Below are 115,343 nucleotides of genomic sequence, written 5' to 3' on the forward strand. Positions count from 1 at the left end.
ATTGATGCAATCATTTTATGTCACCTAAGAATAAATATCTTCATATGTAGCTTTTAATCTATTTTTTTGTAATAGTCCTAATTTAATTATATCTGATTTATCAACAATGATACTTTCTATTTTATTTTTTGACAATTCAGCCATATCAATTGCTGGGCATGTAAAACCATCCAAACTTTCAAATAAGCCAAGAATTTTATCGTTATAACCATCAAGAAAACTTGGTGCTAATTTACAACCAACAGAGCCACTCATTAATAAAACATGGAGTCTATTTGAAACTATTCTTGACACGTTAGAAAAGAAGCCTAGACTTACATCAATATCACCAATTATCTCTATATACTCTACATCTCTATTTATATTTTTCTTTGAAAATTCATAGAGAGATTTCATACTTTCGTTATCACGTACAACTTGAGAATAGAAATAATACTTTAAATTGTTGGGAGTTAATTCATCTATTATTAAAATAAGTTTTTTAACTATTTCTAGTTGCCTTGGATCTTGGTCAGTTCTAAAGGAAAAACAAATACTTTCAGTTTTTTCAGTTTTTTCAGTTTTTTCAGTTTTTTCAGTTTTTTCAGTTTTTTTCTCATCGTGAAAAATATTATAAGCAAGATCTGGTGCAACTGATGTATACCTGATATTTAGAGAATCTGAATATTTGGCACTCTTTTTATCTCTTAATACATGGGAATGTAATATTTTACTTCTAAGTCTAATTAATCTTACAAAGTTTTTCTCAAGCCTTTCATAAGAAACACCAACATGGCAAATTTTTACACCTAGTAAATAAAAAAATATCAATATAAAAAAGTTTATGTATTTATTTAAATGTTCTTTACCTGAAATTTCCCCAAAATAACCACCAGGACTAAGATAATAATAACATTGTTCACCCGATAAAACCATCTTCAAAATCATTAAGAATAACTTTAATGTTCCTCCATTTATAACATTTATCTCTTTACTATTTTTTAAATTTAAAGTAGAACAAAAATTCTCAGGGCATCTTGAAGCATCGACATAAACATCTGAATGTTTGGTGGCAAGCTTTATCATTTCTCTATTGATAAGTGCATCACCAACATTTTCAAATTGTGTTTTTGGACTAAAAAACGAGCTAGCCATTTTTAACTACCTTAAATTTAACAAATCTGATTTTAAAAAGCCTAAATGACTCCTACTTGGAGTCACTAGTGCAAGGATAGATGGATCAATTTTTAGTTTCTTTCTTATTGCCTTGATAGCGAGAATATTCCATAGGCATTTAGATAGAATGAAAGAAATAGCAACTCCATTTACACCCCATAGCATTACAAATAAAGGTAATAATGCTGAAGAAATTAATATACTTCCACCTTGATATCGTACGTGTTGCCAATGCATACCTCCTACTTGAAGCAATAAAACAGTGGCTCCAGTCAAAGCGTTAACAAACATACCAATAGATAACAAACGCAATAATAATGAATAAGAAGAATAGCTAGGATCAAAAATAACTAAAATATCCTCTGACCAACCAAACAAAACAACTGTAGCAAATAACACAGGAATTGTTTGGAGCACGATTGCAACATTACACTTTCTCTGAAGCTTCTCAACATCACCTAACGCAACTAGTTTCGATAATTGGGGCGAAACAACAAGAGTAACAGCCATCAAAAATACATTAATTAGTTCTACAGTCTTCAAAGAGGAAAAAAGTAAACCTATTTCAAATTCACTTAAAATACCACCTAGTATAATAGTGTATAAATAAGAATCCGAATTAGAAATTAAAGCTATTAATGTCAAACCTAAACTAACTTTGACCCAAGGGCGAGGATTGATAACGAATTTATTTCCATTGAAATTATGACGTATATATTTTTTTATCTGAAATAGATGAAACATCAAAATAAGGAACAAACTAGCAGACATAGCTATAATTCCTTGTATATGCCCTAAAGGTATCTCAGCTTTTGAATGTTCCAAATATAAAATAAAAACAAAAATAACTGCTGATATTATACGCCAAATAAGGTCTCTAGTACCAATAGCTAACAATGTTTTATCCTGAACCCTCAGATAACCTACTGTAGTTTGAGAGAAAGAAAATAACGCAATAAACATAGAACCATAAAAAATGATCTTATAGTTAGAGGTTTTTATAATCATCAAACAAATGATAGAATAAATCATTACACCTATGAGAACGCCTGTGCTAGACATAACCATTGAGAATATATATGCGCTATACTCTCTGTTTTTATCAGATAATAATTTTGACTTTGGCACTTCCTTAATTATAAATGTTTGCTGCCCCAGATTACTAACTAATGCAATTAACATTAATATGCTAAAAATGTAGCTAAAATATCCGTACTCTACTGTCCCCATCATTTTTGCAAATAGAACAAATAAAAAGTAACCTGATATTCCAGCTAAAAGTTTTATGATAAAAGCGAATATAGATAACAATAAATCTGATTTTAAAGAAATACTAATTTTAGGCATTATAAACTTCTTCCTTAGTGTCTATAATAAATACCCCTCGATTTCTTCCATTAAGCGCATTTACTACTATAAAACGTCCTTGAGCATCCCATGCAGGATGTGGGTCAATTCGCATAGCAACTGATCTCTTATTGTAATATGGTACTGTCTCTAATACACATACAGTACGTTCATCGTTCGGTGTTACAAAGCGGATGGGTATAGTACGATTGTGATGTGCGACTCTTTCGCTTGGATAGCAATCAGTAACAAGAAAATCATGCTTGGGGTGAAAAGAAGGATGTCCAGAGCCAAAACTCTTTTCATTAAAGACTTCAATTTTCGAACCATCAGATTTAATTCTTGCAAATCTTAAAAACTTGGAATTTGAAAAGTATCTAAATCCTAACTTTCTACTAATTTTTTCAATTAATTCAGTAACAACCCCAAACTTATGATAGTCATTATTAAACATCAGATTCATAATAATTTCTTCACCATTTGGATGCCAATTCGGATGATGACCTCCAACCCAACGATGAGCATCTACTACAACTTTTAGATTACTGCCATTTGCGTTCATCGAAAGCAAGTAGTTCTTCGTTTTTCTTTTACCATCCTCTAACCACCGAATTAAAAATAGTATTTTATCACCTGATGGACTCCATTTCGTATGAAATCCATAAAATCCACCAGAATTTAAATCAATATCTGAAAAAGTACTTTTTAAACTTTTATATATATCACTAAATGATATCAATAATGATGATTTGTTTTCTTTTATATCAATAAGATATAAACCATCATCACTAACAGCACCTCTGTTTTTCTTTATTACTGTACCCGGCAATAAAATTCCGTAACCAGCTTGAACATTTGAAATACGATTTAAACATGGTGTTATAGCATAACCACCACATGGAGAAACCATATATATGGTGTTTTTGAGTGCCATTTCATTAGCATTTAAAACATCAACCATTACCCCAAATGGTTCAAGTGTCTCAGTATCAATTCTATTAAAAAATAGTTCATGATCTGTAGCTCCCCACTGCACTTGTGCTCCAAGTTGAGTATCCCAAGCCTGTGTCTCACTAATATATATCTCATTTCCTACAGATAAGTCATAAACTACTACTTTGGCAACTTCACCAAATCTAGGTAGTGTATTTTCTCTAGAAAAACGACATAAAGCTATATACTTACCTGACGGACTAATTGGAGATGTATCATAAAAACGATGAATACAAGAATCATCACTATTTGTAATTTTATAAACAGGAAATCTAGTTTCGAATTTTTTACATCTTTCAAATTCAGAAGATATCTCAAAAGTCATAATTTATAATCCGATGATAACTTGTTTTGTTTCATTTCATTTTTAGGCATAAAAGAAATCATAATCATTAATAAAATTGTTGGGAAATCGTTATATCTAGAAAAGACATATACGAATATCGATGATACAGAAATCAATAACACCAACAAGCAAAATATCATTGCACTATTATCTTCATTTTTAAGATAATAATCATACCAAGATTTCATAGCAAATATGATAATTAAAATCAAATATATTGTATATATTATTCCACCATTTGCAAAGATTTGTATAATACTATTATGAAAATGTGGCACATTATAATTTTGAAATTCAACGTATGTTTCAGCAACATTTCCTGCTATATCTGTTCCTAAATATCCTAAATAACCCCAACCAAACCATATTCGTTGCAAACCAGCTTCAATTCCCCAACTCCATAACAATGTACGACCAGTTAATGTAGGATCTCGACCTAACATAACTAAGACATCAGCACTAAACAATTGAAATAAAAATATAGATAGGAAAATTGACAATGTAAGACAAATTATAAAAACATTGGGTTTAATACGATATCTTTTGCATAGTGAAAGTGTTAAAAGTATAAAGCAACCAATTACTAACAATGACAGTCCTGTAGCTGACCCTGTCATTAAATTAAAAATTAAAAAAACAAAAGAATAAATATATTTTTTTCGCCCACCAAGAATTAACCACGAAATCAGAAAACCTATAGAAGAATATAAGCCCGCTGTTATTTTATGATTGAAGAACCCTCTCATCGGCTCTAAACCAAGCACATTTAATCGGCTATGAATATCAAAGTACTTTACTGATTCAACACCCAAAAAATATGCCATTAGCCCAAGAAAACTAAGCAAAAACAAACAGTTTACTATCAATCTTGGTACTTCTTTTAAGCTATATACTCTATATATTAAGTATACAACTACTGCATTAAGTACAAAACATGATGAATAAATCAATGTTTTCATTGTTAATTCAGACCAAAGAGTTGATACTAAGTGATATAACGGTATTGACAAAGATAGTAAAAACCATTTATTTATCCTTAGCTTAAGCGTAAATGCCATTACAATGCTAAGAACATACAGTAATAACCAACTAATCATGTATGTAGCGTTACTTCCTGTACTTACAGTAATGCTATCTTGAGGAACAAATAGTACCGCAGTCACTCCCATAGAAGCAGAAAGGTATACATTTATTAATATTCTACATAAATAATAATGAGTTTGACTGTTCATTTTTTTCTTTTCAAATTAGTTACATCTTTAAAAAATAACACTACAAATTTTATGTAATCCACTGAATATCTTCTAATTAATTTTGGCTCATCCCATATTCGATAAAGAAATCTCAAATTAAATCGATTTACAAAATCTGGATAATATTTATGTCCTTTGCTTGCTGTTTGATGAAGAAAGCCACCACATGTAAAGCCAGTACCCGACCACCCTTTTTTTCTTAGGCGAACCAAGAATTTTTCCTGCCTTATAGCTCCCATTCCAGTTATAACAACATTGGGCATAAGTTGAATAAGCTCATTTAAATTTTCTTCAATCTCACTTTCATCTTCAAAATATCCGTTTCTGATAAACGATATTTCTAATTCAGGATAAGTTTCTATTAAATATTCTTTAAATCTATTTATTGATTCACTATCACTGCCAACAATAGCTACTGATTGATTATTACATTCTGCATTACTAAATACGATTGGAGCAGCAGATGAGTTATCAAAACTACAACGAGATATCTTAGCTATTCTAAACCACCTTAAAAAATGACATAACCATTGCCCATCAATAAATATATGATCAAATTCTGACAGTAATTCTTTTTCGTTTCTCATCAGTAAATAACTATATGGATTCAAGAATGTATTAATTCCTTCGGGAGAGGTTAATTTTTTTTCATCTGATAACCTAGATTTCAAAATATCTAACATGTTCATTTTTCACTCAGCTAATTAATCTTGTCCGAATAAATCACAGGTATAAATTTTATTCAATACATCTTCCAATTCTTCAACAACCCTGCTAGCAACGATGACACCTGAAGTCTCTTTAAACTCATCAAGATTGTTAATTACTTTTGAATGACGTTGTTGATCAAATCAGCTTGAAGATCAACGACGCCATATATGACTAGCGATTAGCACCTAGTCCTATGACTTTGTTTATAGCTTTGACATTTGCCATGATTTCGCCCACTTGAGCGTTGTAACATCTCAGGCTCAGTTTACCGTTTGTCAGTCCTTTATATCTGGACATTGCAGTCTCAGATATTGAACGATAGCGATAACCAGACTCGGCTTTCCATTCCGCTATTGTCCCATTTTTCAGCGGCGATTACTGATTAAGTAATCTTTAAGAACTCAGAGTGTCACCATAAGTCCCATACTCACCATAGCCATATTCACTCTGGGCAACTTTGGTATTTATCTGGTTAATAACTACGCCATCCAGTCCAATATCGTGGCTCATCAGTTTGGACATGGTTTTCTTAATAGCTTCTACCTTAGCACCGTTAGCTTTAACAACCAGAATCACCGCTTTGGTCAGACGGCTGATAATCAGTGAATCACTCACCGGCAGTGTTGGTGGTGTATCAATGATAATACGGTCAAAATGGTTATCCAGCTTATCCAGTAACTGCTTAAATTTATCAGAACTTAACAGTTCCTGCGGATTCGGCGTCAGCATACCGGCAGGCATAACCGTCAGGCCGGATTTTTTATCCTTAAACAGACAGTCCTGCAGCTCAGTGCCCATCAACAGATGGTTAGTCAGACCCTGGTGATGACGTTTAAAACCAAACCGTTCTGACACAGCGGATTTACGCAGGTCACAGTCAATTAAAAGCACTTTTTCCACCTTGGCAAAAGACATCGCCAGGTTAATGGATACCGTAGTTTTACCTTCCGACGGAATCGATGAGGTAATCGCCACACGCTTACGCTGGCTATTCATATAAGAAAGCATCAGAGAGGTTCGCACCGAACGGATTGATTCACTGAAGCTGATATAATGAGAATCAAAGAATACGGAATTATCCAGCGGTGTTTTCTTAAACCGGCTGGCTTTTATCATGGGTATACCACCCAGCGGGATCAGGCCGAACTTATCTTCAAAGTTCTTCACCGATTCCACCGTATTACGCATGATATCGATAATCAATGCCATCGCCACAGCCAGACCAAAGCTGGCAACAAAAGCCAGAGCAGTAATAATTTTTTTCCTAGGTGCACTAGGGATCTGTGGTACCATAGCTTCATCGGTAAAACGGGCATTGGCAGCCTGAAAATCACTGGTGGCCGTGGTTTCTTTCTGGCGGGTTAAAAAGACATTTAATACATTGGTATTCGTTTCGACTTCTCGTTTTAAAGCTTCATATTTACTCTTTTTAACGGTCAGTTTCTGGAAATCATATTTTTTCGCCTGCAGCTCCTGATCAATCAGTTGCTCCTGACGGGTAATAGTCTGCAGTTCTTTACCTATACCTTTAATCAGCTTGGAAACAATATCCTGTGACTGAGCTTCAACCGTCGCTAGTTTTGCATTGGCCTGTAACATCTTGTCATGCTTAGGACCATAACGCTTACTCAGTTCATTCACCTCTTTTAAGGCTTCAATTTCGGCTTTACGGATTTCAATAACCTGAGGGTGTTCAGAGATAGCCGGAATAGAAGCCAGTGTCGCGATATCGGCATCCTGAGAAGTTTTTAGCGCACTGTATGCCGATTCGGTTTCAATGCGGCGATCACGCACTTCTGCCAAACGTTCTGTCAGGTTGGCAATTTCTGCACTGGCTAAGGCGTCGATGCCGCTGTCATCAATCAGTTTTTCTCTTTCTAGATATTCTGCCAGTGTATTTTCCGAGCTTTCCAGTTGTGATCTAAGTTCTGCCAGCCGGGTAGTAATCCAGTTAGAGGCATATTTTGTTGCCTGTAAGCGGGCATCCAGATTGGTTTCGATATAGGCATACCCCACCTCGTTGGCGACTTTCGCTGCCAATTTAGGATCTTCTGAAGTGAAGCTGATCTTAACCAGCTGTGTATTTCGGATTGGAGAAATAACCAGATTATCTTTAAATACTTCAAGTACTTTCTGACGAATTTCTTCCTGATTATTTCCTTCTTCTTCTGTGTTATTCATCAGACTTTGCACTAGCGGTTGCTGTTTTAGTTCATCGAACAGGGATTCACTTTCATCCAGTGCCGCGTTAAATTCCACCAGTTGATCCAGACCCAGTTTATCGATCACGTGCTCTGCGATCTGGTTAGATTTCAGAATCTCAAACTGAGTAAGATAATATTCTTTCTGTGATGAATCGATACCAACCACTTCTTCAATCGAAACCGCTTTTTTCTCGTGCGCTTCGATAAGCAAAGTGGCGGTTGCCGTATACTTAGGTGTGATCGAAAAAACGGTTAAAATGGTAATACCGGTAATCAGAATGCTGAATAATAAAATGGCAAAGAAACTTTTTTTAAATACCCGGAAGTAATGCCCAAGGTCAATCACTTCTTCAGCTACTGCTTTTTTTTCATCTAAAAACTGCTGCATATTAATACCTTACACTTATAATTATTATTATGAATTACCAAAAAGAACTGACAACATACACGGTATCACCCGGGTTCACCGTTTCAGCCAAATCAACCTCACCCTGATTTTCCAGCGCATCTTTAATCTGCTCTTCGGTCAGTCCATCAAACTGATTATTACGGGTCAGGTAAATGTCCTTTGTTTTTCTGTACTTGGAAATAAACCCACCCGCCAGAGCAATCGCCTTCTCAACCGTCAAACCTGGCTGATATTCATAAGCGCCGGGATTGTTAACGACACCATTAACATAGATATTGCGGTAACGAACAATATTTACGGTTACTTTAGGCGACACCAGATAATCACCTTCCAGACCGTCGGTAATCAATTGCTGAATCTCTTTCAGCGTTTTATTTTCAATGTTCAGCTCGCCCAGATACGGAAAATCGAACTTACCACTACTGTCGATCAACAGCTCATCAACCGACATATCGACTTCACCATAAACGGTAATTCGGATCGTATCGCCTGCGGAAATGACGTAGTCCCGTTCGTTGACGGAGGCAAGCGCAGAATTGGCCGCCAGTGGAAATAGACAAAAAAATAACAATAATGTTTTTATTACAGCGTTATACATCGATTACCTGCTAATTAAACTTACGCCGCCGAAGATCTCCGGCGGCTGTCTGCGTTGATGAAGTTGTTGCCAGTGGATCAGTAAGCCGTCTTGCCAACAAACCCTTTAAATGCGGTGAGGAAAATAATTTTGATATCCAGCCACAATGACCAGGACTGAATATACATAAGATCGTGTTCGACCCTTTTTTCCATTTTATCCAGCGTGTCGGTTTCGCCACGGTAGCCATTAATCTGTGCCCAGCCGGTAATACCCGGTTTTACCTGATGACGCAGCATATATTTATTGATCAGTCCGCGGTATTCCTCATTATGAGCGATCGCATGCGGCCTTGGTCCTACGATAGACATAGTACCCATAAGGACATTAAAGAATTGTGGCAGTTCATCCAGAGAAGTGCGACGGATAAAACCACCGAATGGAGTGATACGGGGATCATTCTTTGTGGCTTGTTTCACGACGGAACCATTGTCCTGAGTCGTCATTGAACGGAATTTCCAGACCTTAATCGGTTTACCGTCCAGACCATAACGCTGTTGTTTGAAAATAACCGGCCCCGGTGATGACAATTTTACACCAACAGCAACCGCAAAGAGCAGCGGACTGATCAGACAAATAATCAGCAGAGACAGAATGATATCTTCTGCCCGTTTCATAAAACTGGAGAATCCGTAGAAAGGGGTGTCGTGAATACTCAGGGTAGGAACAGTGCCCACATTACGCCAGCGAGACTGCATTAAATCGAAAGTGAAGAAATCCGGAACAATATAAACACGGGCGTTACTATCAGCAAAGTGATTGATAATCTGCTTGATACGCTTCGCCGCTTCCATCGGAAGAGCGACATAGACATGTTTGACCTTACGCTCTTTAGCCAGATTCAGTGCATCATCAATGGTGCCGCTTAGCGGAACCGGTAATTGTTCTGAATGCAAACGATCCGGAGAGCGATCATCATAGATACCTGTTAGTTTCAGGTTCAGAAGAGAATTGCTGAGAATTTCATTAGAAAGGGTAATACCAGAGCTTGTCGCACCGATAATAACTGTATTTTGATGTGAATCCCGGTGTGCAATACATGGGTATTTGTAGACAAAAATACGCCAGACGACGAGAACAACCGGTACAGCGGCAAACCATATACCAAGAACCGCACGGGAATAGGCCTCTGATACCTTAAAGAAGAAGGCGATAAACAGTAACGTAGCGATAGTAAACAACCAGGAGAAAAATATCCCGGCAGTGACTTCACGCAGAGAGCGCGAGTGAGTCGCACGATAGATACCGGCAATTTCAGCCATCAGACTATAGAAAAAGACTCCGGTACTTAACGCAATAAAATAATTATTACTGAACTGTCCGTTATAGACATGTGCGGCCATTACCAGAATAACGGAGATGATGATCACATCCAGAATCCGGTAGGCAAGAACGGTTTCCTCGCCATGACCTTTAATTCGTTTTCCCTGTCTCATAATTTTAAACCCAGCCAACAACGCAAATTTCTAATTAGTGAGATAACGAGCAAACCGACTGCTCGTCGTTAATGAGTGACCTGTCTATTGATTTATGACTGCTCACTCAGTAATCAACTAAGCACGCTACCGCCCTTGGGTTAACAGCTCCCACCGTGCTTCAGCGTACATTCTCGTTAATTATGCAGATATCAAACGATTAGCTCATGGATTTTCAGCTTACTATTATGAGTAAAATGAATGAGTTGTAATCGAAAGATATCTATTTCGCATGTACTGGAATTAAAATTTTGTATTTATAAGACCCTAGCCAACACATACTGACCTATAGAGAAAAGACTCGAACTTCTATAAGTTGGCTGTAGTTTTACCTGAATCAATGGGAAAGAAAACCATAAATCGTGATCTGGCGCTACTTTTTCCATTCATTCTTATTAATGAGACAAGCGCTGTCGCAACTATATCCAGTCTGTTCTTATTGATAAATCCCTTACATTTCATGTGTATATGATAATTTTCGATTCAGTTATAAAGATGCTATCGCTCTGTTAATACTAATGAATTTATACTTAAAAAGTACCGGACGCTGATAAATAAGATGGGAATATAACGAAAAAACGCCTTCCCCCGGCAACGGAGAAAGGCGTATACATAAAAAATAGAGTACGAATAAGTATTCAGACACTCCACTGAGACAATGAACGCTTAAAATCACGATAGTCAAACTCGTTAAGTTTAACTATATCGCCGTTACTGCGGGCACAATAAACCGATGGCATCTTTAGCCCGTTAAACCAGTTTAGTTTCACCATGGTATAACCGGCACTGTCCATAATGTGCAGTTTCTGACCAATCTCCAGTGGCTTAGTAAAATTAGCCACACAAAACTGATCGCCCGCCAGACAGGAACATGATCCAATAATGTATTCATGTTCCCCTGTCTCAGAAGCTTCCAGAACCGAAGCCGGCTCATGGTAGATAAGGGTATCCAGACGATGTGCTTCCGTAGCAGAGTCAACAATCGCTGTTTTCTTTTCATTCTCAACGATATCGACAACCGTCACCACTAAGTCTGTCGTTCTGGTGATAATAGCTTCACCCGGTTCAAGATACAGCTGAACACCATGCTTAGCAGAAAAGGCTTTCAACGCTGTTGCCAGTTTTTCCAGCTCATATCCCGGCCAGCTGAAGAATACACCCCCACCCAGGCTGACCCAACTCAGCTTATCCAGATAAGTACCGAATTGAGAAGAAATACGCTCCAACAATGTGATGAATGAATCTGCACTTTTGTTCTCGCAGTTCATGTGAAACATAACACCGTCAAGAGACTCAAACACTTCCGGATTAATATGATCTGCCTGAACACCCAGACGCGAATATTTTCGCGCCGGATCCGCAAGATCCTGCCCTGCACAACTCACTCCCGGATTCAGACGCAGACCGACAGAAGCTTTACCTTCTACAAGGTGACGATAAGCCGCCAGTTGGCTCTGGGAGTTAAAAATCATCTTGTCACAGATATCCGCGACTTCTTTTACATCGTCTTCACTATATCCGACGCTGTATGCGTGAGTTTCTCCGCCAAAAGTTTCGTAACCCAGTCTCACTTCATAAGGACCACTGCTGGTTGTACCGTCAAGATACGGTTTGATAATGTCAAATACGCCCCAGGTAGAAAAGCATTTAAGCGCCAGTACCAGCTTTACTCCGGAAAGTTCTTTTAGTTGTCTGGCTTTTTCAAGATTGGCCAGCAACTTCTCTTCGGAGATCATAAAATACGGGGTTTTGAGAGGGGTTGTGCTCATGGGAGTTTTCCGATGGTTATGGTGACTAAAAACTAGAGACTAGAAACCAGATAATCTAGTTTCTAGTCTCTCTGTTTTATTTAAGAATTTTAATATCAGGCTGACCAGCTTCCAGTTCCTGAACATGCCAGTCAAGACCAATTTCCGGCATGGTCTCCAGAAACGGATCCGGATCCAACTGTTCCATATTAAACACACCGGCTTCAGCCCATTTACCACGGAAATACTGCAGAGCCGCAGTAATCGCAGGAACCCCTGTTGTATAAGAGATAGCCTGATGTTCAACATCTTCGTAAGCCACTTCATGATCCGCATTATTGTAGATAAATACACTGCGAGACTGACCGTCTTTTGTGCCCTGAACCCAGGTGCCAATACAGGTTTTTCCCGTATAGCCCGGAGCCAGTGATGTCGGATCAGGAAGAATAGCTTTCAGTACTTTCAGAGGCTCAACCACCGTTCCATCCTGCAAAGTGACCGGATCCGGACTCAGCAGACCAATATCACGCATACAGTTGAAATAGTTCAGATAAGTGTCCCCAAAGCCCATCCAGAATTCAATGCGCTTAGCCGGAATAAAGGCCTGCATAGAGCGAACTTCATCATGCGCCATTGAATATACTTTATGTTTACCTACCAGAGGAAAATCGAACTCAAGCATACGAGTATGACAAGGAACCTGCTTCCACTTTCCTTCTTCCCAATAGAAAGAATCACCCTGAATTTCCAGCATATTCGTTTCAGGATCGAAATTGGTCGCAAATTTCTTACCGTGATCACCGGCGTTAACATCCATCACATCGATAGTGTCGATCTCATCAAACAGATGCTTCACGGCATAAGCAGCAAAAACACTCACAACACCCGGATCAAAACCGGCACCCAAAATGCCGGTGATACCCGCTTCCTCAAACTTGTTACGGTATTCCCACTGCCAATCATAAGCCTGAGGAACCTGCTGCCCCTCCGAACAAAGGTCAACGGCTACAGACGTATCCAGATAAGATACTTTTGCCTGCAGACACGCTTCCATGATTGTAATGTTTACCCACGGAGGACCAGCATTAATCACTAAATCAGGCTGAACTTCCTTAATAAGGGCTACTAATGCTTCAACATCATCGGCGTTGACTGCCCGCGCTTCCAATTTTCCGGAAAGATCTTTCAGATTATTTTTTTTCTTAATCGATTCGATGATTTTTTCGCACTTACCAATAGTACGGGATGCCAGTGTAATATCGCCCAATACATCGTTGTTTTGTGCCGCCTTATGCGCCACAACCCAACCAACACCACCAGCACCAATCTGTAGAATTGACATAGTCGCTCCCTTATTTTGCCGGCTAAAACTAAGTAACCGCCAGCTGTTTAATTTCAGTTAATAAATGTTCAAAGTCTGCAAGTGTCAGACACGGATTTAAAATAGTAAATTTCAGTGCGGATTTTCCGTCTACTGTGGTTTCACCCAACACAGCGATACCCCGTACCAGAGCCTCGAGACGGACTCTTTGGTTCAGTGTATCCATATCTTCAGTGTCTGATACGCAACGGAACAGAACTGTTGATAAAGAAGGTTCAGCTAACAGCTCAAAGCCTTCACACCTTTCGACCATTCTGGCGACCTGCTGAGTCTGTTCCAGAAGGTGGTCATACATAGCTCCCAACGCATCAGGACCAACACTCTGCATTGTCATAAAAACTTTCAGAGCATCAAATCTTTTGGTCGTAGCCATTGACTTATCCACCAGATTCGGCAGCTCATCATGCTCCCGGTTCAGGTAATCGGCATGGTGCAACAGGTACTTGAAGTCTGCTTTGTCTTTAACCAGCAATGCACCACAGCTGATTGTCTGATAAAACAGTTTATGGAAATCGACACTCACAGAATCGGCTTTCTCGATACCCTTAAGGCGATTCTTATGCTTGCTCAGGATCAGAGCACCACCATACGCCCCATCTACATGCAGCCAGATCTCTTCTTTAGCAGCAATATCAGCCAGCGCATCGATATCATCAATAGCACCATGGTCTGTCGTACCGGCAGTTGCAACCAGAGCAAATGGGATCAGCCCTTCTGCTTTTACTTCCTGCACAGCCTTCTCCAGCGCATCTACCCGGATGGTGCCGTTATCATTTGTCTCAACACAGAGCACAGCTCGTTCACCGAGTCCCATTATGGACGCCGTTTTTTGCACAGTGAAATGAGACTTAGAGGAACAGATGATGCGCAGCTTAGACGCATATTCAGGCAAACCCAGTTTCTGGATAGAATGACCGCTAATCTTATCCGCAACCCAGTCACGTGCCAGCATCAGCCCCATCTGGTTAGACTGAGTACCGCCACTGGTGAAGATACCATCGGCTTTTTCACCCAGCTCATAGCGGCCGCACAGCCAGTCCACCACTTTCTGCTCAACATAGGTTGCGGCAGAAGCCTGATCCCAGGAATCCATAGACTGGTTTAATGCGGCAATAATAGATTCAGCGGCAATAGCAGGCATCAGAGGCACAGTGTGCAGGTGCGCAATACAGTTTTTGTGTTGAGTAAAAATGGAGTTTTTACCCACCAGCTCAATCGTATCACTCACAACACGCTTCAGGCTCTCATTGCTGCCATCAAGATCAATCTGACAGATTGCGGCTTCCAGCAACGCAGGATCCATTCCTGAATAGGGTTTATTGATGTCTTCAAACAACGAGGTTATCGCGGCGGTGGTATGCTGCATTACTGCAGCATAAGTATCCGCACCGGCCTGACCGGTGCGCAGAAAATGTTTTTCCCAGGACACTATTTTGTCTCCCACTGAGCTACTGCAACGTTGATCGCTTCTTCCAGCGTACGGACTGCAAAATCAATCTGCTCATAAGAAATGATCATCGGAGGAAGGAAGCGGATAACCGACCCCTCTCTGCCACCTTTTTCAACCATCAGGCCTCGTTCCAGCGCGGCACGCTGAATCGCCAGAGTCAGATCACCGGCTGCCGCAGGTTCACCAAATTTATTGGTTTCACCGTCAGGTTTCACAATTTCCAGTCCCAGCATCAGACCCTTACCACGAACATCTGCAATACAGCTGACACGACTCTGAATGCCTTCCAGACCATGACGCAAGTACTGACCCGCAACATTGGCGTGTTCAACAAGGTTGTCACGCTCCATAATTTCAAGTGCTTTCGCACCAGAAACCATCGCCAGTTGATTACCACGGAATGTGCCGGTATGCTCGCCCGCTTTCCAGGTATCAATGTCTTTTTTGAACACCAGAATCGACATTGGCAAACCACCACCAATAGCCTTAGACAACACTAAAATATCCGGGCTAATGCCTGATTCTTCAAAAGCAAAACGATAGCCGGTTTTACCTACACCACACTGGATTTCATCAAAAATCAGCAGGATACCATGCTCATCACAGATACGGCGCAGTTCACGCAGCCAGAATGCTGGCGCAGGAACCACACCACCTTCCCCCTGAACAGGTTCAACAATGATGGCTGCCGGTTTCATGATGCCAGCTTCATCATCGCACAGCATACGTTCGATATAACGGATGCCGGCTTTCGCACCGTCATCACCACCCAGACCAAACGGACAGCGCAGACTGTAAGGGAACGGCATAAAATGCACATCAGACATCAGTCCTGTACGACGTGCTTTTGTGCCCAGATTACCCATCAGTCCCATCGTACCGTTAGTCATACCGTGATATGCCCCACGGAAAGCAAACATGGTATTACGTCCTGTCGTCTGTTTTGCCAGTTTGATCGCAGCTTCTACTGCGTCGGCACCTGACGGACCACAAAACTGAATTGCAGAATTTTCCGCAAATTCCTGAGGAAGGAACGCCTTAACCTGCTTGATAAATCTGTCTTTTGCTTCGGTTGTAATATCCAGGGTCTGGTAAGGCAGACCGGAATCAAGCTGATCTTTCAGCGCCTGATTAATTTCAGGATGGTTATAACCCAGAGACAATGTTCCCGCACCAGCCAGACAGTCTAAGAACAACTGACCACGCGTATCTTCAACTAACGCGCCATAAGCCCGCTTAATAGCAATAGGCAGACGACGCGGATACGAGCGTACTTCAGATTCATGCTGCGCCTGATCGATCAGCAGTTGATCCGGTGTCAGATCATAGACACCTTCAAGCTGCGGAGTTGTTGTATCGAATGGATTATTTACGTTCACTGTTTCCAGAGGGAATGCTGTACTCATCTCTGACACCTATTTCTCAATTAACTGTCTGAAATACGCTCTCTACCCACATTTCCAAGGGGACTATTCTGTGCTTTTTTCAGGCAAAACGGTTACTGCAAAGCAGACTAACCCATACCGGAATTTCCGGCACAGGCACACAGGCCGGCTAATAGCCAGCTAAAAAGGGCTTACGAATCAAGGCTCAGTAATAATACTGCAGTTTGGAAGAACGAAGCTGATTTTGAAGTAATAGATTAATGATAACAATGTTGGGTTTCCCAATTTAATGCCGCCTATTCGCTATATCCAAGAGGTACAAAAAATCCGTCTATAGCTCTTAATCAGCAGAGCAAAGTATCCCGTCTACCAGTCCATTAGCTATGGCTGGTACCTACCCTACGAGACGGCACCAGCTTTAATGGTCGCCTCGCGTATCCCCCAGAAATTTCAGTTATGGAACTGCTCCGAGATTGCGCGCGAAATTATCATATTTTGCTTTTTATTGGCAACAATTTTGTGCGAAGAAATTATAGAAACATCAATATAGGAAGTGAAAGATGCATAGATAACTGTCTTAAATATGAGAATCACTCAGATTTGTTTACTGAGCATAAGCATAATATAAACATTTTTGGCTATAGATCACCTTTTGTGCATGTGGGCAAAAAATGGTTTGTGATGTAAGTCCAGATTGCTGCATAGAAAATCAATTAACATAGATTGTTACAGACAACTTACGTCTATTCCTCAACTACAAAACAAAATGCCTTATGAAAAAAATCTCATTTAAAGCGAAACTTATCGCGCTTGTTGTCACCATCATCTCTGCGACGGTTCTAACCGCCTATCTCACTTCTAACCATGTTATCAGTGATTACATTGCCAAAAATGATAGTAAAAACATTAAAGCTCAGCTTTCTTTAGTAACCGACAAACTTGTCAGCGATATACAAAATAAAGTCATCCTTGCTCAAGGCCTGAACTTCAGTATTACGCAGATACAGGAAATCACCGACAGAACCGGATTCTCCAATATTATGAAGATGTCCTTTGATCTGGTTTTTGACAAAAACGGTGCGATTGAAGACGAGGCGCTGGTTCAAAGCTTTGTAGAACAAATTAAAAATGCAGATAACCAAACCGTTGTCAGTGACGTTTTCTTTGAAGACGGAAAACCGCTGATGTCAATTACGGTTCCAACCGGAAAAAATGCAGGCAATATCTTTTTTATCGATCTAAGTGATATGCAAAACCTGCTGGCGGAATCAACGATTGAAGGCAGCTATCTGGAACTGAAAGACCCGAATGGTACGGAACTGTTCACCAACAAAACCGGTGATGATCTGATCCCGCTTCTGAACAACTTTGAAATTGAAGGTAAACAGTGGCAATTGAATGGCTATATAGACAGACACTATATTGAAGAAAATACTGGTCGTCTGAATGCCGCAATCACAACATCACTGTTGATTGCTGCCGTTATTATCATTCCGCTGACGATTCTGCTGATCAATCAAACCCTGAAGCCAGTAGTTGCACTGAGAAATGTGATCACCGATCTGGCAAACGGTAGCGGCGATCTGACACATCGTCTGGCTGTAGAAACCACCGATGATCTGGGTAAAATTGCTGAAGGTATTAATAAATTTATTGAAAACCTGCAAAATATGATGTTGCAGGTTTCGGCTTCCAGCAGAAAAATCAGTGAACAAATCACTCGTCTGGAGAGCCAGACAGAATCAAACAAAGAACTGCTGAATGCTCACAGCTCCGAAATGGAAATGGCTGTTACCTCTATCAACGAAATGAGCTCAACTGCCGAATCGGTTGCACACAGTGCTGCAGACGCAGCGAAACAAACTCAACGTACCAGTGATGAAGCGAATCAGTCCAAAGAAGTCGTACAGCAGGCGGTATGTAGTGTGTCCGCTCTGGTTGAGGAAGTGGAAAATATGTCTGAATCCATTCAATCCAGCCGGAAAGATACGGAACAGATCAGCACTGTTCTTGGTGTGATCGGTGATATAGCAGAGCAGACCAACCTGTTGGCACTGAACGCCGCAATTGAAGCCGCTCGTGCAGGCGAACAGGGTCGAGGCTTTGCTGTGGTAGCGGATGAAGTCCGGGCATTGGCAGCAAGAACCCGTCAGAGCACAGATGAAATCAATGAAATGCTGAGTAAACTGCGTCAGGGCAGTGACGGACTGGTGACAGCAATGGATTCAACGAAACATAGTTGTGAGCAGACTGCAGAAACGACTTCCCATGTCATGAATTCGCTGGATATCATGTCTGAATCGGTTATTGATATTAATGACCTAACCGCTCAGATTGCCACATCGGCTGAAGAGCAAAGTTCCGTAACTGAAGAAATCAACCGTAACATGACAGCTATTCAGGAAATGATCCAGACTCTGGCTCTGAACGGAGATGAAGCCGCCAGCAGTACACATGAGCTGACCGGTTCAAATCAGGAACTGGTCAATATTGTTGGTAAATTCAAACTTAGCTAACTGCTGAATAGTTTCCGACTTAATATCCGCTGTTCCATAACTGGTACAGCGGATTTTTTCTATCCATACTAAGCTTAAAGTACGCAGTATATATGTGTACTTTAAGCTTAGTATGGAGGCGTTATATGAGCTATAGACATATTCTGGTTGCTGTTGACTTAACCGATGAAAGCCGGAATCTAGTCAAAAAGGCGGCAGCATTAGCTGAAGCTCTGCATGCTGAACTCTCCTTTATCCATGTAGATATAAGCTACAGTGAAACCCGTCCGGAACAGATAGTTGCTAAAGAACTGACAGAAGACAGTAGCTATCTGGTGATGAAAGATGCACAAGAATTATTAGCCAACCTGAAAAAACACGCCGGTTATCCAATCAAAGAAATGCTGATAAGCAGCGGAAATATCGAAGACCGTCTCGAAACGGCGATACACTTACATAACATTGATCTGGTGATCTGCGGACACCATCAGGATTTCTGGCATCTGTTTATGTCCTCAGCGAAGAAACTGATCCAACATTTAGGTGTTGATATACTGATTATTCCCATTCCATGATACATAACGTAGAGCTATCTGTGCTTTCATCTATCTGTTTCTTCATCTTTCCTGCTTCCTGTACCGGGAAGCAGGAAAAATTATCAGAATATATAATTAGCCAACCGCTGCGTTTTCTCTCTTTCCAGATAACTGAGATAACCGATTAAAGCACCGGAAAACAATGCCACTGATTTCAGATTTTTTTCATCCGGTTGCTTTTGTTCAATATATTCAGTAACAAAATCACGCTGCATCGCATAGTCATTAATCTGTCCTAGCATGGTTTGTACTGTTTTATGAGCCTCCGAGCCATCACCCGGCATCAGTTCAGGGTAAAAGCTGCCAATATAACGCTGATTCTTTACCAGAATTCTCAGTTGGTGCAACTGCAGTAGTGATAAGGCGCTGAGTTTATGAAATCTTTCTGATATTTTTTTCTGTACCTTATTAAACTGAGAGTGCAGAAAGTGGCGATATTCATTAACCGAAACAGTAAGGTTAATAAGACTGATATTTCTGTATACTTCATCCAGAAGACTTTTAAAACCGTCACTGAGAAACCAGGAGAGTATTTTTTGCCGGTATTTATTCGCTTCCCAATGAAGATCACTCTGCATACATCTTGCCCCTTCCTGAAATAGCTCAGGAAACTGAACGGTGTACTCTTTCAGATGTTCAGAAAACACTTCAAGGTCGCGAAGTCTCCCGGTCGGTTCCGTCAGGGATCTAAAAAGCCGTTTAAGGTCGAGAAGATATTCCGAAGCCACAAAAGCCCGGTTTGCTTTTAGCAGAGCCTTTGCCCGCCGAAGCGCAACCCGGTACTGATGCAAAGCTTCCGGGTCATGATGACGGACATAGTACCGTGCATTATGCTCTGCGACAGCCAGCAGCTCACTCAACCCATACTGAAGTTGTCCGGTTATATCCGTAATACGTTTATCCGCCGATATTTTTCCGGCAGATATATACGTTATATTCGCCTGCATACCAGTCACCACCTCCCTGTTGTCTGATAATTCTGCCAGACAAGTATAGCTGAGTTTGCCTTAAAAGGCGGTTTTATCGCTTGCGGTTAAAGAGATACACACCGAAAAGAGGGAATGAACACCCAAAGCAATATGAGCGCCAAAATAAGGCGAAGTGCACTGAGATTGTGCACCTGCTGGCATAACAAAAATAAAGATAAAAATAATCATCAATAAAATCAATCAATTAGATTGATTTATTTTTTGGCACACTAATAGCATTATTAATATCGATACATTCTCGTTCTGCTTTCGTTAGGCATTCACGCCTTCTTCGCTTGTTGAAGAAGGCTTTTTTTTGCCTGACAAAAACGATGTGAAATTTTTACCGGATAAGCATCTTGAGGTAACGGGTCTGACCACGTATCTCAGAAGAAAGGAAAGACCGGCCTGTCAATCATAGACCAGCTGATCGTCCTCGTAACGGGTTTCCACTTTACATACCATCAAAGCGGCTCTGTGGCCGATGGTCACATTATCATTGGGAAAGACAATAGCTTCATTATCACTTTTGGCAAACAGCAATTTTTCACCGTCATGCCCCAACACTTGCCCATGTTCAAATTCAGTAAAATTCTCAATATCGTCACTGAAATTAAAACCAAAATCTTCGTTGATGCGTTTAATTGTCTGAGTTACCCGATAAGTCACTATCGGTTTTTCATCCAATTCATCAAGCTGACCTGCAATCAGTGCTTTTAAAGCTGATTCAAACGGAAGCAACCGAGTATGATCATTTTCACCCAGAGGAGCCACCTGCCCTAATTCAACGGTAAGAGCCTGCGCGTCAAAATATTCGGCACTGAACCAGCTAAAGGTATTGGCTGGGGCATTAGCCAGAAGAACTGCTTCAACCGCACCTTTTTGTAAAAAGGAAATAAGCTCACGGCTACGGGTAACCGGCTTTTTAACCTTCGGACTCACCGCAAACGTAGTGTGATGTGAGCGACGAATCGCAGTATGCATATCCAGATGCCAGCGTTGTGATGCTTCTGTTGACTCAAAAAAGCCCTGAACGATAGCTTTCAGCGTCATGGCGATCCGGGTTTCTCTGGTTTCTTCTCTGTCCCGTTCATCAAACAAACGGTTCAAGTTTTCATCCAGATAACGGACATGTCTGGCTGCAGCTTCCGGATGGCACAACACAAAAAGACAATGTTCCATCACTGGTACTGATTCATTAAGGATATCGGCCAGTACGTTATCAAGCAATTCCATTGGTGCCGTCTCATCACCATGAATACCGGCGGAGAGCAGTATGTGTTTTGTCTCTGCCGTTACCTTCGCTGGTATAACTTCCACAACACCCCGGCCAAGAATATGAACAACCACACCAGAGGTGAGCTGCACCTGTCCCGAATGAATGTCTTCCTCAGGCATCAGTGCATCATATAGAAATGATTGACGAAACAGTGGCTTTACCATTAATGACTCCTTTTTTAGCTGCGCAATCTTACCGTATGGCTCACTTGCCTTCCACTAAGACCTACAGTTTAAAAGATAAAAATCATCTACCAAATTATTTCATCAAAAATGTTAACAAGTTCTCAGTAGTTAAACCGGTAGCATAGCGATTTGGTGTAACACCACATCACAGTGATGGCTTTACTCTCGGGAAAATACATATCTGGAAATAAATAGCCATGCTTTCAGGCTTTATTCTTGCGAAGCAGAGGCTTACTATAGGATACTTCACCTGCAAGGCAGATACACTCCGGGTTCTGCCTAAAAACAAGACCTCATATAAAAACTCACAACAGCCGGGAACACCATGAGAAACGAACAACCGACATTCTTCTTTTTCGATTATGAAACCTGGGGAGTAAGCCCGGCGAAGGACCGTCCGTGTCAGTTTGCCGGAGTCCGGACGGATATGGAGTTTAATATTATCGGCGAACCACTGGTTATCTACTGTCAGCCACCGGCAGATTATCTTCCCAGCCCGGAAGCTGCGCTTATTACCGGGATTACGCCACAAGAAGCCATCAGTAAAGGACTGCCTGAACCGGAGTTTATCCGGCAGATTTATCAGGCGCTGTCAGTCCCTAATACCACCAGTCTGGGTTACAACAGCATCCGTTTTGACGATGAAGTCACCCGTTATACGTTGTACCGTAATTTCTACGACCCGTATGCATGGAGCTGGCAGAACGGAAATTCTCGTTGGGATCTGCTGGATGTAATGCGTACCTGTTATGCCCTGCGTCCGGACGGCATTGAATGGCCGGAAAATGCCGAAGGCTTTACCAGTTTTAAACTGGAGCATCTGTCCGCGGCCAATGGCATTGAACATACTAATGCACACGATGCGATGGCTGATGTTATCGCCACCATCGAAATGGCGAAGAAATTAAAATCTGCTCAGCCCAAATTATTTACTTACCTGTACGATATGCGTAACAAGCGCAAACTGAATGAGTTAATCGATATTGTAAATATGACGCCTCTGGTACATATTTCCGGAATGCTGGGACGCGAATGCGCAAATACGAGCTGGATGGTTCCTCTTGCCTGGCATCCGACTAATCAGAACGCTGTTATTATGGTAAATCTGGCGATGGACCCGGCTCCGCTACTTGAACTGAACAGTGATGCGCTTCGTGAGCGTCTGTATACACGCCGGGATGATCTGGCTCCGGGCGAGTTACCCGTTCCGGTCAAACTGGTTCATCTGAATAAATGCCCCATTCTGGCTCCGGCCAAAACCCTGACGGCAGAAAATGCAGAAAAAATCGGTATTGATCGGGAAAAATGCCTTAAACATCTGGCGCTAATCAGGCAACACCCTGAAATAAGAGAAAAACTGACCGGCTTATACGCTGCCGAACCCGCTTATGCAGATGCCGGTAAAGATGTGGATTCCTGTTTGTATGACGGTTTCTTTTCCCCGTCTGATAAAGCGGCAATGGATATTATCCGCCAGGCAGCTCCTGAACAGCTTGGGACACTGGATATCTCTTACAGCGACCCGCGCATTGAACCCTTGCTGTTCCGTTATCGGGCCAGAAACTTTCCTCAGACGCTAACGCCAGATGAACAAGTCCGCTGGACACAGCATTGCCGTGAATATTTTGAAACCTATCTGCCTGACTATATGCTTAACCTAGAAAATCTGGTGCATGAACATGAAAGCGACGAAAAAAAGATTGCGATACTAAAATCCATTTACCGATACGTGGAACGCCTTGTCTCCTGACCCGACACTCTTATCATCAAAAATACAGGCGAATACGTCATGCTAAGAAAAATTTTACAATATTTAGTCTCCTGCGGGTTGATCATGGGATCACTTGCTGTCGGTGTTTCTATTCAGCAATATCTTTCTCTTTCTATTCCCGGCAGCATAATTGGCATGCTGCTGCTATTCCTGCTGATGATCAGCGGTCTGGCACCAGCTGAATGGGTAAAACCGACAGCTCAACTTCTTATCCGTTATATGGTGCTGCTTTTTGTTCCTATCAGTGTCGGTCTGATCCAATACGGAGATCTACTGACCCAAAATGCCCTTCCTATTCTGGCCGGAACCGTTGGTGGTACCATTATTGTACTGGTTATTCTGGCAAAAATGCTGGAATACATTCTTACCCGTTCATCCGTAGCAGATAAAGAGGAGGTTAACCAATGATCTGGGTTCTGGTGACACTGACCGTTTTCTTTTTCACCCGCTTTGTTTCACAAAAGCTCAATCACCCTCTTGCAAACCCACTGTTGCTGAGCATTGCTATTATTATTCCGCTACTGATCCTGCTGGATATTCCGTATGAAACCTATAACCAGCACAATCAATGGATAACTTACCTGCTCCAACCAGCCGTGGTGGCTCTGGCTTACCCTTTGTATGAGCAGTTTCCGGAAATCAAAAAGAACTTCCGTATTATTTTACTTGCATGTGGTATAGGCAGTGTACTGTCAATGACAACCGCTTCTTTAATAGCGCTGGCACTCAAAGCGGATATAGGCCTAATTGCCGCCCTGATGGGAAAATCCGTCACAACCCCGATTGCAATGGAAGTCGCTAAATTTTTGGGTGGTGAACCGGCTATTGCTGCGGTGATGGTTCTGATTGTCGGTGTTTTTGGTGCCGTCTGTGCTTATCCGATTTATGGTTGGCTGAATATCACCCACCCTATTGCAAAAGGACTCACGATGGGAACCATCTCTCACGCTCTGGGAACAGCAACCTGTGCAGAAAAAGATCCCCGAGATGCCGCATTCAGCTCACTGGCTCTGGTTGTCTGTGGTGTGATCACTTCGATACTGGCTCCCTTTGCTTATTTTCTGGTGGAACATTTATATATCACGGTTCATGGTGGCTGATAACTGAGCTAAATTTGTGCAGTGTCACGCAATTAATGAATACCAACATTTCGTTACATTTGTATACGTGATCTCAGCCACGGTTTGTGTCTTGTTTTCTTCTACAATAAGCAATCAAGACATCACCAGAGGCTTCTTATGGATAACCGATTTGACCATGCGCTAAGCATAGTTCCACCTGCAGTTGCCGATTATCTGCATACGATGCTTTACTCTGAGCATTTCGATGCAACGATTTCTGCGCAACAGTTTGCGGAACTACAACAACTTTCTGGTTTAAATGATAGTGAGCTCAGAGTCACATTGCTTCCTTTCGCCGCCGCTTATTCACATACGCCGATATCTCATTTTAACGTCGGCGCTATTTGTCGTGGATTGTCAGGACGCCTCTATTTTGGTGCCAATATTGAGTTTGCAGACATACCGTTAAATCAGACCGTTCATGCTGAGCAATGTGCTATCAGCCATGCCTGGATGAAAGGTGAAAACGGAGTGAAAGATATCACTGTAAACTACAGTCCCTGCGGCCATTGCCGCCAGTTTATGAATGAGCTTTCCACTGCCGGCAACCTGAAAATTCAGCTTCCGGAAAAAAAAGAACAGACACTGCAATACTATCTTCCGGAATCTTTCGGCCCAGCCGATCTGAATATCCATGATCGGCTGATGAAATCCTCACCACATACCTATCTGGTTCCGGATGACGATTTACTGCTATTTAATGCAGTAGAAGGGATGAATAAGAGCTATGCTCCTTATACTCATAACCACAGCGGTGTAGCTCTTCAGCTTGCAAGCGGAGAAATTTACACCGGTTCTTACGCAGAAAATGCCGCCTTTAACCCCAGTCTTCCACCTTTGCAGGTTGCTCTTCTTCTGATATTACTGGACGGACACTCTTTCTCACAGATCCGTCATGCGGCACTAGCCGAATCGTCCGCCGGATCTGTCAGTCATCTGGGAGGAACACAAACAACACTGGATGCCATAGATCCGGATATCACACTAGAGTATCTGTCGCTGGACGTTCCTGCGACTTGAATAAAAACTTCACCAGCAAACGTTTGCCTAAAAACAAAATATCAGTATGATCCGCCCCATTCGTACTGAAAAAAGGATGCAAAAATGCTTGGTACAGCAACCCGTAAGAATGCGACACGTGTTTTACTACTCGGTTCTGGTGAACTTGGAAAAGAAGTTGCCATCGAGTGTCAGCGCTTAGGTCTGGAAGTCATTGCCTGTGACCGTTACGCAGATGCACCGGCCATGCAAGTTGCTCACCGCAGCCATGTTATCGATATGCTGGACGGAAAAGCGCTGGAAGAACTGATTAGTCTGGAAAAGCCTGATTTTGTCGTACCGGAGATTGAAGCTATCGCAACCGATACCCTAATCAAGCTTGAAGAACAGGGACTGAAGGTGGTTCCGTCTGCGAAGGCAACCAAACTGACGATGGACAGAGAAGGTATCCGCCGCCTTGCTGCCGAAGAGCTATCAGTACCGACCTCTCCTTACCAGTTTGCCGATACTTATACAGATTTTCAGGCAGCTGTTAACTATGTCGGCACACCCTGCGTAGTAAAACCGGTAATGAGTTCTTCCGGTAAAGGCCAGAGTATCATCAAAACAGATGCAGATATTGAGAAAGCATGGAAATACGCACAGGAAGGCGGCCGCTCTGGTGCCGGACGAGTCATTGTTGAAGGCTTTATCGATTTTGATTATGAAATCTCACTACTGACCGTTCGAGCTGTCGATGGGGTTTATTTCTGTGCACCGATTGGTCATCGTCAGGAAGACGGTGATTATCGTGAATCCTGGCAGCCACAAGCCATGTCAGACGTTGCACTCAAAGCTGCAGAATACATTGCCGAACAGGTGGTTAATGCACTGGGAGGCTATGGCCTGTTTGGTGTGGAACTGTTTATCAAAGGTGATAAGGTTATCTTTAATGAAGTATCCCCCCGTCCTCACGACACAGGTCTGGTCACTCTGATTTCTCAGGATATGTCTGAATTCGCTCTGCATGTCCGGGCATTTACCGGAATGCCCGTGAATAACATCACTCAATACGGTCCATCGGCTTCTGCCGTTATTCTGGGTGAAGGCACGTCAGATAATGTCCGTTTTTCCGGCATGGAAGATGCTCTGGCAAAACCGCAGACCCAAATCCGTCTGTTCGGTAAACCAGATATCAGCGGCCGCCGCCGTCTCGGGGTTGTTTTAACCAAACGCAAAAGTGTTGAAACTGCTATTGATGAAGCTAAAGAGAGTGCCGGGAAGATCAGTATCATTTACTGATAATGACCGACACTGAGAGCAATAGCGCGACTGCAAGCATCAATAGCAGAAGCAGGTAACCGGGATCAATACAGCTTACAGCTTGTTGAATTCCCGGTTAACTTTAAAGGTATCGGACGTCACATACGCTTCCATAGAACGAACCCGGCTTTCCAGAGAATACAAATCCTGATCCAGTGCCATAAGCAGTTGTGCCGGGGTCTTTCCTGATTGCCAGGATTTACTTTTCAGTTTATGCCACTGTTCTGCCTGTACTGTCTGGGTATAGTCATAGGGCTGTTTTTCCAGCATCATTGCGGCAGCAACGTAGGCGACAACCACCAGAAAATTCCCGCCAAGCAGTGTGACAGACACAACGATTATTCTGACCAGCCAGACTTCAATACCAAAGTAGTGTGCGATGCCGGCACAAACTCCAGCCAATTTGCCGTTAACAGGATCCCGGTACAGTTCTCTATCTCTCATAATTCTGCCGCCAGTTCGGGGCTTCTGCATCCAGGATCCGTTCCAGTGTCCCCACCCTTTGTTGTAGTGATTCCGCCTTTTCTGATAACCGCTGCAGAGCCGCATAATCTTCCTCACTCAATCCTGTGGCTGATTTTCTTTTGCTCCGGTAATGAAGAAGTAACCATAACGGCGCAACAAAAATCATAAATAAGATTATCGGAACAGTGATAAATGCGCCCATCATAGCCTTCTCCTGTGATTATTGTTCATTCTGCGGCTTCTGTAATTCCATCTGTTGTTTCATTTTAGCCAGTTCCTGTTCAATCTCATCCTGAGCCTGAAGTTCAGCAAACTCCTGATCCAATGATTTGCCCTGACCAGACATGGCATAGCTGTCAGCTTCGGCCTCCAGCTCATCAATTTTTCTTTCGTATCGATCAAAGCGGGAAAAAGCTTCATGAGTCCGGGCGGTATGCAAGTGCTTCTGAACATCACGGCGGTTACCGGCCGCTTCACGACGAATAGCCAAAGCCTGTTGTTTTGCCCGTGTTTCATTGATCTTGGCTTCAAGCTTGCCAATCTCTCCACTCAATTTTTCAATAGTTTCAGCAACCAGAGTCTGTTCAGACTGCAGGCTTTTCACTACATCCTGAAGCTTCTGCTTTTCGATCAGAGCGGCACGAGCCAGATCATCCCGCTGTTTAGACAGAGCCAGTGCCGCTTTCTGTTGCCATTCATCCACCTGCTCCTGAAGACTGTCTACCCGACGGGAAAGCTCTTTTTTATCCGCCAGAGCTTTTGCTGAATTAGTCCGTACTTCGACAAGTGTATCCTCCATCTCCTGAAGGATCAGACGAATCATTTTTTCCGGATCTTCTGCTTTATCCAGCAATGCACTGATATTGGAGTTTACAATATCTGCAAAACGAGAAAAGATGCCCATAATATACCTCGGTGATTATCGGTTTGACCTATCATACGACAACCAAGATATATGCCAAGATGAAATTCTATAAAAATTAATCAGTTAAGAAAAAATAGAATTTACTGTATCGCATGCTATGATCAATTCAGCTAATAGTTGGTAATTTTAACCACCCCATATAAAAAGGAACCATCACAACGATGAAGCAACAGACGCTGATTGGTGAATCCGGTAATTTTCTCGCCGTTCTGGATAAGGTGTCAAAGCTTGCACCAATTGAAAGACCAGTATTGATTATCGGGGAACGAGGGACAGGGAAGGAACTGATAGCCCAGCGACTGCACTACCTGTCGAGGCGCTGGGATCAACCTTTGATTACGCTCAATTGCTCAACACTGAGTGAAGGTCTGATTGATTCAGAGCTCTTCGGTCATGAAGCGGGATCATTTACCGGCTCAAAAGGGAAACATCAGGGACGCTTTGAGCGGGCAGAGAATGGCTCCCTTTTTCTTGATGAGCTTGCTACCGCACCTCTCTCTGTGCAGGAAAAACTGCTGCGCGTTATCGAATACAATCAATACGAAAGAGTCGGTGGTAACCGGACATTAAATGCAAATGTCCGGCTCATCTGTGCCACTAATGCTGACCTTCCGCAACGGGCACAGCAGGGAAGCTTCCGAGCGGATCTTCTGGACAGACTCGCCTTTGATGTGATTCATCTTCCTCCCCTTCGGGAACGTCCGGAAGATATATTATTACTGGCAGAGCACTATGCCATAAAAATGTGCAGAGAACTCTCCCTGCCATTATTTACCGGATTTACGCCACAGGCCGCTTCAGCCTTACAGGAATATTCCTGGCCGGGAAACATTCGGGAACTGAAGAATGTTGTTGAAAGAGCCATCTATCAGCATGGCCGGTCTGAACTCCCTGTGGGACAGCTTATCTTTGATCCCTTTGTCTGTGCCTGGAAAAACACGTCTGGCGAGAGTACCACAGCAGAGTCTCCGGTTACTGATGAAGATTTCGTTTTCCCTATAGATTACAAAAGAAAGATAGAGGATTATGATATTCAGTTACTGACTCAGGCACTGAAAGAAGCCCGACATAATCAACGACAGGCAGCAAACTTGCTGGGACTCAGCTATCATCAGCTGAGAGGGATGTTGCGAAAATACCAGCTAATCGGCTCAGTACACAACACCGGAGCGGAAACCGATGAAGAGAACTGAGACATATAATGACGCTTCACTTGGTCTGTCTGAACAAAAATGGTAAATTAGCCGGATCTTTGGAACGCGTCCCGCAAAATATCTGTGTCGAAAACGTGATTCTTATCAATATAACAAGTTCTTTCTATGAAAGTATTATTTAACATAGCGGTTGGGCTATGCGGACTGAGTCTGCTAGCCGGATGTAATAGCGATATTGATCAGTCAAAAATTCGCGAACAGGGATTTGTTTTTTGCGGTCAGAGCGCACCGGACTCTTTTAATCCACAGCAGGTTGAACGCAGTATCACTTCCGATTCACTGGGACCACAACTCTTTGACACTCTATTCCAGCTTGATCCAGTAACCCTGCACCCAGTACCAGCTCTGGCTCGGGGGTGGACAGTAAACGAATCCGGTACAGAATTTACTATCGAACTGCGGAAAAATGTGGCATTCCAGACGACCGCATGGTTTACCCCGACCAGACCGATGAATGCCAGCGATGTGGTTTTTAGCTTCAACCGGATACTGGATCCGAATAACCCGTTTCATCAGGTAGGAAAAGCGGTCTATCCTTGGTTTTCCGGCTTTGATTTTCAAAAGTTAGTGGACAAAGTTGAAGCGGTTGATGATAACCATGTCCGGTTCACTCTGACCCGCCCCGACAATACTTTTCTACCGAATATTTCCACTCCTTTTGCTGTTATCCACTCGAAAGAATATGCACAACAGCTGATGCTGAGTGATGAGAAAATCAAACTCGACACTCAACCAGTCGGAACGGGCCCCTTTTATCTGGCCGACTACCAGGTCGGTGATCTGATCCGTCTGAAACGACACGATAATTACTGGCGAGGACGCCCAGAGATGCAACAGGTCGTATTTGATATATCGGCTCACGGTACCGGCCCGCTGGCAAAACTGCTGCGTGGTGAATGTGATGTTCTAAATGCTCCGCTATCTAGCCAGATTCCGACGATAAAAGAGCAGAAGCAGTTAAAACTCGATGCTCACCCGGCAATGAATGTCGCTTTCATTGCTATTAATACCAAACATCCGGCTCTGTCGGATCTGCGGGTTCGCAAGGCACTCAGCCTTGCAATCAACCGGGAAAATATTCTTGAATCCGTTTATTACGGCACCGGCTCACAGGCCTATACGCTGCTGCCACCATCATCGTGGGCTTATCAGAAAGATACGGTTCACGTCCGCTATGATAAAAATTATGCCCTTGCTCTGCTAAGAGAAGCTGGATTCAGTTCCGGGCTGGAATTATCTATGTGGGTACCGCTTGAAACCAGTGCCTATAACCCGAGTCCGAGAAAAACAGCCGAGCTAATTCAGGCAAATCTGGCCGACATCGGTGTCACACTGCTACTATTTACCGGCGACCGCTTTGACCGGACAGATTTAGATAAGGTTGCCAATATCGACCTGATACTGACCGGCTGGAATGCCAGTACCGGTGACCCTGATAATTTTTTCCGCCCTTTACTTTCCTGTAATGCGAATCAGGCCGGGATGAATATTTCTATGTGGTGTAATCCGGATTTTGATTTTCTGCTTAATTTGGCGAAAGAGACCAATAACTCCCGTTACCGCATTAATCTGTACCGGCAAGCTCAGAATATTATGAATGAAGAGGTTCCGGTTATTCCTCTTGCTCATGGAGCACAGTTTCAGGCTTATCATCAGTCGTTGGACGGATTTGCTATCGATCAGTTCAACACCCAGAATTTCTATCAGGTAAAGAGGAACCGATAGATGTTTAATTACTCACTGAGAAAACTCTTTCTGTTTATGATCACTCTGCTTATCCTGACATTAGTCGGGTACAGTATTCTGCGCCTTGACCCGTCATCGCCATGGGGAGAGTATCCATTTTCAGACGGCTGGATCGACTATCTTTCCCGTCTGAGTCACCTCGATTTTGGTCTGAATAAGAATGGAACGCCTATTATTGATGACCTGCGTTTTGTTTTTCCGGCTACGCTTGAGTTGTGTATTATTGCTTCTGTTTTTGCACTGCTGATAGGCGTTCCTACCGGTACACTGGCAGGCATGCGTCAGGGTAGGCTTATCGACCGGGTTATCTCTTTTATTTCAATGTCCGGCTATAGTGCCCCGCTGTTCTGGCTGGCATTACTTTTAATTATGTTCTTTTCCCTTAACCTGCGAATACTGCCGGTATCAGGCCGATATGAATTGCTGTATGAGATTGAACACGTGACCGGTTTCGCTCTGATTGATGCCTTTCTTTCCCAGAGCCCCCTCCGGGCTCAGGCTCTGCAAAATGTCATCGAACACCTGATCCTGCCTTCTCTGATACTGGCTCTTGCTCCGACAACACAGGTTGTACGTCTGATGCGGGCATCTGTTGCTGAAGTCATGACTCAAAATTACATCCGGGTCGCCCGAATTAAGGGACTGTCAAAATATGAAATCGTGATGCAGCATGTACTGAGAAATGCCCTGCCCCCTATTATTCCTAAATTTGGTGTACAGCTATCCAGTATGCTGACCTTTGCGATCATTACCGAATCAATTTTCAACTGGCCGGGCATCGGGCGCTGGTTGCTTGATGCGCTGTCGGACAAAGATTACGTTTCTATTCAGGCGGGTGTTATGGTTGTCGCCACATTTGTACTTGCCGCAAATATTTTCACAGACCTGCTGGGTGCAATGGTGAATCCCCTGATAAGGAAGGAATTAAATGCGGATAACAAATAGTATCTATCAGGAAGAACATATTCCGACCCAGTTTGAACGTTTCTGGCGCAGTTACCGGGCAAACAGTCTGGCCATGTTCGGTTCGTGGTGTCTGCTGCTAATCACGCTAATCACCCTGATTTCTCCGTGGATAACACCCTACGAACCTCAGATGCATTCTGCCCATCTTCTGCTTCCTCCATCATGGGAGCCCAGAGGCACTGTTGATTTCTTTTTTGGCACTGATGATCTGGGCAGAGACATTTTGTCCCGGATTCTAGCAGGCTCACAATTTACTTATGGTGCAGCGGTAGTCATCACCTTTCTGGCGACACTGATTGGCTGCGTTATCGGTTTTCTGGCTGGCATGACCAAAGGAATGTTATCCAGTACCCTTAACCATATGTTTGATACTGTCATGTCCATCCCATCCCTGCTGCTGGCGATTATTTTTGTCGCCTTTCTCGGTTTTGGTGAGCTGAATATTCTGCTTGCTATTGGTTTAGCGCTGATCCCCCGCTTTATCCGCTCGGTATATACCGCTGTACATAATGAAGTAGAAAAAGACTACATTATGGCGGCACGGCTGGACGGGGCAAACAACCTCTATTTGCTGACCAATTCGGTTCTGCCAAATATTCTGTCTGTCATTATCGCTGAAATTACTATCTCTCTGACTATTGCCATTTTAGATATTACGGCTCTGGGCTTTCTCGGCCTCGGTGCACAGGCTCCGAGCACCGAATGGGGAGCCATTTTAGGCGATTCAGTAGAACTGATCTATCTGGCTCCCTGGACGGTCATACTTCCCGGACTGGCGATTATGTTTACTGTTATTGTCATCAACCTTGTCGGCGAAGGTGTCCGCGATGCACTCAATGCAGGAGTCGAATAATGCCACTTCTTGATTTCAGACACTTAACTATAGAAATTGAAACGCCGCATGGACTGGTTAAAGCCGTAGATCGGATGAGCCTGACCATCAGCGAAGGGGATATTCGCGGTCTCGTCGGAGAATCCGGCTCAGGGAAAAGTCTGGTCGCAAAAGCCATTGTCGGCATGTGTAAAGACAACTGGCGTATCACTGCTGACCGGATGCGATTAGGTGATATTGACCTGTTGCAACTGACGCCTCGAGAACGCCGCAAAGTCATTGCCCGCGATGTTGCCATGATATTTCAGGAACCTTCCAGCTGTCTGGATCCATCTGAAGCGGTCGGAAAACAGCTGGCAGAATCAATTCCTTCCAAATCCTTTGAAGGACGCTGGTGGGAAAGGCTGAAATGGCGGAAAAAACAGGCCGTTGCCCTATTGCATAAAGTCGGGATCAAGGAGCACACCCGGATAATGGACAGTTACCCCTATGAACTGACCGATGGGGAATGTCAAAAAGTCATGATTGCCATGGCGATTGCAGCTAAGCCAAGAATTTTGATTGCAGATGAACCGACGAATGACCTCGATCCAATCACTCAGTCACAGATCCTGAGACTATTGAGTAGAATGAATCAGGTCAATAATACGACCATTCTACTTATTGGTCATGACCTTACGACCATTACTCAGTGGGCAAAACGTATCACAGTCATGTATTGCGGCCAGTCAGTCGAGTCTGCATCAACTCAAAGTATTCTGACTGCACCTAAACACCCGTATACACATGCCCTACTGAATGCCATGCCTGATTTTACTCAGGGAATTCCACATAAACAGAAACTGCATTCTCTCCCGGGTTCCATCCCTCCGTTGCAACACTTACCTATAGGCTGCCGTCTGGGACCCCGTTGCCCATACGCTCAGCGTCAGTGCGTAGAATATCCCTACACACAAAAGATAAAAGACCATAAGTATGCCTGCCATTTTCCGCTTAATACCGATTTGGAGAAGCAATCATGAGTGCCCTGCTGGAAGTTGATAATCTGGCAAAAACATTTGTTAACCGTACCGGACTGTTCCGAAAAAAAGTGAAAGAAGCCGTCAAGCCGGTAAGTTTCACTCTCGAACCGGGACAAACAATCGCTTTTATCGGCCAGAATGGTTCTGGTAAGTCGACTCTGGCTAAAATGCTGGCCGGGGTAATAGAGCCGACGTCAGGAGAAATCCGCGTCAATGGAGAAAAACTGGAGCACGGTGATTACAGCACTCGATGTAAGCTGATCCGTACGATTTTTCAGGATCCCAATACCTCTTTAAATCCTCGCATTCAGATTGGCCGAATCCTGGAAGGTCCGTTGAAACGGAATACAGACATGTCTCCGGAAGCACGCATTCAGAGAGTAAAAGACACTCTGATACGTGTTGGCCTTTTGCCTGAACATGCATATTTTTACCCGCAAATGCTGGCAACTGGACAAAAACAGCGGGTTTGTCTTGCCCGGGCACTCATATTGCAGCCTTCCGTGATTATTGCCGATGAAGCTTTAAATGGTCTGGATATGGCAATGCGCTCACAGATTATTAACCTCCTGTTAGAACTGCAAGAGGAAATGGGGGTTTCATTTATCTACGTGTCTCAGCAAATCGGTATCATTAAACATATCAGTGATCAGGTCATGGTTATGCATGACGGTGAAGTGGTGGAACACGGCGACAGTCAAATTATCCTGACAACACCAACCCATCCAGTTACTCAAAAGCTGGTTGAGAACCACTTTTACACCAATCCCTCACATACTAAGGGGCAATGAAGAAATATCCATCCAGATAAAAACTCTATCGATTGCCAATAAAAAAGGCAAAACCATAACGTTTTGCCTTTCTTCTTATCTTTAAACCAGTATGTAGTTATGCCAGTTCCTGTTGCAGCCAAGGCCAGCCTTGTTTTTTACGGCTCAGAGTATTTTCCATCATCAGCATGCCGTCTTTTTCATGCTTAACCAGCTTCTCTGCCCATTCGCCTTTGTATAGCAGACGAGTCTGTGCTGTTGTGATATCCGTAAGCATCACGGCCGCAAACGCCAGTCCTTCTTCTTCACAGCGACGGGTAAGATCGGCCTCAAGCGCATCAATCATACCGTCGACCTGATCCAGCGTTGCCAGCTCAACCTGACCAACCACAACTTCGCGCTCATTAAACGGATACGCCTTCAGGTCTTTTTCTACCAGCTCGGCCGCCGTAAGACCTTCGATATCAGTCTTTGCAATCAGTAGTTTTTTGATAAAAGTATCCAGATCCGTCACACCAGCGTAATTAGCCAGTTCTGCAACCGCATCTTTATCTTTTTGCGTACAGGTCGGAGATGCAAAACCAACCGTATCAGAAAGAATGGCAGACATCATAAGTACAGCTAAAGGACGGGTAACGTCAACGTTTTCCATCTTCAGCAGATTAAACAGGATAGTACAGGTACAGCCAACCGGCCAAATCCAAGCTTCAAGAGGGTTAACTGTCATCACGTCACCCAAACGGTGATGGTCTACAATACCCAGAATCTCAGCTTCTTTGATATCATCCGGAGCCTGAGCAATATCTGAGTAGTCCACCAGCCAGATCTTTTCACCAGCAACACCGGTACACATCTCAGGAGCATCAACACCAGCCTGAGCCAGAATATGTGTTGTTTCACGGTTCAGTTCGCCCTGACGAACTGCTTTCGCTTCAAGACCACGGGCTTTAAGCAGTTCTGCCGCAACCAGTGCACTACAAATACTATCACTATCCGGGTTTTTATGACCGACAACTTGAATCATCTTCTTTCCTATGCAAGTTATGTTTGTTTGGACTGATTATTCAGCCTCTCCTTAAGGTAAGTACTTTACCTGATTTTGAGATTTTGTCATTGGCTTTATACCCGGGTAGTTTTATGCTGCAGAATTCAGAGAGAATCCCGGCGGATAAGCCTTCCGGAGAATTCCTCTGAGCACGGAAAAATTTCTGAAAAAATCACTTGCAACTGCTGCACAACCCGAGATGACGGGCTTACAGAATTTTATCCACAGATATTGTGGAAAACTATACCGCTTAGATATGAATATTCATCGTAACATTATAATAACAAACGTCTTTCCCCTTTACAGCACCCCGGAATCATGATGAATCGATTTAGACATTTTTCGCGTATAGATAAAACTATGCACCAGAATCGGTAACTGAATACAGGCCACCATAACTAATATAGGTATAACAAACACGTCCAGTGACCTTTCATTTCCCCAGTGGCTACAGGCCAATACCAAAAAACCGGCTAATAAAATTTTCAATCCCGTCCAGATATTAAGTAATACAAAAATACGACGCTCCACTATCACCTATCCCTAAAAATATATGTATCTACAAGCCATTACCACTTTTCTAATGAGCTCACAAAGACTTATCTTGATATTTATCACTAACTTCAACCCAATACGTGTAATCCATTACATGTGAAATTCTGCGCAATTTTCACAAAAAAAACAGGCTAATAACAACCAAAATAATTAGAGATATCGATATTTATCACACTGCAGACATCTTTCCCTAAAGGCTCACAATGGTGATTTTTTAGAGTTATCACTCAAAAACAAACTTATTCGTCCGGGTTCATTCTTCTATCAGAACCATTACGGTTAAATATTCACCACTTTCAACGCAGCTAACATTTCTGAAGATATTTGCTTGTTTACCAGGTCATTGGCCATTACTTTTTAATTAACCGCCTGACTTTAGGAACAACTATGAAATTTACCGCCGAACATATTGCAGAACTGAACCTGTTGCTTCAATTCGACCTCAGCAGTACCTTTACCGGTATTAAAGTACATCAGGATGCAGCCCCGGATACTCAGACCGCTGTAGCGGCCTTATACACCAAAGGATTATGCACTCTTCCTGATGGCGGCTATCTGACGAATGAAGGGATTGAAATCGCACAACATGCTGAACAAATATTATCGTTTCTTGCTACAGCCCCAAAAATTTAGATCCCGCACACTAACAAACATATTTTAAGTCCTACACTTTAAGAGAATTAATTTCCAGCAGTGGAGGACTTATGTTCCGGTTACCGGCAACCATCATCGCATTGCTTATCCTTTTCGGATGCAACAACCAGCATCCGGTACAGGCTCTTGGTACGATAGAAAGAGACCGGGTAACCTTTACCGCCACTTCCGGCGAAATTATTACAGCGTTACCGTTTAAAGAAGGCAGCCAGATTAAAACCGGAGATGTACTGGCGCAACTTGATACCCAAAAACAACGCGCTCTGCTGACCCGAGCAGAAGCCGAACAAGTAAAAGCACAAGCTTATCTGAACCGTTTACATCATGGAGAAAGAACTGAAGATATTGCAGCAGCCAATGCTCAGATTGACTTAGCCAGAGCAGTATTAACTGAAAACGAAAAAGCCTATCAGCGTATGCAATATCTGGTGGAACAAAAGCTGGCCAGTCCTTCTCAGGCCGATACCGCACTTGCTGCCAGAGACTCAGCAAAAGCCCGGCTAAAAAGTGCAAAAGAGACATACACAAAATTGCAGTCTGGCTCCCGACCAGAAGACATACAACAAGCAGAAGCCGCTCTTGCCGCGGCCAGAGCAGACGTCACTTATCAGCAGCACAGACTGAATGAACTGACCGTTACCGCAACCCGGAACGGGATTCTGGACAGCCTTCCATTCCATCTGGGCGAAAGAGTTCCTCAAGGTGGCTGTATTGCCATTATGCAGGTTAGCAGCATCCCTTACGCCCGGGTTTATATTCCCGAAACATACATCGCCCACCTCCATCCAGGAGACCGACTTTCGGTGCATGTGGACGGCATAGACAAGATTTTTAGCGGAACCGTGCGTACTATAGCCACTGCTCCGGCATTCACCCCTTACTATGCTCTTACAGAAAAAGAACGTTCACGCCTGATGTATCTGGCTGAGATTGATCTGTCAGAAGAGGCAAAAAACCTGCCATCAGGCGTACCAGCACAGGCAGATTTACCAGCAAGAGCAGCCTATGAGTGATTACTCTGTTATCGCTGACGGGCTGGTCAAAACATTCGGTAATTTTACTGCCATCAATAACATCAGTCTGAAAGTACCACGCGGAAGTATCTACGGTTTTCTGGGGCCAAACGGTTGCGGTAAATCCACCACGATACGTATGCTGACAGGGCTTATGAAACCGACACAGGGAGAGGTCAACGTTCTTGGGCTCAGGATCCCGCAGCAAGCAGAAGCTCTGAGGCTGAAAATCGGCTATATGACTCAGAAATTTTCCCTGTATGATGATCTCTCTGTTGAAGAGAACCTGCAATTTATCAGTCAAATTTTCGGCATCATCCCCCACTTACGTAAATCCCGTATAGAAGAACAATTGCACATTTACGGACTAAGTGAGAAAAGAAAGCAACGGGTCTGCGGATTAAGCGGTGGTCAGAAACAGCGCCTTTCCCTTGCAGCAGCGACATTGCACAAGCCTGAACTGCTGTTTCTGGATGAACCGACTTCCGCTGTCGATCCTGAAAACCGGCGCGAATTCTGGGAACAATTATTCGATCTGTGCGAAACCGGAACGACCATACTGGTCTCTACACATTATATGGATGAAGCCGAGCGTTGCCATCGTCTGGCGATTATGGATCGTGGAGTTATCCGGGCAGACGGATCGCCGGAAGAACTGATGCAGAATATGGGGGTACAGGTGCTGGAGGTTCGTTGCAGCAACCTGAGAATTCTGAAAAACACCTTGCTCTCTCATCCGGAAATTCGCTCAGCAGCACAGCTTGGAGTACGATTAAGAGTGCTGGTAGAAGCCGAAATTGTAAATCCCGAATTCTGGCTACGAAGTACATTTCCAGAATTATCCACAGCGGAAATAAACCTGACCCGTCCCAGTCTGGAAGACGTATTTGTTGTTGCTACCAGAGGTAAACAACGATGAGCCTGTTCTCCAGAATTCATGCTGTTATGGTAAAAGAGTTCCGCCAACTTTCACGGGACAGGATCACTTTTGGCATGGTGGTGATGATTCCACTGATTCAGTTACTACTGTTCGGCTACGCCATTAATACCGATGTGCGTAATATTCCTGTCGCAATTGTGGATCACAGCCACTCATCTTCCGGACGCTTTCTCACCGAAGCGGTTCGCGTATCGCAAGTTACTCAGATAAGAAAGGCCTACCCGACCGTACAAGAAGGTGAAGAGGCTATACGTAACGGCACCGTCAGAGCCGTTCTTTTTCTGCCGGAAGATCTGGATCAGAGAGTCGGTCAGGGACGACAACTCGGACAATGGATTGTAGACGGGTCTGATACCATGATCGGTTCTGCCATTATGAAACTTCGCAATATGCCCCCCGGTGATCTTGGTATCCATGCAGGTAAAGAAGCCGTAGAAGAAACCTTTTCCGTGACCCTGCTGTATAATCCCAGTCGTCGCTCTGCAGTGAATATCGTTCCCGGTCTCCTGGGTGTGATCCTGACAATGACCATGATTCTGTTTACCAGTGCAGCCATTGTCCGGGAGAGAGAAAGAGGCAATCTTGAGCTGCTGATCACCACGCCCATTCATCCTCTCGAACTGATGATTGCGAAGATTATTCCCTATATCTTTATCGGGTTGATTCAGGTCGTAATTATTCTTGGTCTTGGGTATCTGATTTTTGATGTACCTATAAATGGTGAGCTAAGCCAGATCCTGTTCGGAACCCTGCTTTTTATCGCTGCAAGCCTGACTCTGGGGCTGGTTATCTCCACTCTCACCTCAACTCAGTTGCAAGCCATGCAACTGACCGTATTCGTTCTCCTGCCATCAATACTTTTGTCAGGATTTATGTTTCCTTATGAAGGAATGCCAGTTCCGGCGCAGTGGATAGCAGAAATACTGCCTGCCACCCACTTTATCCGTATGGTGAGAGGTATCATTCTGCGGGGTGCCGACCTTCAGGATCTGTGGAAAGATACCCTGTGGCTGGCTGTTTTTACTGCTCTTGGGCTTATCGCAGCTTCAATGCGATTTAAGAAAAATCTTGATTAGAGCGTTCAATAACTGCATTTATCCAGGAGGAAAATGCCTGAAATCTGGGGCGTTGCTCATGCCCTTTAGGGCAGATCAAATCATACCCCAGCCCGGCATCCACCGCTTCAAACAGAGCAATCAGTTCCCCGCTCTGCAGATAAGGTTTGATCAACTGATACCGTCCAACTGCAATACCCATAGAGTTCTTCGCTGCCGACATCGCCAGCTCCTCATGATTAAATACATAATGATGGTGCATGATATCCGTTTCCCTTCCTGTCTGTTTTAACCAACGCAGCCATTCTGCCTGAGGAGACAGAAACTCCAGCGATTCGGTACAATGAATAAAACAGGCATCTGCCAGACGGGATTCATCTTTATCCAGCCCGAGTTTCTGCGCATACTCCGGGGTACAGACCGGCAATAATTTTTCATCAAACAGCCTCTGATGATAAAAATCGGTGTGTGCAGCATCTCCATAGTAGATCGCCAGATCCACAGGCTGGTTCTGGAAATCCAGCTTGCTGGCCTTCACCCGAACCTTGACATCCAGCAGAGGGTAACGCTGCTGAAACTCAGAAAAACGCGGCAATAGCCATAACTGTGCAAAAGTGGGAGCCACACCGATATAAAGCTCTCCTGTCAGTTCATTAAAACGAATATCCTCTATCTCAGAAAATACACTATCCAGTGACTGAGTCAGTGTCGCCAGTACCCGTCGCCCCTCATCAGTCAGTTCCAGTCTGCGGGTCAGACGGACAAACAACTTGAAACCCAGTTCCTGCTCCAGTTTTTTGATCCTCTGACTGACAGCTCCCTGTGTCAGACACAGTTCCTCCGATGCCAGAGTAAAACTCAGAAATTTAGCTACTACACTAAAGGTGTACAAGTTAGCAATCATAGATTGTTTGTTATCCATATCACACTCCATACATTAATTTGACTAATGTATAAGACAAAATAAATCGTTTGTTAGCCTCGTTTTTGTAAGCTTAAATTAATTTATCTTATCCATAAAGAGAAAGTCATCATGAAAAAAGCATTGAAGATTGCCGTGATCGGCGGTGGTTCCAGCTATACCCCAGAACTGATTGAAGGTCTGTTAAAGCGTAAGCATGAACTGCCAATCGGTGAGTTGTGGCTGGTCGATATCGAAGATGGCCGGGAAAAGGTCAATATTATTGCCGGACTGGCAGAGCGGATGATCAAACGCGAAGGACTGGATATTAAAGTTCATGTCACACTTGAGCGTCGTCCGGCTTTGGAAAATGCCGATTTCATCTGTTCCCAATTCCGGGCTGGCTGCCTTGAAGGACGCATCCGTGATGAACGTATTTCACTGAAGTACGGCATGATAGGTCAGGAAACTAATGGGCTGGGCGGTTTTGCCAATGCCTGCCGAACCATCCCGATAACACTGGAAATCTGCCGGGATATTGAAGAGCTGTGTCCGGATGCCTGGCTGCTGAATTTCACTAACCCTTCAGGCATGGTCACCGAAGCAATTCTAAAACATACCAATGTAAAAGCCGTCGGCTTATGTAATGTTCCCGTGATTATGCAAAAAGGCATAGCCAGCATGCTAAATACCAAAGAAGATGATTTTATTATGCAGGTTGCCGGACTCAATCATTTGATCTGGGCTCGTCAGATTCTGCATGAAGGTAAAGACAAACTTGGCTATGTGCTGAACGAAATTCTTAACGGTAACGACACTCTGGTTCCATCGAACATCCCTCCGTTTGAATGGCCAAAAGACCTGCTGCAGGATATGGGGATGATCCCGTGTGCTTACCTGCGCTACTATTACACCAGCGATGATATTATGCAGCAGGAGCGCCATGAAGCCGATGGAGCAGGAACCCGCGGTGAAGTGGTTAAGGCCATGGAAAAACGCCTGTTTGATATCTATAAAAATCCGGATCTGAACGAAAAACCGAAAGAGCTGGAGAAGCGTGGCGGACAGTACTATTCCGAGGCCGCCTGTGAGCTGATGACCTCCATCTATAACGACAAACGCACAATTATGCATGTAAACACCCGTAATAACGGGGCAATCAGCGGCCTGCCGGATGACTGTGCCGTAGAAGTCAGCTCAGTTATCACGAAAAACGGGCCGCTTCCGCTGAATGTTGCACCATTCCCTACAGATACCCTGCGCCTGATACAACTGATGAAAGAATTCGAAACCTTGACGGTACAGGCTGCCGTAACCGGTGACTTAGTTGCAGCCAAGCGCGGACTGATCCTGAACCCTATAGTGACGACCGGTACAGTACTGGACGATGCTCTACTGGAAACCATTCGCGAAAATCGGGACTACATGCCTCAGTTCCATCACCTGCTTGAAGAGTTGTAATATTCACCACTCGGAACAAATAACCCTCTTTATTCTGCATTGCAGCATAAGGAGGGTTAGAAACAGGAAAAATTAAGCCACGAGGCTCATTTTAGTCTGCCATTTCTTCTGATAACCTCGCCGTGTCAATCGCTTGGCCCGGTTTTTCTCCAAAGCCACGCAGCCCCACCACATGTACATGTTCATGATCTTTAAAGACCTTACGCACCAGCTTGTAGGTTGTACCTTTTTCCGGGCTGATATTCTCAGGAGCAGCAATCAATAATTGCATATCCAGACGGTCACACAACTCAAACAGCGTCGAAATAGACTTCCCGTCCAGACGGGCGGCTTCATCCAAGAACAACAGGCGACAAGGAATAATATCCTTACTGCGCAGACGACGGGATTCTTCTTCCCAGCTCTGCACCACCATTAGCAGGATAGACTGACCGGTACCGATGGCCTCACCGGTAGACAAAGCTCCGGATTCTGCCTGTAACCAGCCGTCTGAACCGCGGTTTACTTCCACACTCAGTTCCAGATAGTTGCGATAATCCAGTAATTCCTCACCCAGAACCTGCGGTGAACGCTGCCCCATATCGATATGCGGATTGACTCTCTGGTACAACTTAGCCATCGCTTCAGAGAATGTAAGACGGGAGTTCTCAAATAAATCCTGATGCTGACTCTGTTGCTCAGACAAGCCGCGTAACAATATGTCATGGCTTTCACGAATATTCACATTCAGACGAACACCATTAACCTGACCGAAATGAATGTTGGATAAGCCCTGATTCAACATCCGGATACGGTTTTGCTCTCTCTGGATAGTCTTCTGGATGATGCTGGCGACGGACTCTGAACTGATAGCCAGACGATTTTCCCGCTGAGTCAGCTCTTCCGTCAAACGAGCCAGTTCAACTTCCATCTCTTCGATCGCTTCTACCGGGTCATCGGTGCGAATAATATCCTGACGAATACGTTCACGCAGATGCTGATATACCGAAATATAGAAAAGTACCTTACGTTCCGGATGAGCATTATCTTCCGAAGCCCGCAGAGCATCTCTCAATGTTTCATTATTCGCAACCGCCAGACGCAGAGCCCCCAGTGATTTATCTGACATGGAACGCAGCTCATCACTACTCATATAGGCCAGTTCCCGACGATTCAGGCGGCGCTCTACATCATTTTCCCTGGCCAGACGCAGTACCGCACACCAGCCAGCTTTTGCTGCAACCACAAAGGTACGCAACTCGGCATACTCTTTCTGTACCTTTGTCATCCGTTTCAGCAGACCTTTCATCTCCAGTTCTGTTGACGTGATGGTACGCTCGTACTCGCTCTTACGGCTACGGGATGTATGCAGGCGTTCATGCAGCTCATCCCGACGACACATAGCCCTCTCTTCAGCCCCTTCATCAGCATGTACGCCAAATTCCTGCAGTTCATGCCGGAACTCCTGTACCGTTTCCGACTTAGCCTGATGAGCACTCTTCAGAGAAGCTAGTAACTGGCTGTACAGGCTCAGTTGATTCTGCGCCTGTTTCAGCTCTTCCCGGTAGCGGGTACGAGCAGTTTCTGCTGTCACCAGTTTTGCTTTCAGTTGCTCACTCAGTTCACTGCTCTGATCCAGTAGTTGTACAGAATCAGCGTATGCAAAATGGTGACGACGTTCGTACACATCCGACAACGCAAAGATCTGATTTTTTACCATCTGCAACCCGGAATCCGCAGCAGTAAAATCAGCCTGAAGCACGTCAAACTGCTCAGGATCCACCTCCAGTGCCGAAACCAGACCTTCCAACGTTTTTATCGCTTTAGCATGGTCAGACAAGAAACGCCGGGATTCGGCCAATTGTTCCAGCTTCAATTCCAGCTCTGAGAAGCGATCTTCCAGAGAGTTGTCCTCAAGCAGTCTCAGATTGCGGGCAATTTTATCCAGCTCCTGCAAAGCCTGTCTGCTGTGGCTCAGATGAGAACGCTGTTGCTGTTCCTGAGATTCAGATTCCTGTAGTTCACGGATAACCTGATTACGTTTTTCCCGTAATTCAGCCAGTTCCTGCTCTGGATCCGTAGTAAATGCCACCTGAATGTGGTTTGCCACAAAGGTATTAAATGCCTGATACAGACGCTGCTGCTTCTGGGCATCAAACGATACTTTGGCATACTGCTCAATGACCTCTTCACGCTCTTCACGCAGCAGCTCCAGACGTTGCTCTCGAGCTGCACGGCCAAACAACGGAATAGCAGGCAAACGCGAATAACGCATCTGCCGATTATTTAACTGAACACATACCGCACCTTCCAGCTCATCGGCATTGAATGAGCTGTCATCGAATGCATCTACGTCGCCTTCAATAAGGTATAGATCTTCCGGACAATCATCCAGCCCGGACAGTTTTTCTTTGATCCCGTCCAGATGAGAAACCACAATCGCATGACGTGCCGGGCCATACATAGCACTGAAATACGGTGCATCATCAATGGTAATATCATCATAGATTTCAGACAGAAGTACTCCGCCCAGAGAATCAGCCAGACTTTTCAGCCTCGGATCGTCTGATCCTCCGGGAGAAGCCAGACATTCGATTTCCTGATCCAGCTTGTTACGACGCTGACCCAACCGATCTTTCTGTACTGACAGCTGTTTTTCTGCTTCCAGAACCTTCTGCATCTGCGACATGACTGCCTGACTGTCAGACAACTGAGCGCCACTTTGTTCCTGCAGGGCATATAACGCTTCACTAGCGACAATCCAGTCCGGAGCAATCTTTTCCAAACGCTGAATTTCGGCCTGACAGGTCTGTTCACTGCGACGTTTATCACTACGAATCTCCCGCAGTGTCTCGAGCTCAGACTCCACTGACTCAATAACAGCGCTGTGCTTTTCCCGCTCGTCTTCCACTGACCCGGCATCATTCAGCACTGACTGATACTGCTTTGTATAGCTTTCTGCCAACACCCGGGTTTCACGCTGAGCAGATATATCCCGCTCCAGTTCCCGGTGCTGAGTCTGCCATTGCCCTTCATTCTGGAGCAGATTTTCAGCATTAGCAGCCCGCTGTATCACTCGTCTTGCCAGAGTAGCTGCCTCACTACGGTCAACCGGCCCCACCACAGAAGTCACCAGAGCAAGCCCTTCTTCAAACAGCTGCACTGCCGCAGAAGAGAGATCCAGTTTATGTTTCAGAGCCAGCAATAGCGACGTTTTATCCGCTTCCTGATGTTTAAGCTCTGCCAGCAGAGTCTGTACCTCTTCGGCTTCCAGAGCCGGCTCGTTCAGCAGAGACTGCGCTTTTTCCAACGCCTGTCTGGCCTGCTGATACTGCAGCGCCCTTGTCTGCTGAACATCCAGTGCCTGCTGATAGTCAGCCAGCTGCGATTTAAGGCTGTCAACCTCCTCTTCGCTGACATGCGCCTGCTCTTCTGCTATCACGGTACGTTCCTGAGCTTCTTCGACCACCATAACCTGTTCTTCCAATCGTTCGCTCAGCTCTTCCAGATCTTCCTGATAGCGTTCAATTTTTTCCTGCTGACGCAAGGCATTCTGCACCAGTTGCAAGTGGTCTGATGCCGCCTGATAATCCTGCTCCAGCGCCGACTCATGTTCAGTCAACAGGGTAAGCTCTTCCTGAACCCGGTTTAGTAACTCATGCTGTTCTGTAAGGGTAATACGAGAAGAAGACAGTTCTCCACGCAGGGTCAGCGTCTGGGCAAGCTTACTGCGTCGATCATTTGCATGGCGCATATAATCCGCAGCGACATAGTTGGTCGATTCGGTGATCAGATGCTTAAACAGATCGCGATCCGCTTGTGTCGTTTTAATCGCTTCCAGTGTAATACGGTTTTCGCGCAGAGCCGATTCCATATCCTGAAAAGCCTTTTTCACCCCACCGTTCTGCGGCAGAAGATAATCGCGCAGAGATCGGGTAATCGCACTGGAGATACCGCCGTATAATGAGGCTTCAATAAGGCGATAGAACTTAGAGCGATCACTGCTGTTGCGCAGTTTCTTCGGCAACACACCGAATTCAAACATCATAGCGTGATAGTCAACAACGGAGCTGAATGCCTTAAAAAGGCTGCCTTCTGTTTCAGATACCAACTGTTTGACTTCATTTAACTGACGTACCCGGGCATGCTGATCAGAGACATTTTCGATCAGCACATCTGTCGGTTTAAGGTGGCTGGGCAACCCCTGAATAACAAAGGGTTTGATATCCACTTTCTTATCACGACCGGCGACCTGCTGCAGTTTAACCGCAAACAGCAAACGCTGATTGCGCGAGTTCACCACATCCAGTGCGGCATAACAAACACCCGGCTGTAACTTACCATACAACCCCTTGTCTCTGGATGCCTGAGAACTGCCAGCTTCCGTTGTATTGCGGAAATGCAGCAGGCTCTGATCCGGGATCAGTGCAGTAATAAACGATGCCATCGTGGTTGATTTACCTGCCCCGTTACCACCGGAAAGTGTCGTGACCAGACCATCGATATCAAAGGTCCGGGCAAAAAAACCGTTCCAGTTAATCATCGTCAGGGATTGATACTTACCTCTTCTGATCATGCTTCATCCTCTGTCTCTGCATACTGAATCTCCGGCGAAAATGTCTTCGCCTCCTGATCGTCTGTTTCCATTTCCGGTACGTCCTGCTGACTATCAGGATGAGCGACAACAGCTTCACCATCACGTATCAGCCTGAGCTGAGCTTCACGCATATCATCACCAGTGCGCACATCAGCACCGAAACGGAACACGGCTTCACTGATGTGAAATTTACCTTCATCGCCTATACCGATAATCATACCGAGCCGTTTCAGCCGTCTTAACGACGTCCGGACTTTCTCAAACAGTTTTTCTTTATCCAGATCCGATCCCGTCGCCCGGTTAGTAACCAGCTTCATCAGTTTTTTCTCATCGCTCAGTGTCAGAACTTCTTCATACAGCTCCTGATTGGTGAAAATTCCTTCATGAGCCAGACGTTCAGGACTGAGGTACAGAAAACACAGCACTTTACCCACTAGCATATCCAGCTCAGATAATACACTGCGTCCAATCAGTGCTGTCGAGCGCGGCCGCAGATAAAAGAACCCTTCAGGAGCTCTTACCAGTTCGGTGTTATAACGCTGATAAAAATGCGCCAGTTCCGTTTCGAAATCCGACAACATGGCATGATTGTCCAGATCATCCGCTGCAATATGGCGACCGGCACGCAGCATGCTGTCCAGTGCCGGAAACAGAGGATTAGAAATCGCTTTTACCAGTCTTTCTGGCATATATTCGTCAATATTTGTCGATGACATTTGCTTGTACCTTTGCACCAAAATCGTTAATTGCCTGCCAGTCTGGCTGAACTGCGGAGTAATCAGCGCCGGAATAACCCAGACGAACTGCCTGATCAACAACGATTCTGGCTAAATCAAAATGATGAGTTTGCGGATGCTGTGCCAGATAGTCACGCAGAACAGTACCCAGATCGATCGGAGTACCCTCTTCTTTATGTATCTTTAACATGACAGCAACCTTTTCGGTCAGCTCATCGTTTACTTGCTCAAATTCTTCATATTCTACTTCGTCAGGCACATAGCCGGTCACTTCATCATCACGCAGTACCAACGCCTCATCACGCAGATCCCGCAAACGCTCGGCATCGGCATACGTCAGATACCAAGGCATATCAAAATAATCTTTGACCGACTGACGCAAGCGCTGGCTAAAAGCCCGGTTCTGATCCATATCAATGGCGGTCCGGATAAATTTATGTACATGCCGGTCATATCCGATCCAGAGATCGATAGCCTGCTGTCCCCAGCGGGTAATCCGATCCAGTTTCATCTGCAAAGCAAACAGCGTTTCTTCCACATAATCCAGTTCAGGATCACCATAGGTAATTTCCTGAATATCCAGCAACTGCGTCTGCAACTGATCACCTGCCGCCTGTAACGTGTCCTGTAGTTCTCTCAGCGTACCGGAAGTTTCACCCAGTAGCTTTTCACAGTGATTAATCGCATCACGCCAGTCTTTGTTTAAAAGTTCAGCAATTTGCTCTTTTACCAGTTGCTGTTGTTCATCCATGACTCTCTGGTTAAGGTCTATCTGATCAAAAATTTCTCCCACCGAATAATGCAGCACAGCATATACATATTTGCGCCAGTGCTCTTCGCTGCCCCCTTGTCGGGCGGCTTCAACCGCTTTAGCCATTTCATCGGCAACGATAGACAGCTGGATAGAAAGTTTCAGCCGGGAAAATTCCCGGTGACGAACGTAATAATCCGTAATACCCAGTGCCAGTGGAGAAAGGCGATAAATGCTTGCACCATCGGTCACTTCACTGGTGAAACGACTGAGCAACCGCTGACTAACCAGTTCATTCAGTGCATTATTGGCACGAAAAGCACTGGCCTCTCCGGTGCTCTCAAATCGTTGGGTCACTATCTTAAACACATCGTGCAATTCACCTTCACCCAGTTCTCCGTCAAATCTTTCATTGCTCAATACCGCAATTGCAATAAGAAAAGCAAGGCGCTCGCTGGAAAGATTTAATGAGAAATCATTCTGTTTTACCCAGCCGACCATTTCATCAAACGGTCCCTCGATAACAGCCTGAGTTATATCACTCATTATTGTTCCTGTGTTTCAGTTTTCCTTGCCCATACATGAATGTAACGGCCAAGAGAAAGATAAGGCTCCTGACGGCATAGCTGCCTTTCCAGAGCCAGTACGTCTTCAGATCGGTATTCACCCATATTTTTTACGTTGCCAATATAATCATGGAACGAACGAATACCGGATTTGCCACATATTTCAAAACCAGCGTCTTCTATCCACTGATAAACCTGCTCGGGCCGGAGACCTTTTTGTGGCTGCAGTTTAAAACGTTTTCTGTGTGGCATTCCTTCCAGAACATGAGGAATATTGCCGCAGATAACATTCTTTAATACTAATCCATGATGGTTATAGAACATCACTGATGCTATCCCCCCTGCTCGCACCTGATCCAGTACGATTTTCAGTGCATCTTCCGGGTTGGCTAGCCATTCCATCACTGCATGAAATAAGACCAGATCAACTTTGCTATCCAAATGTTCTGCGACTGACTGTACCGGAGAATGAATGAAGCGATATTGCTTAAGCAAGCCTTTCTGTTCAATATCCTGTTGCGCCAGTTGCAACATTTCCGAAGAAAGATCACATAATGACACCTGATGTCCCAGTTGTGCCAATCGTTGGGACATCTGAGCCAGACCACCACCGGCATCCAGAATATGCAAGGGTTCATCCTGTCTCCTGCCCGTTTCCGGGCACGTTAACAGTGCGATAGCTTCCTGAAGATCTTCCCAAACAATAGTTTGACGAATCTCTCCTTTTTCGGATCCATAGATGTTTTTGGCGAATTTATGTGCAATATCGTCGAAATTACGGTCTTCTGTCACGGCGCGTTAGGGTATGATGTCAATTCTTGGCGCTTATTCTGTCATAGGATTATAAGGAATAAAGGGTTAAGCTCTATTTTTATAACTAAGTGATGATTTTTCGGACTATTTAAGTATGTTTGAGCTGAAAAAAATACTGTCTTCTCTCGTAATGCCACTTCCCTCCCTGCTTATTATTGGGTTTATCGGTCTGGCAATGGTCATGTTCTCGCGGCATCACCGCTTTGGCTGCTTTTTTCTTCTGATATCTCTGGGGGGGATGTTCTGCGCATCATTTCAACCGATATCAGTCCGTCTTCTTATGCCTCTGGAACGAGAATATAAAGCCTTTTTGCCAGTAGAAGGCACCATTGATTACGTGATGGTTCTGGGCAATGGTCATGTAGTCGATCCGGAAATCCCTCCAACCTCAGAACTGAGCCGTACCGCACTGATGCGGCTGGCTGAAGGTATTCGTATCCAGCGAATGTATCCCGGAGCTAAGTTAATTCTATCCGGCTATGCCGGTGGTTCCGAATTCAGTCATGCAAGAATGATGGCCAGTGTTGCACTGGCACTTGGTGTGGCTAAGCCGGATATTATTTTGCTGGAAACCGCTGTCGATACCTGGGAAGAGGCTCGGCAAGCAGCCGCTTTCGTTAATAACAAGAATATTGTTCTGGTTACTTCAGCCAGCCACATGCAACGCGCTCTGATGGAGTTTAACTCTGCCGGACTGAATCCGATCCCGGCTCCCACCAACTATCTGGCTCACGATCAAATCCATCAGCCATGGGTGAAATATCTCCCTTCTTCCAATTACCTTGAACAAACCGAGCTTTACTGGCACGAAAAACTGGGGATCTGGTGGAGCCATTTTCGGGATTACCTGATTGAAGGCGAACAGGAAGAGAATTCAGCAGCGACTTCAGGTTAATATTCTTTATGCCTTGTTCTGCGCCTGTACCTGAGGAGCTATAAATCCGGAATATTGCGGTCACTTCGGTATATATATGTACTACAGTTATAGGTATAGAGATCCTGCAACAGGGCTAAATAATGCAAGAAATCAAAGCATTCAATGAAAGACGGGCGGAAATCTATTGGTGGCTTTCCAGCCTGTTTGTCCACGCACTTTCAGACAAAGAACTGCTGGCCTACCATAGACCGGAGATCCGTAATTTCCTTGCCGGACTGGGAGAAAATGCCACTCTAGAGCTAGCCATCAACCTGCTCGGAAATAGGTTAGACCAGCTTGAGAATATAAAAGACGCACAGCTCCTACTGGCCTCAGACTTTTTTCGTCTTTTTCAGGATCCCGTAAAAGCATTAGTCCCCCCCCGAGCCTCTGTATATATAAACGAGCCGGTTCCTCCAGCACACCAGATAATGGAATTAATGGAAAAAAAAGGCATTCCAGCCCATAGCCGGCCAGAAGAACCGGTCGATCATCTGGCCAGTGAGCTGGATTTGCTGGGGAACATGATCATCCGTTCTAATGAATTTGAAAAACCGGAACATATGGACGAAGCTCTGACGGAACAGCAATGGTTTATTGAAAAACATCTGTTGAACTGGTTACCGGATTTCGCAGAAAAATGCTCTGAATATGATACTTTTGGCTTCTATGCCAGTATCGCCGCCCTGCTGGTTAGTTTCTGCCAGCTCGACTGTTCTTACCTGAGTGGGGAAGGATAACTTATGTGAAGCAAGTCGCGTCAAACTTGCGGTCCGTCTGTCAGAGCAACTTGTGTAAATGCAGGAGAACGACTACAATTTCCCCCCTTAACTGGAATGATGTCTAACCGCTATTCTTTATATAGATATAGCGGTTTTTGTGTTTTCATACCAATAACGTCACATTTATCAGATATCTGAGTGCATCGTACACTGTCGGTTTCTTTTCTATTCTAATCAGTAACGAAATCATGCAGTAACAGATAGGACAGAATTTATGGCCACAATCAAAGATGTTGCACGCCTGGCCGGCGTATCGACAACAACCGTATCCCACGTCATTAACAAAACCCGTTTTGTTGCAGAAAGTACACAAGACAAAGTAATGGCCGCAGTGAAAGAGCTGAACTATGCTCCCAGTGCCGTTGCCCGCAGCCTGAAATGTAATACAACACGTACTATCGGTATGTTGGTCACTCAGTCTACCAACCCATTTTTTGCTGAAGTTGTTGACGGTGTGGAGAGCTACTGCTACCGGCAGGGATACACTTTAATTTTGTGTAATACCGGTGGTATCTATGAAAAGCAACGTGATTATATCCGGATGCTGGCTGAAAAACGAGTGGATGGCATGCTGGTCATGTGCTCCGACCTGACCTGTGAACTGCAGGAAATGCTGGATAGTCACCCGAATATTCCCAAAGTTATTATGGACTGGGGACCGGAAAGTTCTGCGTCTGACAAAATCATTGATAACTCAGAAGAAGGTGGCTATCTGGCCACAAAATATCTGATAGAAAACGGCCACAAAAATATCTACTGCCTGAGTGGACAGCTGGCAAAAGCTATCTGTAAAGAACGGATTCTGGGCTACAAACGCGCACTGTCTGATGCCGGGATGCCGTTTGATGAAAGTAAGATCATCGAAGGTAACTTCGAATGTGATACTGCTGTTGAAGCAGCAGACACCATTCTGGCTCTGGATGATAAACCAACCGCGGTGTTCTGTTTCAACGATACGATGGCACTGGGGTTGATGAGCCGCCTACAACAAAAAGGCATGCGTGTTCCTGATGATATCTCTGTTATCGGATACGATAATATTGATCTGGCCGGCTATTTTTCTCCACCACTGACCACAATTCACCAGCCAAAACGACGAGTGGGAAAAACTGCATTCGAAATTCTTCTGGAACGCATTAAGAACAAAGAACATGAAAGACATGTGTTTGAGATGCAACCGGAAATTGTCATCCGTGACAGTGTTAAGAATCTCAATGGCTAAACGAAATAATTAACCTTTACAGACAAAAACCAGAAAAACTACGCTTGGATTTATTTTTGCTTTCACCAATTAGCATTAAAACACAGGCAACGATGTGGCAGGGATCACATTTTTGAGCATATTGCGTGATCTCTGTTCAAGTTTTTCCTATATTTATGATGTCACGACCAGGGCAAACCATCTGAAAAGGTGGGACGCAAAGCCTCCGGCCTTCCTTCTGACAGTAGTTCAGAAAAAGGTAGCGGGGTTGCCGAAGGCGAATTAGCAATAATACAAAGTGGTTTGACGGTTTTCTGACAACAGATCACGTTTATTTGCTAATTTCTCGGTAATGGATTGGTTGGATCAATTTACGAACCCGAGACTATTACAATGGATAAACCAGTACTAAAAGATTCCCTCCGCCTGTTTGAGCGATTTGGCCAAATTAAATCTCGTTCTATGTTTGGCGGTTTTGGTATCTTCGTTAACGAGACGATGTTTGCGCTTGTAGTCAACGATGCGCTGCATATCCGCTCCTGTGAATTAACTATCGAACAATTCAAAAATGCAGGCTATGAACCTTACGTCTATAAAAAGCGTGGATTTCCTGTTGTCACCAAGTATTTTGCCCTGCCACAGAGCATATGGAAAAATCCGGAAGATATTCTGAATATCGCTTCGGTTGCACTAGAAAATGCAACCGAAGAGAAAGCCGTACAAGCGGAAGAAAAACCTACCCGGTTAAAGGATCTCCCAAACCTGAGGTTAGGCACTGAGCGTATGCTGAAAAAAGCCGGTATCAATACGGTTTCCGAATTGAAAAAAATAGGGGCTGTTGATGCTTACAAAGCGATCCAGAAAACCCATTCTAATTCGGTCAGCCTTGAGCTTCTCTGGTCCCTGGAAGGTGCTATCGAAGGCAAGCACTGGTCTGTACTCTCTAAACAGACCCGCGATGAGTTGATAAACCAACTTAATTAGCTATATCTTGTAGTTCAATGCCCACCATAAAAGAAAAGAACCGAAAGGCTCTTTTCTTTTATCTTTTCAGTGGTAGACAGAAGCTATTCCCTGCTTCTGGATAAATTCTATCGATTTCTGATTAAACTCTTCTGGCTTTTCAACATTACAGACATGACCACAGTCGGGAATTTCACATAATGAACTCAATTTGTGCTCAGATACCATTTCTCTTACCGGTTGAATAAACATATAGTCTTTATCCCCCATCAGATATAGTGTCGGTATAGGCAATTCTTTTTCACGGAAATAACGCATTAGCGGGTTAACTTCAGCCGCCAGAATAAACCAGCGCTTAAACTCTTTCTGACACAATTTCTTTGCTTCCCGGACAAAGATATGCCGGGACTCTTTTTGACTTTTCTGCGGCATGACAATATAAGCAAACAGCTTATACAACCACATATAAGGAATAATATGTTTTCCCAGATTACCCATAGTAACCAGACACTGTGAGCGAATATCGAGGCGGGTGACGGCTCCGCCCAGCACCATAGAACAAACCCTTTCTGCTGCCATTTCTGCCAGATTTCTGACGATAATCGTGCCAAGTGACATTCCGACAAAATGGGCTGACTGAATTTTCAGATGATCCAGAACTTTAAGAATATCTGTGGTGACCTCACTGAAGGTGTATTTGTTAGTGATAATTTCTTTGATCAGCCGGTTAGAACGGCCATGTCCCCGGAGATCGATCAAAAGCAGGTTAAAATGCTGTTTGTATGCTTTAATTTGCTTAAACCAGATGGAAGAGCTTCCACCAGCACCATGCACAAAGACCACCCATTCTTCCGATGTCGGATGAAGATAGGTTTTATGGAACAACAAGGCTTGTGACATTCGTTACTTCATATTGTCTGACTAAGATCAGGCAAGGTTAACATATCTGAGCTCATGACATAGGATTGATTTGACAGCCTGTGACCAGAAATAAAAAACTCCTGTACTGAGACAGGAGTTTTTCAGCATCATAATACACGCCGGTTGCTACTATTTATCCATTGTTACTATTTATTCAACGCTTTGTGATACATGTCCACATATTCAACCGCCGACTGGTGCCAGCTAAAATTACGCTTCATTGCTCTTAGCTGAATGTCATGCATCTTATCCGGTTGCTGCAAATAGAAAATCAGAGCACGTTGCATAGTAATAAGCAAATCCTTCGCCAAGGGATAATGGAAACCAAAGCCAGTTGCATTATCCGGATCAACATCAACGTCGATCACTGTATCTTTCAGCCCCCCGACTTCCCGGATAACAGGTAATGTTCCGTAAGCCATGCTGTAGATCTGGTTCAGACCACAAGCTTCAAACTCTGAAGGCATAAGGAAAAAATCCGCACCGGCTTCAACGAGATGAGCCAAACGGTTGCTGTACGCCTCAATAAAGGTGAACTTTTCCGGATGCCGCGAAGAAATACTACGCAGACTGTCAGCAATCTTAGGATCTCCGGTTCCTACGACCACAATCTGAATATCATTGCGCAGGAACTGCTCCAGAATAGGCAATATGTAGTCAAACCCCTTTTGATGAGTCAACCGACAAACCATTCCAAATAGCGGTTTATTCTCACATGGCAGGTGACATTCTGCCTGTAATACTTCCTTTGCGGCACTCTTACCCTGAAGCATACTGTTTTTATCTGCGGAATAATGCAGCGGTATGAATTCATCCGTTTCCGGATTCCATTCGCTGTAATCACATCCGTTAAGGATCCCACACAAGTCACCGGCACGGCGGTTAAAATCATCCACCAGCCCGTGTGACCCAACAGCCGTAAGTAACTCCTGAGCATAATTCGGACTCACTGCATTGATTTTATCTGCGTAGGCCAGCCCGGCTCTCAGCATACCAATATGAGAATGGCTGTAACGCAAATGCTCCATTCCTATCGCCTGAAGTTCGGGAATAATCTCCAGCTCAGAGTAGGAATAGATCCCCTGAAAAATAGCGTTATGTACGGTGATCACGCTTTTTATATCAGCAAAAAATTCATGTTCCTGATAACGATTCTTCAGTAGAAATGGCACCAGTCCTGTGTGCCAGTCATTCGCATGAATAATATCCGGATGAATCCCCAGCTTAGGCAGACAGTCCAAAACGGCTGCACTAAAAAAACCGAAACGTTCACCATTATCAGCATATGCGACATTATTTTCAGCATAGAGATGAGGACGTTCAAAATATTTCCCACACTCAACGGCATAAACAGGTACACCATCCAGACTCATTTTTCTTATTTTATAAGGCGTATGCGGCCAGAATTCGAGTTCTGTAGAGAGGATTTCTTCTGCCTCATAAAATCCGGGAAGAAGGCTATAACCGGGAATAGCGATAGCAACGTCATGACCAAGCTCCTGCAGGGCTTTAGGCAGAGCCTTGGCTACATCAGCCAAGCCTCCGCTTTTTACCAGACCCTGAGCTTCAGAAACAGTAAACCAAATTTTTGTTTGTTCCATTCTAGAACCCAACTTTTGTTCCTTTTGCTATAACCACAATCCCTTCAGGTGATACATGGAACCGCTTAGCATCAAGCTCCGGATTCTCTCCAATCACTGTTCCAGGTGCGATCTCAACATATTTATCTATTATTACTCTTCGGATACTGCAACCGGCACCAATTTTCACTTCACCCAGTAGAATAGACTCACTAATCATTGAACCTGGTGCAATATTACTCCGGTAGCCTAACACAGATTTATAAACATGCGCACCCTGAACATAGCTGCCACCAGCAACCAGACTATCTTTTATATTCGTTTCGTGATCACCGGTATCTGCAAATGTAGCTGGTGGTAACGGCGGAAAGTAAGTATGTAAAGGCCACTTTCGGTTATACAGTGAGAATTGCGGGTCTTTATCCAGCAAGTCCATATGTGCCGACCAGTAAGAATCTATCGTACCGACATCGCGCCAATAAGTTGCTTCTTTTTCGCCATGAATAACATTAGTTGAGAAATCATAAACATATACGCCACCTTCACGATACATCTTCGGTATAATATCTTTACCAAAGTCATGACTGGATGTTTTATTTGCAGCATCTTCACGCAGTTCCCGACACAGTGAACTGGTATCGAAAATATAGTTTCCCATAGAAACCAGCGCATGTTCTGGATCACCCGGAATAGGTTTAGGTTGAGCCGGCTTCTCCTCAAATCCAATCATTTTCCCCTCTTCATCAACCTGAATCACCCCAAACTGAGAGGCATCGGATAACGGCATTTTCAATGCCGAAACTGTCAGACGGGCATCTTTTGCCTTGTGATAATCCAACATTTGCCGGATATCCATCTTATAAATATGGTCAGATCCAAAGATGCATACCTGCTCTGGATCAGCCAGTTCGACAAAACTGATATTCTGGTAGATGGCATCTGCCGTACCTTCATACCACCGTTTACCATCACGCATCTGAGCGGGAACCGAGTCGATAAAACTTCCGGTAATCCCGGACAAATTCCAGCCTTTTTTCATATGCAGATAAAGCGACTGCGATTTAAACTGAGTAAGCACATAAATTTGGGTTAGTCCTGCATTCACAAAGTTATTCAGCGCAAAATCGATCAACCGATAACTACCACCAAACGGAACAGAGGGTTTACTGCGACTTTCTGTCAGAGGGCACAGGCGGGAACCTTCTCCGCCAGCAAGAATCATACTTAATACACCAGCCATTGTTGTAATTCTCCAAATAGTCAAAGCAAAGTAAGAAAACCGCCTATGCCTATAGAAAGGTACAGTCTGTACACTTTCAGGGTAAATACAGACGGCTATAAAATCGAGTCCGGATGTCACTGTCTGAGGGGGTAATCCTCTGTGAGAGGAAGAAAACTTCCAGCAATAATCAGGGCATGCAGTGAGTCACATCAGTATGTCACTTGTTACTTGTTACTATACGTATTTCTAATTTATTTTTTTGTTGTGTATCACACTGAATACTTGAAATTTATTTTCAAAATAATAACGATATTAACCTTACTATAACATTCACGAATTGCAATAGCTCTGAGAAAAAAACTTGCTATAAAGCAAAAACTTAATATATATCGGTTGGTTCTGAGACACGAACAGGAAGAAGGGTAATGAAGGAACGGTGAAATAGAAATGCGCTGATTGTTAATAAAAAAGGCGATCATCTGATCGCCTTTTGTACTTATTTTTTCTTTCTTTTATCTGTTATTTCCCATTTACCGTCAATATAGAGTGCGGTCCAGCCTGATGGTTTATTATCAATCTCTGAGCGGACATAGTGCTCTTTAGATTTCCGGCTAAAACGCACAACGGTCGGGATCCCATCAGGATCCGCTGTCGGAGCTGTCGTCAGGTACAGGAATTTCTCGGCAATACGTTCCTTAAACTGAACCAACTCAGCGACCAGAGGAGCCCGGGTTTCACGTGATTTAGGGAAATTGCTGGCTGCCATAAACAGGCCCGATGCGCCATCACGCAGCACAAAATAAGCATCTGAATTTGTACATGGCAGCTCAGGAAAATGTACCGGCTCTTCTTTTGGCGGAGCAACTTCACCGTTTCTCAGGATCTTACGTGTGTTCTTACACGCTTCGTTAGTACACCCCATGTATTTCCCGAAACGACCATTTTTCAGTACCATATCGGCACCACATTTGTCACATTCGACAACGGGTCCCTCATACCCTTTCAGCTTAAATTCACCATATTCGACAATGTAACCGTCACAGTTAGGATTATCACCACAAACATGTAATTTACGCTTATCGTCGATAAGGTAAGCGTCCATCGCTACGCCACACTTAGGGCAACGTTTTTTCGCTCTCAGTGCTGCCGTTTCAACATCTTCTTCCAGAACATTGATAATGCCCTCTTCATCCCCCAGATTGATCGTTGTCTTACAACGCTCTTTCGGCGGAAGAGCATAACCGGAACAGCCAAGAAATACCCCCGTGGATGCCGTACGAATCCCCATAGGGCGACCACAGGTCGGACATTCAATATCTGTCAGGACGATATTGTTTGGCTTCATGCCACCTTCCATCTCATCCAGTTCAGCTTTTTCCAGATCGCCGGAGAAATCAGAGAAAAAGTTATCCAATACTCCTTTCCAGTTGGTATCTCCGGTTGCGATCTGATCCAACTTCTGCTCCATACGGGCAGTAAAATCATAGTTCATCAAATCGTTAAAACTGTCATCCAGACGATCCGTTACGATTTCACCCATTTTTTCAGCATAGAAGCGACGCTGATCCACCTTGACATAACCGCGATCTTGGATAGTCGAAATAATAGAAGCATAAGTCGAAGGGCGTCCGATTCCTCGTTTTTCCAGTTCCTTAACCAAAGCGGCCTCCGTATAACGTGCCGGCGGCTTGGTAAAATGCTGTTTAGGATCCAACTTTTGCAGGTTAAGCATATCGCCAATCTGAACAGCCGGAAGGATCTGATCTTCATTCTTGCCTAAAGGACGCTGTACACGGGTCCAGCCGTCAAACTTCAAAATGCGTCCTTTGGCTTTCAACGTGTATTCTGCTGCTTTTACGCTGATCGTGGTCGAATCGTACTGTGCTGGCGTCATCTGACAGGCAACAAACTGATTCCAGATCAAAGCATACAGTTTATGCGCATCCGGATCCATGCCCTGCAGGTCTGCCGCCATAACCTCAACACTGGAAGGACGAATCGCTTCGTGCGCTTCCTGCGCCCCTTCTTTGCTTCCGTAGACATTCGCTTTAGCCGGGAGGTAAGCATCACCAAACTCGGCAGAGATATAGCCTCTGACGGCCTCTACGGCTTCCTGACTCAGATTGGTCGAGTCCGTTCGCATATAAGTGATATAGCCCGCTTCATACAGACGCTGAGCCAGCATCATAGTTTTCTTAACACCATAACCCAGACGAGTACTTGCAGCCTGCTGCAGAGTCGAAGTAATGTAAGGTGCTGACGGTTTGCTCTGAGTCGGACGATCTTCTCTCTTACACACTTCATACGCCGACTGTTCCAGAATCATCATTGCTGTTTTTGCTTCTGATTCATTAACCGGCTTAAAGGCCTCACCAGCTTTTTGTGCTACCAGAAGGCGAAAATCGGTTTTATCCTGTGTCTTGGTATCAGCGTGAATATCCCAGAATTCTTCAGGAACAAACGCATTGATTTCCCGCTCACGTTCAACCAGCAGTTTTACCGCAACAGACTGAACACGACCAGCAGATAAGCCACGCGCCACTTTTTTCCACAACAGAGGAGAGACCATAAAGCCTACAACCCGATCCATAAACCGGCGAGCCTGCTGGGCATTCACACCGTCCATATTCAGCTCACCCGGAGCCTGAAACGCCTGCTGAATGGCATTTTTCGTAATTTCATTAAAGACTACACGTTTGTATCGCTCTTCATCGCCACCGATGATCTCACGAAGGTGCCATGCGATAGCTTCTCCTTCGCGGTCCAAATCGGTTGCGAGATAAACCTGATCGGCATCTTTTGCCAGTTTCTGCAGTTCAGCGACTACTTTTTCTTTACCCGGCAGTATCTGATAGTTGGCTTCCCAGCCATGAAACGGGTCGATGCCCATTTTTTTGATTAGTGCCGTTTTCTCTTTCTCTTTTTTTATCCGGGCTTTTTCTTCCGGACTCAAACCCTTGGTTGAAATTGGTGCGGCTTTCTGGCCACTGCTCTGGCCTGCTGTAGGAAGATCGCGGACATGTCCCACACTCGACTTAACGATATAGTCTTTACCAAGATACTTATTAATCGTTTTCGCCTTGGCTGGTGATTCCACTATTACCAGTGACTTACCCATAATTGATTCTGACGTCCTCAATCACTCTGAATGATCCCATGCCACAAACATTCTCGTCCGTGCATATACCATTCCTAAAATTTATGTCTTTTTTTACTATTGAGCGAGATTTAATGAAGGTCAACCTGTTTTTATAAAAATCAGGCTGACAAATTAATAACTGATGTCTTATTCACCAGTTCCCCAGCAAGAGACTGCCTTACCTTCTCTGAATCCGGTGAAAACACACGCATAAAGATGCGGGGAGAATAAACATGCCAACGCATTGCTACCAATAAATTTCTCTATTCATGCTGTTAATTACGCTGTAAGTCACAAAATAATTGAAATTTTACGGTTCACCCATACACTGTCGCCTATGCAATGTACTCAGTAACCCGGAGAAACCACCATGAGTGAGAAGAAAAGTATTTCTGAATCAGACCTTCTAATGATTGCCAATCAGATTATTCAGGATCATGATAGCTACATTGAAGGAATGCGGGCAGATTCAGTAGAAGAAAAAGATGAAGTACTGGTGTTCAAAGGAAACTATTTTCTGGATACTAACGGCCTGCCAACTCTGGAAACAACTGCCGTTTTCAATATGTTCAAGTATCTGGCGCACCACCTGTCTAAGGAATTTACGCTTAGGTAAGTACTTATGATGAAAACAGGCAGGTATTAATAAGTAACCCCTGCCTGATGACCGATAGATCTAAACCCGAACTTAGCCCAGACTGAGTCCTTTTAACTTATCAAAATAATCCGGGAACGTTTTTGACGTACACTTAGGGTCATTGATGGTGACCGGAGTATCGCTAAGAGCAACCAGCGAAAAACACATCGCCATACGGTGATCATCGTAGGTATCAATTTCCGCATGCTTAATCTGAACCGGTGGCGTGATAATAATATAATCTTCGCCCTCTTCAATTTCAGCACCGACTTTACGTAATTCTGTTGCCATTGCCGCCAGACGGTCTGTCTCTTTCACCCGCCAGTTATATACATTACGGATAGCCGTTGTTCCCTCAGCAAACAGAGCAGTTGTTGCGATAGTCATTGCCGCATCCGGAATATGATTAAAGTCCATATCGATGGCTTTCAGTTCACCACGACGGGCGATCACATAATCCTCTCCCCACTCAATTTGGGTTCCCATTTTCTCCAGTGCATCCGCAAACTGAACATCCCCCTGAATGCTGTGTTTACCGATACCTGTCACTTTAACCGCACCGCCTTTAATTGCAGCGGCAGCCAGGAAATAAGACGCTGAGGACGCATCACCTTCAACCAAAAAATCACCGGGAGCAACATATGATTGCCCGGCAGGGATCACAAATTCCTGATAATCACGATTTTCTACCGTAACGCCAAACTGACGCATAATATGCAGTGTAATATCAATATAAGGTTTAGACACCAGTTCACCATTAATCTGAATGGTGACTTCACCTTCAGCAAGTGGTGCCGACATCAGAAACGCCGTCAGAAACTGACTGGAGATAGAACCGTCGATTGAAACTCTGCCAGCATTCAGACCTGTTCCTGTTATTTTTAGTGGCGGAAAATGTTCATTTTCCAGATATTCCACCTGAGCACCGGCCTCACGCAGAGCATCCACAAGATGTCCGATAGGACGTTCTTTCATCCGCGGTTCACCGGTTAAAATATAATCCCCTTTACCCAGACACAAAGCGGCAGCCAATGGACGCATTGCCGTACCGGCATTCCCCAAAAACAGCTCCAGCTCCCCGGATATAGAAAAGGCATGCCCTAACCCTTCAACCTCGCAAACGGTTTTATCTTCCGACAAACGATAGGTTACGCCAAGTTTAGTCAGCGCATTAAGCATATGGCGGATATCATCACTATCCAGAAGATTGGTTAAGCGGGTAGTACCTTTAGAAAGAGCGGCCAGAAGAAGGGCCCGGTTCGACACACTTTTTGATCCCGGCAGGTTTACTTCACCATTGACCTGGCGAATAGGTTGTAGCGTAAGGCTGTCCATTAAAACTGATTGTCCTTGAAATTATCACGCAGAACACGTGAAAACTGAATTTTTCGTACTGGCAGACTAGCTAATTTTGACCAAAATCGCCAGCAGAAATCATTCCCAAGTCAGAGGAATCCCCTTTATACTAATGGTTATAACTTCTTACCGAGCCCGCAGCGCCGTAATTTATTGACTCATGACCATCTATCTTCCGGAACTCAGCCCATATGACACCCAGTTTCCCTCTCCAGGTGAAGCACTCACCGATCCTAACGGTTTGCTGGCTATGGGTGGAGACCTCAGTCCTGAAAGGCTGATATCAGCATATAACTGCGGTATCTTTCCCTGGTATAGCCTCAGTGATCCTATTCTATGGTGGAGCCCCTCCCCCAGAGCCATATTTATTCCGGGAGAATTTACCCCATCCAGAAGTCTGAAAAAATTCTTTCGCAGATCCGGTTACCGGGTCAGTATAAACCAGGTAACGGAAACCGTTATTCGCCTCTGTGGCAGCCTGCGTACCGAAGATGAAACTTGGCTGGATGAAAAAATGCAGGCCGCCTATACTGAACTGGCTCATCGGGGGCTCTGTCACTCAGTTGAAGTATGGGATGGTGATGAGTTAGTCGGTGGACTTTATGGGGTTCAGGTCGGGCTGATTTTCTGTGGTGAATCCATGTTTAGCCTGAAATCAAACGCATCTAAGATTGCTCTGTGGGCATTCTGTGAGCATTTCCACCGCCACGGAGGCAAATTGATCGATTGCCAAATTCTAAATCCACATACCGAATCACTCGGGGCAATTGAAATTGCGCGCTCTGACTATCTGACATTACTGGAAACCCTGAGATCCAAAAACATCGATACCTCTTGTTACACAAAACAGTGGCTGACAGAGATAACACCCCGGCAGGAAGACTCGTTATGATCCCGAAAGAACAGCATATAAAAATAGGCTTAACCTCATATAACCCTTGCAGTTATCTGAAATCCCATTCAGAAAGAGTGGCTGTGGCCTTAGATAAGACCCTGCACTGTTGTAACGGATATGAAATGCTGCTGGCCAATGGATTCAGACGCAGCGGAGACACCATCTATACTCCTTATTGTGGCTCCTGTGTCGCTTGTGAAGCCATACGTATCCCGATAACCGATTTCAGACCCACCAGAAGCCAGAAACGGCTGCTCAGAAAAAGCCGCACTCTGCGCCGAGAGCTCAAACCGGAAATGGATGAAGGCTGGTTTGGATTATATAGCCGCTATGTAACGGCCCGTCATCAGGACGGAAGCATGTACCCGCCGAAAAAAGATCAATTCTACAATTTTGCTCACTGTCAGTGGCTGAATACTCAATTTTTGCACATCTACGATGAAGAGCGCCTGATTGCCGTTGCCGTTACGGATATCATGGAACACAGCATCAGCGCATTTTATACCTTCTTCGACCCTGACTATCCGTTTTCTATCGGAACTATTGCCGTTCTGTGCCAGATTGAATTCTGCCAGAAACATGGTAAACAGTGGCTTTATCTCGGATATCAGATAGACGAGTGCCCGGCAATGAACTATAAAGTTCGCTTTCAGCCACATCAAAGGCTAGTAAATCACCGGTGGCAAGGGTAGAATACGCCCCAACTTATTTATATCTGTTTTAATGGCATAACGCTGCCGTTAATATTGCCTGTTTCTAAAGAGGATTAAATGGCTAAAGAAGACGTAATTGAAATGCAAGGTACCGTTCTGGATACTCTGCCGAATACTATGTTCCGTGTTGAGCTTGAAAATGGTCATGTCGTGACTGCTCATATTTCCGGTAAAATGCGTAAAAACTACATCCGTATTCTTACTGGTGACAAGGTAACTGTGGAGCTGACTCCATACGACCTGTCTAAAGGTCGCATCGTCTTCCGTGCTCGTTAATTCTCAGTTATCCGGCACAAAAAAACGGAGCCTGAATGCTCCGTTTTTTGTGTCTGACGTTCCGGCTTTTCGATTAGTGTACCGGTTCCTCTTCAGCATTCAGATAATGAAAACACAATTCGTCATTCTCAAGATCGATTTTTACTGAACCGCCATCAACCAGAGAGCCAAACAGAAGTTCATTAGCCAATGGCTTCTTAAGCTGTTCCTGAATCACCCGCCCCATAGGACGAGCCCCCATCGTTTTGTCATAGCCTTTTCTGGCAAGCCAGAAGCGGGCTTCTTCTGAGACTTCCATAGATACGCCCCGAGCATCCAGCTGAGCCTGAAGTTCGACGATGAATTTATCCACAACCTGATGGATCACCTCTTCATCCAGACTATTAAACCAGATAATGTTATCCAGGCGGTTACGGAATTCCGGAGTAAAGACCCGTTTTATCTCCGCCATCGCATCAAAGCTGTGATCCTGCTGGATCAGACCAATCGATTTCTTGACTGTTTCTGCTACACCCGCATTCGTTGTCATCACCAGAATAATGTTACGAAAATCAGCCTTACGTCCATTATTATCTGTCAGTGTTCCGTTATCCATAACCTGCAGCAGCAGATTAAAAATATCAGAATGTGCTTTTTCTATTTCATCTAACAGCACCACAGCATGAGGATGCTTAATCACCGCATCCGTCAGCAAACCACCCTGGTCATAACCAACATATCCCGGAGGTGCACCAATCAAACGGCTGACCGAATGACGTTCTCCATATTCTGACATATCAAACCGCAGCAACTCTATTCCCAACAGCTTGGAAAGCTGAACCGTTACCTCAGTTTTGCCCACACCCGTAGGGCCGGCAAACAAGAAAGAACCCACCGGTTTATGCTCATCACCAAGCCCTGCCCGACTCAGTTTTATCGCTTCACACAGTGCAGTAATCGCACTGTCCTGACCGAAGACCATCATCTTCATCTTGCGATCCAGTGACTGCAGCACATCTTTATCAGAGGATGAGACAGATTTTTCCGGTATACGAGCCATTCTGGCAACCATTGCCTCGATATCGGCTACCCCAACTGTTTTCTTACGACGGCTCGCCGGAGCCAGACGGCTTTTAGCGCCGGCTTCATCAATAACATCAATCGCTTTATCCGGCAAATGACGCTCATTAATATACTTGGCAGACAGCTCTACAGCAGCCCGCAACGCCTTATTGGTATAACGGACATCATGATGCGCTTCATACTTAGGTTTTAATCCCATCAGAATCTTAGTCGTATCATCCAGCGATGGTTCCACTACATCGATTTTCTGGAAACGTCGTGAGAGGGCATGTTCTTTATCAAAAATATTCTTATATTCCTGATACGTCGTAGAACCGATACAACGTAATTTACCACTGCTGAGTAACGGCTTAATCAGATTTGCCGCATCAACCTGTCCGCCAGATGCGGCACCGGCACCAATAATCGTATGAATTTCATCAATAAACAGAATTGCATCATCTTCTTTTTCCAATTGCTTAAGCACAGACTTGAAACGTTTTTCAAAATCCCCACGGTACTTAGTACCCGCCAGCAATGAACCGATATCCAGAGAATAGATCACACTGTCTTTGATCACTTCGGGAACCTGTCCCTCAACGATCCGCCACGCCAGCCCTTCTGCAATTGCCGTCTTACCAACCCCGGCTTCCCCAACCAACAGGGGATTATTCTTTCTGCGCCGACACAGCACCTGAACCGTACGTTCCAGTTCCTTTTCCCGACCAATAAGTGGGTCAATATGCCCCTGCTTCGCCAGCTTATTCAGGTTACTGGCAAAACTCTCCAGTTTCTCTTCTGCCGGCACCTCTTCCGAGACGTGTCCTTCGCCAAAAGCATCCGATGAAGAATCCTCTTCTCTTGCTGACGCCTTCGTAATTCCGTGAGAAATATAATTAACAATATCAAGGCGGCTAATATCGTGTTTTTTCAGCAAATAAGCTGCATGGGACTCCTGTTCGCTGAAAATCGCCACCAACACATTTGCCCCTGAAACCTCATTACGCCCGGATGACTGTACGTGGAAAACTGCACGCTGCAATACTCTCTGAAAACTCAGTGTCGGTTGAGTTTCCCGAGTATCATCATTTTCAGGAATAAGCGGAGTCGTTTGATCAATAAATGTATCCAACTCCTGCTTCATAATTTCAATATCAGCCCGGCAGGCAAGAAGTGTTTCCCTCGCTGCATCATTATCCAGCAGTGCGAGCAGAAGATGTTCGACCGTCATAAATTCGTGCCGCTTATCCCTAGCTCGGGCAAACGCACTATTAAGACTCGATTCTAATTCTTTATTCAGCATAAGTACCTCACCTCCGCAAAGAACACCCTATGTTGTCAGTGCCGGGACTCTTAGACCCGCTCCATCGTACATAACAGCGGATGCTCATTCTCTCTCGAGTACATTGTGACCTGAGCCACTTTAGTCTCTGCAACTTCTGCAGTATACGTGCCACAGACAGCCTTCCCTTCATAATGGACCTGCAACATGACTTGTGTGGCTTTATCCAGATCCATAGCAAAAAAACGTCCGAGAATATCAATCACAAAGTCCATCGGAGTATAGTCATCATTCAGTAACAAAACGTGATACATCGATGGCGGTTTTGTTTGTGTTTTTTCTTTCTCCAGCAGGTCAGAGTCTGGAGTCACCCATTCATATTGTTTGCTCATTATTTACTTTTAACTTATGAAATTTTCCCGTATCCCGGCCTTTCAAATTCAGCATTTAAGTCTCAGGAACAGAAAATCTTCCCCCTAACTAAGAGACTAATGCACCAATTGTATCCCTGCAAATAAAACATTGCTATCGTTTGCTCAGCCGGGTAACAATCGCTCACGCTTTATACAACTGTTGTTCGACGTATAGCACAGATACCAGTTTGCCCAAGAGATCACAAAGTTAGGAAAATGTTAATCTCAAAACTGATTTGTTTAGAAATATGTTTAAATTTATAGACTCTTGCTATTGACTGTATGAATTCATTGACTAAATTGTGGGCATAGTGATGAAAAGTATGGCAGCGCCATTATTTGTATTCACTAATACCAGTATAAATGTTCAGACAGGTAATTAACCAAAATACTGGTAACGACAACTTCAGTTACAAAATGCATGAGGGATGTATAGCATGGCTACAGGTACAGTAAAGTGGTTCAACAATGCAAAAGGGTTTGGTTTTATTTGCCCTGAAGGTGAAGATGCGGATATTTTTGCTCATTACTCCACCATTCAGATGGACGGTTACAGAACTCTGAAAGCAGGTCAACAAGTATCGTACGAGGTTGAAGAAGGACCAAAGGGTTATCACGCTAGTTCTGTTGTTCCGATCGAGCAACTGCAACCAGCCAAATAAGAGACGCTGCCATTTACAGTAGTGGTTAATAAGCTGGAACCCTATGAAAACGAATCCACATAATATAATGTGGACAAAAAGAACAGAACCCGCAATTGCGGGTTCTTTGTTTTACCATTCCGGGTCGTTTTTATTATCCTGAGCTCAATTACAGAGCATCGATAATGCCGTTCAGAGTTGCACTCGGACGCATCAGAGCGGTAACTTTGCCAGCATCCGTTACATAGTACCCCCCCAGATCACCGGCTACACCCTGAACCTGATTCAGCTCATTCATAATAACCATTTCATTGTCACTTAACTGTTTCGCTACCGGAGCAAACTGTATAGCCAGTTCCGGGTCTTCCGTCTGCTCTGCCAGAGCCTGAGCCCAGTACATAGCGAGATAGAAATGGCTGCCGCGATTGTCCAGTTCATTAACCTGACGAGACGGAGACTTATTGTTATCCAGGAATTGTCCGGTTGCTTTATCCAGAGCATCTGCCAGAACCTGAGCTTTAGTATTACCGGAAACCGTACTCAGGTGTTCCAGCGAAGCCGCCAATGCCAAAAACTCACCCAGAGAATCCCAGCGCAGATGGTTTTCTTTTATTACCTGCTGAACATGTTTAGGTGCAGAACCACCGGCTCCGGTTTCAAACATACCGCCACCATTCATCAGCGGTACGACCGACAGCATCTTCGCTGATGTACCCAGTTCAAGAATTGGGAACAGATCCGTCAGATAATCACGCATAACATTACCGGTAACGGAAATCGTATCCAGTCCCAGTTTAATACGTTCAAGGGAGAATAGCGTTGCTTCGACCGGTGACATAATACGAATATCCAGCCCTTCCGTATCATACTGCGGCAAGTAGGTGTTCACCTTTTTGATCAGCTCTGCATCGTGAGCCCGGTTTTCATCCAGCCAGAATACTGCCGGAACCCCCGTAGCCCTGGCTCGGGTGACTGCCAGCTTGACCCAGTCCTGTATAGGTGCATCTTTTGCCTGACACATACGGAAGATATCACCCGGTTCAACATCTTGCTCCAGAAGGATATTGCCTTCGCTATCAACAGCACGAACGACTCCCTCTCCGGAAAGAATAAAGGTTTTATCATGAGAGCCGTATTCTTCTGCTTTTTGTGCCATCAGACCCACATTAGGTACACTACCCATTGTCGTCGGATCAAAAGCGCCATTCTTCTTACAAAAATCAATTACAGCCTGATAAACTCCGGCATAACATCGATCCGGGATCATTGCTTTGGTATCTTTCAGCTTGCCATCCGGCCCCCACATCTGGCCAGAAGAGCGGATCATCGCAGGCATAGAAGCATCAACAATAACATCACTTGGTACATGCAGGTTTGTGATACCACGGTCAGAATCAACCATTGCTAATGCTGGCTGAGTCTCATAGACCCGAGCCAGTGCCGCCTTAATTTCATCCTGCTTCTCCTGCGGAAGAGAATCTATTCTGGTGTAAACATCACCAATGCCATTGTTAACATCGACACCTAGCTGTTCAAACAACTCTCCATACTGTGCGAAAACATCTTTGTAGTAGGCCTTAACTGCATAACCAAAGATAACCGGGTCGGAAACCTTCATCATAGTGGCTTTCATGTGCAGGGAAAGCAGTACATCCTGCTGTTTGGCATCCGCAATCTCATTCTCAAAAAATGCAACCAGTGCATTTTTGCTCAGCACAGAAGCATCCAGAATTTCCTTATCCTGAAGCGGGAGCCGTTCTTTCAGAACAACTGTTGTCCCGTTTTTACCCACAAACTCAATATGAACTTCCTTTGCACCATCAACAGTCAGGGACTTCTCACTGCCATAAAAATCTTTTTCCCGCATACTGGCAACATGAGATTTCGAATCCGCTGACCACGCTCCCATTGAATGTGGATTTTTCTTCGCGTAATTTTTCACTGATGCAGGAGCCCGGCGATCAGAATTACCTTCACGAAGTACCGGATTTACTGCACTTCCCTTAATTTTATCGTACGTAGCTTTGATGTTTTTTTCTGCCTCATCAGACGCTTCCTCCGGATAATCCGGCAATGAATACCCCTTACTTTGCAGCTCCTTAATTGCTGCTTTCAGCTGAGGTACGGAGGCAGAAATATTAGGCAGTTTAATAATGTTCGCTTCAGGGCTCTGAGTCATATCACCCAGTTCAGCTAAAGCATCACCTATACGCTGCTCAGGCGTGAGGTATTCCGGAAAGTTGGCAAGAATACGACCAGCCAGTGAAATGTCTCTTGTTTCCACATCAATATCTGATGAGATCGTGAAAGCACGAATGATCGGCAACAGGGATTGGGTTGCTAATGCCGGTGCTTCATCAGTAATTGTGTAGATTATGGTTGGCTTTTTTGTAGACATGATATTTCCCTATACTTTGACAGGTTCCAAAATGAGGAAAGAACCTGAATCAATAATGCGCTGCTCAGTCACCTTTTTCATCCTCGGCACTATTCAGCAATACGAAACTCTTATCAGAAAAAGAATCCTCTCTTTTCCTGTATCCATGAGTTCGGATTAAGATACAATTTCTCAAACAGACAAATCATAACTTAAAATTATATGAATCATAACTTAAAACTATACTCTGACAAAACGTTCCCGCATATATTAATTACATTCTATTAGGATAGTAGATATGACACTTCGTGCTAACCGCACTCGTTCAAGCCGTTCTAACACGTCTTCCCCGGCCAAAAGAAATCCGGGAAAATACGCGGTGAAAAGAAAGAAAAAAAACATAAAACCTCCGGTATCGGCAGAAAACAGAAAGGTCATTGTGTTTAATAAGCCTTTCGATACACTCAGCCAGTTTACTGATGGAGAAGGCAGAAAAACCCTTGCGGATTATATTCCGGTCAAAGACGTCTATGCCGCAGGACGTCTGGACAGAGATAGCGAGGGGCTAATGGTACTGACTAACGATGGAATACTGCAGGCGAAGCTGACTCAGCCCAGTTCAAAATCACCCAAAACATACTGGGTTCAGGTCGAAGGCATACCTTCCGAATCGGATCTGGACAAGCTCAGAAAAGGTATTGAGTTAAAAGATGGCATGACCCTGCCAGCCCGCGTCGATATTATTCCGCAGCCAGAGGTATGGGATCGGGATCCGCCGGTACGCTTCCGGGCAGCGATACCGACAACCTGGCTTGCTGTCACCATTATTGAAGGCCGTAATCGGCAGGTACGCAGAATGACTGCTCATATCGGTTTTCCGACACTCCGGCTTATCCGTTATTCTATTGGCGATATCAGCTTAAACGATCTGTCCCCCGGCGAATGGCGAGAAATCCATCTGTGAAGACCCTCTCAGATCTGTCACCTTGCCTATCTTTCTGGTAGAATCGGCGCCCGTGTAAATTTATCGAAATAGCTCCATGACAAACAACAGCCAGAAAAAAGTCATCGTCGGTATGTCCGGCGGCGTTGATTCATCCGTTTCCGCTTACCTGCTTCTACAGCAGGGGTATCAGGTCGAAGGCCTGTTTATGAAAAACTGGGAAGAAGATGACAACGAAGAATACTGTACTGCAGCAACGGATTTAGCCGATGCACAGGCAGTCTGTGACAAACTGGGAATCCCTCTGCATACGATTAACTTCGCTGCTGAATACTGGGATAATGTCTTTGAGTATTTTCTGGCTGAATACAAAGCCGGGCGTACACCAAATCCGGATATTCTTTGCAACAAAGAAATTAAATTTAAGGCATTTCTGGAATTTGCCGATGAAGTGCTGGATGCCGACTATATTGCCATGGGGCACTATGTACGTCGTACCTTCCCGGAACGTGGTGAAAAACCACAGATGCTACGGGGACTGGATTCAAACAAAGATCAAAGTTATTTCCTGTATACTCTCAGTCATGAGCAGGTAGGCCGTAGTCTTTTCCCCGTTGGAGAACTGGAAAAACCGGAAGTTCGCCGTATTGCGGAAGAGCAGGGATTGATTACTGCAAAGAAAAAAGACTCAACTGGTATCTGCTTTATCGGTGAGCGCAAATTTACCGAATTTCTTTCCCGCTACCTGCCGGCACAACCCGGTAACATTGAAACCCCGGACGGGCTGGTTATCGGCCAACATCAGGGGCTGATGTACCATACACTTGGTCAGCGCAAAGGCTTGCATATCGGCGGACAAAAAGGTGGCGGAGGCAACGAAGCTGCTTGGTATGTAGCAGAAAAAGATTTGCAGCGTAATGTGCTGATCGCAGTCCAGGGAGCAGACCATCCACTACTGAAGTCTGACGGTCTGATTGCTTCTCAACTGCATTGGGTAGATCGCCAGCCAATAACCGAACACACCCGCTGCACAGTGAAAACCCGTTACCGTCAGCAGGATGTGGCATGTACGATTATTCCGGTGGATGAAGAAAGCATCAAAGTCATCTTTGATGAACCTCAGGTCGCCGTTACCCCCGGACAATCTGCTGTATTTTATAAAAATGATGTTTGCCTGGGCGGCGGCATTATCGAAAAAAGACTATAATCCCGGAACCATCAGTTAAGGAGTTTCTGCACGTGGCTAATACTGTTTATGACCGCACTATTGCTTTTGCCGGCATCTGTCAGGCCGTTGCTCTGGTTCAGCAGGTTGCAAGGGACGGTTACTGTGATAACAACGCATTTGAAACTTCAATTAAAGCTATTCTGAATACCAATCCCAGCAGTACGCTGGACGTATTTGGTAATGAAAGTAACCTGAAAACCGGTCTGGAATGTCTGGTCAAAGGCATAGAAAATACCCCGGCCGGAAATGACCTTACCCGATATGTAATCAGTCTGATGGCTCTGGAACGTAAGCTTGACAGTAATCAGGACGCGATGTCTCAGTTGGGCAATCGCATTCAGATGCTGGAACGGCAGGCTGAACATTTCCATCTGTTTGACGAACAGATGATCAGTAATATTGCCAGTATTTATCTGGATATCGTCAGCCCTATCGGCCCGAGGATTCAGGTGACAGGCACCCCTTCTGTTTTACAACAGACAAGCAATCAACATAAAGTTCGGGCACTGCTGCTTTCAGGTATTCGCAGCGCCGTTTTGTGGCGTCAGGTTGGCGGAAAACGCCGTCACCTTATTTTCGGTCGTAAGAAAATGGTCGAACAAGCCCAAATTCTTTTAGCAAGAATCTAATCTCAAACAACACTATTCAGGAGAATGAACATGGAACTGTCAGCATTGACTGCTGTTTCACCGGTAGACGGACGTTACGGAAGTAAAACGATTGCGTTACGCAGCATCTTTAGTGAGTATGGCCTCCTAAAGTATCGTGCTATCGTTGAAATACGTTGGTTACAGAAGCTTTCAGCTACGGATGCGATTGCAGAAGTACCGGCTTTCAGTGCAGAAGCAACTCAGTTTCTGAATGAGCTGGCGGCTAATTTCAGTGAAGAAGACGCTGCCCGTATTAAAGAAATTGAACGTACGACCAACCATGACGTTAAAGCCGTGGAATATTTCCTGAAAGAAAAAGTTGCCGGCATCCCTGAATTACATGCTGTAAATGAATTTATTCATTTCGCCTGTACTTCAGAAGACATCAATAATACTTCTCACGCACTGATGCTGAAAGAAGCCCGTAATACCGTTATCCTTCCTGAAATTCGCAATATTATTGATGCCATCAAAAAACTGGCTGAAGAATACCGCGATATTCCCCTGCTTTCCCGTACCCACGGTCAACCAGCATCTCCCAGTACTATGGGTAAAGAAATGGCTAACGTGGCTTACCGGATGGAACGTCAGTACAAGCAGATTGCAGATGTAGAAATTCTAGCTAAAGTTAACGGGGCTGTCGGTAACTATAATGCGCACCTTTCCGCATATCCGGAACTGGACTGGCACAAATTCAGCGAAGAGTTTATCACCGGATCCCTTGGCGTAACCTGGAACCCATACACGACTCAGATTGAGCCGCATGATTATATTGCAGAACTGTTTGATGCAATTGCCCGCTTCAATACTATTCTGATTGATTTTGACCGTGATGTATGGGGATACATAGCACTGGGTCACTTCAAACAGAAAACGATTGCCGGTGAAATCGGCTCTTCTACCATGCCACACAAAGTTAACCCAATCGATTTTGAAAACTCTGAAGGTAACCTGGGACTGGCGAATGCCGTATTCTCTCATCTCGCACAAAAGCTGCCAATCTCCCGCTGGCAACGTGACCTGACAGACTCAACCGTTCTGCGTAACCTTGGGGTTGGCTGTGGCTATGCCATTATTGCCTATGCTTCAACGATGAAAGGGATCAGCAAACTGGAAGTAAACCGTGATGCATTGCTGGCAGAGCTGGATCGGAATTGGGAAGTACTGGCTGAACCTATTCAGACAGTCATGCGTCGCTATGGTATCGAAAAACCGTATGAAAAACTGAAAGAACTGACCCGAGGTAAACGGGTTGACGGTGAAGCGATGCGTAACTTTATCGACGGCCTTGAACTTCCTGAAACAGAAAAAGTCCGTTTGAAAGAGATGACACCAGCAAACTATATTGGCCAGGCTATCGAACTGACAGATAAACTATAATACCGGACTGGTATAATAAAAATAACACTAAAAAGCCCGTTCGTTTTATCCGGACGGGCTTTTCTTATATAACGACGTATCTTATATAACGACGTAGCTACACCCTGAATTGATTAACCAATGCCTGCTGAGTGACAGACAAGGTGGCAATCTCCTGTCCGACTCTTTCTGATGACTCTGCCTGTTCAAGAATACGAGCACTCAGATCCCGGATATTCGCAACATTATTATTGACCTCACCAGAAACCGATTGCTGTTCTTCTGCCGCCCGGACAATCTGACTGTTCATTTCACTGATTTCAGCAATCGATTCAAATACATGATTTAACTGAATAACCGCTTGTCCAACCTGTTGAGAGGTGGAATTTGCCATCTCATTGCCTTCCTGAATGGCAGCAACAACCTGCTCTGTCCCACTCTGAACCTGCTCAATCACCTTTCTTATTTCATCTACAGAGCTTTGTGTTCTACCGGCCAGGTTACGAACTTCATCCGCTACAACAGCAAAGCCTCGTCCCTGCTCACCGGCACGGGCAGCTTCGATCGCAGCATTCAAAGCCAGCAGATTCGTCTGTTCGGAAATATCCTCAATAACCGTCAGACTTTCCGTAATGTGAGCATTGTTAACCGCCAGAGCTTCAACAATACCTACCGTACGATTCATGCGCTCCACCAGCCTTCCCATCTGTTCAGAAGATTGCTCTACAACCGTTCTTCCCGATGTAGCAGCATCTCCAGCCTGTGTAGCCGACCGGACGGCAATATCGGCATTTGCTACAACCTGTGACGCCGTCTGAGTCATCTCTTCAGAGGCCGTTGCTACCAGATCAACTTCTCTGAACTGTGCATCACTGCTGCTACGGGTCACTCCAGCCGCTTCTTCAGCCTGACGAGATGTTTCCGCAATACTGTTCGTTGTCACAATAACCTGTTTGATGATGTGCTGTAATTTATCCAGAAACTGATTAAACTCCTGAGCAAGCTGACCAATTTCATCCTCTGAGCGGATATCCAGACGCTGGGTCAGGTCGCCATTTCCGGAGGCAATATCCTGCAACCTTATCACTACCTCCTGAATCGGTTTCACCAGCCTGAATGCCGAAAATGCTACCACCAGTAAACCGACAATAACAAACGACACACCGGCAACCAGTTCTCTCAGTACCCCATCATCCATCTGCTGAGTTATCGTCTGATCCAGATAATTAGCATCCTCTAGCACACTTGCTCTCGGTATCTCTAGCAATAAATCCCACTGTTGATTAGCATTTTGTACAGGGGCAAAAAGTACCAGCCACTGATTATTATCAACCCAGCGAGACTGTATCTTTTCTGACTCAAATAACTCAGCAAGTGCATGTCCGTCACCGTGCTGAGGTATAAAGTTTTGACCAATAACAGCATTGCCGTCATCACTGGCAATCAGCAACCCGGCGTGTGTTAACAGGTGTACGTTTCCCTTACCGGAAAATAAACTGGCATCCGTTTCCTGAATTGTATTACTCAGGAAATTCAGCAGCAAATCAATACCGATAACACCAATAACTTCACCATCACGGATAAGTGGAAAACTGATCGAAGATACCAGATGTTGCTCTCCGGCCACCTCTGTAAAAACCGGAGTAGAAATACAAGCTCCCGTATTCTGTAGCGGGCAGATAAATCGCTCTTGGTTCGCTTTATCCTTCAGCTCCTGTTCAGAAATAACACCGGCAACAGCATCACTGCCATCCGGTGATTTCTGCCAGTATGTAGCAAAACGTCCCTCTTCATTCGATCCTACATAACTGGCACCGTGATAGTTAGCATCTTCACTGTCCAGAGCATTTTGATTAAAAACCAGATAAGCGGCGTGGATAGAAGGAAAACGCTGAACTGAACTCTGTATCAACTGAACCAGTGATGTTCGCAGATCTTCGCTGGATGTAAAATTCTCTTCTGCACTTAGCTGCATAAATAACGCAGATTCAGACAACATCTCGCCTCTGTATAGAGCTTCTTCCATACGCTGTTTAATATTAGCAACATTGAGTTTTGCTTGGCTTTCAAGGAGTTGTTGAGATTTTTTAACGACAGATGCAGAGCTGAGTGCTTTTATTGATTTCTGATTTTCCTGTGCGTTATAAACAGAAAAACCAATCAGCAGTATTGATGTCAGTACAAGACATAAACCAGAAATAAACGTTATTTTCCATCTAACGGAGAGAGTTCTCATATCCTTACCTCTAACTAAATAACTTAGGAACCACCGTGGCTGCCGGGAATAAATGCAATCCCAAGAAAACAGCCACGTCCTAATACACAGAGCATTATCCGCTCCATATTACTTTATCGGCAAAGATAATAAACCTTTAAGATCCATTCTCTTTTTTATTATCATCTACGTCTGCAGACCCACTGCAGCATGAACTGCACCCACCACATCCTCGTCCTTTTTTTAGCATCCTGCGATATAAGTAAGCTAACGCCAGTACGATAACTACAAGTACGATGGTGATATCCCAAAAACTGTTTGCCTCTTCATACATAACTAGTTACCCATTCTGATTAATGAATATTTTTAACCGGAATCTGCCGATCCGGAGCAAACTTGCTCTTCAACCAATCCTTAAATCCTACCGACAATAAAAGGGTCAGACCGGTAAAATAAGCCCATGACATTGCCTGAACCCCAGTTAGGTTAAAGTAGTGTCCAAGAGAATACACTGCAGTTGAGATAACAAAGCCTAGAGTTGTCGGTAAGGCAATAGAAAGAAGCATCCAACGATAGTGGCCAGTTTGTACTTTAATCATCATCACCGTTGCCAAACATGGCGGGTAAAGAGCAAAAAACAGAATAAGTGCAACTGCGGCCAACTCACCTTTAGTACTAAATTCTTCTGACTCTCCCATACGTTGTTCCAGCTTTTTGTTACTGTCCTCGTCCTGCTGAAATAGCACGCCAAGTGTAGCCACACTGCTTTCCCGGGCAGCAAAAGATGAGAAGAGAGCAATATTAATTTTCCAGTCAAAACCAGCCAACTTCGTTACCGGCTCAATAGCACGACCAAACATTCCCAGAAGGGATTCTTCCAGTCGTTTTTCCCGGATTTCCCGCCGAATACGTTTTCTGTCCGATGCCAGATTACGCAATGCCCGATAAACAACCTTCGCTGACTTTCCCCCTTCCTTTGGTACAATAATCGAATAAAAATCCTCATTACGTAATCGGAATGCTTCACTGACCTTTTGGGAGCCGTCCACGCCCTTCGCGTTCAGTTTGGCCCGCTTATAATCCGTATAATAATTCACCAACTCGGGAATTGTCTTTTCGGTCAGCAAACCGGCATATTCCGTTTTTCGAATTTTTTTCTGGAAGGTAATAACCGCTTTTTCAGCTTCAGCCTGATAACTGTGTTTATCAGTTTCCGACAGCCCCGGAAATTGCAACATCACAAAAATAACGGTAGACACGGCCAGTACAACTGTCCCTACTTTACGGATATAAACCCAGGTTCTTTCTACCGAACGGGTCATAACGCTACGTAAAGTCGGCAGGTTATAACGCGGTAATTCCATAATAAATGGCGCCGTTTCTGTTGAACGCAATACCGTACGGGTCAGAAGTTTTGCTACCAATAACGCTGCAATAATTGTCACAGTAGAGATATAAAACATCATCAACGGCTTATCATCTACAAAAAAGATCCCCAAAAGGAGGGTATAGAGTGGTACTTTAGCCAGACAATTCATAAAAGGAACCGTCAGGATCGTGGCTATTCTGGCCCGGGTATCCGGGATCCCTTTTGTTGCCATAACTCCGGGTACTGCACACCCTCCGGCAAATACACCACTGAGAATCATAGGTAAGGTACTTTGCCCATGCAGTCCGAAACGGTTCAGTACCTTATCAGCAACAAAAGCAATCCGCGCCATATAACCGGAATCTTCAAGAATAGCAATTAACGCAAAAAGAATAACGAAAATCGGCACATAATTAAGTAATGTATTGGCCGAATCGATAACCCAGAGGCCTAATGAACGTACGTAAGGATCATAGAGAAAACCGGCATCAGGTAAAACAGATGCAACCAGTTCCCGTAAAGCCGCCAGGTAAGGCCAGGTGTAGTTAGTCAGTTCGTAACCCCAGACAATGGCTATCTGATAAATAGCAAAGACAGTCAATAAAAGCGCGATTGGAGCACCAGGACGACTCAGTACTAGTTTATCAATTCTGTCTGTGTATGAAGTTTTTCTTCTGTCTGCTGCTGTGGTCTGAACGCATTCAGTAATAAGGTGGCTTATCGCTTTCTGCCGCCGGGAAACGATATAATCATTAACGTCTTGCTCCAACGCCTCTCTGACCGTTTCGCGCAGATACCCTATTTGTTTGACTAGCGTATCAAAATCACTGTCATCCATATTAACAAACTGTTGTTCCAGCCACTCCCACGCCTCTTTATCGCCTTCCAGTAAACGAACACTCAACCAGCGTTTTGCTGGCATATTGATTAACGGAAAACAGGATAACTGTTGCGCAATTTCTTCGATGTGTGTTTCAAGTGCAGGATACTGAAGAACAAAAGGGCTGACCTTCACCTTATCAAGGTTTGCGGTAATATGTTTTCCCCCTTTTCCCGTACGCCCCACCGCCTCGACAACCGGTACACCCAGATACTGAGATAATTTATCAGTATCAATAGAAATACCTTCATGCCCGGCAACATCCATCATATTCAGGATCAGCATGACAGGCAGTTCCATCTCTATTAACTGCAAGCTCAAATGAAGAGAACGGGAGATATTCGCTGCATCCAGTACATTCAGAACAGCATCCGGACTCTCCTCTCGCAATGCCCTGCGGGCAACACGCTCTTCAAGGGAAAAACTGGTCAGGCTATAGGTTCCAGGAAGATCGACCAGCTGATACATATCATTTTCTGTAGAAAAATAGCCAATTTTTTTGTCAACTGTCACCCCCGGATAATTGGCCACATGCTGACGGGCTCCGGTCAGCATATTAAAAATCGTTGATTTTCCTGCATTTTGCTGTCCGGACAGCAACAGTTTCCTTCTACTCATCTTTACTACTCATTTAATGGTCTTGATTATCACGGTTTCTGCTTCAGCACAACGCAGTACAACCGACGTCAGGCCGACTTTTACTTCGATGGGATCCCCCAGAGGAGCTTTACGTACAAACTCAATCTCTACTTGAGGAATCAGCCCTAAATCGAGCAAACGCTGTCTGGTCGCTCCAGTTGAACAATGCACATCAATGACCCCACTTTGTCCCGGAGTCAGTTCTGCCAGCGACACTTTCATCTCAACACTCCTTATAAGCTCCTGAATAGACGAATATTAATTGACTGAATTAATGACAAAAAACATTAATGATAATGACTCTCACCATTGTGATATCACTCGCCCAATAGCTAATACGAATAATTATTACTTGCTTTTGATATGTTATCAAGTAACAATTGATCCGTTTTTGATCTGTCGAATTGGTTCTGTCTAAATTCGTTGTACATAAAAGGAATAAACATGAAAAAACTAACACTGATCACTCTCAGCTGTATTTTCCTGCCGCAAGTAGCATCAGCTCATACACCCTTATGTTCCTGCTATGACTTTGGTGACAACACGATTCTGTGTGAAGGTGGGTTTTCTGATGGCTCATCTGCCTCAGGTGTTGATATGTATGTAACTGATACTTCAGGAAAGGAGCTTCTGAAAGGAAAAATCGATGACAACGGTGAATTTGAATTCCAAAAACCATCTGTTGACTATAGCGTTCAGTTCAATGCAGGACCAGGCCATATCATTGAAATCGATGGTAAAAATATTGTTGAATAATCTATAATCCAATTGTTAAGGGAATTGAATAAATGAAAAAGATTGCACTCGCTGTAGGCACTGCAGCACTTACTCTTTCTGCTGCATCTCATGCACATTTCCAGATGCTCTATACTCCAGCATCCCAACTGGAAACCCCAACGACCATTGATATGAAACTAGTCTTTGGCCACCCAATGGAAAACGGACATACCATGAACATGGGGCAACCGGAATCATTCTTTGTTCAGTTTAAAGATACCAAAACTGATTTGCTGAATACTCTGAAAAAGATTACCTGGTCTGGTCACGATAACCAAGCGGATGCTTACCAGCTTGATTATAAAATTCGTCGTAATGGTGATTACATCTTTGCACTAACCCCGGAACCTTACTACGAAGCCGGAGAAGATATTTATATTCAGCAGATTACTAAACGATACATCAACAAAGGTGACCTTCCAACTGGCTGGGAACAACCTCTTGGCCTGAAAACTGAAATCGTTCCTCTGAATAAGCCTTATCAGGTATTCACTGGCAGCACCTTCACCGGTCAGTTGCTTGCAGAAGGTAAGCCTGTTGCCGGTGCTGAATGTGAAATTGAATTTATCAACACAGATGTAGATACCAAAGCCAATGCATTTGGTAAGAGTACTTTCAGCGATGCCCCATCATCAGCAATTGTTGCCATTACAGATGATAATGGCATGTTTACTTTCGGTGTCCCTAAAGCCGGTCAATGGGGATTTGCCTGCCTGGGTTCCGGCCCGGATAAAGAGTATAAAGGTAAAGAACTGTCTCAGGACGCCGTACTCTGGATTGAAGCTCAGGATCTTTAAAACTGACATACTTTAGGCCATTCCTTAGCCTCCAAGGCCGGTTTAGTACCGGCTTTTTTTCTATCCGGTCAAATACTCTTCGTTCTGACTTTGGTTCTCGGTAATGATCAGGGTATCATGACATTTAATCTTGCTCATATACAAAGATAATCAAAGGACAAAACAACAGATGAAAATTATCTCCTTCAATATCAATGGACTACGTGCCAGGCTTCACCAACTTCAGGCATTAATCGATAAACATCAACCTGATGTGATCGGTCTTCAGGAAATTAAAGTGCATGATGAAGCTTTCCCTCTGGAAGAAGTTCAGGCCATGGGCTATAAGGTTTATTTCCATGGGCAGAAAGCCCACTATGGCGTAGCGATGCTATGTAAGAAAGAACCCGTTTCTGTGCAGAAAGGTTTCCCGACTGACTCAGAAGAACACCAGAAACGTATGATTATGGTCACTGTCGAGGATGATAATGGTGAGAAAGTAACCGTTATGAATGGCTACTTCCCTCAGGGTGAAAATATCGAGCATGAGACTAAATTCCCCTATAAGCGCCAATTTTATAAGGATTTGATGACCTACCTGAATGAACACCGTTCAAACGATGAAAAGCTTATCGTTATGGGAGACATTAACATCAGTCCCATTGATGCGGACATCGGTATCGGTGAAGCCAACCGTAAACGCTGGCTGAAAACCGGAAAATGTTCATTCCAGCCGGAAGAACGCGAATGGCTGCAAACACTTCTGGACTGGGGTTTTGAAGATACATTCCGTATGATTCATCCGCATGCGGAAGATAAGTTCTCTTGGTTTGACTACCGTTCCCGCGGATTTGATACTAACCGCGGATTACGTATTGATGTAATTCTCGCGACACCATCACTGGCCACACACTGCACTGAATCAGATATTGACTATGAACTGCGGGGAATTGATAAACCCTCAGACCATGCACCAATCTGGTCCGTATTTGAGTAAGTACAATTTAGCCGGAATCGTCATTCCCCAAAGAAGGGAATGACGATAATAATCAGAATTGACAAAAATGATTGAAACTACCTGAGAATAGTTGAAGTTAACTAAGCAAATAGTTGAGACTAACTAAACAAATGGTTGAAACTAACTAAGCGGCCTCAGATAAGCCAGAAACTTCTTCTCTGCCTTTTTAAACACCCAAAGAATAATAAAGCAAAGTGACATATAAAACAGGCCGGCTGTCAGAAATGATTCAAAAGGAGCATAGTAACGAGAGTTAACCAGTCTCGCAGCCCCGGTCAGATCCATAATCGTCACTATGCCTGCTACCGCAGAACCGTGCACCATAAAAATGACCTCATTACTATAAGCAGGAAGTGCCCGCCGTAAAGCACTGGGCAAAATAATACGCTGATACGTTTTCCAGGTACTCATACCATAAGCTTTCGCCGCTTCCACTTCACCTTTTGGTAACCCATTAATTGCACCACGGATAATTTCAGACGTATAAGCGCCGGTATTCAGGAAAAAAGAAATTAACGCACAAAACCATGCATTTTCCCACAACGTATCCTTTACCGGAAAAAACTGATCCATCCCGTAATAAATAAGATAGAGCTGAACCAACAACGGAGTTCCGCGGAAAAAATAAATAAACGCCCAGGCAGGTAACCGAATGGCATAAATCGTACTGTTACGTGCAATCGCCAGTGGAATAGCCAGACAAATACCCATAATCAGGGCGAGTCCTACCAGCCAGACAGTCGTCCATAGCCCATCAAGATAGACAGGCAGGCTTTCGATAACCAGAGAAAAATCCATACCTACCTCGTGTGAATAGTATACCTGCGCTCAACAGCTTTAAGAATCGTGGTTGAGATAAAAGTGAAAACCAGAAAGATCAGCGCAACAGCCATGTAAAAAGTGAATGGCATTTTTGTTGATCCCGCCGCCAGTGAACTGATCCGCACCATATCCTGCAAACCAATAATCGACACCAGTGCAGTTGTTTTAAGCAGAACCAGCCAGTTATTACCAAAACCCGGCAATGCATGGCGGATCATCTGTGGAAGAAGAATACGGCGGAAAGCAAGAGAATCACTCATTCCATAAGCTTTTGCCGCTTCCATTTCACCTTTATCAACAGCCAAAATGGCACCACGGAAGGTCTCTGCCATATAGGCACCAAAAATAAAACCAATCGTCAGAACACCGGCTATAAACGGACTGATATCAATATAATCTGGTAGATAGGCAGTCCACTCATGAGCGGGATCAGAACCGGCCATCCATTCATTAATCCACTCATTGACTGAATAGAGAGTATTATTCAGCAGCATCTGTCCGCCGAAAAAAATCAACATCATCAAAACGAGATCAGGTATACCCCGAATAATCGTGGTATATAACGTCGCGATACCTCGTGCCACCCTGTATGGTGCGAGTTTTGCCAATGCACCCAGAAGACCCAAAGTAGTGGCAAGAAGAAGAGAAAGGACTGCAACCTCAATGGTAACCCATGCACCTTTCAGCAAGGCAGCCTCATACCCTTGTAAATCAAGCATGATAAATATCCGTAAGATGACAACAAAATAAACCCGAAGTCAGGGCGGCAAAGTATAACTACCGCCCTTTAGGTATCAATTAGTCGCCATACACCTCAAAAGCGAAATATTTTGCTGCGATTTCCTGATATTTCCCGCTCTTACGCAGGGCTTTAATTGCTTTGCTAAGGTTGTTTCTTAAATCCTGATCCTGTTTACGGACAGCAATGCCCATACCTTCACCAAGCCAGGTAACCGGGCCAACAAACTCATAAGCATCACCGCCGACTTTGTTAATAACACCTGCTTCCAGCGCAGGAACGTCGCCCATCACACCAATAATCCGGCCATTCTCCAGATCAAGGAATGCATCATCAAAAGAACCGTAACGAACAATTTCCAGACTATCGCCATATTTATCAGTCAGGTACTTATCATGTGTAGTTTCACGCTGAACACCAATTTTCTTACCTTTCAGACCTTCTGCGGTAATCTCAAGCCCGGAACCTTTTTTGGCAATAAATTTACTTGGCAGTTGAGCATATTTTTCCGTGAAATCGACTTTCTTTTTACGCTCTTCATTAATATCCATTGCTGCAATGATGGCATCATATTTACGAGCCAGAAGCGATGGAATAATACCATCCCAATCCTGTGGAACGATCTTGCACTGAGCCTTCAGCTCTTCACACAGAGCATTGGCCATATCAACATCAAAACCACTCAGAGAACCATCCGCTTCTGTCTTACTGAACGGAGGGTATGCCCCTTCAATACCAAAACGAACCACTTTCCAATCCTTGGCCTGAGCAGCACCAGTTACGGCTGTCGCAGCCAGTGTTACAGCTAATAACCACTTTTTCATATCCATACTCCTGTGTTTTATACTTCTGTCTGTTTTAGTTGTGTTTGTCTGTTTCGTTCTGACGAAACATAGTTATTTTTTAGTAAATAGAAGAGATAAACTGCTTTAAGCGCTCTGATTCAGGATGACTGAACAGTTTATCCGGCGCGCCCTGCTCTTCAACCAGTCCCTGATGCAGGAACATCACATGACTGGACACATCCCGGGCAAACGCCATTTCATGTGTCACTACCAACATGGTCCGGCCTTCATCAGCCAGATCACGCATTACACCCAATACTTCACCTACCAGTTCAGGATCAAGGGCCGATGTCGGTTCATCAAATAGCATCACTTCGGGCTCTACGGCTAAAGCCCGGGCAATTGCGGCACGTTGTTGCTGCCCACCGGAAAGATGGCCGGGATAATAATCTTTGCGTTCATACAGACCGACTTTTTTCAGTAGCAACTCTGCATTTTCTATCGCCTGATCCTTAGGCACCCCCAGAACATGTACCGGAGCTTCTATGACATTTTCCAGAACCGTCATATGTGACCAAAGATTAAAGCCCTGAAAAACCATCGCCAGGCGTGAACGGATACGCTGAACTTGTTTTTCATTAGCGGGAACAGATTCACCGGTTCGGTTTTTTTTCATCTGGATCAACTCACCATTAACCCAAATTTCACCGGCTGTCGGTGTCTCCAACAGATTGATACAACGCAGAAAAGTACTCTTGCCTGAGCCGGAAGAGCCAATAATAGAGATCACATCTCCCTTGTGTGCTTGCAGAGAAATGCCCTTTAACACTTCATTCTGGCCGAATGTTTTATGCAGGTCCCTGATATCCAGCGCGGCTACATCTGTCATGCGCTATTCGCTCCTTTTTGGTATTTTAGGTTCTCCGACCTATGATTTCGCTACAAACTAGCATCAGTTTTTGCCAGATGCAACATATTATTAACCGTAAATAATGAGATATTTAGTTAACTAATCTGAATTGATATGCAATTTAAGTTAAATATTTTTACATTTGGTGAATAGCAGGAAAAGAAAAGCCTCCAGTAACTCGTTCTTTGTGTAAAAACAAGATAAAAAGCAAGAAGATCAATAGAAAACAGAACAAAATAAATACAGCTTCTTCTTATATTTATCCTGTTGAACATTATATAATTTTCGGGACATGTCTGTAATTTTATTACAATACTTATCTATATAATTGCAGTTTCATATTAATTTAAATATGCAAATAACTGCACTGACTTGTGTCTTAATACAACAAAAGCGTTCTCTATGACATAAAAAGCATGATTTTCCATACAAAAAGCAGTATGTTCGCTGCCGATTCGCTATACGATAAAAATCAACGACAAAACAAAGCAATAACTTGCTAAATATTCAGCATTCTGTAGCTTTCTTTCACAAAGATTTATATCGTGATCGAGATCAATCTCAATAAATAGGGAGATTGGTACACTCGGGCGCCAGTAAAATGACGAAGAGTAACGACATACTCCTCAGGTAGCATAAAGCATTAATAAACTAAATGTAGTAAATGATGTTTATGCACTAAGGTAGCTTTAATATGTGTTACATTTCAGGGTCAAATAAAATATCTATTGCACCTGCCTGACAAGCAAATTGCATACTTAACACCTTCTGCATTATTAACTTTTTATAATATGAGGAATCTATGTCGAACGTAGATAACAAGAACTTCTCGGAGATCGAGACGAAGAGCTACTCAGAGCTGCACCGTCCCGCTTCTGAGTTCGCAAGTCGTTCTGATTATCTGGATCACGAACTCCAGATCATGAAACCACGCCGCTTCAGCCTGAACCTGCCGGGTCGTGACTTCCGTTTCGAGCTTGAAGATTTTGTTCCAGCTATCGCTGGTACTATCGGCATCATCGCGATGTACTCAGCAGTAATGATGGCATGGGCTGCTGGCCTGACCGAAAAATGGGATCACGTAAATCTGGATGTTGCATGGGCGATTGAAGTTGCTCGTGTTGAGATGATCATCCCAGCATTCCTTTTCTGTATTCTGGCATCTGGTTTTATTAACCCAAAAGCAAACCTTGCGGGTAACCACGGCCCGATGATCCCGATGATTTTCGTTATCGCAATGGCGGGAGCCCACCCTCTGGCTCTGGCAATCCTGATTGGTGTATTCGGACTGATCCTCAGTGCAGTGAAAGGTGGCTCCCGACTTGTCAACCTAACGAGTGAAGGGGTTGCAGGCGGCCTGCTCGTATTCCTTGGTTTCACCGGTTCGATGAGTCAGATCAACTCACTGATCAGCTGGGCTAATGGCCTTAGTAACGAAGCCGAAGGTGTGGTTGCCGGTGATATGGGTTATGTAGCACTGATCGTGCTCGGCATTACTGTCGTGACTTACGCGGTTCTGGCCAAACTAGGCAAACGCTGGCTGGCAATTCCTCTGTGTGCTGTTATCGGCTTTGTTGTAGCAATGGTATCTGGCGCTGGTTTCGATCTGGTTTTCACCACGGAACCTGGTCTGCCAAACCTGAACCCTGTTTACTGGTGGGGCTCTACTGAAACAGGTTGGCAACTGGGTCTGCCAAATGTTCAGCACTTCATTGCCTCTCTTCCATTCGCAATTCTGGCTGTTGCCATGTGGTCACCTGACTTTCTGGGTCACCGCATCTTCCAGGAACTGAACTACCCGAGAAGAACTGAGAAAGTACTGATGGACGTTGATGACACGATGACTATGTGTTCTATTCGTCAAATGGTAGGTACCGCTGTCGGTGGTGGTAACATTACTTCTTCATGGGGTACTTACATGATCCCAGCAGCTATCGCTAAACGCCCAATCCCTGCGGGTGCCATTTTACTGGGTTCTCTGGTTATGCTTATCGCTATCGTAGGCTACCCAATGGATGCTGCAGTATGGCCCCCGGTAATGCGTGTTGCACTGTTGGTTGGTGTTGCTCTGCCTCTGCTGGAAGCGGGTATGCAAATGATTAAAGATGCAAAAGACTCTCAGTCTGCAGGTATTTGTGTATTCGCCGCTATGGTGACAAACCCTGTTCTGGCATGGGCTCTGACTATGCTGCTGGATAACAATGGCTTAATTGGTGATAAAGAACGTCCAGAGAAACTGAGCACACTGGATCGCATCATTATTCCAAGTGTTGTTCTGGTTATCTGTCTGGCCGCAATGCTTGCGGTTGGTATGCTGGAAGGCCAGTACGGAATCCCGGCACTCCTGTAAAGATCACAAAAAACAAGGGTGGTAGCAAAACCACCCTTTTTTTAGGTCTTTTTTTATGTATTTTTTTTAAAGATTGCAGTATTATTTGAGTCGCACTCAAATTCCGTTGAAAATTTAGGTGCAATATCTATGGTCAAGTGGATACTATTTGTTCATAGATATTGTTTTTAATTAAGAGTGTACTGCGCACTTTTGCTGAAGTGCTAGCCAACTCTAGGTGAACAGCAGTACGTGTTTTTTCTACTAAAAAGGTAGGTATATCATGGCAGAGCAATTTGCTAAAGCTTGGGAAGGTTTTGCTGCAGGTGACTGGCAAAACGAAGTTAACGTACGTGACTTTATTCAGAAGAACTACACGCCGTATGAAGGCGATGAATCTTTCCTTGTCTCTGAAGGTACTGAAGCGACTACGACTCTTTGGGCTAAAGTAATGGAAGGCATCAAACAGGAAAACAGCACTCACGCTCCTGTTGACTTCGACACTTCTGTTATCTCTACCATCACTGCTCACGATGCTGGTTACATCAATAAAGACCTTGAAAAAATCGTTGGTCTGCAAACTGAAGCTCCTCTGAAGCGTGCCATCATCCCTAACGGTGGTATCCGTATGGTTGAGGGTTCTTGTAAAGTTTATGGTCGCGAGCTGGATCCTGAAATTAGTAAAATCTACTCAGAATACCGTAAAACACACAACCAGGCTGTTTTCGATATCTATACTCCGTCAATTCTTGCTTGTCGTAAGTCCGGCGTTCTGACTGGTCTTCCAGATGCATATGGCCGTGGTCGTATCATCGGTGACTACCGTCGTATCGCTCTGTACGGTATCGACCGTCTGATGAAAGACAAATTCGCACAGTTCTCTTCTCTGCAAGAAAAATTCGAAAACGGTGAAGATCTGCAACTGACTATGCAATTGCGCGAAGAAGTCGCAGAACAGCACCGTGCTCTTGGCCAAATCAAAGAAATGGCTGCTAAATACGGTTGTGACATTTCTCGTCCTGCAGAAACTGCGCAAGAAGCGATTCAGTGGACTTACTTCGGTTACCTGGCTGCTGTTAAGTCTCAGAACGGTGCCGCAATGTCTCTGGGCCGTACTTCTACTTTCCTGGATATCTTCATTGAGCGTGATATCGCTGCTGGTAAACTGACCGAAGTTGAAGCACAGGAAATGATCGACCATTTCGTAATGAAACTACGTATGGTTCGCTTCCTGCGTACTCCTGAGTACGATGAACTGTTCTCTGGCGACCCAATCTGGGCAACAGAATCAATGGGTGGTATGAGCCTTGACGGACGTACTCTGGTAACCCGTACTAACTTCCGCTTCCTGAACAGCCTGTACACCATGGGTCCTTCTCCAGAGCCAAACATCACTGTTCTTTGGTCTGAAGGCCTGCCTGAAGGCTTCAAGAAGTTCTGTGCGAAAGTATCTATCGATACGTCTTCTATCCAGTACGAAAACGACGATCTGATGCGCCCGGACATGGAATCTGACGACTACGCAATCGCATGTTGTGTATCTCCAATGGTTGTTGGTAAGCAAATGCAGTTCTTCGGTGCTCGTGCTAACCTGGCAAAAACTATGCTTTACACCATCAACGGTGGTGTCGATGAAAAATCTAAAGCACAAGTTGGCCCGGCTATGCCTAAGATCACTTCTGAAGTGCTTGATTACAATGAACTGTGGGACAAAATGGACCACTTCATGGACTGGCTGGCAAAACAGTATGTTACTGCATTGAACGCTATCCATTACTCACACGACAAGTACAGCTACGAAGCCTCTCTGATGGCTCTGCATGATCTGGACATCAAACGTACTATGGCATGTGGCATCGCTGGTCTGTCTGTTGCAGCTGACTCACTGTCTGCAATCAAGTACGCAACTGTTAAACCAGTTCGTGACGAAGACGGCGTTGCAATCGACTTCGAAATCGAAGGCGAATATCCTAAGTTCGGTAACAACGACCCTCGCGTTGATGATATCGCTTGTGAACTTGTCACTACGTTCATGAACAAGATCCGCGCACTGAAAACTTACCGTGACGCTATCCCGACTCAGTCTATCCTGACTATCACTTCTAACGTGGTATATGGTAAGAAGACTGGTACAACTCCTGATGGCCGTAAAGCTGGCGCTCCATTTGCTCCAGGTGCAAACCCAATGCACGGTCGTGACGAGAAGGGTGCGGTAGCCTCTCTGACTTCAGTAGGTAAACTGCCATTTGCTGATGCGAAAGATGGTATCTCTTATACCTTCTCTATCGTTCCTAATGCTCTGGGTAAAGACACTGATGCACAAAGAGCGAACCTTGCTGGTCTGATGGATGGTTACTTCCACCACGAAGCAGGTATCGAAGGCGGTCAGCACCTGAACGTTAACGTTCTTAACCGCGAAACTCTGCAAGACGCAGTTAAACACCCTGAGAAATACCCTCAGCTGACAATCCGTGTATCTGGTTATGCGGTACGTTTCAACTCTCTGACTCCAGAGCAGCAAGCTGATGTTATTTCCCGTACTTTCACTGAGTCTATGTAATTAGTACTTAGCTGAAATACTGAATTAAAAATCCCGCCATCTGGCGGGATTTTTTATAAGTTAAGGTTTATAACAATAGTTACCCACATGCAAATAGCCGGAATAGTTCACTACACTGCAAATCGTAAACATTCTTCGTTCAGATTGGACGAATGCCCGTCAACGGCCTGACTGTGTTCCCTGAGTTCCTTGTTACTTCTGCCAATATTTTCCATGGATACTGAAATATTACTCATATTTTGCGCCATAGACTGACTGGTTTGTACCAGCTCCCGGATTGAACCAAAAATCACCTCAGTTTTCTGATTCGCTTCTTCCGCTTTTTCCACAATAACAGACAAAGCCATTATCGCTTCATTGCCTCTGGCCTGACTGGCCTGCATCGTTTCTTCCGACTGGGTAAGATAAGAGATAACCATACCGCTTTCACTTTTCATTGCTTCAATCGTAGCAGAAATTTCTGCCACGGCACCCACTGTTCTTACTGCAAGGCTACGGACTTCATCAGCAACGACAGCAAAGCCTCGTCCCTGCTCTCCTGCTCTTGCAGCTTCAATAGCCGCATTCAGTGCCAGCAGATTTGTCTGTTCAGCAATAGCATTAATGATATCCATCACCGAATCGACTTTTAAGGATGCCTCTTCCAACTTACGGATATGTCCAGCCGCATTTTCCAGAATTAAACCAATCTCATCCATTGAACTGATGGCAGACGTGATGACTTTCCCTCCCTCTTCTGCCGATGAGCTGGACGAACGGCTTACCTCCGCAACCTGCTCCAGATCTTCAGAAACCTGCTTAGTGGTCACATTCACCTGCTCTGTCGCCGATGCCAGCAGTTGGGTCTGTTCAACCACTTCTGACTGGCTATACACCACCTTATCAATCCCCATATTCAGATCTGCAGCATTTTTAGATAATGTCTCACTACTCTGCTGCACCCCCTTAACCAGTTCCCCCAGATTTCCACAGGTCTGGTTTATAGTAAGAGCCAAACGGTTAAATTCATCTTTCGTATTATCCGATACAAGCAGACGCTCGGCCAGATTCCCCCCCGCCATCTGTTCAAGGATATAGGATATCTGCCGGATAGAACGCCCGGTAGTCAGGCTGTTTACAGTGAAGATAGCCGTGGTAAATACCGCCAGTCCTGCACATGCAATCATCACAGACCAGAGAGTAAACTGACTTTTTTCCGTTGCGGCATTCTGATATTCCTGACTGATCTGGTGCAATTCTGCTGATGCCTCTTTAATCACCTGTAATGCTTGATGCTGATAGTCAAGTAACTGAATTTCAACGCTATGCATCTGTGAAGACAATACCACTAGATTCTCAAACGCAGCGCTGAATTCTCCGAGTTCTTTCTCATAAATATCCAGCATACCGTATGAATTAGAAATACTGGAAAAGCTGCTCAGCGCTTTTTTAAACACCGAATAATTGCTTTCAGAAGGAGAAAGCTGATAGTTCTGTACGGCTTTCACCAAGATCTGAAAATCAGAATTCAGTGTAACCATGCCGGTTTCTGCAATTTTTTGTTCAATCATAGCGGCCAAAGCCTTTAATTGCCCCTGCAGACCATCGTCAGCATTCAGCCCTAACCGGATTTTCATCTCCAGCCATGGCGCAATCGATCCGCTATAAACGTCAATCAGAGCATTCAGTTTTTCAGCCTGAGAAGACAACCCGACTTCAATAAGATAAGCAGAATCCTTCTGCACACTGGTTTTTATATCGTTAACAACATCCGCTACACCACCTGCCTGCTCTGGAGATAATTCGGACAATGTTCCGGCAAGCTGTAACAGCTTGACCTGACTCTGTTCTATTGCGAATGCCCCGTTCGCAACACCGGTACTCTTAGTATATTGGTTACCCATTTTTCCCAGACTATCTGCGGTATAACCGGCAAGACCGATAAATCCGACACACAGCAGGAAGAGAAAAACAAACATTTTCTGTTTTTGTGAAATTTTAATCGCATCCATGTTGTTTCCTTAGCTTAACTTCAGCAATACAAGGCGTAACATTCGGGATTACTTTCCCAAATAATAAGAACGTCAATACGCTCTTTGTCTTTTCTTACCATGTGGGAAAATATCGTGGTAGAGCCAGTTAGAGACAATTGAGGCATCCAGTAGGCAGAAAAACTCTCAACTGGATCCATAGAGAACTAGGTTACTCTGCCCATTTGTAATAAAATGATCGTAAATAATTCTTATGAGATAAGCACATGTCAGCAATCGGACGAATCCACTCTTATGAATCATGCGGTACGGTAGATGGTCCCGGAATCCGTTTTATCGTTTTCCTGCAAGGCTGCCACATGCGGTGTATGTACTGCCATAACCGTGACACATGGGATCTGCATGACGGCAAAGAAGTCTCTGTCGAAGAGATCATCAATGAAGCCAAATCCTATAAGCACTTTATGAAAGCGTCCGGTGGCGGCGTTACCTGTTCTGGTGGTGAAGCCATGCTCCAGCCTGAATTTGTACGGGACTTTTTCCGTGCGGCAAAAGCGGAAGGCATGCATACCTGTCTGGATACAAATGGTTATATCCGTAAGCATACTGATGTGATTGACGAAGTACTGGAAGTAACGGATCTGGTCATGCTTGATCTTAAGCATATGCGGGATGAAATCCATAAAGATTTTATCGGCGTGTCCAATACCCGTGTTCTGGATTTTGCCCGTTATCTGCATAAAATCGGACAAACAACCTGGATCCGCTACGTTGTCGTTCCCGGCTATACTGATACAGAAGACGATGCGCATCTGCTTGGACAGTTCATCAAAGATATGGATAACGTGGAAAAAGTAGAACTGCTGCCGTATCATAAACTTGGCGCTCATAAATGGGAAGCCATGGGATACGATTATCCTCTGGAAGGCGTAGAGCCACCAAGTAAAGAAACGATGGAAAAAATTGTTGCCGTTCTTAAGCAGTATAACGACAACGTAAAATACTAATTAATAATCCGAAACAGAATAAAAGAGGCCTCAAATATGGAAATGACCAGTGCTCAACGCCTTATCCTTTCAAATCAGTACTATCTGATGTCCCAGTTGGATCCGGCAAACTCAGCCAAGTATAAACGCCTGCAGACCATTGTTGAACGTGGCTATGGATTACAGATGTGTGAACTTAACAAAGAGTTTGGCTGCCTGCCGGAAGCAGAATGTAAAGAAATTATTGATATCATGGAAATGTATCACGCCATGCAGGAATCACATAAAATGCTCGGTAATGAAGAACAGACAAAGGTCGATCCACGCCGTCTGCAGTTTCTGGGATTCGATATGGCCAAAGAGGCACAGTTGGTTTGCTATGTCCGCTTTCTGGTAGATTCCGAAGGTTTGTACCCACAATTTGAAAAAGGTGAGCATAACTTCAATGCTCAGGTGCCTATGCTGGAAAAATACCGCCGTATGTCAGCGACCTGGAAAAGCTGCCCGCGTCAGTACCACCTGTCTTCAACTGAACTGGTACAGATTTTTAACGCATAACCGGAAAACGGGCTTTACGCCCGTTTTTTTATTCTTCCCCTGTCAACTTCATTATCAACTTCATTTATCCTGACAATCTCTCCTGCATAACTCCATTCACTTTTTATATAACACCATTCACTCGATGTATAAGTCCATTCCTTCTTTTCAGTCATGTATATAAAAAATAAATACATAATTATTAAGCAAAAACTAAAAACAGGGTCTAGTCTTAAAAGGTATACAACATGAGATAACTGCGCATTGAGTTTGACGTTTTAGAGGGGCATTCACATGAGTATTTTTGACCACTATCAGGCACGCTACGAAGCCGCCAAGGATGAAGAACTTTCGCTTCAGGATTTTTTAACACTTTGTCAGAAAGACAAGAGCGCATACGCCAATGCAGCAGAGCGACTATTGCTTGCCATTGGCCAGCCTGAGGTTGTCGATACCGCACAAAATCCCCGGCTCAGCCGGATTTTTTCCAACCGGGTCATCTCTCGTTATAAAACGTTTGAAGACTTCTATGGCATGGAAGAAGCAATAGAACAGATTGTCTCTTACCTGAAACATGCGGCTCAAGGACTGGAAGAAAGAAAACAGATCCTTTATCTGCTGGGACCGGTAGGTGGCGGTAAATCATCACTGGCTGAAAAACTGAAAAGCCTGATGGAGAAAATGCCTATTTACGTATTATCCGCAAATGGTCAGCGCAGTCCAGTCAACGACCACCCTTTCTGTCTGTTTGATGTCAATGAAGACGGTGACTTACTGCAATCTGAGTACGGAATCTCCAAGCGTTACTTACGTTCTGTAATGTCACCATGGGCAGCCAAACGGCTGCATGAATTCGGCGGTGATATCACTCGCTTTAAGGTGGTCAAAGTCCGTCCGTCCATTCTGGATCAGATCGCAGTTGCTAAAACAGAGCCCGGAGACGAAAACAATCAGGACATTTCATCTCTGGTCGGTAAAGTTGATATCCGTCAGTTAGAACATTACGCTCAGGATGATCCCGATGCATACAGCTATTCCGGTGCACTATGTAAATCCAATCAAGGTCTGATGGAGTTTGTAGAGATGTTCAAAGCACCAATAAAAGTGCTGCATCCACTACTGACGGCGACTCAGGAAGGTAACTACAATGGTACAGAAGGCCTTTCCGCCCTGCCGTTTGAAGGCATGATTCTGGCACACTCCAATGAATCTGAATGGCAGACTTTCCGTAATAATAAAAATAATGAAGCTTTTCTGGATCGGGTCTATATCGTAAAAGTGCCTTATTGCCTACGGGTTTCAGAAGAAGTCAAAATCTACCAGAAACTGCTCGACCACAGTGAACTGTCCAAAGCCCCGTGCTCACCAAGCACTCTGGAAACACTGGCTCAGTTCAGCATTCTTTCGCGCATGAAAGATCCGGAAAACTCCTCCATTTTTTCCAAGATGCGGGTTTATGATGGTGAAACACTGAAAGATACCGATCCGAAAGCGAAAAGCTATCAGGAATACAGAGATTTTGCCGGTGTTGACGAAGGTATGTCAGGGCTGTCTACCCGCTTTGCCTTTAAGATCCTGTCCCGGGTATTCAACTTCGATCAAACCGAAGTAGCCGCTAACCCGGTTCACCTGTTTTACGTTATCGAACAACAGGTAGAGCGGGAACAGTTTCCTCAGGAAACCGCCGAACGTTATCTGGAATTCCTGAAAGGTTATCTGGTGCCTAAGTACATCGAATTTATCGGCAAAGAAATTCAGACGGCCTACCTAGAATCCTATTCCGAATACGGACAAAACATCTTTGACCGCTACGTAACCTACGCTGATTTCTGGATACAGGATCAGGAATACCGGGATCCGGAAACCGGCCAACTCTTTGACCGCGCAGCTCTGAACAACGAACTGGAGAAAATAGAAAAAACAGCCGGGATCAGCAATCCCAAAGATTTCCGCAATGAAATTGTCAACTTTGTACTGCGTGCAAGAGCCAATAATGAAGGAAAAAATCCGGTATGGACCAGCTATGAAAAACTTCGCACAGTTATCGAGAAGAAAATGTTCTCGAATACTGAAGAACTTCTGCCGGTCATCTCCTTCAATGCAAAAACCTCCAGTGACGATCAGAAAAAACACGATGATTTTGTCGCTCGTATGATGGAAAAAGGCTACACCAGAAAACAGGTTCGTTTGCTGTCTGAATGGTATTTACGTGTACGTAAGTCCTCATAATACAGTGCCTACTATGAGCGGGTATTACCGGCGGCTAGCACTTATTACGTGCTGGTGATACCTCCCATTTTTTACCCGGATAGTGTCCAAATAACCGGCCGCTGACCATGTTTCCGGGGTGGCGTTGATAAGGAGAGACTCATGGCTCAATTTATAGACAGAAGACTGAACAGTAAAAATAAAAGCATGGTTAACCGCCAGCGGTTTTTGCGTCGTTATAAAGAGCAGATAAAAGAATCTGTCGCTGACGCCGTAAATCGCCGCTCGATTACCGACACAGAAACTGGAGAAGACGTTTCTATCCCACACCGTGATATTAAAGAACCAGTTTTTCACCATGGACAAGGGGGGATTCGGGAACGCGTTCATCCGGGGAATGATCAGTTTAGCCCGGGGGATAAAATAGAACGCCCGCCCGGAGGTCAGGGCGGAGGTGATGGTAGTGGTGAAGGAGATGCCAGCCCGGATGGCGAAGGTCAGGATGAATTTGTCTTCCAGATCTCTAAAGAAGAATATCTGGATATGCTATTTGAGGATCTGGAACTGCCCAATCTGGAAAAAAACCAGAACACAAAAATAGTCGAGTGGAAAAAAACTCGTGCAGGTTATCAGACTGCGGGAATTCCCTCTAATATCGCCATTATCCGTTCACTCCAGCAATCACTGGCGAGAAGAACCGCTATGACTGCGGGAAAAAAACGCCTGCTTCAAGAACTCGAGCAAACACTGGAACAGCTTCGTAAGATCGAACCGGCACAGCCCATAGAAGAGAAACGAATCCGGCAGGAAATTGAAGAACTGCGGCAGAAAATTGCTGCTGTACCTTTTATAGACAGCTTTGATTTGCGTTTTAAAAATTATGACAAACGCCCGGTTCCCTCCAGTCAGGCCGTGATGTTCTGTCTGATGGATGTTTCCGGTTCAATGGATCAGGCAACCAAAGACATCGCTAAGCGTTTTTATGTACTCCTGTATATGTTCCTGAATCGCACCTATGAAAATGTGGAAGTCGTTTTTATCCGACACCATACTCAGGCAAAAGAGGTCGATGAACATGAGTTTTTCTACTCTCAGGAAACCGGTGGAACCATTGTCTCCAGCGCACTGAAACTGATGAAAGAGATTATAGAAAAACGGTTCCCTCTTAATGAATGGAATATCTATGCTGCACAAGCGTCCGACGGAGATAACTGGGCTGATGACTCACCAAAATGTAAAGAGCTGCTGCAGAACAGTCTGCTGCCAACCTGCCAGTATTATGCCTATATTGAAATAACCCGCCGGTCTCACCAGACACTATGGCATGAATACGAAAAACTTCAGCAATCCTATCATCACTTTGCAATGAAAAATATTCGTGATGTAGATGATATCTACCCGGTATTCAGAGAGCTGTTCAGAAAAGAGACGGCTTAGGGGGCGCAATGACAACAAAGGATAAAGTAAAAAAAACAGCATCTACTCAGAAACGGCATCCGTTACCGGATGGTCCGGACTGGACTTTCCCTCTTCTGGAAGAGTATCACCGGGAGATTAAACGTGTAGCAGACCATTACCGTCTGGAAACCTATCCTAACCAGATAGAGGTTATCACCTCCGAGCAGATGATGGATGCCTACTCCAGTATCGGCATGCCTATCAACTACCATCACTGGTCATTCGGTAAAAAATTCATCCAGACCGAACAGAATTATAAACATGGCCAGATGGGACTGGCCTATGAAATTGTGATCAACTCCGATCCCTGCATCTCTTACCTGATGGAGGAGAATACGGTAACCATGCAAGCTCTGGTGATGGCACATGCCTGCTACGGACACAACTCTTTCTTCAAAGGGAATTATCTGTTTCAGACCTGGACTGATGCCAGTTCTATTATCGACTATCTGCTGTTTGCCCGAAAGTATATTTCTGATTGTGAAGAAAAATACGGAGAAGAAGAGGTCGAACAGATTCTGGACTCCTGCCATGCCCTGATGAACTTCGGGGTGGACCGGTACAAACGACCGGAAAAAATCTCCATTGCAGAAGAGAAAGCCCGTCAGGAAGAAAGAGAGGCCTACCTGCAATCACAAGTCAATGAACTGTGGCGTACCGTGCCGAAATCAAAACAGAAATCCGAAGAAGAAAAGATGCGCTTTCCTTCCGAACCACAAGAAAACATTCTTTACTTTATCGAAAAACACGCCCCCCTTCTGGAGCCCTGGCAGCGTGAAATTGTACGTATTATCCGTAAAATCAGTCAGTATTTTTATCCGCAGAAACAGACACAGGTGATGAATGAAGGGTGGGCAACCTTCTGGCACTACACCATACTGAACCATCTGTATGATGAAGGACTGGTAACCGATAAGCTGATGCTGGAGTTTCTGCACAGCCACACAAATGTCATTGCCCAGCCGCCGTATAACAGTCCTTACTTCAGTGGCATTAATCCTTATGCTCTCGGCTTTGCCATGTATCAGGATATCCGTCGCATCTGCGAAGAACCGACGGATGAAGATAAGGAGTGGTTTCCTAACCTTGCAGGTACGGACTGGCTTGATGCCGTACATTTTGCGATGCAGAACTTTAAAGATGAGAGTTTTATCAGCCAATATCTGTCTCCAAAACTCATCCGGGATTTCAAGCTGTTTTCTATTCTGGATGATGACAGGAAGAACTACATCGAAATCAGTGCCATCCATAATGAAATCGGTTATCGGGAAATCCGAGAGAAACTTGCCTCACAGTACAACCTAAGTAAACTGGAGCCGAATATTCAGGTCTGGAATGTGGATGTCCGGGGAGATCGTTCCATGACTCTGCTGTATAACCCTCATGACCGTATTCCTCTGGCGAAAAATTATCCGGAGGTACTGAAACACCTGCACCGTCTCTGGGGGTTCGACGTTATACTGGAAGAATTAACTGATTCAGGAAGAAGAACCCGGCTGGCAACCTGCCCGCCCAAAGAAGAATAATCCCTCAAATAAATCCTCCCTGACCACGGGAGGATTTATTATTGAGATTTTCCGGCCTGTTCAGCTACGACCGATCAGCGCCCTTACTGCTTCCAGATCGTCCTGCGTATCCACACCGGCAGGAGGTGCTTCTTTCGCGACAGCAACATGAATTTTTTCGCCATACCAGAGCACTCTTAACTGTTCCAGAGATTCGATCTTTTCCAGAGAACTTGGCAGCCAGTTAACATACGTATTTATAAATCCTGCACGGTAAGCATAAATACCGATATGACGCAACAATGGCTGGTGAACGAGTCTGTCTTCCTGAGCAAAACTGTCCCGGTCCCAGGGAATGGTTGCCCGGCTGAAATACAGCGCGTAACCATCTTTATCCGTCACCACTTTCACCGCATTTGGATTAAAGACTTCAGCAGCCTCAGTGATCTCTACTCCGAGAGTCGCCATAGGGGCGATACTACCGGCCAGATTATCGGCGACCTGACGAATAATCACCGGAGGGATCAAGGGCTCATCTCCCTGCACATTAACAATGATCTGATCATCGGCAATTGCCATTTTCTGCACAACCTCAGCCAGCCGTTCTGTCCCAGACTGATGTTCAGGTGAAGTCATACAGACAGTGGCACCAAATGCCTTCGCAGCCGCTTCAACACGAGTATCATCGGTCGCAATAATCACTGAATCTGCCCCAGCCTGTAATGACTGCTCATACACCCACTGGATCATCGGCTTGCCACCGATATCAGCCAGAGGCTTACCCGGCAGGCGCGTCGACTGATAACGTGCCGGAATAACAACCGTAAATGACATTACCGTCCCTCATCCATACTCATCGTTCTGGCTTCTGATTCCAACAATACAGGAATACCATCTTTAATTGGAAAGGCCAGACGATCTAATTTACATATAAGTTCTTGATTTTTAGCATCATAGACCAGCTTACCCTTACAAACTGGGCAGGCAACGATTTCAAGCAGACGGTGATCCATATTCTTTCCTGTTTTCTGTGATTTTGTTCAGTAATAACGCTTTATCATGTGGATTAAAGCAGGCCGTAACGGGAAGATACCACCAGTTATCTCTGGCAAATGAATCACACTTCACCGCATCCTTTTCTGTCATGATAATATTGTTTCCAAAGGCTTCCAGCGCCTTTAATTCATCCGGTTTAAAATCCTGATGATCCGCAAATCCCTGAGTTTTGACGATATCCGCGCCAAGCCCGGCAAGGGTCTTAAAGAAACGAGGCGGATGACCGATACCGGCGACAGCAACCAGCCTATCCAGATCTTTCACCCTTTTTTCTTCTCCAGTCACCAGATTAACCGCCCATGATGCCTGCAACGTAAACGATAACTCTCCCGGCTGAGCCTCTCCTCCGTTAGAAATAACGAAATCAACTTCTTTCAGTCTTTCCAGCCCTTCCCGCAGCGGCCCGGCGGGAATGTATTGCTGGTTACCGAAACGTCGCTGTCCATCGACGACGATCAGCTCAATATCACGCTGCAGCGCATAATGCTGTAATCCGTCGTCTGTGATGATGATATCAACATCACTCTCGCCAAGCAGCGCCTTAACAGCATTGGAACGGTGTGGATCAACCGCTACCGGCACTCCGGTACGTTTATAAATCAACTTTGGTTCATCACCGCTCTGAGCCCCCGGCGTATCCTTATTCAAGATCAGCGGGTAGGCTGGGGCTTTTCCGCCGTAACCGCGGGACACAACCCCGGGCTTAAATCCAAGCTGCAACAACTGCTCCACCAGCCAGATAACTACCGGTGTTTTTCCGTTTCCCCCAGCAGTAATATTTCCCACAACAATAACTGGTACCGGCGCTTTATAACTGGGCTTTTGTCCTGACCGAAATGCATTCCGGCGTGAACGGCTTATCCACCGGAATAACAGACTCAACGGCCACAAAAAAGGATAAAGCAACCAGCTGATAGGGTGATTATCAAACCATATTTTCTCTATCACCGTGGAGATTCCTAATCGCCAAACTGAGTCAGATGTAATTGAGCGTAAACACCTTTACGCTCCATCAGTTCCGGATGTGAACCACGTTCTATCACCTCTCCGTCATCGATCACCAGAATTTGATCTGCATTCTCAATGGTTGACAGACGGTGAGCAATCACCAAAACTGTCTTGTTTTTCTGCAGCTCATCCAACGCGGCCTGAATAGCACGCTCTGATTCTGTATCCAGTGCAGACGTTGCCTCATCCAGAATCAGTACTGGTGCATCACGCAACAATGCCCGGGCAATCGCAATACGCTGTCGTTGCCCCCCGGACAAACTTGCTCCGTTTTCACCAATCACCGTATGCAGCCCTTCCGGCATGTTATCAATGAATTCCATAGCATGTGCCAGACGTGCCGCCTCTTCTATCTGCTCCAGGCTATAATCTTTCTCTGCGGCGTAAGCAATGTTATTAGCAATCGTGTCATTGAACAGGTGCACATTCTGCGAAACCAGCGCAAAATGGGTACGCAGGTTGGTCAGCGTATATTCCCGGATATCATGCCCGTCCAGTTTGATACTACCGCTGTCAACATCATAAAAACGGGTAAACAGATTAGCGATGGTACTTTTACCAGAACCGGACCGGCCGACAAGCGCCACCGTATTTCCTTGCGGAATATCAAAACTGACGTTACGCAATGCCGGTTTTTCCTTACCCTGATAGGTAAAAGTCACCTCTTCTACTTTAATATTACCCTGCACTCTTGCCTGCTCTAACGTTCCTGAATCTTCCTCTGTAGCGAGTTCCATCAGTGCGAATAAAGTCTGACTGGCCGCCATACCACGCTGAAACTGAGAGGTCACATTAGTCAGTGCCTTAAGCGGGCGCATCAGGCCAAACATGGCCGAAAAGATAACCGTAAAGGTGCCGGGGGTAAGCTCATTCCGGATCGCATCAAAGCTCGCCAGATATAAAACTGCAATTAAGGCAAATGAAGCAATGATCTGAATAATAGGATTGGCCGCAGCCTGAGCGGTCACCAATTTCATGCTCTGCTGACGCATTTGATTACTGACTTTATCAAATCGCTGACTTTCCAGATCCTGCCCGCCATAACTGAGAACCACTTTATGTCCTTTCAGCATCTGTTCCGCAGAAGAGGTTACATGTCCCATCGTTGTCTGCATGTTTTTACTGATCTTACGAAAACGCTTAGATACGATGCTAATGCCCCAAGCAACAACGGGAGCGACAATCAGCAGTACCAGCGACAACTCCCAGCTGTTCCAGAACATCAGAAACAACAGCCCGGCGATACTGGCGCCCTCGCGGACAATACTCACCAAAGCCCGGCTGGTCGCCCCTGCGACCTGCTCTGAATCATAAGTAATACGGGAAAGAAGAGCTCCGGTTGATTCCCGGTCAAAAAATGCAACCGGCATATGGATAAACTGACGGAAAATTTTACGCCGCATCAGCATCACCACATTACCGGAGACCCAGTTCAGGCAATAGGACGAAATAAAGTTACTGCTTCCCCGGATCAGCATCATCACCAGGATGATCATTGGGAGAACCTTAAGAAAATCTGAATCCGTACTGCCAAATCCTTCGTCAAGGAGTGGCTTCAGCAAAGAAACCATATACGTATCACTGGCGGCACTCATCACCAGAGCCACAACCGCTACTCCTAAGCCTTGCTTATACAGGCGGATAAACTGCCATAACCGCTTAAAAGTCTGCCAGGTGGTTTCGTCATATTGCTGTGTGGACATAACTACAACTATTCAAATAAAAATATTCGTTATTCTACTCTGTTACGCAGACTCTGCCTATACCAGGGCTGCGAATCTGTCGCCCTGAGCGAGCTGATTTGCCAGCTTTTATCCTTTACTTTGACTGAAATCTGACCATATTCACCGGTATCCATCCAGATCGTTCCTCTGTCGATATAAGTATCGACCACCATTTCAGATGGCATCCCCCACTGATTACCTTTTCCCAGAGACGCGATAGCTACTTTCGGCTGAACCCGTTCCACAAAACCATGAGTTGATGAGGTCTGGCTGCCATGATGCGGCACCAGCATGATATCCGAACGTAACCGATCGCCTCCCCGGCTAAGCAGATATTCGCTGATACCATCGATATCCCCCGTGAGTAACACACTCACATCTTCATCCGAAATACGGATCACACATGAATGCGGATTATAGGCACGCCTGACGCTTTGTGGCGGCCATAGCACCTGAAAATCTAACCCCTTCCACCGCCAGACATTGCCCCGGATACAAGGCAGATAACCGGGAAGCCGCTCGCTGGCTCGGCGTAATACCGGTGAGAAGTATGTTTCAATAAAATCCCGTCCCCCGGCATGGTCTGAATCGGTATGACTCAGAATCAACTCATCCAGTTGATCTACGCCGCGCCGAATCAGTACCGGAGCGATCACCGATTCAGCAATACTCCCTCCGTTCCAACGGTATCCGGTGTCATAAAGGATATGCCCGCCATCCCGGCTAATCAGTACCGCCAGCCCATGCCCGACATCCAGCACATCCAGTTGCCAGCCACCGGCTTCATGTCTGAAACCAAGACATAAACAGGCAATGCTTACCAGCAATACCTGCAGGAAACGTTCAAGCAACGGTGATAATATCCACACAATAACAACTACAGCCAATATACATGCAGCTGTACCTGAAAGATGAAGCCACATGTCTTCCGTATAATCAATGGCGAAGAGCACAGGTTCCAGCCCGAGATCGGCCAGCCGAAGAAGCCATACTGAACTACCCGGAGCAATAAAACTGACCATCAGTGCCAGAAAGATCAGTGGCACCAGAACGAAGGTAAACCAGGGAACAAAAATAAGATTATACAGTGGCGAGATCAGACTGATACCGGAAAAGAAATGCCCGCTTACCGGGGTCATAACCAACACCAGCATACCCTGCATCAGTACCAATTGTTTCAACTTCCCGGAACGAATAAAGATCGTACATCCCAGCAACAGATAAATGGCAGCAACGGCACAAAATGACATCCAGAAACTAATAGCAAAAGGGGCAAAAGGATCAAAAAACAGAATGATACACACCGTCAGTAACAATATCTGCCAGCGGCTATAGGTTAAACGTAATTGCGGCAAGACAGAAATCAGAAAACACATCATCAGTGCCCGCTGAGTAGGCAGACTGAAACCGGCCAGCCACGCATAAAAAACCGCCAGAAATAACCCTGTCAGCATTGGGAAAAATAACATCCCAGGGTGCAGTAAAGAAAATGACTTACCGGCTAACCAACCAAGCATAAAAGCAATTCCGATATGCAGTCCGGAAATAGCAACAAGATGGATCAGTCCGCTGGATTTCAGTTTATTCCAAAGCTGCGGAGGGATATAATTACGGTCTCCGAATGCCAATGCCATTAATAGTGGCTGCCCTTCCAGATTACGACTCAGGTCAGCTATCCGGGCATGCAATAGTAAGCGCAGGGATACCTCCTCGGTTAATCGCTGTGACTTACCCTGCATAATCGCATTGGCATGCAAATGCTGACTGACATAGTATTTCTCCTGATCGAACCCTGCTTCATTCAGTCGTCCGTATACAGGTTTTAGGCGTACATCCAGTTTCCAGCGTTCACCGAGGAGAAATTGTTCACCGGATGGGATTGCCAGCTTAATGTACGGACGGAATAAATGATTAATTTTCCGGCTATTGATACTTTCAACAGAAAAATTCATGATCTGCCCATGACTTATTTCTTTAAAAAGGCTGTCAACTTTCCCAGTTATGGTAATATCCCGTCCGTCCTGAAATACGGTTTCCACCCGGATCTGATACAGATGTGCACAGACAGCAGTAACAATAACAGCAAGTAACCCTCCCCGAATCCATCGGAGCCGGTGAAAGCAAAAACTAAATAATAAAGATGTGGCCAGAATAATCAGCCACTTCAAACCGGGAATTATAGGCCAGTACTGAGCTGACACTGTCATCACAGAAAAACAGACCAGATTCCAGCTGTTTATTAAGAGAGTCATTATTCCTTATGCCAAAGAAAGTAATTAGACGTTTTTTGCCGGATCACGAAGTGATCAAGCGTCAGAAAGCACTGAAAATTTTTGGTAACGTATTGTACAACCCGAACCTTTGGTGTCTGAACCGCCGCTCTGCATCCGGTGCTTTTGCCGTTGGTCTTTTTATGGCTTTTGTTCCTCTTCCGAGTCAGATGATAATGGCCGCCGGACTGGCTATTATTTGTGGTGTTAATCTGCCTCTCTCTGTCGTACTGGTTTGGATCAGTAACCCTATCACTATGCCGGTGATGTTCTACTTTGCTTATAAGGTCGGCGCAAAGGTCATGCACCTTCATCCGCAGCACTTCCATTTTGAACTATCATGGAACTTTCTGGTTCAGCAGATCGGTACAATTGCCCCCCCTTTACTGCTAGGTTGTGCCATTTGCGGAATAACCTGTGCAATAATTGGCTTTTTTGGTATCCGGGGACTATGGCGCTATTCCGTAGTAAGAAGCTGGCAGAAACGTTCTGTAAGATAACCGGATATGGATAAACAAACATCCTGTCTGAAAAGAATTTTGAGCAGATATCAACCTATTATGCAACAGGGCCGCAAATGCGGCCCTTTTTACATGTTTACTTAGAACTCAGCACTTCAGCCGGGTTCATCTGGCTGGCCTTCTGAGCCGGATACCAAGTTGCGAGCAGGCTAAGTCCAACAGCCGTACCTGACACCACAAGTACATCAGAAAAATTGACCTGAGAAGGCAAAAAGTCGATAAAATAAATATCGCCGGATAGAAAATGATGTCCGGTGAGCTGTTCCAGCCCCTGAAGAAGAGCGGTCAGATTTACGGCAATCACTACACCGAACAAACTGCCGATAAGACTGCCTGATAGACCGGAAAATACTCCCAACCAGATAAAGACACGTTTAATCAGGCCATCTGTAGCTCCCATAGTCCGTAGAATGGCAATCTCAGAAGCTCGGTCCTTAACCGCCATCATCAGTGTAGAAACAATATTAAAACAAGCCACACTGATCACCAGAACCATCACCAGATACATAATGGTACGAACCATCTGAATATCGCGATATAGAAAACCAAATTTCTGCTTCCAGCTGCGCAGATAGACATACACCGAAATCTGATTACCCAATTGCCGGACAATATTCTGAGCATTCAATACATCTGACGTCCGGATGGATACACCACTCACCTGCTCACCCATACGGGCATATTGCTGGGCATCCGGCAGAGGAATCAATGCCAGAGAGTGATCAATCTGGCCTCCCAGCTCCAACAGCCCCGATACGATTACCCGCACCCGACGAGGAGAACGCATAACATCACTATTACCCAGTTGAGGAAGTACCAAAGTGACACTGTCACCCACCATTACACCTAAACTCAGCGCAATCCCTTTCCCCAAAATGACCTGATGATTTCCCGGCTGGAAATCGGTCCAAGCCGCCCCCTCAATGTAGCGTGACAGATCAGAGACCTTATCTTCCCACTGCGGATCAACACCACGAATTTCCAGGGCTTTCAGCGTCTGACCTTTTTCGGCCAGGCCGGTAAAGCGCACATAAGGAGCCGCACCAGTGACCTGTGGGTGGGCTTCCACCTCTTCTATCACAGTAGACCAATCGGCTATTCCGCCTTTTACCGCTTCCAGTTCTCCGTGAGGAATCACCGCCAGTACCCGCTGCTCCAATTCTTTCTCAAAACCATTCATGGCAGAAAGACCGATAATAATCACTGCTACACCAACAGCAATTCCGATGGTAGAAGAGACCGAAATAAACGAGACCAGTTTATTTCTCTGTTTTGCCCGGCTGAAACGGCTACCGATAAAAAACGACAGGGATGCAAACACTTCAGTCCTCCTTCTGCGACGTCGTATCCGTCAACAGACCATCTTGCATATGCATCCTGCGATCCATTTTTGCAGCCAGTTCTCCATCATGAGTTACCACCAGAAATGCCGTACCGGACTCCCGGTTCAGTTGTCGCATCAAGTCATAAATGGCCAGTGCCGTCGCATGGTCAAGGTTTCCTGTGGGCTCATCGGCCAAAACCAGATCTGGTGTATTCACCAGAGCGCGGGCAATAGCCACTCTCTGTCTTTCTCCGCCGGATAGCTCTGACGGACGATGATCCACCCGGTGCGCCAGTCCGACTTTGTCCAGCATAGACAGAGCTTTTTCTTTTGCTACAGAGGCTTTCTCACCACCAATCATCAGCGGCATGGCCACATTCTCCAGCGCAGAAAAATCAGCCAGCAAATGATGAAACTGATACACAAATCCAAGATGCTGATTACGCAGCCGAGCCTGACGGTTAGCATGCAGTGCCGCCAGTTCGTGTCCGAGAAAAGTCACCTCACCGGAAGACGCGTCATCCAGTGCTCCCAGAATATGCAGCAAAGTACTTTTCCCAGAACCGGATGAACCGACAATAGAAACCAGTTCTCCTTTTTGCATGGAAAAACTGACGCCTTTCAGCACTTCTGTTTCCATTAAGCCTTCACGGTAAGTTTTACAAACAGAACGACATTGTAAAAGGTTATTCATATCTCAAAGCCTCAGCAGGTTTAACAGAAGATGCCCGGTAAGAAGGAAACAGTGTCGCCAGCAGGCTTAAAGCAATCGCCAGTGCGATAATAGTCATGGTCTGCAACGGATTGATCACAACCGGTAAAGTACTGCCTTCATACAGAACCAATCCCGCACTCTGCAAAATCGTGTTCAGATTTGCAGCAATAAGTACCCCCAGCCCTCCTCCGGCCAGTGAACCTATCACTCCGCTGCTGGCACCCTGTACCATAAAAATAATCAGTATCTGCCGGTTGCTTATCCCCTGAGTTTTTAGGATCGCAACTTCTGCCTGCTTCTCCATCACCACCATAATCAATGCAGAAATAATATTAAACGCCGCAACACCGACAATCAGACCAAGCATCAGCCCCATCATATTTTTCTCCATGCGCACAGCCTGAAAAAGCTCCCCCCGCTGTTCCCGCCAGTCACTCCAGAACCAGCCATCAGGAAGACGGGTATGACTCATTTCAGAGACCACAAATGGGTCATCAAAAAACAGCCTCCAGCCTGATATGATGCCGGACTGATGTCTGAGCAGTTTTCCGGCATCCTGAATATGCGTCACCATCAGTTGAGCATCCACATCTGAGCCGGTATTGAAAAGACCAGCCACCAGAAAATTACGCTGGCTGGGAATACGCCCCATCGGGGTATACTGGCTGGCACTGGTGACCATCAGGCGAACTTTATCCCCCACAGTCACATTCAGGCTTCTGGCCAGACTGTGACCAAGGAAAACCCGGTAAGCACCAGGGCTGAGGTAGGAGATATTGCCTCCCATAAGATACTCAGCTATCGGATCCTGCTCTTCCGGCTCGATACCAATAAGCATACCGGCAGCCAACTGAGCAGGGCTCTGGATAACCGCTTCACTTCGGACAACAGGAGCAACACTACGCAAATGAGAAATCGCACTGATAAATTCTGGCGGTTGTGCAGAAAATGTTGTTTTCTCACCTTCCTGATACACGACAGCTTGTGGCAGAACCCCCAGAATCCGTCCCTTGAGCTGAGACTCAAATCCGTTCATAACTGACACAACGGTAACGAGAGACATCACTCCGATGGTAATACCGGCAGTAGACATATAAGAAACAAATCGGCTGAACCTGTCACCGGAACGTCCTCTCAGATAACGCAAACCGATAAATGCCGAAACTGGATGAAACATAAACACATTTTCGAAAATTCGTGGAAGGCCTAATGTAACGGTAATCGCTTTCTATTTGTAGGATTAATTCTAATAAACACGCTATAAACAGTAAGAATTCTTGCTATGTCGCCTGAGTTAGCGATAATCAAAAAGTTAACCAGAAGGATATCAAGGTATGGATCAACAAGAATTTTTCACCGTGCACCACAAACTAACGGTCAATGTCGAACCGCTTCCGTCCGGTTTTACCCTGCCAGATCAAATTATGTTTATTTCAGAGATCCCAGCACCGTTTATTGTTGCCAGTGAATTCAGCCAATTGGACAACCTGACTGAGCATGCAATGAACGACCTGCGTAATAGCGATTTCAGACATGTTATCCAGCTTCTGGAGAATCAGAATAACAAACTTAACCTGCTGCTCACATTTATGCTGGCTCAGCAGGATAACGAAGTACACCGGACATACACCACAGGATTTGGGGCCAGCCGCTTTTCCTACCATTCGGATCGGGAAATTTCACCGGGAACCCTTGCACGAGTGAAACTTTTTCTGGATCATCCCCCTGCAGCCATTTACTGTTATGCAGAAGCGATAGAATGCACACCGAGTGAACCCGGATATGAAGTAGCAATGAAATACAGCCTTCTCCGCGATCAGGATCAGGATTTACTGATCAGAGCCGCGCTCTATCAACAACAAAAGCTATTACGTCAACGATCACTGGATCGCGAAAACCAATAAGAACCATGTCTGAAAATTTGTCTCTTTTATCTCTTGTCACCCCGGATAAAGCGGGTGATAAAAAACAAGTAGGAAATCTTCCCGGTGCTGCTCTGCCACTCGCTATCGCAGAGCTCGCTGCCGTCCATAACGGCCACACCCTGCTGGCTGTGGCGGACCCACAAACCGCATTAAAACTGCTCAGTGAAACCGAACAGTTCTGCCGTAAAGAGGTCAGCCTTTTCCCTGACTGGGAAACGCTGCCCTACGATAACTTTTCTCCGCATCAGGAAATTATTTCCGACCGGATTGCGAAGCTGTTCCAGCTTCCGACTCAGACCAGCGGCATAACCATAGTACCGGTCAGCACTTTACTTCAGAGGCAATCCCCACGGGATTTCCTGCTGCAACACACTCTGATCGTAAAAGCAGGGGATCGCTATTCTCTGGAAAAACTGCGCCTGCAACTGGAAAATTCAGGTTACCGCCATGTTGATCAGGTATTCGGTCCTGGTGAATATGCCAGCCGGGGCTCAATTATCGATCTGTTTCCGATGGGAAGCGAGAGTCCTTTCCGAATCGACTTCTTTGATGATGAAATCGACACCATTCGAACCTTTGACCCGGAAAGCCAGAGAACAACCGATGAAATTCAGGAAATCCGCTTGCTTCCGGCTCATGAATTTCCTACCACTGACAGTGCAATTGAAGATTTTCGTATTCGCTGGAGAGAAACATTTGAAGCACGCCGGGAACCTGAGTCCGTTTATATGCAGGTGTCCAAAGGAACCTGGCCGGCAGGGATCGAATACTGGCAGCCACTGTTTTTTGACGAAACAGAAACCCTGTTTGACTATCTGCCGGATAACACCCAACTGCTGACCGTCGGTAATATTGAACCCGCCATCGACGCATTCCTCAGTGATGTGGCTTATCGCTACGAACAGCGCAAGATTGATCCGCTACGTCCTCTGCTACCGCCGGAAAAACTCTGGCTGAAAAAAGATGAGCTGTTCGCCCGCTGTAAGCCTCTCCCTCAGGTACAGCTGAACATCGAAAGCATCAGTGAAAAATCTGGCCGGATAAATACGTCGCTGGAGTCACTCCCTGACCTCTTTGTCCAGCAACAAAACAAAGAACCTCTGGCTGCACTGCGCCGGTTTACCGAGCAATTTACCGGACAAATCGTGTTCTCAGTAGAATCAGAAGGTCGACGGGAAGCCTTACTGGAACTGCTTCAGGGTATCAAGATAAAACCGGCAGAAGCGGATTCGTTTAGCACAGCCGTCCATAGCAAACAGACCATTAGCCTGATACTGGGAGCCGCTGAACACGGTTTTATCCACTCCGCCCCTAATGTGGCATTGATTTGTGAAAGTGATTTGCTGGGTGACCGGGTTATTCAGCGACGACGTAAAGACAGAAAAACGGTTAACAGCGATACGGTTATCCGCCACCTTGCAGAACTCAAACCGGGACAACCCGTTGTGCATCTGGATCATGGTATCGGCCGTTATATCGGACTGCAGACACTGGAAGCCGGAGGACTGACAACAGAATACGTCACTCTGGAATATCAGAATGAAGCCAAACTGTATGTACCGGTTGCTTCACTGAACCTTATCAGCCGTTACTCCGGTGGCGCAGAAGACAGTGCCCCAATTCACAAACTGGGTGGAGAAGCCTGGGTAAAAGCCCGGCGTAAAGCCGCTGAAAAAGTGCGTGATGTTGCTGCAGAGTTGCTGGATGTCTATGCCAAACGGGAGCTAAAACCCGGCTATAAATTTGAACTGGATCGCGGTCAGTATGCCACATTTAAGGCCAATTTCCCGTTTGAGGAAACCGATGATCAGGCGATGGCCATCAATGCCGTTATGTCCGACATGTGTCAGCCCAAAGCGATGGATCGTCTGGTGTGTGGCGATGTCGGTTTTGGTAAAACCGAAGTAGCGATGCGCGCAGCCTTTGTCTGTACCGACAACAGTAAGCAAGTTGCCGTTCTGGTTCCTACAACATTGCTGGCACAGCAGCACTTTGAAAATTTCCGGGATCGCTTCGCGAACCTGCCGGTTCGAGTCGAAGTTCTGTCTCGTTTTAAGTCCGCCAAAGAACAAAAACTTATTCTTGCCGATGTTGCTGACGGCAAGGTTGATATTATTATAGGTACCCACAAACTACTGCAGAACGATATCCGCTTTAAAGACCTTGGCCTGCTTATCGTTGATGAAGAACACCGATTTGGTGTCCGGCAGAAAGAAAAAGTTAAGGCAATGCGTGCCGATGTGGATATCCTGACACTTACGGCAACCCCCATTCCCAGAACCCTGAATATGGCGATGAGTGGTATGCGTGACTTATCAATTATCGCAACCCCTCCGGCTCGTCGTCTGGCGATAAAAACTTTTGTCCGCCAGCGGGAAGAAAGCGTGATAAGGGAAGCCGTACTGCGGGAAATTATGCGTGGTGGTCAGGTCTACTTTCTGCACAATCAAGTCGAAACCATAGATAAGGTCGCCGCTGATCTGGAAAAACTGATCCCAGAAGCCCGGATAACGGTAGCCCACGGGCAAATGCGCGAAAGAGAGCTGGAGCGCATCATGAATGACTTCTATCATCAGCGCTTCAACCTGCTGGTCTGTACAACGATTATCGAAACCGGTATTGATGTACCAACAGCAAATACCATTATTATGGATCATGCCGATAACCTTGGCCTGGCTCAGCTGCATCAGCTACGCGGACGGGTCGGCCGTTCGCATCACCAAGCCTATGCCTATCTGCTGACACCACATCCAAAGACCATGACCAAAGATGCTATCAAGCGTCTAGATGCTATCGCTTCTCTGGAAGATTTAGGCGCGGGCTTTACTCTGGCAACGCATGATCTGGAGATTCGCGGAGCTGGTGAACTCTTAGGCGATGAACAAAGTGGACAGATACAGTCCGTCGGTTTTACCTTGTATATGGAAATGCTGGAACAGGCTGTTGAAGCCTTGAAAGAAGGCAAAGAACCGTCTCTGGACGAACTGCTCAGAGAACAGACGGAAGTTGAATTGAGAATACCGGCACTGCTCCCGGATGATTACATTCCGGATATTAATACCCGCCTGTCAATGTATAAACGTATTGCCAGTGTCCGGAACAGTGATGAACTGGCCGAAATGAAAGTCGAACTGATCGACCGTTTTGGCCTGCTTCCTGATGCAGCGAAAAATCTGCTGACAACCAGCAGTATTAAACTGGAAGCAGCCCAGATCTGCATCAGAAAAATTGAAGCCCACGACAAGGGCGGATATATTGAATTTTATCCGAATGCTGACATTAACCCTATGTTTTTAGTTAAACTGCTTCAGTCTGCACCACAAAAATACAGTATGGATGGTCCGACAAAGGTCAAATTCACGCTATCATTGACAGACAGAAGAGAAAGAACCCGTTTTATACAGGAACTGCTGGAAGAATTTCATCAGAACCGGATGCCGGTAACATAACCGGCAACAACATAATATATCCAGATAGCCTCAAAAAGTTTGGGTATAATGCATCGTTAACTACGGGAAACTTCCGGGTCGGATAAACGGCCCATTTTTGCGGAGTCAAAATGAAAAAACTGATCCCATTACTACTGTCTTTTATTTCTCTATCCGGTAACGCGGCAGAAAGACAGTTTGATGTTGAAATGATTATATTTAAGCGTGCCGTTGACCCTGACAGTCTTCAGGAATCCTGGCCAAATCAGCCTCCGGCGATCGATCTCAGTCAGGCAGCACTATTACAAAATAGTGACTACCTGGAAGCAAAAGGCGTGACCCTGCTTTCTCCGTCTGAATATCAGCTGGCAGAACAGGAAAAACAGCTGGAGCAGCATGCCGGCTACAATGTCCTCGTACATACCGCATGGCGTCAGGGTGATGAAGCTAAAGGTCATTCGCCTGTTTTCCATATTCTGGCCGGACACGATTATTCCGGTAATTACGCAGTTGACGGGAGAGAAAAATCCACCAACATTCTAACAGGCAGTGATACCGGTATCAGTGATGTTCAGGAACAGAGTATAGATAACCCTCTGTATGAGCTGGATGGAAAACTGCAGGTGTATGTCCAGCACTATCTGTTTCTGGAAGCGGATCTGGATCTAAAATCTCCCGGTATCCGGGAGGTCACACTGGAAGATAAGCCACTAGATCTGACCACTGATCCGGCCGATGAGAATACCACGGTACAATTCGGACATCTGGAATCAGTATCACCGACCATTCAGGTGGAGCACTTTCTCAAAAGCTACCGTATGAGCCAGAAGCGCCGTATGCGCAGTGGTGAGATCCATTACCTAGATCATCCGTTAATGGGTATTATTATTCAGGTGCGGAAAGCTGAAGAAGCTGAACAAACCGAAAGCTAAAAAACCGACTTTCGATACAACGGCATGCGAACTCATTTTGCTATCTATACCCAGAAACTGACTCTTCGTCTTCCCTCGATTGAAGAAGCATCTCTGCTGGCTGAGATCATATCCGTATCCCCTACCCTGCATCACTGGCTGGATTGGTGTTCACCGACATTCAGTACCAGTGATGCAGAAGAATTTCTCAGCGCAAATCAGCTTAACTGGATTAAAGATCTTTCCTATGGCTTCGGTATTTACCGTAAAACCGATGAGGCTCTGATCGGTATGGTTGCTGTTTCTGAATTTTATCGCAGCTTCAACATGGCTAGCATAGGCTACTGGGTAGCAGACCCACACCAGAAGCACGGCTACGGTAAAGAAGCTCTGGATGCATTAATCGAATTTTGTTTCGCCCAACTGAATCTGACCCGACTGGAAATTGTCTGCGATCCGGAGAATAACCAAAGTCACCGGCTGGCCGTCAAATGCGGCGCCGTTCAGGAGAGCATAGCCAGAAACCGCTTTATATTTCATGGAAAACCCAGAGACGGCATAGTGCTCTCAGTTATTCCGCAAGATACGATTAAGTGAGAATTAAGACGCTACTCCGTTATTCCCCCTCTAACTACTTCACTTCGCTTTAATCACCGGAGCAGTTGCTCCGGTTCTACTATCACGACTTAGTGCAGTTTAAGGTTCGGTCTAAGTACTCTGTTAATTCTTCCAACAAGCATCATAAGTGCTGTCTTAAACATTCCATGTAGCGCCATTTGGTGCATGCGGTACAAAGAAATATACACGATACGGGCTATGCGACCTTCTATCATCATCGACCCTTTCGTCAGATTACCCATCAGACTACCGACCGTTGAAAAGCGGCTCAGAGATACCAGAGAACCGTGATCCTTATATATATATTCTTTCAGTTTTTTTCCGCCCATTAATGCCCGGATATTGCTGTAAGTAAGACTTGCCATCTGATGTGCCGCCTGCGCTCTCGGAGGAACAAATGATCCATCAGGTTGAGTGCACTGTGCCAGATCTCCGATAACAAAAATACGCTCATCACGTGTCGTCTGCAGCGTACTCTGCACCACAAGCTGATTGATTCGGTTTGTCTCCAGCCCAGCAATATCTTTCATAAAGTCAGGCGCTTTAATGCCCGCAGCCCAAACCATAATTTGTGCCGGGATTTTTTCTCCGTCTTTCGTTGTCAGACC

Annotated in this window: 95 protein-coding genes, 2 pseudogenes and 1 riboswitch (2 of these 98 cut by a window edge); of the genes and pseudogenes, 46 read left to right on the plus strand and 51 right to left on the minus strand. The window is 44.9% G+C overall.

Annotated elements, in window-relative coordinates:
- The 13 genes and pseudogenes from CSW98_RS02620 to CSW98_RS02680 form a co-directional block, all read right to left on the minus strand.
- A protein-coding gene (locus CSW98_RS02620) for a glycosyltransferase family 2 protein (RefSeq protein ID WP_100798880.1) crosses the window boundary here: on the minus strand, positions 1 to 14 show its beginning. It extends 844 nt beyond the left edge of the window; only the first 14 of its 858 coding nucleotides appear in the window; it begins with the start codon at positions 12 to 14; its stop codon lies off the left edge, out of view.
- Positions 15 to 24: 10 nt separating this feature from the next.
- Positions 25 to 1,134, minus strand: a complete 1,110-nt coding sequence (locus tag CSW98_RS02625; RefSeq protein WP_100798881.1) for a polysaccharide pyruvyl transferase family protein — start codon at positions 1,132 to 1,134, stop codon at positions 25 to 27.
- 6 nt (positions 1,135 to 1,140) lie between these two features.
- Positions 1,141 to 2,502 carry a lipopolysaccharide biosynthesis protein gene (locus tag CSW98_RS02630; RefSeq protein WP_100798882.1) on the minus strand — a complete coding sequence of 454 codons (1,362 nt, stop codon included), beginning with the start codon at positions 2,500 to 2,502 and terminating at the stop codon, positions 1,141 to 1,143.
- A complete protein-coding gene (locus CSW98_RS02635) occupies positions 2,495 to 3,820 on the minus strand; it encodes a TolB-like translocation protein (RefSeq protein ID WP_100798883.1) in 1,326 nt (441 codons plus the stop codon). The genes CSW98_RS02630 and CSW98_RS02635 overlap by 8 nt, the downstream gene beginning before the upstream one ends.
- On the minus strand, positions 3,817 to 5,073 hold the full coding sequence (locus CSW98_RS02640) for an O-antigen ligase family protein (protein WP_100798884.1): 1,257 nt from the start codon (positions 5,071 to 5,073) through the stop codon (positions 3,817 to 3,819). The genes CSW98_RS02635 and CSW98_RS02640 overlap by 4 nt, the downstream gene beginning before the upstream one ends.
- The gene (locus CSW98_RS02645) at positions 5,070 to 5,783 is read right to left on the minus strand and encodes a WecB/TagA/CpsF family glycosyltransferase (RefSeq protein WP_100798885.1); all 714 of its coding nucleotides are present in this window, start codon (positions 5,781 to 5,783) and stop codon (positions 5,070 to 5,072) included. Before CSW98_RS02645 ends, CSW98_RS02640 begins: the two co-directional genes overlap by 4 nt.
- A gap of 193 nt (positions 5,784 to 5,976) precedes the next feature.
- A pseudogene (locus tag CSW98_RS02650) lies at positions 5,977 to 6,174 on the minus strand (IS5-like element ISVa1 family transposase); the annotation flags it as partial.
- A 24-nt stretch (positions 6,175 to 6,198) separates the two neighbouring features.
- A complete protein-coding gene (locus tag CSW98_RS02655) occupies positions 6,199 to 8,397 on the minus strand; it encodes a GumC family protein (RefSeq protein WP_100798886.1) in 2,199 nt (732 codons plus the stop codon).
- A 34-nt stretch (positions 8,398 to 8,431) separates the two neighbouring features.
- The gene (locus CSW98_RS02660; protein ID WP_100798887.1) at positions 8,432 to 9,016 is read right to left on the minus strand and encodes a polysaccharide biosynthesis/export family protein; all 585 of its coding nucleotides are present in this window, start codon (positions 9,014 to 9,016) and stop codon (positions 8,432 to 8,434) included.
- 77 nt (positions 9,017 to 9,093) lie between these two features.
- Complete coding sequence (locus CSW98_RS02665; protein WP_100798888.1) at positions 9,094 to 10,491, minus strand: undecaprenyl-phosphate glucose phosphotransferase; 1,398 nt, start codon at positions 10,489 to 10,491, stop codon at positions 9,094 to 9,096.
- Between the two features lie 677 nt (positions 10,492 to 11,168).
- Positions 11,169 to 12,299, minus strand: a complete 1,131-nt coding sequence (gene nspC / locus CSW98_RS02670) for a carboxynorspermidine decarboxylase (RefSeq protein ID WP_100798889.1) — start codon at positions 12,297 to 12,299, stop codon at positions 11,169 to 11,171.
- Positions 12,300 to 12,375: 76 nt separating this feature from the next.
- A complete protein-coding gene (locus CSW98_RS02675; RefSeq protein ID WP_100798890.1) occupies positions 12,376 to 13,620 on the minus strand; it encodes a carboxynorspermidine synthase in 1,245 nt (414 codons plus the stop codon).
- Between the two features lie 28 nt (positions 13,621 to 13,648).
- A pseudogene (locus tag CSW98_RS02680) lies at positions 13,649 to 16,515 on the minus strand (pyridoxal phosphate-dependent class III aminotransferase).
- A gap of 752 nt (positions 16,516 to 17,267) precedes the next feature.
- On the opposite strand from CSW98_RS02680, the gene CSW98_RS02685 reads away from it, so the two are divergent.
- Positions 17,268 to 19,010 (plus strand): methyl-accepting chemotaxis protein, encoded by a 1,743-nt coding sequence (locus tag CSW98_RS02685; protein WP_100798891.1) that lies wholly within the window; start codon positions 17,268 to 17,270, stop codon positions 19,008 to 19,010.
- A 125-nt stretch (positions 19,011 to 19,135) separates the two neighbouring features.
- Entirely contained in the window at positions 19,136 to 19,564 is a 429-nt protein-coding gene (locus tag CSW98_RS02690; protein ID WP_157810317.1) for a universal stress protein, read from the plus strand.
- Positions 19,565 to 19,647: 83 nt separating this feature from the next.
- Here the strand turns inward: CSW98_RS02690 and CSW98_RS02695 are convergent, their stop codons facing one another.
- Together CSW98_RS02695 and CSW98_RS02700 are read right to left on the minus strand one after the other, a co-directional pair.
- Entirely contained in the window at positions 19,648 to 20,532 is an 885-nt protein-coding gene (locus CSW98_RS02695) for a CHAD domain-containing protein (RefSeq protein WP_100798893.1), read from the minus strand.
- Positions 20,533 to 20,964: 432 nt separating this feature from the next.
- Positions 20,965 to 21,996: a succinylglutamate desuccinylase gene (locus tag CSW98_RS02700; protein WP_100798894.1), complete on the minus strand. Its 1,032-nt coding sequence runs from the start codon at positions 21,994 to 21,996 to the stop codon at positions 20,965 to 20,967.
- Between the two features lie 346 nt (positions 21,997 to 22,342).
- On the opposite strand from CSW98_RS02700, the gene sbcB reads away from it, so the two are divergent.
- The 5 genes from sbcB (at position 22,343) to purT (ending at position 27,189) form a co-directional block, all read left to right on the plus strand.
- Entirely contained in the window at positions 22,343 to 23,767 is a 1,425-nt protein-coding gene (sbcB, locus tag CSW98_RS02705; RefSeq protein WP_100798895.1) for an exodeoxyribonuclease I, read from the plus strand.
- Between the two features lie 39 nt (positions 23,768 to 23,806).
- Positions 23,807 to 24,196 carry a CidA/LrgA family protein gene (locus CSW98_RS02710; protein ID WP_100798896.1) on the plus strand — a complete coding sequence of 130 codons (390 nt, stop codon included), beginning with the start codon at positions 23,807 to 23,809 and terminating at the stop codon, positions 24,194 to 24,196.
- Entirely contained in the window at positions 24,196 to 24,888 is a 693-nt protein-coding gene (locus CSW98_RS02715) for an LrgB family protein (RefSeq protein WP_100799153.1), read from the plus strand. The genes CSW98_RS02710 and CSW98_RS02715 overlap by 1 nt, the downstream gene beginning before the upstream one ends.
- Before the next feature lie 138 nt (positions 24,889 to 25,026).
- A complete protein-coding gene (cdd, locus tag CSW98_RS02720; protein WP_100798897.1) occupies positions 25,027 to 25,929 on the plus strand; it encodes a cytidine deaminase in 903 nt (300 codons plus the stop codon).
- Between the two features lie 84 nt (positions 25,930 to 26,013).
- Positions 26,014 to 27,189 (plus strand): formate-dependent phosphoribosylglycinamide formyltransferase, encoded by a 1,176-nt coding sequence (gene purT / locus CSW98_RS02725; RefSeq protein ID WP_100798898.1) that lies wholly within the window; start codon positions 26,014 to 26,016, stop codon positions 27,187 to 27,189.
- A 75-nt stretch (positions 27,190 to 27,264) separates the two neighbouring features.
- Here purT and pspC read toward each other — a convergent pair whose 3' ends face one another.
- From pspC to pspA, 3 genes are read right to left on the minus strand one after another with little or no spacing between them, the layout of a single operon-like run.
- Positions 27,265 to 27,654 (minus strand): envelope stress response membrane protein PspC, encoded by a 390-nt coding sequence (gene pspC, locus CSW98_RS02730; protein ID WP_100798899.1) that lies wholly within the window; start codon positions 27,652 to 27,654, stop codon positions 27,265 to 27,267.
- Complete coding sequence (gene pspB / locus CSW98_RS02735; RefSeq protein WP_100798900.1) at positions 27,644 to 27,880, minus strand: envelope stress response membrane protein PspB; 237 nt, start codon at positions 27,878 to 27,880, stop codon at positions 27,644 to 27,646. Before pspB ends, pspC begins: the two co-directional genes overlap by 11 nt.
- A gap of 15 nt (positions 27,881 to 27,895) precedes the next feature.
- Positions 27,896 to 28,579 (minus strand): phage shock protein PspA, encoded by a 684-nt coding sequence (gene pspA, locus CSW98_RS02740; RefSeq protein WP_100798901.1) that lies wholly within the window; start codon positions 28,577 to 28,579, stop codon positions 27,896 to 27,898.
- A gap of 182 nt (positions 28,580 to 28,761) precedes the next feature.
- On the opposite strand from pspA, the gene pspF reads away from it, so the two are divergent.
- The 6 genes from pspF to CSW98_RS02770 all read left to right on the plus strand — a co-directional run bounded on the left by pspF (position 28,762) and on the right by CSW98_RS02770 (position 35,171).
- Positions 28,762 to 29,793 carry a phage shock protein operon transcriptional activator gene (pspF, locus tag CSW98_RS02745; protein ID WP_100798902.1) on the plus strand — a complete coding sequence of 344 codons (1,032 nt, stop codon included), beginning with the start codon at positions 28,762 to 28,764 and terminating at the stop codon, positions 29,791 to 29,793.
- A 126-nt stretch (positions 29,794 to 29,919) separates the two neighbouring features.
- Entirely contained in the window at positions 29,920 to 31,539 is a 1,620-nt protein-coding gene (locus tag CSW98_RS02750) for an ABC transporter substrate-binding protein (protein WP_100798903.1), read from the plus strand.
- Positions 31,540 to 32,505 carry an ABC transporter permease gene (locus CSW98_RS02755; protein WP_100798904.1) on the plus strand — a complete coding sequence of 322 codons (966 nt, stop codon included), beginning with the start codon at positions 31,540 to 31,542 and terminating at the stop codon, positions 32,503 to 32,505.
- A complete protein-coding gene (locus CSW98_RS02760) occupies positions 32,489 to 33,379 on the plus strand; it encodes an ABC transporter permease subunit (protein ID WP_100798905.1) in 891 nt (296 codons plus the stop codon). The genes CSW98_RS02755 and CSW98_RS02760 overlap by 17 nt, the downstream gene beginning before the upstream one ends.
- Positions 33,379 to 34,380: a peptide ABC transporter ATP-binding protein gene (locus tag CSW98_RS02765; RefSeq protein ID WP_100798906.1), complete on the plus strand. Its 1,002-nt coding sequence runs from the start codon at positions 33,379 to 33,381 to the stop codon at positions 34,378 to 34,380. Before CSW98_RS02760 ends, CSW98_RS02765 begins: the two co-directional genes overlap by 1 nt.
- Positions 34,377 to 35,171: a peptide ABC transporter ATP-binding protein gene (locus CSW98_RS02770; RefSeq protein WP_100798907.1), complete on the plus strand. Its 795-nt coding sequence runs from the start codon at positions 34,377 to 34,379 to the stop codon at positions 35,169 to 35,171. The genes CSW98_RS02765 and CSW98_RS02770 overlap by 4 nt, the downstream gene beginning before the upstream one ends.
- 97 nt (positions 35,172 to 35,268) lie before the next feature.
- Here the strand turns inward: CSW98_RS02770 and CSW98_RS02775 are convergent, their stop codons facing one another.
- Both CSW98_RS02775 and CSW98_RS02780 read right to left on the minus strand, forming a co-directional pair.
- On the minus strand, positions 35,269 to 36,174 hold the full coding sequence (locus CSW98_RS02775) for a manganese-dependent inorganic pyrophosphatase (protein WP_100798908.1): 906 nt from the start codon (positions 36,172 to 36,174) through the stop codon (positions 35,269 to 35,271).
- Positions 36,175 to 36,495: 321 nt separating this feature from the next.
- Positions 36,496 to 36,726, minus strand: a complete 231-nt coding sequence (locus CSW98_RS02780; protein WP_100798909.1) for a hypothetical protein — start codon at positions 36,724 to 36,726, stop codon at positions 36,496 to 36,498.
- A 411-nt stretch (positions 36,727 to 37,137) separates the two neighbouring features.
- Here CSW98_RS02780 and CSW98_RS02785 point away from each other — a divergent pair, with 411 nt between their 5' ends.
- The 4 genes from CSW98_RS02785 (at position 37,138) to CSW98_RS02800 (ending at position 40,433) form a co-directional block, all read left to right on the plus strand.
- Positions 37,138 to 37,383, plus strand: a complete 246-nt coding sequence (locus CSW98_RS02785; protein ID WP_100798910.1) for a TIGR02647 family protein — start codon at positions 37,138 to 37,140, stop codon at positions 37,381 to 37,383.
- Positions 37,384 to 37,454: 71 nt separating this feature from the next.
- Positions 37,455 to 38,417, plus strand: coding sequence for an HlyD family secretion protein (locus tag CSW98_RS02790; RefSeq protein WP_100798911.1), 963 nt, complete (start codon positions 37,455 to 37,457; stop codon positions 38,415 to 38,417).
- Positions 38,410 to 39,336, plus strand: coding sequence for an ABC transporter ATP-binding protein (locus tag CSW98_RS02795; RefSeq protein ID WP_100798912.1), 927 nt, complete (start codon positions 38,410 to 38,412; stop codon positions 39,334 to 39,336). Before CSW98_RS02790 ends, CSW98_RS02795 begins: the two co-directional genes overlap by 8 nt.
- Positions 39,333 to 40,433 carry an ABC transporter permease gene (locus CSW98_RS02800; RefSeq protein ID WP_100798913.1) on the plus strand — a complete coding sequence of 367 codons (1,101 nt, stop codon included), beginning with the start codon at positions 39,333 to 39,335 and terminating at the stop codon, positions 40,431 to 40,433. Before CSW98_RS02795 ends, CSW98_RS02800 begins: the two co-directional genes overlap by 4 nt.
- On the opposite strand, the gene CSW98_RS02805 is transcribed toward CSW98_RS02800, so the two are convergent.
- Positions 40,414 to 41,334, minus strand: a complete 921-nt coding sequence (locus CSW98_RS02805) for a LysR substrate-binding domain-containing protein (protein ID WP_100798914.1) — start codon at positions 41,332 to 41,334, stop codon at positions 40,414 to 40,416. The two genes, CSW98_RS02800 and CSW98_RS02805, sit on opposite strands and share 20 nt — an antisense overlap.
- 111 nt (positions 41,335 to 41,445) lie before the next feature.
- On the opposite strand from CSW98_RS02805, the gene CSW98_RS02810 reads away from it, so the two are divergent.
- Positions 41,446 to 42,774 (plus strand): 6-phospho-beta-glucosidase, encoded by a 1,329-nt coding sequence (locus CSW98_RS02810; protein ID WP_100798915.1) that lies wholly within the window; start codon positions 41,446 to 41,448, stop codon positions 42,772 to 42,774.
- A 91-nt stretch (positions 42,775 to 42,865) separates the two neighbouring features.
- On the opposite strand, the gene mukB is transcribed toward CSW98_RS02810, so the two are convergent.
- The 4 genes from mukB to cmoM are packed head-to-tail and all read right to left on the minus strand — an operon-like array spanning position 42,866 to position 50,196.
- The gene (mukB, locus tag CSW98_RS02815; RefSeq protein ID WP_100798916.1) at positions 42,866 to 47,329 is read right to left on the minus strand and encodes a chromosome partition protein MukB; all 4,464 of its coding nucleotides are present in this window, start codon (positions 47,327 to 47,329) and stop codon (positions 42,866 to 42,868) included.
- The gene (gene mukE / locus CSW98_RS02820; RefSeq protein ID WP_198517263.1) at positions 47,326 to 48,066 is read right to left on the minus strand and encodes a chromosome partition protein MukE; all 741 of its coding nucleotides are present in this window, start codon (positions 48,064 to 48,066) and stop codon (positions 47,326 to 47,328) included. Before mukE ends, mukB begins: the two co-directional genes overlap by 4 nt.
- Positions 48,047 to 49,384, minus strand: coding sequence for a chromosome partition protein MukF (mukF, locus tag CSW98_RS02825; RefSeq protein ID WP_100798918.1), 1,338 nt, complete (start codon positions 49,382 to 49,384; stop codon positions 48,047 to 48,049). The genes mukE and mukF overlap by 20 nt, the downstream gene beginning before the upstream one ends.
- A complete protein-coding gene (cmoM, locus tag CSW98_RS02830) occupies positions 49,384 to 50,196 on the minus strand; it encodes a tRNA uridine 5-oxyacetic acid(34) methyltransferase CmoM (protein ID WP_100798919.1) in 813 nt (270 codons plus the stop codon). Before cmoM ends, mukF begins: the two co-directional genes overlap by 1 nt.
- Positions 50,197 to 50,311: 115 nt before the next feature.
- Between cmoM and elyC the strand changes: the two genes are divergently transcribed.
- From elyC to CSW98_RS02850, 4 genes are all read left to right on the plus strand, one after another.
- Positions 50,312 to 51,112: an envelope biogenesis factor ElyC gene (gene elyC, locus CSW98_RS02835; RefSeq protein WP_100798920.1), complete on the plus strand. Its 801-nt coding sequence runs from the start codon at positions 50,312 to 50,314 to the stop codon at positions 51,110 to 51,112.
- A gap of 122 nt (positions 51,113 to 51,234) precedes the next feature.
- Positions 51,235 to 51,873, plus strand: coding sequence for a molecular chaperone TorD (gene torD / locus CSW98_RS02840; protein ID WP_100798921.1), 639 nt, complete (start codon positions 51,235 to 51,237; stop codon positions 51,871 to 51,873).
- Positions 51,874 to 52,129: 256 nt separating this feature from the next.
- Positions 52,130 to 53,137 (plus strand): HTH-type transcriptional repressor PurR, encoded by a 1,008-nt coding sequence (gene purR, locus CSW98_RS02845; protein ID WP_100798922.1) that lies wholly within the window; start codon positions 52,130 to 52,132, stop codon positions 53,135 to 53,137.
- Between the two features lie 161 nt (positions 53,138 to 53,298).
- Positions 53,299 to 53,392, plus strand: a riboswitch (cyclic di-GMP riboswitch).
- 117 nt (positions 53,393 to 53,509) lie between these two features.
- Positions 53,510 to 54,100 carry a TfoX/Sxy family DNA transformation protein gene (locus CSW98_RS02850; protein WP_100798923.1) on the plus strand — a complete coding sequence of 197 codons (591 nt, stop codon included), beginning with the start codon at positions 53,510 to 53,512 and terminating at the stop codon, positions 54,098 to 54,100.
- Positions 54,101 to 54,166: 66 nt separating this feature from the next.
- On the opposite strand, the gene CSW98_RS02855 is transcribed toward CSW98_RS02850, so the two are convergent.
- The 4 genes from CSW98_RS02855 to topA form a co-directional block, all read right to left on the minus strand.
- Positions 54,167 to 54,979 carry an alpha/beta fold hydrolase gene (locus CSW98_RS02855; protein WP_100798924.1) on the minus strand — a complete coding sequence of 271 codons (813 nt, stop codon included), beginning with the start codon at positions 54,977 to 54,979 and terminating at the stop codon, positions 54,167 to 54,169.
- A gap of 167 nt (positions 54,980 to 55,146) precedes the next feature.
- The gene (gene glgA, locus CSW98_RS02860; RefSeq protein WP_100798925.1) at positions 55,147 to 56,601 is read right to left on the minus strand and encodes a glycogen synthase GlgA; all 1,455 of its coding nucleotides are present in this window, start codon (positions 56,599 to 56,601) and stop codon (positions 55,147 to 55,149) included.
- A gap of 1 nt (position 56,602) precedes the next feature.
- Positions 56,603 to 57,820, minus strand: a complete 1,218-nt coding sequence (gene glgC / locus CSW98_RS02865; protein ID WP_100798926.1) for a glucose-1-phosphate adenylyltransferase — start codon at positions 57,818 to 57,820, stop codon at positions 56,603 to 56,605.
- Positions 57,821 to 58,298: 478 nt separating this feature from the next.
- Positions 58,299 to 60,920: a type I DNA topoisomerase gene (topA, locus tag CSW98_RS02870; RefSeq protein WP_100798927.1), complete on the minus strand. Its 2,622-nt coding sequence runs from the start codon at positions 60,918 to 60,920 to the stop codon at positions 58,299 to 58,301.
- Between the two features lie 391 nt (positions 60,921 to 61,311).
- Here topA and CSW98_RS02875 point away from each other — a divergent pair, with 391 nt between their 5' ends.
- Positions 61,312 to 61,557, plus strand: a complete 246-nt coding sequence (locus CSW98_RS02875) for a YciN family protein (protein ID WP_100798928.1) — start codon at positions 61,312 to 61,314, stop codon at positions 61,555 to 61,557.
- Between the two features lie 72 nt (positions 61,558 to 61,629).
- On the opposite strand, the gene aroA is transcribed toward CSW98_RS02875, so the two are convergent.
- The gene (aroA, locus tag CSW98_RS02880; RefSeq protein WP_100798929.1) at positions 61,630 to 62,913 is read right to left on the minus strand and encodes a 3-phosphoshikimate 1-carboxyvinyltransferase; all 1,284 of its coding nucleotides are present in this window, start codon (positions 62,911 to 62,913) and stop codon (positions 61,630 to 61,632) included.
- Positions 62,914 to 63,094: 181 nt separating this feature from the next.
- Here aroA and aat point away from each other — a divergent pair, with 181 nt between their 5' ends.
- The 3 genes from aat (at position 63,095) to infA (ending at position 64,818) form a co-directional block, all read left to right on the plus strand.
- On the plus strand, positions 63,095 to 63,826 hold the full coding sequence (aat, locus tag CSW98_RS02885; RefSeq protein WP_100798930.1) for a leucyl/phenylalanyl-tRNA--protein transferase: 732 nt from the start codon (positions 63,095 to 63,097) through the stop codon (positions 63,824 to 63,826).
- Entirely contained in the window at positions 63,823 to 64,521 is a 699-nt protein-coding gene (locus CSW98_RS02890) for an arginyltransferase (RefSeq protein ID WP_100798931.1), read from the plus strand. The genes aat and CSW98_RS02890 overlap by 4 nt, the downstream gene beginning before the upstream one ends.
- 78 nt (positions 64,522 to 64,599) lie before the next feature.
- Positions 64,600 to 64,818 carry a translation initiation factor IF-1 gene (infA, locus tag CSW98_RS02895; RefSeq protein ID WP_005493784.1) on the plus strand — a complete coding sequence of 73 codons (219 nt, stop codon included), beginning with the start codon at positions 64,600 to 64,602 and terminating at the stop codon, positions 64,816 to 64,818.
- 73 nt (positions 64,819 to 64,891) lie between these two features.
- On the opposite strand, the gene clpA is transcribed toward infA, so the two are convergent.
- On the minus strand, positions 64,892 to 67,162 hold the full coding sequence (gene clpA, locus CSW98_RS02900) for an ATP-dependent Clp protease ATP-binding subunit ClpA (protein WP_100798932.1): 2,271 nt from the start codon (positions 67,160 to 67,162) through the stop codon (positions 64,892 to 64,894).
- Between the two features lie 50 nt (positions 67,163 to 67,212).
- Positions 67,213 to 67,533 carry an ATP-dependent Clp protease adapter ClpS gene (gene clpS / locus CSW98_RS02905; RefSeq protein WP_100798933.1) on the minus strand — a complete coding sequence of 107 codons (321 nt, stop codon included), beginning with the start codon at positions 67,531 to 67,533 and terminating at the stop codon, positions 67,213 to 67,215.
- Between the two features lie 458 nt (positions 67,534 to 67,991).
- Between clpS and cspD the strand changes: the two genes are divergently transcribed.
- Entirely contained in the window at positions 67,992 to 68,216 is a 225-nt protein-coding gene (gene cspD, locus CSW98_RS02910) for a cold shock domain-containing protein CspD (protein ID WP_100798934.1), read from the plus strand.
- Between the two features lie 148 nt (positions 68,217 to 68,364).
- Here the strand turns inward: cspD and CSW98_RS02915 are convergent, their stop codons facing one another.
- A complete protein-coding gene (locus tag CSW98_RS02915) occupies positions 68,365 to 70,593 on the minus strand; it encodes an NADP-dependent isocitrate dehydrogenase (RefSeq protein WP_100798935.1) in 2,229 nt (742 codons plus the stop codon).
- A 277-nt stretch (positions 70,594 to 70,870) separates the two neighbouring features.
- On the opposite strand from CSW98_RS02915, the gene CSW98_RS02920 reads away from it, so the two are divergent.
- From CSW98_RS02920 to purB, 4 genes are all read left to right on the plus strand, one after another.
- Positions 70,871 to 71,536 (plus strand): pseudouridine synthase, encoded by a 666-nt coding sequence (locus tag CSW98_RS02920; protein ID WP_100798936.1) that lies wholly within the window; start codon positions 70,871 to 70,873, stop codon positions 71,534 to 71,536.
- Positions 71,537 to 71,612: 76 nt separating this feature from the next.
- Entirely contained in the window at positions 71,613 to 72,722 is a 1,110-nt protein-coding gene (gene mnmA / locus CSW98_RS02925) for a tRNA 2-thiouridine(34) synthase MnmA (RefSeq protein ID WP_100798937.1), read from the plus strand.
- Between the two features lie 32 nt (positions 72,723 to 72,754).
- The gene (gene hflD, locus CSW98_RS02930) at positions 72,755 to 73,372 is read left to right on the plus strand and encodes a high frequency lysogenization protein HflD (protein WP_100798938.1); all 618 of its coding nucleotides are present in this window, start codon (positions 72,755 to 72,757) and stop codon (positions 73,370 to 73,372) included.
- A gap of 30 nt (positions 73,373 to 73,402) precedes the next feature.
- Positions 73,403 to 74,773 carry an adenylosuccinate lyase gene (gene purB, locus CSW98_RS02935; RefSeq protein ID WP_100798939.1) on the plus strand — a complete coding sequence of 457 codons (1,371 nt, stop codon included), beginning with the start codon at positions 73,403 to 73,405 and terminating at the stop codon, positions 74,771 to 74,773.
- Between the two features lie 97 nt (positions 74,774 to 74,870).
- Here purB and CSW98_RS02940 read toward each other — a convergent pair whose 3' ends face one another.
- From CSW98_RS02940 to CSW98_RS02955, 4 genes are all read right to left on the minus strand, one after another.
- The gene (locus CSW98_RS02940) at positions 74,871 to 76,988 is read right to left on the minus strand and encodes a methyl-accepting chemotaxis protein (protein WP_100798940.1); all 2,118 of its coding nucleotides are present in this window, start codon (positions 76,986 to 76,988) and stop codon (positions 74,871 to 74,873) included.
- Positions 76,989 to 77,124: 136 nt separating this feature from the next.
- On the minus strand, positions 77,125 to 77,301 hold the full coding sequence (locus tag CSW98_RS17860; RefSeq protein ID WP_100798941.1) for a FeoB-associated Cys-rich membrane protein: 177 nt from the start codon (positions 77,299 to 77,301) through the stop codon (positions 77,125 to 77,127).
- A gap of 19 nt (positions 77,302 to 77,320) precedes the next feature.
- Positions 77,321 to 79,834 carry a ferrous iron transport protein B gene (gene feoB / locus CSW98_RS02950; protein ID WP_100798942.1) on the minus strand — a complete coding sequence of 838 codons (2,514 nt, stop codon included), beginning with the start codon at positions 79,832 to 79,834 and terminating at the stop codon, positions 77,321 to 77,323.
- Positions 79,835 to 79,843: 9 nt separating this feature from the next.
- Entirely contained in the window at positions 79,844 to 80,077 is a 234-nt protein-coding gene (locus CSW98_RS02955; RefSeq protein WP_100798943.1) for a FeoA family protein, read from the minus strand.
- Positions 80,078 to 80,299: 222 nt separating this feature from the next.
- On the opposite strand from CSW98_RS02955, the gene CSW98_RS02960 reads away from it, so the two are divergent.
- The 3 genes from CSW98_RS02960 (at position 80,300) to xthA (ending at position 82,405) form a co-directional block, all read left to right on the plus strand.
- On the plus strand, positions 80,300 to 80,611 hold the full coding sequence (locus CSW98_RS02960) for a hypothetical protein (protein ID WP_100798944.1): 312 nt from the start codon (positions 80,300 to 80,302) through the stop codon (positions 80,609 to 80,611).
- A 32-nt stretch (positions 80,612 to 80,643) separates the two neighbouring features.
- A complete protein-coding gene (locus tag CSW98_RS02965) occupies positions 80,644 to 81,429 on the plus strand; it encodes a DUF4198 domain-containing protein (protein WP_100798945.1) in 786 nt (261 codons plus the stop codon).
- 169 nt (positions 81,430 to 81,598) lie between these two features.
- On the plus strand, positions 81,599 to 82,405 hold the full coding sequence (xthA, locus tag CSW98_RS02970) for an exodeoxyribonuclease III (protein WP_100798946.1): 807 nt from the start codon (positions 81,599 to 81,601) through the stop codon (positions 82,403 to 82,405).
- Between the two features lie 141 nt (positions 82,406 to 82,546).
- Here the strand turns inward: xthA and CSW98_RS02975 are convergent, their stop codons facing one another.
- The 4 genes from CSW98_RS02975 to CSW98_RS02990 form a co-directional block, all read right to left on the minus strand.
- Positions 82,547 to 83,224 carry an ABC transporter permease gene (locus tag CSW98_RS02975; RefSeq protein ID WP_100798947.1) on the minus strand — a complete coding sequence of 226 codons (678 nt, stop codon included), beginning with the start codon at positions 83,222 to 83,224 and terminating at the stop codon, positions 82,547 to 82,549.
- 2 nt (positions 83,225 to 83,226) lie between these two features.
- On the minus strand, positions 83,227 to 83,967 hold the full coding sequence (locus CSW98_RS02980) for an ABC transporter permease (RefSeq protein ID WP_100798948.1): 741 nt from the start codon (positions 83,965 to 83,967) through the stop codon (positions 83,227 to 83,229).
- 79 nt (positions 83,968 to 84,046) lie between these two features.
- On the minus strand, positions 84,047 to 84,811 hold the full coding sequence (gene aotJ, locus CSW98_RS02985; protein WP_100798949.1) for an L-arginine-binding protein AotJ: 765 nt from the start codon (positions 84,809 to 84,811) through the stop codon (positions 84,047 to 84,049).
- Between the two features lie 79 nt (positions 84,812 to 84,890).
- Positions 84,891 to 85,661, minus strand: coding sequence for an ABC transporter ATP-binding protein (locus CSW98_RS02990; RefSeq protein ID WP_100798950.1), 771 nt, complete (start codon positions 85,659 to 85,661; stop codon positions 84,891 to 84,893).
- Positions 85,662 to 86,484: 823 nt separating this feature from the next.
- On the opposite strand from CSW98_RS02990, the gene CSW98_RS02995 reads away from it, so the two are divergent.
- Together CSW98_RS02995 and pflB are read left to right on the plus strand one after the other, a co-directional pair.
- Positions 86,485 to 88,032: a DUF3360 family protein gene (locus tag CSW98_RS02995; protein WP_100798951.1), complete on the plus strand. Its 1,548-nt coding sequence runs from the start codon at positions 86,485 to 86,487 to the stop codon at positions 88,030 to 88,032.
- Positions 88,033 to 88,294: 262 nt separating this feature from the next.
- Positions 88,295 to 90,571: a formate C-acetyltransferase gene (pflB, locus tag CSW98_RS03000; RefSeq protein ID WP_100798952.1), complete on the plus strand. Its 2,277-nt coding sequence runs from the start codon at positions 88,295 to 88,297 to the stop codon at positions 90,569 to 90,571.
- A 110-nt stretch (positions 90,572 to 90,681) separates the two neighbouring features.
- Here the strand turns inward: pflB and CSW98_RS03005 are convergent, their stop codons facing one another.
- Positions 90,682 to 92,562 carry a methyl-accepting chemotaxis protein gene (locus tag CSW98_RS03005; RefSeq protein ID WP_100798953.1) on the minus strand — a complete coding sequence of 627 codons (1,881 nt, stop codon included), beginning with the start codon at positions 92,560 to 92,562 and terminating at the stop codon, positions 90,682 to 90,684.
- 245 nt (positions 92,563 to 92,807) lie between these two features.
- Between CSW98_RS03005 and pflA the strand changes: the two genes are divergently transcribed.
- The 5 genes from pflA (at position 92,808) to CSW98_RS03030 (ending at position 99,256) form a co-directional block, all read left to right on the plus strand.
- Positions 92,808 to 93,548, plus strand: coding sequence for a pyruvate formate lyase 1-activating protein (pflA, locus tag CSW98_RS03010; RefSeq protein WP_100798954.1), 741 nt, complete (start codon positions 92,808 to 92,810; stop codon positions 93,546 to 93,548).
- A gap of 36 nt (positions 93,549 to 93,584) precedes the next feature.
- Positions 93,585 to 94,085, plus strand: a complete 501-nt coding sequence (locus tag CSW98_RS03015; RefSeq protein ID WP_100798955.1) for a YfbU family protein — start codon at positions 93,585 to 93,587, stop codon at positions 94,083 to 94,085.
- A 273-nt stretch (positions 94,086 to 94,358) separates the two neighbouring features.
- Positions 94,359 to 96,293: a PrkA family serine protein kinase gene (locus tag CSW98_RS03020; RefSeq protein WP_100798956.1), complete on the plus strand. Its 1,935-nt coding sequence runs from the start codon at positions 94,359 to 94,361 to the stop codon at positions 96,291 to 96,293.
- A gap of 141 nt (positions 96,294 to 96,434) precedes the next feature.
- Positions 96,435 to 97,709, plus strand: a complete 1,275-nt coding sequence (locus tag CSW98_RS03025) for a YeaH/YhbH family protein (protein WP_100798957.1) — start codon at positions 96,435 to 96,437, stop codon at positions 97,707 to 97,709.
- 8 nt (positions 97,710 to 97,717) lie between these two features.
- The gene (locus tag CSW98_RS03030; protein WP_100798958.1) at positions 97,718 to 99,256 is read left to right on the plus strand and encodes a SpoVR family protein; all 1,539 of its coding nucleotides are present in this window, start codon (positions 97,718 to 97,720) and stop codon (positions 99,254 to 99,256) included.
- A 60-nt stretch (positions 99,257 to 99,316) separates the two neighbouring features.
- Here the strand turns inward: CSW98_RS03030 and kdsB are convergent, their stop codons facing one another.
- Genes kdsB through CSW98_RS03055 form a run of 5 tightly spaced genes read right to left on the minus strand, consistent with a single transcriptional unit; the run spans position 99,317 to position 105,275 of the window.
- Entirely contained in the window at positions 99,317 to 100,069 is a 753-nt protein-coding gene (gene kdsB / locus CSW98_RS03035) for a 3-deoxy-manno-octulosonate cytidylyltransferase (protein WP_100798959.1), read from the minus strand.
- A complete protein-coding gene (locus tag CSW98_RS03040) occupies positions 100,069 to 100,248 on the minus strand; it encodes a Trm112 family protein (protein WP_100798960.1) in 180 nt (59 codons plus the stop codon). Before CSW98_RS03040 ends, kdsB begins: the two co-directional genes overlap by 1 nt.
- Positions 100,229 to 101,239, minus strand: a complete 1,011-nt coding sequence (gene lpxK, locus CSW98_RS03045) for a tetraacyldisaccharide 4'-kinase (protein ID WP_100798961.1) — start codon at positions 101,237 to 101,239, stop codon at positions 100,229 to 100,231. The genes CSW98_RS03040 and lpxK overlap by 20 nt, the downstream gene beginning before the upstream one ends.
- A gap of 11 nt (positions 101,240 to 101,250) precedes the next feature.
- Positions 101,251 to 103,002 carry a lipid A ABC transporter ATP-binding protein/permease MsbA gene (msbA, locus tag CSW98_RS03050; protein WP_100798962.1) on the minus strand — a complete coding sequence of 584 codons (1,752 nt, stop codon included), beginning with the start codon at positions 103,000 to 103,002 and terminating at the stop codon, positions 101,251 to 101,253.
- Between the two features lie 29 nt (positions 103,003 to 103,031).
- Positions 103,032 to 105,275, minus strand: coding sequence for a DNA internalization-related competence protein ComEC/Rec2 (locus tag CSW98_RS03055; RefSeq protein WP_100798963.1), 2,244 nt, complete (start codon positions 105,273 to 105,275; stop codon positions 103,032 to 103,034).
- A gap of 8 nt (positions 105,276 to 105,283) precedes the next feature.
- Between CSW98_RS03055 and CSW98_RS03060 the strand changes: the two genes are divergently transcribed.
- A complete protein-coding gene (locus CSW98_RS03060) occupies positions 105,284 to 105,793 on the plus strand; it encodes a DUF2062 domain-containing protein (protein ID WP_100798964.1) in 510 nt (169 codons plus the stop codon).
- Between the two features lie 97 nt (positions 105,794 to 105,890).
- Here the strand turns inward: CSW98_RS03060 and lolE are convergent, their stop codons facing one another.
- Genes lolE through lolC form a run of 3 tightly spaced genes read right to left on the minus strand, consistent with a single transcriptional unit; the run spans position 105,891 to position 109,030 of the window.
- Positions 105,891 to 107,135: a lipoprotein-releasing ABC transporter permease subunit LolE gene (lolE, locus tag CSW98_RS03065; RefSeq protein WP_100798965.1), complete on the minus strand. Its 1,245-nt coding sequence runs from the start codon at positions 107,133 to 107,135 to the stop codon at positions 105,891 to 105,893.
- Between the two features lies 1 nt (position 107,136).
- Positions 107,137 to 107,832: a lipoprotein-releasing ABC transporter ATP-binding protein LolD gene (gene lolD / locus CSW98_RS03070; protein WP_100798966.1), complete on the minus strand. Its 696-nt coding sequence runs from the start codon at positions 107,830 to 107,832 to the stop codon at positions 107,137 to 107,139.
- On the minus strand, positions 107,825 to 109,030 hold the full coding sequence (gene lolC, locus CSW98_RS03075) for a lipoprotein-releasing ABC transporter permease subunit LolC (RefSeq protein ID WP_100798967.1): 1,206 nt from the start codon (positions 109,028 to 109,030) through the stop codon (positions 107,825 to 107,827). Before lolC ends, lolD begins: the two co-directional genes overlap by 8 nt.
- A gap of 157 nt (positions 109,031 to 109,187) precedes the next feature.
- Between lolC and CSW98_RS03080 the strand changes: the two genes are divergently transcribed.
- From CSW98_RS03080 to CSW98_RS03095, 4 genes are all read left to right on the plus strand, one after another.
- Complete coding sequence (locus CSW98_RS03080) at positions 109,188 to 109,757, plus strand: PilZ domain-containing protein (protein ID WP_100798968.1); 570 nt, start codon at positions 109,188 to 109,190, stop codon at positions 109,755 to 109,757.
- A gap of 5 nt (positions 109,758 to 109,762) precedes the next feature.
- On the plus strand, positions 109,763 to 113,227 hold the full coding sequence (gene mfd, locus CSW98_RS03085; RefSeq protein WP_100798969.1) for a transcription-repair coupling factor: 3,465 nt from the start codon (positions 109,763 to 109,765) through the stop codon (positions 113,225 to 113,227).
- 110 nt (positions 113,228 to 113,337) lie between these two features.
- Entirely contained in the window at positions 113,338 to 114,138 is an 801-nt protein-coding gene (locus CSW98_RS03090) for a peptidoglycan binding protein CsiV (RefSeq protein WP_100798970.1), read from the plus strand.
- 24 nt (positions 114,139 to 114,162) lie between these two features.
- On the plus strand, positions 114,163 to 114,714 hold the full coding sequence (locus CSW98_RS03095) for a GNAT family N-acetyltransferase (protein ID WP_100798971.1): 552 nt from the start codon (positions 114,163 to 114,165) through the stop codon (positions 114,712 to 114,714).
- An 89-nt stretch (positions 114,715 to 114,803) separates the two neighbouring features.
- On the opposite strand, the gene CSW98_RS03100 is transcribed toward CSW98_RS03095, so the two are convergent.
- Positions 114,804 to 115,343, minus strand: the final stretch of a protein-coding gene (locus CSW98_RS03100; protein WP_100798972.1) for an NAD(P)/FAD-dependent oxidoreductase. It continues 747 nt past the right edge of the window; the window shows 540 of its 1,287 coding nt (coding positions 748–1,287); its start codon lies off the right edge, out of view; it ends in the stop codon at positions 114,804 to 114,806.

Source organism: Vibrio sp. HA2012 (assembly GCF_002812955.1).
Taxonomy (GTDB): Bacteria; Pseudomonadota; Gammaproteobacteria; order Enterobacterales; family Vibrionaceae; genus Vibrio.

Excerpts from the sequence above, each read along its gene's own strand:
- torD (WP_100798921.1), top strand. The coding sequence starts at position 51,235 with ATGCAAGAAATCAAAGCATTCAATGAAAGACGGGCGGAAATCTATTGG.
- CSW98_RS02850 (WP_100798923.1), top strand. The coding sequence starts at position 53,510 with ATGGATAAACCAGTACTAAAAGATTCCCTCCGCCTGTTTGAGCGATTT.
- CSW98_RS02955 (WP_100798943.1), bottom strand. The coding sequence starts at position 80,077 with ATGAAAGTGTCGCTGGCAGAACTGACTCCGGGACAAAGTGGGGTCATT.
- mfd (WP_100798969.1), top strand. The coding sequence starts at position 109,763 with ATGTCTGAAAATTTGTCTCTTTTATCTCTTGTCACCCCGGATAAAGCG.
- CSW98_RS02640 (WP_100798884.1), bottom strand. The coding sequence starts at position 5,073 with ATGAACAGTCAAACTCATTATTATTTATGTAGAATATTAATAAATGTA.
- nspC (WP_100798889.1), bottom strand. The coding sequence starts at position 12,299 with ATGAGCACAACCCCTCTCAAAACCCCGTATTTTATGATCTCCGAAGAG.
- CSW98_RS02795 (WP_100798912.1), top strand. The coding sequence starts at position 38,410 with ATGAGTGATTACTCTGTTATCGCTGACGGGCTGGTCAAAACATTCGGT.
- CSW98_RS02765 (WP_100798906.1), top strand. The coding sequence starts at position 33,379 with ATGCCACTTCTTGATTTCAGACACTTAACTATAGAAATTGAAACGCCG.
- pflA (WP_100798954.1), top strand. The coding sequence starts at position 92,808 with ATGTCAGCAATCGGACGAATCCACTCTTATGAATCATGCGGTACGGTA.
- CSW98_RS02665 (WP_100798888.1), bottom strand. The coding sequence starts at position 10,491 with ATGAGACAGGGAAAACGAATTAAAGGTCATGGCGAGGAAACCGTTCTT.
- clpS (WP_100798933.1), bottom strand. The coding sequence starts at position 67,533 with ATGAGCAAACAATATGAATGGGTGACTCCAGACTCTGACCTGCTGGAG.
- CSW98_RS02915 (WP_100798935.1), bottom strand. The coding sequence starts at position 70,593 with ATGTCTACAAAAAAGCCAACCATAATCTACACAATTACTGATGAAGCA.
- lolD (WP_100798966.1), bottom strand. The coding sequence starts at position 107,832 with ATGAATAACCTTTTACAATGTCGTTCTGTTTGTAAAACTTACCGTGAA.
- glgA (WP_100798925.1), bottom strand. The coding sequence starts at position 56,601 with ATGGAACAAACAAAAATTTGGTTTACTGTTTCTGAAGCTCAGGGTCTG.
- CSW98_RS03020 (WP_100798956.1), top strand. The coding sequence starts at position 94,359 with ATGAGTATTTTTGACCACTATCAGGCACGCTACGAAGCCGCCAAGGAT.
- CSW98_RS03025 (WP_100798957.1), top strand. The coding sequence starts at position 96,435 with ATGGCTCAATTTATAGACAGAAGACTGAACAGTAAAAATAAAAGCATG.
- glgC (WP_100798926.1), bottom strand. The coding sequence starts at position 57,820 with ATGGCTGGTGTATTAAGTATGATTCTTGCTGGCGGAGAAGGTTCCCGC.
- CSW98_RS02800 (WP_100798913.1), top strand. The coding sequence starts at position 39,333 with ATGAGCCTGTTCTCCAGAATTCATGCTGTTATGGTAAAAGAGTTCCGC.
- CSW98_RS02685 (WP_100798891.1), top strand. The coding sequence starts at position 17,268 with ATGAAAAAAATCTCATTTAAAGCGAAACTTATCGCGCTTGTTGTCACC.
- purB (WP_100798939.1), top strand. The coding sequence starts at position 73,403 with ATGGAACTGTCAGCATTGACTGCTGTTTCACCGGTAGACGGACGTTAC.
- CSW98_RS02645 (WP_100798885.1), bottom strand. The coding sequence starts at position 5,783 with ATGAACATGTTAGATATTTTGAAATCTAGGTTATCAGATGAAAAAAAA.
- xthA (WP_100798946.1), top strand. The coding sequence starts at position 81,599 with ATGAAAATTATCTCCTTCAATATCAATGGACTACGTGCCAGGCTTCAC.
- CSW98_RS02960 (WP_100798944.1), top strand. The coding sequence starts at position 80,300 with ATGAAAAAACTAACACTGATCACTCTCAGCTGTATTTTCCTGCCGCAA.
- pspC (WP_100798899.1), bottom strand. The coding sequence starts at position 27,654 with ATGAGAGATAGAGAACTGTACCGGGATCCTGTTAACGGCAAATTGGCT.
- CSW98_RS02965 (WP_100798945.1), top strand. The coding sequence starts at position 80,644 with ATGAAAAAGATTGCACTCGCTGTAGGCACTGCAGCACTTACTCTTTCT.
- feoB (WP_100798942.1), bottom strand. The coding sequence starts at position 79,834 with ATGAGTAGAAGGAAACTGTTGCTGTCCGGACAGCAAAATGCAGGAAAA.
- CSW98_RS02690 (WP_157810317.1), top strand. The coding sequence starts at position 19,136 with ATGAGCTATAGACATATTCTGGTTGCTGTTGACTTAACCGATGAAAGC.
- CSW98_RS03055 (WP_100798963.1), bottom strand. The coding sequence starts at position 105,275 with ATGACTCTCTTAATAAACAGCTGGAATCTGGTCTGTTTTTCTGTGATG.
- CSW98_RS02710 (WP_100798896.1), top strand. The coding sequence starts at position 23,807 with ATGCTAAGAAAAATTTTACAATATTTAGTCTCCTGCGGGTTGATCATG.
- CSW98_RS02805 (WP_100798914.1), bottom strand. The coding sequence starts at position 41,334 with ATGGATAACAAACAATCTATGATTGCTAACTTGTACACCTTTAGTGTA.
- purT (WP_100798898.1), top strand. The coding sequence starts at position 26,014 with ATGCTTGGTACAGCAACCCGTAAGAATGCGACACGTGTTTTACTACTC.
- infA (WP_005493784.1), top strand. The coding sequence starts at position 64,600 with ATGGCTAAAGAAGACGTAATTGAAATGCAAGGTACCGTTCTGGATACT.
- CSW98_RS02975 (WP_100798947.1), bottom strand. The coding sequence starts at position 83,224 with ATGGATTTTTCTCTGGTTATCGAAAGCCTGCCTGTCTATCTTGATGGG.
- CSW98_RS02630 (WP_100798882.1), bottom strand. The coding sequence starts at position 2,502 with ATGCCTAAAATTAGTATTTCTTTAAAATCAGATTTATTGTTATCTATA.
- CSW98_RS02875 (WP_100798928.1), top strand. The coding sequence starts at position 61,312 with ATGAGTGAGAAGAAAAGTATTTCTGAATCAGACCTTCTAATGATTGCC.
- CSW98_RS02660 (WP_100798887.1), bottom strand. The coding sequence starts at position 9,016 with ATGTATAACGCTGTAATAAAAACATTATTGTTATTTTTTTGTCTATTT.
- CSW98_RS02675 (WP_100798890.1), bottom strand. The coding sequence starts at position 13,620 with ATGTCAATTCTACAGATTGGTGCTGGTGGTGTTGGTTGGGTTGTGGCG.
- elyC (WP_100798920.1), top strand. The coding sequence starts at position 50,312 with ATGTTTGAGCTGAAAAAAATACTGTCTTCTCTCGTAATGCCACTTCCC.
- CSW98_RS02635 (WP_100798883.1), bottom strand. The coding sequence starts at position 3,820 with ATGACTTTTGAGATATCTTCTGAATTTGAAAGATGTAAAAAATTCGAA.
- CSW98_RS02980 (WP_100798948.1), bottom strand. The coding sequence starts at position 83,967 with ATGCTTGATTTACAAGGGTATGAGGCTGCCTTGCTGAAAGGTGCATGG.
- CSW98_RS02785 (WP_100798910.1), top strand. The coding sequence starts at position 37,138 with ATGAAATTTACCGCCGAACATATTGCAGAACTGAACCTGTTGCTTCAA.
- CSW98_RS02940 (WP_100798940.1), bottom strand. The coding sequence starts at position 76,988 with ATGAGAACTCTCTCCGTTAGATGGAAAATAACGTTTATTTCTGGTTTA.
- mukF (WP_100798918.1), bottom strand. The coding sequence starts at position 49,384 with ATGAGTGATATAACTCAGGCTGTTATCGAGGGACCGTTTGATGAAATG.
- CSW98_RS02700 (WP_100798894.1), bottom strand. The coding sequence starts at position 21,996 with ATGGTAAAGCCACTGTTTCGTCAATCATTTCTATATGATGCACTGATG.
- CSW98_RS02855 (WP_100798924.1), bottom strand. The coding sequence starts at position 54,979 with ATGTCACAAGCCTTGTTGTTCCATAAAACCTATCTTCATCCGACATCG.
- sbcB (WP_100798895.1), top strand. The coding sequence starts at position 22,343 with ATGAGAAACGAACAACCGACATTCTTCTTTTTCGATTATGAAACCTGG.
- CSW98_RS03030 (WP_100798958.1), top strand. The coding sequence starts at position 97,718 with ATGACAACAAAGGATAAAGTAAAAAAAACAGCATCTACTCAGAAACGG.
- CSW98_RS03095 (WP_100798971.1), top strand. The coding sequence starts at position 114,163 with ATGCGAACTCATTTTGCTATCTATACCCAGAAACTGACTCTTCGTCTT.
- CSW98_RS17860 (WP_100798941.1), bottom strand. The coding sequence starts at position 77,301 with ATGTATGAAGAGGCAAACAGTTTTTGGGATATCACCATCGTACTTGTA.
- purR (WP_100798922.1), top strand. The coding sequence starts at position 52,130 with ATGGCCACAATCAAAGATGTTGCACGCCTGGCCGGCGTATCGACAACA.
- cspD (WP_100798934.1), top strand. The coding sequence starts at position 67,992 with ATGGCTACAGGTACAGTAAAGTGGTTCAACAATGCAAAAGGGTTTGGT.
- mnmA (WP_100798937.1), top strand. The coding sequence starts at position 71,613 with ATGACAAACAACAGCCAGAAAAAAGTCATCGTCGGTATGTCCGGCGGC.
- kdsB (WP_100798959.1), bottom strand. The coding sequence starts at position 100,069 with ATGTCATTTACGGTTGTTATTCCGGCACGTTATCAGTCGACGCGCCTG.
- CSW98_RS02775 (WP_100798908.1), bottom strand. The coding sequence starts at position 36,174 with ATGATTCAAGTTGTCGGTCATAAAAACCCGGATAGTGATAGTATTTGT.
- CSW98_RS02695 (WP_100798893.1), bottom strand. The coding sequence starts at position 20,532 with ATGCAGGCGAATATAACGTATATATCTGCCGGAAAAATATCGGCGGAT.
- mukE (WP_198517263.1), bottom strand. The coding sequence starts at position 48,066 with ATGTCATCGACAAATATTGACGAATATATGCCAGAAAGACTGGTAAAA.
- pspF (WP_100798902.1), top strand. The coding sequence starts at position 28,762 with ATGAAGCAACAGACGCTGATTGGTGAATCCGGTAATTTTCTCGCCGTT.
- CSW98_RS02810 (WP_100798915.1), top strand. The coding sequence starts at position 41,446 with ATGAAAAAAGCATTGAAGATTGCCGTGATCGGCGGTGGTTCCAGCTAT.
- clpA (WP_100798932.1), bottom strand. The coding sequence starts at position 67,162 with ATGCTGAATAAAGAATTAGAATCGAGTCTTAATAGTGCGTTTGCCCGA.
- pspB (WP_100798900.1), bottom strand. The coding sequence starts at position 27,880 with ATGATGGGCGCATTTATCACTGTTCCGATAATCTTATTTATGATTTTT.
- CSW98_RS03005 (WP_100798953.1), bottom strand. The coding sequence starts at position 92,562 with ATGGATGCGATTAAAATTTCACAAAAACAGAAAATGTTTGTTTTTCTC.
- aroA (WP_100798929.1), bottom strand. The coding sequence starts at position 62,913 with ATGGACAGCCTTACGCTACAACCTATTCGCCAGGTCAATGGTGAAGTA.
- lolC (WP_100798967.1), bottom strand. The coding sequence starts at position 109,030 with ATGTTTCATCCAGTTTCGGCATTTATCGGTTTGCGTTATCTGAGAGGA.
- CSW98_RS02655 (WP_100798886.1), bottom strand. The coding sequence starts at position 8,397 with ATGCAGCAGTTTTTAGATGAAAAAAAAGCAGTAGCTGAAGAAGTGATT.
- CSW98_RS02625 (WP_100798881.1), bottom strand. The coding sequence starts at position 1,134 with ATGGCTAGCTCGTTTTTTAGTCCAAAAACACAATTTGAAAATGTTGGT.
- cdd (WP_100798897.1), top strand. The coding sequence starts at position 25,027 with ATGGATAACCGATTTGACCATGCGCTAAGCATAGTTCCACCTGCAGTT.
- pspA (WP_100798901.1), bottom strand. The coding sequence starts at position 28,579 with ATGGGCATCTTTTCTCGTTTTGCAGATATTGTAAACTCCAATATCAGT.
- CSW98_RS02770 (WP_100798907.1), top strand. The coding sequence starts at position 34,377 with ATGAGTGCCCTGCTGGAAGTTGATAATCTGGCAAAAACATTTGTTAAC.
- msbA (WP_100798962.1), bottom strand. The coding sequence starts at position 103,002 with ATGTCCACACAGCAATATGACGAAACCACCTGGCAGACTTTTAAGCGG.
- CSW98_RS03080 (WP_100798968.1), top strand. The coding sequence starts at position 109,188 with ATGGATCAACAAGAATTTTTCACCGTGCACCACAAACTAACGGTCAAT.
- CSW98_RS02995 (WP_100798951.1), top strand. The coding sequence starts at position 86,485 with ATGTCGAACGTAGATAACAAGAACTTCTCGGAGATCGAGACGAAGAGC.
- CSW98_RS03060 (WP_100798964.1), top strand. The coding sequence starts at position 105,284 with ATGCCAAAGAAAGTAATTAGACGTTTTTTGCCGGATCACGAAGTGATC.
- CSW98_RS02890 (WP_100798931.1), top strand. The coding sequence starts at position 63,823 with ATGATCCCGAAAGAACAGCATATAAAAATAGGCTTAACCTCATATAAC.
- pflB (WP_100798952.1), top strand. The coding sequence starts at position 88,295 with ATGGCAGAGCAATTTGCTAAAGCTTGGGAAGGTTTTGCTGCAGGTGAC.
- CSW98_RS02990 (WP_100798950.1), bottom strand. The coding sequence starts at position 85,661 with ATGACAGATGTAGCCGCGCTGGATATCAGGGACCTGCATAAAACATTC.
- CSW98_RS02750 (WP_100798903.1), top strand. The coding sequence starts at position 29,920 with ATGAAAGTATTATTTAACATAGCGGTTGGGCTATGCGGACTGAGTCTG.
- CSW98_RS02790 (WP_100798911.1), top strand. The coding sequence starts at position 37,455 with ATGTTCCGGTTACCGGCAACCATCATCGCATTGCTTATCCTTTTCGGA.
- CSW98_RS02755 (WP_100798904.1), top strand. The coding sequence starts at position 31,540 with ATGTTTAATTACTCACTGAGAAAACTCTTTCTGTTTATGATCACTCTG.
- aotJ (WP_100798949.1), bottom strand. The coding sequence starts at position 84,811 with ATGAAAAAGTGGTTATTAGCTGTAACACTGGCTGCGACAGCCGTAACT.
- CSW98_RS03090 (WP_100798970.1), top strand. The coding sequence starts at position 113,338 with ATGAAAAAACTGATCCCATTACTACTGTCTTTTATTTCTCTATCCGGT.
- CSW98_RS02920 (WP_100798936.1), top strand. The coding sequence starts at position 70,871 with ATGACACTTCGTGCTAACCGCACTCGTTCAAGCCGTTCTAACACGTCT.
- CSW98_RS03040 (WP_100798960.1), bottom strand. The coding sequence starts at position 100,248 with ATGGATCACCGTCTGCTTGAAATCGTTGCCTGCCCAGTTTGTAAGGGT.
- aat (WP_100798930.1), top strand. The coding sequence starts at position 63,095 with ATGACCATCTATCTTCCGGAACTCAGCCCATATGACACCCAGTTTCCC.
- mukB (WP_100798916.1), bottom strand. The coding sequence starts at position 47,329 with ATGATCAGAAGAGGTAAGTATCAATCCCTGACGATGATTAACTGGAAC.
- CSW98_RS02760 (WP_100798905.1), top strand. The coding sequence starts at position 32,489 with ATGCGGATAACAAATAGTATCTATCAGGAAGAACATATTCCGACCCAG.
- topA (WP_100798927.1), bottom strand. The coding sequence starts at position 60,920 with ATGGGTAAGTCACTGGTAATAGTGGAATCACCAGCCAAGGCGAAAACG.
- CSW98_RS03015 (WP_100798955.1), top strand. The coding sequence starts at position 93,585 with ATGGAAATGACCAGTGCTCAACGCCTTATCCTTTCAAATCAGTACTAT.